This is a genomic window from Patescibacteria group bacterium (assembly GCA_034520665.1).
GTDB lineage: Bacteria > Patescibacteriota > Patescibacteriia > JAXHNJ01 > JAXHNJ01 > JAXHNJ01.
On record JAXHNJ010000002.1, the window covers coordinates 519044 to 634386 of the forward strand.

Consider the following 115343-nt stretch of genomic DNA (forward strand, 5'->3'; position numbering starts at 1 on the left):
GAGATGTTCTAGCCAACTGAACTACTCTCGCATATTTATTAATACTGTAATATTTATTATAAACGGCGGCGGGCCGGTTGGCAAGGAATATATTTTTAACAACTGTCAGCCAGAGGCCGATCCGCTTTGTCTGCCACAGGCAGGCTTTGGTGGAGACTACTGCCGTAAAAATCTAAGTCTACGGGTGGGACCTCCCGCTCCTTGATTTATTATTTCGCAAGGAATGGCGGGATCTCGCCATTAAGACAGGAGAACCGGCGAATAGAGGTTTTGTCCCGATTTCTCCAAAATTTTGAAGTTAAGTGGAGGCCACGGCCGGAATTGAACCGGCGAATAGAGGTTTTGCAGACCCCTGCCTTACCACTTGGCTACGTGGCCATGGCTTCAAAATTTTGTTGAGAAATCGAGGATCCTCGCAAAAGTACTAGTATATAAAATATTTATTTCATCATTGCGGGACAGACCCCCGCCTAGACTTTACTCCGTCAAATGACGGAGATTTGCTTGCCCCACGAAGCTTAAAAGCGAAGTGGGGGCTTATGTGGCCGTGAAAATTATAACTGGCGGAGCCGACTCTGTTGCCTAACGGAATGGCCGCGAAAAAATTGGTGGAGACTATTTTATATAGAAGACATAAATAACTTTTTAAATATTAACAAATTTTGATTATTTTTTCAAGAGTTTATTTATCGATTTGCCAAAGCCAGGTATTATTGTATTTTTTAATAATTTTGTAATTATTTTCTATATATTGGTCAATAATATTTTTTTGGTAATTAAATCTCTCCCCAATTTTATAATTAGTAATAATATAACTTGGTTTTTCATTTATTAATATATTATAATTTTTATCTAAAAAAAACTGATTACCCTGAATTGTTTCTATAACATTTGTATAATAGGGATTATATTTTTTTAATTCAAAATATAAACCTGGCAAAAAAGGATGAGCAAATATTGATTCCTTTTTAACTGTATTTTTTATATCCTTAATCATATTTTTGGTATAATTACTTGTCTCAAGACGTTCAGTAAATTTAAGAAAAAGAGAGGCATAGATTATAAAAATAATTAATATAACAAAAACACTCAGTAGTTTTTTTGAAAAATATTTACGAAAAACATTATACTTTTCTCTTATTAGAAGTGCCGACAAAATTATCAGAGGGAAAGAATTAAGGAGTAGATGATAAATATCTGGAAGATTTAAAATTGATATAAATAGAGCAAGCTGGAGCCCGAAAAGCCAGCAATATTTGTCTTTTAGTCTATCATTTTTTTTATATAGTATAAGAAGCCCCAACCAAATAATTATAAACAGAAGAATAAAAGTATAGCTTATTTTATTCACATCATGATAAATACGAACTATCCGTAGAAGTGCTGTAAAAACAAAAATTCCCCACGTCATCAAACCAATAGCAAAAATTAGCAGTATTCCGCTTAATGAATAAATAATATGTTTTAAAGAAATTTTATTTTTTTTATATAAATATACTAAAAATATTCCAAGCCAGATAATAAGAGCTATACCTTTATTTTGAAGAAAGTAAAATGTTAAAGCGCTCAAAATACCAGAGAGAAAAATATATAATACCTTTTTTTCCGAAAGGTATTTAAAAAGAAAGTAGGTGAGAATAATAGTAAGAAAAAGACTGTAAGTATTATGATTAATTAGAGGATAGGAAAGGCTAGTTATAATAAAAAAAACAAAAGTAGCAATCAAGCCGGCTGTTTTATAAGGACTTAAAATAAGAAAAATTTTGTATATTAACCAGGTACTAAGAACAAGACATAAAAATGAAAATATTTTGACTATTAAATAAGAAGCTCCGAATAAACTAAAAATTCCATAAATTAGATAAAAAGATCCCGGGCTTATATATTCAAAAAAATCATGATAAAGCATCCGGCCATTATAAATATTCCAAGCTCCATTTAAGGCAATTCCCTCGTCGGAACTTAAACCATACCAAAAATGTAACAAAAAAGCAGATATTAAAAATAAAGATAAGACTAAACTTACCCGGCTTATTTTTTTATTATTTATAATTTTATTTATCAAGATAATTAAGTAAAATTTCTTTATTTTTTTTAATATCTTTTTTAACTTGTTGATAAAGTTTTCTTTTAGAATAAAATTTTATTAAAGGCCTTATTTTTTTAATAATTTTCACTTTTATTTTTTGTCCATAGATATCAGGGCAATTTTTTAGAAAAAAAACTTCTAGTTTTGAACAATTATTTTTGTCTAGAGCACCAAAAATTAGTATGGCCGGGTATTTTTCTTTTTTCAAAAAAGCAAAGCAAGCATAAACTCCCGGCTCAATATTTTTAGCTAAATTAGGGTTAAGATTAGCCGTGGGAAAGCCTTGTTTTTTACCTTGTCCGTCGCCTTTAATAACCGGCCCCTGAATAATCATTTTATGAATTTCATAAATTTCTGGTGAATAACTCCGTTAGAACAAATCATATCTTTTGATTTTAAGTTCCAGTCTTTGCCATTAAAATCTGTAGCTTGGCCGCCGGCTTCTCTGACTAGCAAAATTCCGGGCGCAATATCCCAAGCCTTACCTCCAGGAATGACAAAGCCTTCGGCTCGGCCAGAAGCCACCCAAGCGGTTTCAATACCCCCGGCTCCTAGTTGCCTGATATCTAAAGCTTTCATTTTTAGTTTAGAATAAATTTTTAAGGCTTTTTTAACCTGTTTTTTCTGATAACCATGACAAAAATAAAAGATTGATTTGTTAACGGCTCTTTTCTGACTGACCTGAATTTTTTTATTGTTTAAATAAGCACCTTGACCTTTTTCAGCCCAGTATAATTCTTTCATATAGGGAGCATAAATAACTCCTAAAATAACTTCATTTTTATAAGTTAAAGCAATAGCCGTGCAAAATAAGGGATTACCCATTAAATAATTATGAGTGCCATCCAAGGGATCAATAACCCAGGTGTAATCGGATTTTTTATGAGTTTGGCCTGATTCCTCGCCTAAAATATTATGATCCGGAAATTTTTCAGTAATAATTTTCTTAATAATTTTTTCCGCTTTTTCATCCACTTTAGTAGCCAGGCCACTAAAACCGCCTTTGTTTTTTATATCCTTACTTTTTACCTGGTGAAAATTTTTTAAAATGTATTGACCGGCCTTTTTAGCGGCCTTTAGGGCTGTTTTTTTCATAAAGTAATATCTTTAAATTTATTAGTCATATTTTCCAGGTCAAAAATAGCGAAAGAGGGATATTGGAACATACCGCCGGCGGTGCCAGGGTTCAAAAGATAAGTATCACCATTTTTTTCAAAAGATTTAGCGTGATTATGACCAAAGCAAACTAAATCATATTTGTGACTACTAGCTAATTCCTTAGCTTTGTCCGAGAAATGGATCATAGCTATTTTTTTACCATTTAGTTCAAATTCAGCCAAATCCCCGTAATGATTAACTTTATCAGATTTATCAGCCAATTCTTTTTCAGTTTCTTGGTCAGCTACGTTGCCATAAACCATATAAATTTTTCCTTCAAATTCCTCTATCATTTTTTTTAACATAGAAGGGGCGGCTAGGTCACCACAGAAAAAAATAGTTTTAATCTCTCCTTCTTTTAAATTTTTATTAATAATTTGCCAGCTTTTATAATTATCATGTAAATCTGACAAAATAGCGATTTTCATAATATTAAATTTCCTTTTTATACCAGATTTTATCTAGTTTCTGGTATTTTAATCGGTTATATAATTTAATCGCTTTAGGGCGGTAGTCTTCAGTGTATAAAACTAATGTTTTTACTTTTTTCTTTTTGGCAATTTTTTTAATTTCCTTCATCATTTTGTCAGCCAGGCCCTGTCCTCGGTAGTCTTTGTCAATAACTACATCATCAATCAGGCCCATTTTGTCTTTAAGCCAAAATTCGGGGATAATACGCAGAGTTACATGGCCGATAAGTTTATTATTTTTTTCTAGAACTAATTCATAGTCATAATTAGCCTTAATAATTTTATGCCAGGCTTTTTTTAGTTTTTTCATATTTTTTGGCACTATTTTTCCGGGACTCCAAAGCTGCTCATACAAACGCATGATTTCAGAGAAGTCCGATTTTTTGGCCGGTCGGAATTTCATAGGTTTATTATAGAATATTTAATTATATTGGGCTAATTTGTTTTAAATATTTATCTTATCAATCTGAAATTAATCTATCATTATCCTAGTAATAATTTCGGTAACTGGAATATTTATAATTTTCTGGGTTTTTAACTAAATTAGCTCGGACAGGATTATGATGAATCTAATCTAATTTTTGTTTTAAAAAATTTATAGAAAAAATATTTTTTATCCAGCCTTGACTCGGCCAGAGTTTATGAGTTTATTTTTTGGTATTAACCGTAAACGTTTTTAATAACTTTTGAGAAATTCGAAACTATCTTTTTTTGGTTTTGAGGAAGTTGGATTTCTTAATTATATTTTTAAATTTTATTTCGAGAAGATCCAACCGGATAGAGCCACGCGGATCAGGAGATCCGCGCTTTTCGGGTAATTTTAAGGGTTTCCTTGGCAGTTTGTTTTATACTAGGTAGATGAGGGCCATGACCCTCATCTAGGCCTGGTTTACTAATTAATAATTCTATGTAAATAATCAGGCATAATTTAGATAGCAGAGATAAATCTTTTGCTTTCGCGAAAACAAATATTCCTATCCGCGTAGCTGGAGATTTATCTCCAGGAGTTAGAATAATTCGGGTAGAGGCGAGCCCTTGCTCGCCTCTAAAATAAGGCCAAAGCGAGGGCTTTGGCCGACCCTTTTTATTATAAATACTAAAATAATTTTCAAAAAGCTAAATTCTCTAAAATTATTAATCTATCTTCATTACAGAATTATTTAAATAATAATTACGATAACCTGAATATTTATAATCTTTGAGGTTTTCAAAAACATTTTATATCTCAATCTGCATCAAATCTTTGGCTAAAACAATTGGGCCTTTATAGGTTTTCTGGGCTTGTTTTTTAAGATCGTATTTTTCACATTCCGGATAAAAATGTGTTAAAACTAATTTTTTTACTTTTGCTTTGGAAGCAATTTTGCCAGCTTGGGAAGGAGTTAAATGGCTTTTAACTTTATTTTGATTGGGCATGCTACTTTCAATTAATAGTAAGTCCGTATTTTTTGAAATTTCCAATAGGCTTTTCGGATAGTCAAAACATATATCTCCGGCGTAAACCATTGATTTTCCTTTATATTCAATACGATAAGCGACGGCGTAAGGAGAAAAAGTATGGCCTTGTTTCCAGGTATAGACTGATTTTACTTGGAAATTCTTCGCTTTGTAGGTTAAATTATGCATTTCTTTAATCTTTAACTTAAAACAAAAGTACTCCGTATATTTAGGAAAAAATGCCTCCCCATTTTTTTGATAAATCCTTTTATTTTTTTAGGACCGAGTAAAACAATTTCACGATTGGTTTGTCTGACCCACCAATTCCAAAAAAGAGCCGGTAGATCGGCCACATGATCGACATGTGTGTGGGTAATTAAAATATAATTTATTTTTGTGTCATCATAGCCGGCATCTATAATATGCTCTTTGGTCCCGGAGCCAGCGTCCATTAAGATTAAATCTCGGCCAATCTCCAGGAGATAACCGGGTTCATTTCTTTTGGTTGAAGGATCAGTTGTGCCCGATCCTAGAATGGTTAGTTTCATTTAATAATATTCTTTAAATAATTTGATAAATTCTTGGTTATATTTTTTTAGTTTTTTTCTTATTTTTTGGCCGGTTTTTGTAAAAAATTTAGGCTTAAAATTTTTCAAATAATCAAGAAGTTTGTTGATAGCTTTTTCATGAGGGTATCCCTTTATTAATAAATCGCCATATTCTCGTATTATACCCACCGGACCATAACACTGCAGTTTACCAGCATCAAAAATAATTTTACCCTCTAAAGTTTTAATTTTATGGCTGTTTCTAGTATCGTGATATCTAATGGCTTCTCCGATTTTATAAATTACCTCTTTGTCTAGTCCAATTTTATTTAATAATTTATTGGCTATTTTCCGGCTATTTTCTCCGTGAGGCTGACTTCTTTTTTTTGGCGCTAAGTCATGAACCAGCCCAGCCACATAGCAGATATTCTTATCAGCTCCTTCTTTTTGAGCTATTTTTTTGGCTAATTCAGCGGTTTTCAAGGCATGATTATAATGATGAAAGGGGTCATTATTTTTGTTATATATTTTAATAACTTCTTTTCTTATTTTTTCGATTTCTTTTTGTGAAAGCCTAGCCATAGATTTATTAGATTTTTAATTTTTAACATATTTTATCACTATTTTTGTGATACCTAAAGCGCTAAAATATCCGAAAACAGCACCGATTAAAATTACTAACCATTCATATAAGCCTAAAGCAGTGACATGAAAAAAACTATTCAAAGGTGAATAAATGATTATTATTTGCAGTAAAAATGAGAATACCAGAGCTAGTAAGAGCCATTTATTAGATAACCAATTTAATTTTTCCCTATATCTAATGCTGGCAATTCTAATAAATTCGTAAATAATAAAGCCAGTGAATAGAGCCGTTCTGGCTACCTCAAGTCCTCGGGGTAGAAGTATAAAAAAGGTAGCGAATAATATTATCATTTTTTTTAGGCCGATAGAGCCGATTAACCAAGCTAGAGTTTTATTAATAATTGATTCGTGGGCTTTTCGGGGCTTCTCTTTCATAATATCTGGTCGGGCCGGATCGACAGCCAAAGCCAAAGCGGGCAAACCGTCTGTTAAAAGATTAATCCAAAGAATTTGCACTGGCAAAAGAACCGGCTCCTTGGTAGTAATAAATAAAGTAGCTAGAAGAATAACCCCAACTTCAGCTAAATTACAAACAAGAAGATAATTAATAGCTTTTCTAATATTATCAAATATTTTCCGACCTTCTTTTATAGCCGTGACAATAGTTTTAAAATTATCATCGAGCAAAATCATGTCACTGGTTTCTTTAGCAATTTCCGTGCCATTAATGCCCATAGCAATGCCAACATGAGCTTGCTTTAGAGCCAGAGAGTCATTAACTCCGTCTCCTGTCATGGCCACCCGATTATCTTTTTCCAGTATTTTTAAAATACGCATTTTGTGAAAAGGGTTTATCCGGGCAAAAATATTAATTCCTTGATCTAATTTTTTTTGCAAAATATTCTTATCCATTTTTTCCAGTTCATGACCCTCAATTAAGCCTTGGCTAGTCAAACCAATCTTATCGGCAATAGCTACGGCTGTATTTGGATTATCACCAGTTACCATGATTACTCTAATGCCGGCTGTTTTACATTTTTTCAAAACGGATTTTATTTCCGGATGGGGCGGATCTTCCATAGCCTGAAGACCCAGCCAAATTAATTCTGATTCCAGCTTATTTTTTGGGTCTTTGGTTTTTTTATAAGCAAAGCCTAAAACCCTCAAGGCCTGATTAGCAAATTCTTTATTACGGGCTAAAATTTCTTGCTTAATCTCTTTTTTTAGAGGAATTATTTTGCCATTTTTATAATATTTTTTACATTTTTTAATTAAAATTTCTGGCGCTCCTTTAGTATAGACTGTATAGTCTGGATTATTTAAATTTTTAACCACCACACTCATCATTTTTCTATCAGCAGTAAAGGGAATTTCGTTTATTCTTTTATTTTTTTCTAGTATCTTGGCCGTATCAACTATTTTATCAGCGGCTCGATAAAGAGCTACTTCAGTTTCATCGCCAATATATTTTTTTTCTTTTGACTTATTTTTTTGTTTTTTTGTATCATTGCATAAAACCCCGCAGACCAACATTGGTTTTAATGGTTTAATATCGTTTACATTTAATTTATCGGCTTTGTAAATTTTACTAGCCATAAAAAGATCAGTAACCGTCATTTCATTTTTAGTAATAGTACCGGTTTTGTCAGTACAGATAATATTAACTGAACCAATTGATTCGGCTACCCCCAGTTTTCTTATTAAAGCCTTCTTTTTAACCATTAGTTTAGCGCCAAAAGCCAGAGTCAAAACAACAATAGCTGGCAAACCTTCAGGGATAGAAGCTACGGCTAAAGAAATGGCGGTTAAAACTGAGATATATAAGGAGTATTTAAAAAGGCTGATTAAAAAAATTATAACCGTAATAACGCCAACTAGCCAGAATATTTTTTTACTGAATTTTGAAATTTCTTTTTCAAAAAGAGTTTTGTTCTTTTTTATATCTTGCAGTTTATCGGCAATTTTACCAATTTTTGTGCTCATACCAGTATTTATAATACGAGCCTTAGCTCGACCGATATAAACAAAAGTATTCATATATATTTTTTCTTCCCCTTTTTTACTTACGGCCCTGGATTCCCCGGTTAAACTGGACTCGTCAACTTTTAAATTATGAGATTCAATAATTTTGGCATCAGCCGGAATAATATCTCCCGATTCTAGAAAAATAATATCATTTTGTGCTAACTTGGTACTTGGTATTTCCTTTATTTTACCGTCTCTTAATACTTTAGCCTTGGGAGTAGCCATTTTTTGCAAGGCTTCAATTGATTTTTCAGCCTTATACTCCTGAAAAAAACCAGAGATACCGGAAATAAGTACAATAATTAAAATAAGAACGGCATCAATAATATTGGGGTCAGTATTAGGTAAAAAACCGATAACTAGAGAAATAACAGCGGCGATAATTAAAATTATTATCAAAGGTGAAGTAAATTGAGATAATAAAATTTTGAACGGGCTCTCTTGCTTTTTCTTTTTAATTTGATTAAGCCCGTCTTTTTTAAGAATTTTTGCTGCTTGTTTGGTTGATAAACCTTTATACGGCATTTTTTTTAACTTTCCATTTTACTAATAAATTAGAAAATAAAATTGGTACAAGAAATTTAAAAACTATACTTGAGGCAATAATTATGGAAAATAAATCACTTTTTATTAACCCATTATCAAATAAGATTTTTATTATAATAATACTGGTACTAAATCTTACAGAAAGACCAATACCAAGTAGAATAGATTTTTTTGTACCTAATGTATTTTTAGCAATAAGATAACTAGCTAAAAGTTTTCCTGTTTTTGCCACACTGACGACCAAAAGAATTAATAAAGGATATTTTATAAGATATCCCATATCCATCTCTACTCCTACTGACAAGAAAAATATTGGAGCAAAAAAACCATAACATAATGATTTAATTTCGCTTTCTATTTTAAGTAATTTTTCTTTTGGAAGGAAATTTTTAAGAATAACTCCTGCTAATAAAGCAGTAATTATTTCAATTTGAATATATTTTCCAATTCCAATAAAAAGAAAAAAAATAGATAAAGTTAGGAGAAAAAGATTTTCTATAGATAGGTGAGTAAATTTTTGTATTTTTATTTTTAATCTTTTTATAATGAAAATTATAATAAATAAAAAGGAAAAGGAAATAGTAATTGAAAATATATTTATTTGATGATTGCCAGTTGAGCCAGTTAAAAAAATTACAATAATAAGAAGAATAAATTCTATTATATCGTCTAGTGTGCCAATGCCAATAATACTTTGTCCTAATTTAGTATTTATTATTTTAAATTCATCTAAAATAGGAATTAATATTGCTTCGCCAACTGTAGCAAAAGATAAAGCCACTAAAAATGCTATAAACCAACTATAACCAAAAACAAAATGAATAAGTAAAGAACCCATAACCCCTTCTAAAAAAATAATAAAAAAAGTAGCTCTAAAGATAAAACTACCTATTTTTTTCAATTTTTTTAAATTTATTTCAAAACCGATAATAAAAAGTAAAAAATACATTCCGAGTTGAGACATAAATTCAAATGTCTCAGAAGAAGTAATAGATTTAAAAGGATTATATATAGCTAGTAATGTTCCAAGTAATAAAGAAGCAAAAATCCAAGGAACTCTAATTTTTTCAATTTGCTTGCCAATTACAAAAGTGAGAAGAAATAAGGCACCTAAAAATATAAAAATATTAATCATAAATATAATAGTTTATTTAAGTTTACAAAAAAATAAAAGAAATATTATAAATACATCTTTATTATAGCAAAAATAGTACAATTATTAAATTATTTTTTGTATTTTTTTTTGAATTAATTTCTCTAATTGATTTATTTGAGGCTTAAGAGGCCTAGCTGTGTTAATGGTGTATAAAAATATTATTTTTTTGAGATTTTTTAAGTATAAATGTTTTCCTTGATGATAGATATATTTATTAGAAATATATTCTTTGTTTATAGTTTTAAAATCAGTATTTTTATTTTTAAATCTTTTTAATATTATTTTTTCCGGACAAAAAATATTCAGCCAAATTAAATGAGCTCTAAATTTACGAGCTATTTGTTTATGTTTCTTAATATCAGATAAAGTCTGATTGCCGGCATCTATAAGAAGGCTATATTTTTCTTTAAGTAATCTTTCTGAAGATTTGTATAGAATTTTTTTTATGGCTTTATTAAAATTCTTTTTTTATAAAGATTGATAAAAATTTGACGAATAGCGTCTGAACGAAGAATAACCAAAGGAAGTTTTTCAGCTATTCTTTTAGCGGTTGTGCTTTTACCAGCACCTACTTTGCCAAATAAACAAATATAAATTGGACTTTTTAATTTTTTTTTCGGAATTTTTAAAGAATCAAAAAACTGCTGATAAATTTTTTTCTCATCAGCAGTAAAATCCGTATTAAAGATTTTTTTTGTCATAATTTATTTAACTAAACTTTTCAAAAACTTCATAGTTTTTTTGGAAGTGAGGAAATTCTTGAGGTACATTTTGTATTGAGGACTATCAAGCTGTTTAATAATTTCCTGATTGTCTTGGTATTGTTTTTTAGCTTTTTTAACTTCTTCTTCCACTTCTTTATCACTAGCTTCAATATTTTCTTTTTGCGCAATGTGTTGCATAACCAGAGCAGTTTTTATTCTCTGCTTGGCTTGTGGTCTTAATTCTTTTTTCAAGTCTTCTTGACTTTTTTTAATACTTTTTAAGTAATCATCAAATTTAAGTCCTTGCCGGGCGATATTTTGTTCCATTTCTTTAAGCATTTTATCCAGCTCTGAGTTGATTAATAATTCAGGTATCTCGGCAAATTTTGAATTTTTAATAATATCTTTGAAAATTTTAGACTCAAACTTTCTTTCTTCTCGTAATTTTTTTTCTTTTTTTAGATTTTCTTCAATATTTTTTTGCAGTTGGGCAAAATTTTTAAATTTGCCTAAGGTCTTAGCAAATTCGTCATTTAATTCCGGTAATTCAATTTTATAAACTGCCAGCATTTTAACTTTAAACTCGGCTTCTTTGCCGGCTAGATCTTTTTTATGATAATCTTTGGGGAATTTTAGTTTAAACTCTTTGACTTTATTTTTAGTTAAGCCAATTAAGTTCTCTTCAAAACCAGGAATAAAACTGCCTTGGCCGATAACTAAAGGATGTTTTTTGGAAGAGCCGCCTTCAATCGGTACTTTATCGACAAAAACATCAAAGTTAACTTCGACTTTATCTCCTTTCTTAGCTGACCGGTCTACGGAGATTTCTTGGCCTCGCATTTGTTGGAGTTTTTTTAGAGCTTCATCAATTTCCTTTTTTTCTAGTTTTACTTCTTCTTTTTTTGCTTTTACGTTTTTGTAATCACCTAGAGTTATATCGGGCAAAAGAGCTACTTTAGCTTTATAAACCAAAGGGTTGCCCGGAGCTAGTTTTTCAATTTCAATTTTTGGCTGACCTAAAGTTTTTAAATTATGATCAAGCACGGCTTTAGGAAAAGTTTTTTTAACAATATCTTCCACGGCTTCCTGATATATTTGGGCTTCACCGACTTGTTTTTTAACCAGGTCATAAGGAGCCTTGCCTGGCCTGAAACCGGATATTTTCATACCCTTAGACATACGGGCGGCCGCATTAGTTAAAAATGGTTTAAGTTCGTAATTTGAGACTTCAATGGTTAATTCAGCCTCTGATTGAGGTAATTTTTTAACATCAACTTTCATAAAAATAATTTACTTTAATTTTTAATAACGTTTTCTTATTTTAACTTATTTTTTGTTATTTGACAAGAATTAATGATATGTTAAGGTTTTAAAAGGCGCTCATTAATTAAAAGTTTTATTTATAAGCTAAAATAAAACAAAAGGAGGTTCATCATGTCCTTAGTGACGCTGAATATTCGTGTTCCCAGCGAACAGGCTGATAATGTTAAAGAGCTGATTGAAGAACTAGAAAAAATCTGGTATCGTTCAGGTACTTTTGATGGACAAAAGGTAGCGGTTTTAATAAGAAGAATCAGAGAAGATAGCCAAAAAGACAAAATTTACATTATGTCTGATGAGTAAATGTCTGAGTAATTTTTTACAAAACAAAGGGAGCTTGCCCGGTCAAACTCCCTTTTTTATTTTTAAAATTGGATCAGGAGATTATCTTTTTTATATCTTAAGAAAGAGTATTATTTAATCAATCTAATTTTTCAAAAATAAAGTAAGCGCAGACCCTTAGATCTGCGCTTCTCGCGGTTGAAATAAACTAAATTATCTAATCCTTAGTTTTTACAAATTTTAATCTTTTGGCCGATTATCAATAATTCTTTTTTCTTTGAGTTCTGATTCCATGCCAGTACGGTGAAGGATTTTTTTCATATCTTCTTTGATAATTTTCGGCGTTACCCCGACTTCATAACTGAATTTCTTTTTAAGTTGTTTTTCAAAAACTTCCCAATTATCTATTTTTTTCTTAGGACAAATATAAATAATCATTTCGTCAACTTCAAAAGGGTCATTATCTTTTTTCTTGATTTCCACCTGCCATTCGTCAATCCCTTGATAACCGGATAAAAGCGGATAAATATTATTAAGGTTAATTAATTCTCCTTTAACTTTGGTTAGCTTAAACTCTTTCATCTGACTGGAACGCTGAATATCCGGAAAAATTTGCGGTACAGTCAAACCACAGTGTGGGCAAGGGTCATAGCTAATTCCCTTAACCATATCTCCAGTGCGATAGCGGGCTACTATTGAACCGCGCCAGCCCAGTAAGGTTAAAACCAGTTCACCAGGTTGGCCTTCTTTGACTCTTTGACCGTCTTTGTCCACTACTTCAAAAAATTCCAAATCCGGATAGGTATGATAGCCAGTGGTTTCAGAGCACTGAATCCAGGCTGTTTTGCCCTCAGTCATAGCGTAAGTAGCGTATATCTGCGGCATTTTAGCCCCCATTTTTTCTAAGAGTTCGCGAGTTTTGTCCCTTAAACCTTGACCAATTCTTTCACCGCCGGTAATGACATATTTAACCGAAGAAAAATCCCGATTTTGCTTAGTCGCTTCACGTAATATATGATAGCCATAACCCGGAATGTAAAGAATTAAGGAAGCTTTCATTTTTTCAATGGCATCAATAATTTTTTGAGTGCCTAGTATTTTACCGCCACCAGTATGCAAGGACGTCATACCGAGTTTAGCTAAAGCGTAATGAGCGATCCAAAAAGCCAGATGTGGAGAAAAGGGGAAGGCGTTAATAGCAATTTGATCTCGCGGCACTTTAATGACATTTAACATTCTTTCACCTGATTCTTTCATAATCTCCAAATCATAAGCTGAGTAAAGAAAAGGAGTGGCTAAAGCACTGCGACCAGTAGTAAAATGTATGTGAATCGGTTTATATTGCCACTCTAATTCTCTTTTTACGTCTTCACGTCTTATTTTTTTATAAATCATTTTCAGTATTTCAGACTTAGGAGCGTATTTTTTGATTAATTTTTCATCTGGTTGTAAAATAAAGTTTTTATAGCGGGCTGGATCGTTTTTTGACGGAGCCAAATCTTCCTTTGAAGAAAGAGGAATCTTTTGCAGATCTTCTGTATTTTTAATATCTGAAAATTTCAGATTATTTTTTTTAAAAAGATTACGGTAATAGGGGGAATAAGGCAGCTGGTGGCGCATAAAATATTCTACTTTTTTATCCTGCATTTTTTTTATTTCTTTTTTTGGCATGTGGGAAATTTTTTCCCAGTTTTCATAGATTTTCATAGATTTTAAATTAATAGATTATTAAAAAGAATAAGTTTTCTGACAGAGAGGAGAAATTTTTTGCATTACCTCATCAGTTAATTTATGAAAAGTTTTTTTATTAAGGTCTTGGCCGTAGTATTTTTTAAAGGTTATGGCTTCTCCGATATTTATAGTCACCTGATTATTGCTGGTCAGCATTTTTTTTACTGAACGCATAAATGTTTTTTCCATGGGTCCCTTAATACCAATGGGTATAATAGGAATTTGGGCTTTTATAGCCATTCGCACACTACCGGTTTTTCCCCGAAGCAGATATTTTTTATAATTTCTTTTGCCTTCAATAAAATTACAGATAGTTTTACCTCTTTTTAAATATTTAACGGCAGTCTCAATACTTTGTAATTTATTTTTTGGGTCAATTGGTAGAGTAGCTTTAGTCCACCAGTAATTCTTAGTTTTAGAAAGAAAGTAAATTAAATGTTTATTTATCATATAAAAACCAAAACAAACATAAAAACCATCTAAAAAATCAATATGATTGGAAGCAATTATATAAGGTCCCTTTTGAGGAATATTTTCTATACCATTAATAGAGTTAAATTTATTCCTAAAAATTGGTAAAAGCATTTTTCTAATTATCACATAAATCATACATTAATAAGGATAGCTTTTTCGGCAAAGTTTGCCAATAGCAAGCATTATTTTTTTAGTTAAATTATTAAGAGTATTTTTATCAATTTTTTTATCATAATACTTTGAAAAGTAGATTGCTTGGCCGATATGTATCTCTAGTTTTCTGCCGGGAAAAAGAAAATTTTTAATTAATTGAAAAACTTTTTTACCTTTGGGCATAATCAGACCAATAGGAATAACGGGTACCTTAGTTTTTAAAGCTAGTCTAACAGCCCCAGTTTTACCTTTTAAAAGTTTGTTAGGATTATAATTGCGTTTGGCTTCGGGAAAAATAACTAAAATTTTATTGTTACGCAAACACTTGATACAAGTATTAATTATCTTTTTTTTATTATTTTTATCTATATAAAGCATCCCCAGATATTTATGACCAAACTGGCCGTAAGTTTTTTTCAATTCTTGTTTACTGATAGAATAGATAAATCTTTTTGTATAGGAAACAATAACAGCATGCATAAAAATAGCGTCAAGAAAACTTTGATGATTGGAGACAATAATAAAAGCACCGCCTGAAGGTAAATTTTTTAAACCAGTAACTGTTTTTATTTTACCTTTTATTAAGTAAACAGCTATTTTAATAAACCAGGGAATTTTTTGAGACATATTTTTATTATATAGCAGCCAGAGCCTTAAGGCTCTGGCTGCATAAATATCTAATTTATTTATTATCTAATTCTAGCATTTTTTACATGAACAAGGGGGCTAAGACTAAGGAAACCACAGCCATCAGCTTAATAAGAATATTCATAGAAGGACCAGAAGTATCTTTGAAGGGGTCACCAACTGTATCACCGACTACAGCTGCTTTGTGAGCCCTTGAACCTTTACCGCCAAGGTGCCCTTCTTCAATGTATTTTTTAGCGTTATCCCAGGCACCGCCGCCATTAGACATCATCAGAGCCAGAAAAACACCGACCAGAGTAGCTCCGGCCAAAAGACCGCCTAAAGCCTCTTTACCCAGTAATAATCCAATGACAATCGGACTGCTAATGGCAATTAAGCCAGGTACAATCATTTCTTTTATAGAGCCTTTAACGGCAATAGCTACACATTTATCTGAATCAGCTTTAGCTTTGCCTTCCATCAAGCCGACAATTTCTTTAAACTGTCTTCGAACTTCCTTAACCATTTTAAAAGCCGTACGTCCAACAGCCGTCATAGTTAAAGAAGCAATTAGAAAGGGCAATATGCCACCAATAAATAAACCAGCCACTACTTCGGCTTTGGTTAAATCAATAGAATCTAGATTAACAGCTGTAGTATAAGCTGAGAATAAAGCCAGAGCCGTTAAAGCAGCTGAGCCAATAGCAAAACCTTTACCCATAGCAGCCGTGGTGTTACCGAGGGAATCAAGTTCATCAGTAATTTTTCTTGTCTCTTTGCCTAAGCCAGCCATTTCACTAATACCACCGGCGTTATCAGCAATTGGGCCGTAAGCATCAACCGACATAGTCACGCCAATAGTAGCCAGCATACTCACAGCTGACATAGCAATGCCATAGAGACCAGAGAGTTTAAAAGCGGCAAAAATAGCAATAGCGATGATTAAAACGGGCAGAGCCGTACTTTCCATAGCCACAGCTAAACCAGTAATAATATTAGTAGCCGCGCCAGTTTCTGATGATTTAGCAATTTTTCTAATTGGACTTGATGAAGTATAAAACTCGGTTAAAAGGCCGATAATAATACCGACACCAGTGCCCAAAACAACCGTCCAAAATACGCCCATAGGTAAGCCTAATTTACTAACTATAAAATAAGTAGAACCGAGTAGTAATATAGCGGCTACATAAAAAACATATCTAAGTACGGCCTGAGGATTAAGCTTACTAAAAAATTTAACTGAAAAGACACCGAGAATGGAGGCAATTAATCCGGCAAAAACAATCCATAAAGGCAGAGCCATATAGGCCGCTCGACTAACTGCGTAAGCGGCTCCGGTAGCACCGATGGCCACAGCGGCAATAACTGAGCCAACATAAGATTCAAATAAATCAGCTCCCATTCCAGCGACATCACCGACATTATCACCGACATTATCGGCAATGACGGCTGGATTACGGGGATCATCTTCAGGAATACCGGCTTCTAATTTACCGACTAAATCAGCGCCGACATCAGCTGACTTGGTATAAATACCACCGCCGACACGGGCAAACAAAGCAATTGAAGAAGCACCCATAGCAAAGCCAGACAAAACCGTATGGTCAACATCATGAAAAAAGTAATAAAAAACACCCAGACCAATTAAGCCCAAAGAAGCAATCGAAAGCCCCATAACTGAACCGCCGATAAATGCTATATTCAAAGCTTGAGCTCGGCCCTGTTTATTGGCCGCATTAGCGGTTCTGACATTAGCGTGGGTAGCGGCTGACATACCAAAATAGCCGGCTAACATAGAAGAAAGCCCGCCAACCAGGTAAGCCATAGCTGAATTAAAACTAATTTGCCAGGCTAACAAGGCAAAAACAACTACGATAAAGATAATAATTACCTTGTATTCTTTTTTTAGAAAGACCATAGCGCCGTTGTGGATTCTTTTTTCCAGATCTTGCATCTGATCAGAGCCTGGATCTTTTTTCTTGACGCTAAAGTAAAGACCAATAGCCGTGATAAAACCGACTAAGCCTAAGATGAGAGAATAAATACCTACATTCATAGTTTTTAGTTAATTATTTATTAATTGATTAATTTTATTTTTCTTCTTTTTTCTTACTTTCTTCAGATTTATTTTCTTCCTTATCTTTATCTTCTTTATCATTTTCTTTTTTTTCTGAATCCTTTTTTTCATCAGTATTATTTTCTTGAGATTCTACTTTTTTATCTTCAGACTCTTTTTCTTCCTTGTCTTGGTCTTTCTTTTTAGCCTCTCCAGTTTTATCTGATTTTTTCTCTGTATTTTCTTTATTTTCTTCCTTATCTTTATCTTCTTTATCATTTTCTTTTTTTTCTGAATCCTTTTTTTCATCAGTATTATTTTCTTGAGATTCTTCTTTTCCGCCTTTGGCAAATTTTTCTTCCTTATCCTTATCTTCAACTTTTTCTTTGCTTTCGGAAACAATATCTATTTTCCATCCCGTCAGACGAGCAGCTAGACGAACATTCTGGCCGGCTTTGCCAATAGCTAAAGAAAGCTGATCTTCTTTAACTTCCGCCACGGTTGTTTTTTCTTCTTTATTTAAAGTTATTTTTAATATTTTAGCCGGCGAAAGAGCGTTGGCAATGTATTCTATTGGGTCATCTGAATATTCCACAATATCAATCTTTTCACCACCAAGCTCAGAAATAATAGTTTGCACCCGGGAACCTCTTTGTCCGACACAAGAACCAACTGGATCAATATTTTCCTGATTAGATTTAACAGAAATTTTACTTCTAGAGCCAGCTTCACGGCTGACTGACATTATTTCTACAGTACCACTGCTGATTTCCGGTACTTCCATAGTAAATAAACGTTTGACCATACCGGGGTGGGCCCGTGAAATGACTATTTCTGGTCCCTTGGTAGTTTGATTAACAGAAACTACAAAGACTTTGATACGCATACCCGGGCGGTAATTTTCTCCGGGAATTTGCTCACTTGGGGGAATGATACCGGTAGTTTGGCCTAAGTCAACCAAGATAAGTCTTCTTTCTTGTCGTTGGACAATCCCGCTAATTATTTCGCCTTCCTTACCCTTAAATTCTTTGTAAAGGTTTTCTCTTTCAGCCTCTCTTAGGCGTTGAATAATAACTTGTTTAGCCGTTTGAGCGGCCATGCGGCCGTAAGAAGCTGGCGGAAACAATTCAGTTTTTATTTCGTCACCTTCCTTGATCTCTTTTTTATCTTTTTTAGCTTCTGATAAAGTGATATGTTTTTTAGGATCAAATTTTTCGAAGTCGTCTTTTTCAGCTTCTTTATCCGACGGTGTTTTTTTACCCGCGGTAGATTTATCGGAAGCGGATTCTCCCTCCTCTTTTTTATTAGAAGTGGACTTTTCTTTATTCTTTTTATCAGTTTTTTCTTGATCAGTTTCGTTATTTTCAGCTTCTTTTTCTTTTTTCTCTTTCCAGGCCATAGTTTTTTCATACATTTCATCAGAGACTACTGTTTTAACGTCAAAAACCCGGGCTGAAGTTGTTTTTGGGTCAAAATCTACTTTTATATTTTGGTTTTTTTCACCAAAATCTTTGCGGTAAGCCACTGCTAAAGCAGCCTCGATGGTTTCTAAGACTGACTCATAAGATATATTTTTTTCCTCGCAAATTTGTTTTATTGCTTGTTCTATCGGGTTTTTTGCCATTTTTATAAAAATTTAATTTTTTAAAAAAAATAGACTAGTTATAACACTAGTCTTATGTCAAGAGTATAATAAAAATAAAAATAATGCAAGTTAAATTTCTTTAAGATGATTTATTTTAGCTTTATTTTTTTTATTATTAAGCGTAATAGCCAGGACTTCCACTCGCCATTTTTTATCGTTTAAGTTATTTTCTATGATGTATTTTTCAATAGTATTTTTAAAATTTTCCAACTTTTTATCATTAATTGATTCTTCAGGCCGACCAAAAGAATAATTAGTTCTGGTTTTTACTTCGACAAAGACATACCATTCATCTTTTTGGCAGATAATATCAATTTCTCCATGGCGGCTGTGATAATTTGTTTCTATTATTTGATAATTATTTTTTTCCAAATAATTTTTTGCCAACTTCTCTCCTTTTTCTCCAATTTCTTTTTGATAATTTTTTTTCATAAAAAAAGACTTAAATTATAAAAAAATTAAGCCACCATTTTTTTTAAGCTGTTTTAGTCATAATCAAACCCCAGTGATAAGGCCCAGCCTTAAAATCTTCCATCGGCGCTAAATTAACTTCTGAAGCCAGCTGAATAACTTGGGGTTTTTCAATTATTTCTTTTTTCTGAGGTCCAAACATAAGCTTGCTTGAGGAAGACCACTCAACAATTAAAATGCGCCCTTCTTTTTTTATCATACGGGTGCATTCTTTTAGTATTTCTTTTTGTTTTTCTGACTGATGAAGCACATTAACTAAAATACCTCGATCCAATGATTCGTCTTTAATTTTTTTGGTAGCTCCGTAGATTTCTAGATCAGACCAAATACAGCGGACAAAACTGCTATAGCCACGCATTTTTACGTTTCTCCAGACAGCTGATAAATTAGGCTTAAAAATATCAACAGCAAAGACCTGTCCTTGATCCCCAACCATTTCAGCGGTCTGAATAGTAAAATAACCCGAACCACCGCACCCAAAATCCCCCACTTTCATACCAGGTTTAACTTCTAGTTTCTCAAGCAGGGAAACGGGGTCTAAATAGCTTTTTCCTGAAGGCATTTTATCCATATTTGTATTATATCACTTATAGAAAATATTGAAAGGTTTAAATGATTTTCTGTGGATACTTGAAGGGCCATACTTTTTTAAAGCTTGTAGATGTTTTTTTGTGCCATAACCCATATTGTTTATAAAATCGTAATTATTATATTTTTGGTGATACCCGGTCATAATTCTGTCTCTTTCTACTTTTGCTAAAATTGAAGCAGCCGCAATAGAAAAAATCTTTTCGTCCCCTTTAATTATTGATTTATTTGGTATTTTAATATTTATTTTAAAATAATCAATTAAAAGAAAATCTGGTTTCTTTTTTAAAGATCTAACGGCTTTTATAATAACTTTTTCATTAGCTTTTTGAAGACCTAATTTATCTATTTGCCTAGCTGAAATTTTTTCTATGGAAAAAGCATAAGCTTTTTCGGTTATTTTTTTATAGAGCAATTCTCTTTGTTTTGCCGATAATTTTTTTGAATCGTTAATACCTTTAATTCTTACGCCTTTTTTAAAAATAACCGCGGCTGCCACTATTGGTCCGGCTAAGGGGCCTCGGCCGGCTTCATCTACTCCGGCGATATATTTAAAACCTTTTTTAAAAAGTCTATTTTCTTGTTTTTGGTTTGGTTTGTTCATTAATTTTATTATAACTTATATTTTAGGTAAATAAAAAACGGGGCTCACTCTGACGGATCAGAGGTATTGCCCCACGAAAGGTACTCCCTAGTTTTACTAGGGCGGATGAGCGAATCGGAAGATCATGGGTCCTCCATTTGGCTCGGGCGAGCGTCGCCAGAAAGTGCTTATCCGGCGACAAAGTACCCTAAAATATTAGCAAGGGGGTTATTATTTGTCAAGAGATTTTTTAATCTTTTTTAGAGCTAAAATATAACTGGCTGTTTTCAAATCAGTCTGATATTTTTTTGATAAAGTCAAAACTTCTTGAGCCGCTTTAGTTATTTTATCTTTTAATTTTTTATTGATTTTTTCTTTTGGCCAGTATTTATCAGAGAGGTTTTGTTGCCATTCAAAATAAGAAACGATTACGCCGCCGGCGTTAGCTAGGATATCCGGAATAACTATGATATTTTTTTTCTTTAATATTTCTAAAGCTTCAGTGGTAATGGCACCGTTAGCCATTTCCAGAATTATTTTTGCTTTTATTTTGTGAGCGTTATCTTTGGTAATGGCTTTTTCCAAAGCGGCCGGGATGAGAATATTACAGGGTTGTTCTAAAATTTTATTATTTTCAAAGTGTTCGTGTTTTTCTTCGTCATGGTCACAGACACTGCCTTTTTGATAAATACCATCAACCAAGCCTTCTTTCTTTTTAAACTCCCAGATATGTTGAGGGGTAAAACCTTCTTGAGAAAAAATCTCAGCCTTAGAATCAGAAAGACCAGTAATTTTAAAACCCTGGTTATAAAGTATTTCGGAAATAATATGACCAACATTGCCAAAGCCCTGAACAATAGTTTTTAAGCCTTTTTTGTTTATATTTAAATTATTTAATATTTCCTCCAGTACAAAAACTCCGCCCAAGGCCGTCGCTTCCTCGCGCCCTTGGCTGCCGCCCATAGCCAAGGGTTTGCCGGTAGTAACGGCTAAAGCTTTTTTATCATCTTTAATAATTTTAGCGTATTCACTAACAATCCAAGACATGACCGTAGCGTTAGTGTAAACATCAGGAGCCAGAATATCTTTTTGTGGGCCGATATATTTGGCTATAGCCTGGGTGTATTTTCGGGTTAGTTTTTCTAATTCTTCAAGGCTTAATTTCCGTGGATCAACTTTTATACCTCCCTTACCGCCGCCATAAGGTAAGTCAGTAACAGCGCATTTTAAGCTCATCCAAAAAGATAAACTAACTACTTCGTCTTGGGTAACACCTGGATGATATCTTAAGCCGCCTTTGTAAGGGCCTCGTATATTATTATATTGAGAGCGAAAAGCTAAAAAAGTCTTTTCTCCTTTTGATGTTTTTAATTTTAAGTCAGCTTCAATAACTCGATCAGGTTTTTTTAAAATTTTATATACTTTTTCTAAACTAGCCATCTTAGCCGCTTTTTTGAGCTCTTCTAAGCTATCAGAGAGAATAGTATTATTTTTCATTTTTATATTTTTTTAAAGCAATTTTCAATATTTGCATCGCTTCTTTTAAAATTTTGGCTTGGTAGACAAAAGCCAAACGCACCTCATTTTTTCCTTGATCAGGCGAAGCATAAAACCCGCAGGCCGGAGCCAGAAGCAGAGTTTTATTTTTATATTCAAAGTTTGTTAAAAGCCACTGGCAGAATTTTTCTGAATTATCAACTGGTAAACCAATGATAATATAAAAAGATCCTTCAGGAAAACGATAAGTTAAATTAGGTATTTTTTTAAGTTCTTCTTTAACTGTTTCTCTTCTTTTTTTATATTCAAGTATTAAATTATTAATGTATTCTTTTGAGTTTTTTAAGAGAGGAATAAAAATCTCCTGTTCTATAGTCGGTGAGGAAAGTCGGGCTTGGGCGAACTTAGTTACGTTTTCAATTATTTTTTTATTATAGCTAGCTAAACAGCCAAGTCGGGCCCCGCAGGCGTTAAATCTCTTGGAAACACTATCAGCTAAAATAATATTTTTTTTAATATTTTTAAAATTAAAAAGACTGTAAAATTTAGAATCACCAAAAACAAATTCTCGATAAACTTCGTCATTAATAATAAAAAGATCATACTTTTCTGCCAGTAAAGCTAAAATATTTAATTCTTCTTTAGTGTAAACAGTACCGGTGGGATTATTAGGATTAGTAATGATGATACCTTTAGTTTTTTTATTTATTCTTTTTTCTATTTCTTCTCTTGGAGGCAGATGAAAACCCTTCTCAATTTTTAAAGTTATAGGATTTAATTTAACATCAATCAAAGAAGCAAAACCGTTGTAATTAGTATAAAAAGGTTCAAAAACAATTATCTCCTCGCCAGCATCGGCAATAGCAGCCATGGCAAAAATAATAGCTTCGGAACCGCCGGTAGTAACAACAATCTCATCATTTTTAAAATCAAGTCCTGAATCTATTAAATATTTCTGCCAGGCCTTAATCACCTGAGGTAGGCCTTGAGAAGGAGCATAACAAATTACCTCTCTTTTATAATTTTTTATTTCTTGGCGCACTATTTTTGGTAATTCAATATCAGGCTGGCCAATATTTAGTTTTATTACCTCTCGCCCTTTTTTTTCGGTCTGGTTAGCCAGAGGATAGAGTTTACGAATAGGCGAGGCTTGAATATTTAAACCTCTTTTTGAAAGTTTCATGAATTCCCCTTTCTTTTTCCCCAGTCAATAAAACCGCCTTTAGCTAAACCTTTTTGTTGGAGATATTTATGAGCTGACAGAGCGGCTTTAGCTCCCTGGCCGGCTGAAATAACTATTTGTTTATAAGAGGTATTAGTGACATCACCAGCCGCAAAAATTCCTTCTTCACTGGTGCGACAGTCTTGGTCAATAACAATTTGATTTTTTTTATCTAGTTTGACTATATCTTTAATAAAATCAGCCTTAACCTCAAAACCAATTTCTATAAAAACCCCTTCTACTTCTATTTCTTTTTCCTTATTTTCTTGATTAATAATTAGTTTATTAACGCTGTCATTGCCTTTAATTTCTTTAGCTTGGGCCTTATAAATTACTTCAATTTTTTTATTATCCAAAACTTGTTTGGCTAGTACGTTTTCACCCCGAAATTTATCACGCCGGTGTATTAAGTATACTTTTGGAGAATTTTTAGCTAAAAGTAAGGCAGCTTCTAAAGCTGAATTACCGCCGCCAATAACTGACACAATTTTTTCTTTATAAAGCGGAGCGTCACAGGTAGCACAGTAAACTACGCCTTTACCCATATATTTATCTTCACCGGGTACATTTAAATGGCGATGTGAAAGCCCAAAAGCTAAAATAACAGCATGTCCCTGATAGGATTCATGGCTGCTGGTTTTAAGATTAAATTTTTCTTTATCCTTTTTAATTTTTTTTACTTCAGCTATTTTTATCTCGGCTCCAAACTTTTTAGCTTGATTCATAAAGTTAAGCATCAGATTCGGTCCTTCAATTTTATTGATACCAGGATAATTTTCGACAATATGAGTAGTGGCTGTTTGGCCGCCAATATCTTGGGAAAGAACCAGTGGGTTAAGACTGCGCCGGGAAGCATAAAGAGCGGCGGTTAAACCAGCTGAACCAGCGCCAACAATAATTACGTCATAGATCATAATCTTTATATGAGTTTAGATATATTTATTTAGCTGTTCAATTAAATTTTCTTTTTGCTGAAGACCAACTCCTTGCCAGACTGCTTCACCTTCTTTGAAAATAATTAAAGTAGGAATACTTTTAATTTGGAATTTTTCTGCTATTTTTGGATTTTTATCAATTTCTATTTTGGTAATTTTGGCTTTGTCTTTTATTTCTTCAGCCATTTCTTCTAAAATCGGACCCTGCATTTTACAGGGACCACACCACTGGGCCCAAAAATCAACTAGGACTGGCTTATCTTTTTCTTTTAAAACCTCCTCTTCAAAATTTTGATCGTTTAATTCGATTTCTGACATAATAAAATCTCCTTTATTATTATTTTATCTTAAATAAATGACTAGTGATTTTTTCAAGATTATTCAGCTTTTTATGGCAATTGCTTTTTTTACCAGTAAAACAACTAGAAGTTTCATCCTGCAAAATAGTTAAACAAATTTTTTCAATAGAAGAACGGGCGGCTAAAAGCTGTTGAAGTATTTCCTGGCAGTCTCTTTTATTTTTAACCATTTTTTCTATGCCTTGAATTTGCCCTGAAGTCCGGTGCAATCTTGAAATAATTGGTTGCTGTTTCATAATTTTAACTTATTTTTATTAATAAATAAAGAATTAATTATTAATATACTAGGGGGGAGTATATTAAAATAATAATAAAATTTAAATAATTAGTCAAGTAATAGAAATAATTGTGAATAAAGGTTGTAAGTAGGACTGGTTTTGAAAAAATATAATTAGCATTTTTATAATTTTAGTTTAATAAAAAAGACTCCACTATTTTGGTGAAGTCTTTTTTGGTGGACCCAACAGGAATCGAACCTGCGACCTCCTCCATGCCATGGAGGCGCTCTAGCCAACTGAGCTATGGGCCCAAATATTAATTATTTACCGTGAGCCTATTCTAGCCTCAGCCAAAGGCTCATCCGTTCTTTAGTGGAGATCCGCCTCGGGCGGAAACTGAGCTATTGACTCAAAGATAGAAACGGGCCGTCTAGCTCTCGTTTTGCCAAGAAAGAAACGGATTCTCAAAGTTTAAGTTGAACTTTATTTCGCCCCTCCTCTGAGAGGCGTAACAGAACTATTATTTATGGGCCCGTCTTTATAAAATTATAGATTATTAAATAAAATAAATCAATATCAAACATACTTGGTCTGATATTGATTTATATAAATATTATCTTTTAAACCTCTCCAGTATATCTCTGGCAAATTCCTTTCCTCCAAGACCAAAAGCCAGACCACCAGCTAGAGCGATCATTACTATAAAACCCTGGAAAAGGATAGTGATTAGATTTTGAGCCACATTAAGCTGATTTAGAGCGGCTAAAATAGCAAAAATTAAAATCGCCCATTTAGCTATTCGGCCTAAAAATTCAGAAGAAGCCACTTTTACGGCTCGGGTAGTCTTTCGAATCAGATTTTCGACAAAGTTACTAATTAATATTCCGATGACTAAGATGGCAACAGCGACAATCACATTTGGCAAGTAGAAAACTATATTTCTTAAAAAATCAGAAATTTGAGTTAAGCCAAGCATCTCCACAGAAACCGTAATAAAGACAATTATAATAACCCAGTAGATTACAGAGGCTAACAAAGAAACAATACTAAAACTATGCCCCGCCTTTTCAAACATTGAAGTAATTCTAAATTTATCAAACAATTCCTTAAGTTTGAAAAACTTTAAAATCTTTTCGGTAATTTTATGAAATAATGCGGCTACTAAAAAACCAAGAGCTAGAATAAGCAAAGCACCGATAAGATTTGGCAGAAAAGCAATTAACCCTTCCCACATTTCGTTAAAAGTGTTGTTTAAAGCTTCCCCGGTTGTATTTATAAAATCCATTTATATCACCTCCTTTCTCTAATCTATTCTTATTATACAGTATTTTTTAATAAATATCTAATTTATAATCAAAGAAAATGTGTGATGAAAAGTAAATACTATAATGGCTGTGTATTACTGAAGAGATTAGAACTTCTGGGCTGCATTTATCTTTGGAAGATATCGGAGTTGTCATCCGATCACTCACTATGTGGCCCCTTTGGGCCGGTTGAATACCTAAAAGGTAAAACCTGAGAATTTATAAGAAAATAATAAGATATGGTGGAGATGCGGGGAATTGAACCCCGAACTGGTCAATGCGAATGACCTATTATACCGTTTAACTACATCCCCAACAAGCCGAGGCGGGCCGGTCTACCAATTGAGTTAATGGGCCTACTCCGGCAGGCGGCTGCGAATAACCTATTACACCGTTTAACTACATCTCCAGCAAGGTAAGGCGATCAGTATTACCTACCAGTCTGTTGTAGTTAGCTAAAGCAAAAAAATTCTGCTGCTATTTGTAAATATAGGTCCAACCAGGCTGCCATTGCCAAGGAGCAGTAATAGCTTTATTTAAGGGAATTTTATTGATTATATGCTCAAGAGCGTATTGCGTAGCCCGGTGTCCGATTATCATGATTGTTTGGTTATGATAATTCTTTTCAATTTCTGTTAAGAATTTTACCATATTTTTAGAAGTTTCTTGGTATGATTGTCCCTTAGGAAAAGGGTTATCAATGTATTTTGGCTTCTCTTTAATTATTTCAGATGTCTGCCTATGAGTTAATTCTCCATAGTCTATTTCTCTTAATCTTTTATCTTTAATAATATCTATCTTATTCGCAAAGGCAATTTTAGCCGTATAATAAGCTCTTTTTAGATCAGAAGTAAAAACAGCCTTAGGGCAATTATTCTTATATCTTACTCCTAATTCCTTAGCTTGTTTTAGACCTAATTTAGATAATTCTACATCATTCCAGCCTGAAGCCAATTCTTTTTCATTATCCTTTGTTGTTGAATGGGCTTCAAAAATTATTTTCATCATAATGCTTTATGTTCTTATTATTAATATTGGCCCTTGAGAGGAATCTCCGCCAGAGATTTAGGCGCCAGCCAGAGGCTGGTCTCCACCAGAGGACGGATGAGCCTCTGGCTCAAGCCTTTGGCTGAGATGCGCCTTAGGCGCAGAACCTACATCTAGGGCTTAGAAGTTTCCTGCCATCGCCTATGCCCTCGAGAGGAATTGAACCTCTATCTAAGGCTTAGGAGTCCTTTGTTCTATCCGTTGAACTACGAGGGCTTGGGCGATGGCGGAATAATCTATTGCTTATTCACCGGAATTTTAAGAGAAGGCGTGTTGGAAAACTACTTTATTATTTGAATCCCGATTTTGCCAAGGGCAAACATCGGGACTACGAGGGCTTGGGCGATAGCAAGCCGGTATCAATTTTATAATTAGTAAAATTAGAGTTAATTTCTACTATTTTATTTCATATTTATAGCTAAAATTAGCCTTAAAATAGAGAAATGTTCCACGTGGAACATTTTTTGTTCAAAATATATGATTTTTCTATATTTAAATAATTTTAGGCTAATTTTATTATAAAAATAGTGTCGTAAAATATTTTAAGTTAACTGGAAACAAATAAGTTATATATATTTGATGATAATTCAGTAATATGATTTGTCTTCAAATTATAAAAGTACAAGCCAAGATAGATAGCAATAAATATTAAAGCTAAGATGATTACTTTGGTAATTTCTTTTTTGTTATTCATAATCTTAGATTACGCTATATTTAGATTTTTCGCAAATATAAAACTTGACAAAAAGCCATTTTTAGTATATAATTAGTATATAACTAAGATATAAAGGGATGGAAACTTTGTTTTTAAAAACGTCTAAAAGATCACAAAGAAAAAAAGAGGGCCTTAATAGTAAAGGTCTATTAAGGTTTTTAAATTGTATACCAGTATATTTTATGGAATTTTTTTGTGGGTTAAGATATTTACCGCATTTTATAAAATCTAAACCCTATTCTGGTTATCAAAAATTAACCGAACAGGATGAAAATGGCACTTATAAAATTCCTTATACCACTTATTTAAAATACAAAAAATACTCTCTATTCACAACCACTGTATTATTGGTTTTACTGGGTTTATTTTCTGGTTTATTTATTTTTACGATTACGCCAAATAAAATAGAAGCTGCTGGTGGTGATCCTCTACCTGGAGAATGTGAAGCACCATATTCTACTCAGTTATCCGAACCTAGTTCAAATTTAAATATTTGTGTTGGTGATACTTTTTTTATGAATGGAAAATGGTATGATAGTGAACCCACAAATGATCCTTGCAGCGCTAAACAATTTAGTGCTTATGTTGATAGTGATATAATTGATACAAACACTTCATTAAGCACTACCTCAACATTTAGTGAATTGGTAGAAGAAAATGATGCTTTTGGTAAAACTGTAACTGCTGAAACAAAAGGCTCATATTCCATTAAATTTGCCATGGCTGAAGATGATTCTCCTAGTAAAACAATTACTGTTAGCGACTCTCCCTCTTATTCCCAATCTCTCTCTCACTCGGACAATTCTACTTCTTCTATCACCTGGTCCTGGTCAGATGATGAAGATGAAGATAATTACCGCGTTATGGACACTGGAGACGCTAACCAGTCCGGAGACCTGGCCGCCGATACTACCTCTTGGCAAGAAACCTCTTTGTCAGCCAACACTCAATACACCCGCTACCTGCAATTAGTTAATGGCTGTGGCACTACTAATACGGCCAATTTAAGTACCTACACTTCTATTGAATCACCATCCGGTATTTCTTTTGATACAGTAGAAAAAAACACCATCACGGTTTCTGGTGCCGGTACGCTTTCAAATTTAGCTTCTGACTCTTCCGGCATAAAATTTTCTGAAATAGTAACCAGTAGTGATTCCGGTTGGAAGCAAACCAATTCCTGGGAAAAAACTGGTCTCAGTGCTAACACCGAATACACCTTTGAGGCCCAGACCAGAAATGGCGATGGTGATGAAAACTCAAGTATTGCCGGAGAAAGTAAATATACTTTAGCGGCCGAGGCTAATATCTCTAGTGATCTGACCGAAGAGGCCTGGACTAATTCAACTAGCTTTACTTTTACTAACGAGGCTGGCTTTGGCTCGGGTGGTTTAGAATACTACCGTTATGTTTTTGACCAAAACGATTCCCATTCTTTTAATGACACCGAAACCCAGTGGTCCTCTGGCACCAAAGAAGAAACTGATCCTTCGGAAGGTAATTGGTACATGCATGTTAAAGCCTATAACGCTGAAGACACAGCGGCTGCTTCTGGAGCTACTCAAACTCTCGGTCCCTTTAAGGTAGATATTACTGACCCAGCCATTACTAATAATGTTACTGGCGACACAGCCTGGCTTAATGCAGCGGGCACGGCTTATGATGTGGACTTTATGTCTAATGGCGGCTCTAACTTAGATTATGCTCAATACGCTGTCGGTACTACTCAAGGCGGCAGTGATGTTTTAGGCTGGACTAATATTTTTACCGAAGACACGGCTTCTTACACCAACTCTTGGCCGGTGGACTTTGACAGTTTAGCTGAAGGCACTAATTACGTTTCTTTTAGGACCTATGATCAGGCGGGAAATGTGAAAGAAGAACTATCAAATGGTTTTCAAGTCAGAAAAGACACTATTGTGCCAGTGCCTGATGTGGAGACACCAGTTACTACTTCATCAGCAGCCATTATTAGCTGGACTACTTCCGAGCCGACCACTACTCAACTAAATTGGGGCGCGGATGAAAATACTACAAATTCTACCACTGAAAGTGAGGAAAAATCCACTGAACACACTGTTACCTTAGATAGCTTAAGTGATAATACTGAATATTTCTTTAAAGTAGCCGGACAGGATAAGGCTTCTAACCAAACACTTCATACGGCTGAGAGTTTTACTACCGCTGAACTAGAAGCCACTGTCATCACCAATGTTCAAGTCTCTGAAATTTCTCAGACCTCAGTTAAAGTCACTTGGACTACCAATCATGAAGCTGACTCCAAAGTGCGTTATGGTACTACCACTGCTTATGGTGATGAGGTTTATGATTCTGAAGAAGTAACCAGCCATGAAATGATCGTCACTGGTTTAACCGCTGGCACCACTTATCATTATGAGGTTTTAAGTGTCGGCAATACTTCAACCAATGACGCTGACGCTACTTTTATGACTGAAGAAGCGGAAGAACCAGCCGAAGAAGATGAAACTGAACAAGAGGAAGTTACTGAAGAAGCGGAAGAACCAGCCGAAGAAGAAACTACTCAAACTTATGTGGCTTCTCCGACAGTAGTCAAAAACGAAACTAACCCCATAGAAGAAGGAGTCACCATTAACGAAGTCAAACCAACTATTACTGGCCTGGCTCGTTCTAACAACACTATTTTCATTTTTATTGACGGCGAACTGGAGAATACGGTTCTTTCGACGGACGATCTTTCAGGAACCGGATCCTTTGCTTATAAATTAAGAAGAGTTTTACCTGAAGGTGAACACACTTTATATACTATTTCTCGCGATCAGAGTGGTAATTATTCTGATGCTTCACCAGTTATTACCTTTAATGTTGACCATCCCTTTGTGGCGCCCACTCTTTACACCCCAGTTTTTACAGATGGCTCTAACCCCACGGTTATTGTTAACGGCGTAGCCAGAAATGATTCCTTGATTAAACTCTACATAGACGATGAATACCAGGATCAATTTAACGTGACCAATAATCCGGACCATGAAAATACTTATTTCAGCTACCAATATCCCATTAGTAGTTTAGCCAGTGGCTCTCATACCATTAAAGTCAAAGCCTTTAGTTCTTCTGGTGAAGCTTCTAAATATTCCAACGCCTACACTTTCCAAAAAAGCCAAGGCCAGGTAGTCAATGAAGACCAGTTTATCTTTGACACCAGTCTTTCCTACAAAGTAATAGATGGTGATTCTTTATGGAAAATAGCCACAAGATTTTATGGGGACGGTTCCCAGTACTCAAAAATAGTAGAAGCTAACAAAGAAACTTATCCCAGCTTGATTAATAATCCTGGTGGTATTCAGCCGGGTTGGGTTTTGAGTATTCCTTAATCATTTTTTTTATATCCATCTCTTAGGATAGGGTTTGTCTACGTAAAAATAAAAAAAGACCCAGCCCGTATAATAATGGGCTGGGTTTGAATTTGAAAATAAATGTACTAAATGTACTAGTGGTAAATGGACTTTACCGCTCCCCAGGAGGATTCTTGGACATTAATTTCTGCTTGAGCTGTTATCTCAAGCTTAAATATGTCTATGGAATCAGGTCCGCTGAGTACTCTTAGATAATACTCGGATTCCGGACTAAGCCCGGCAGCTGTAAGATCAATATAATAAGGCTGCTCTGAGTTCCAACTGTAAGAACAATAAGAACAAATTTCAATAGTGAAAATTTTTGTCCAAGGACCTGAAACACTGCTTGAAACAAAAATTTCTACGCTATCTCCGCCACAGCAGGCTTGAGCATATTGCAAAGAAATTTTACCGGATGAGGGAACTTTTAATTTCCAGGCATAGTCAAAATCTGAATATCCATTGCCGTTATCGTCGCCGTCATCACAACCACAACGAGAAATTCCATGTACCCAGTAAAATTCAGTCTCCTCACATTCGGGCTGTCTGATCCATTTTGGCTTTCCGGATTTTAAGAGATCTTTTTCAGAATCAAGGTGAATCTTTATATCTGAAAAATTTGAAGAAGGGGGGGCGGCGTCTTGAATATAGTGTTCAGTTCTTATAAGAACACTTTCCGGAGCTTGGGCTTTAACAGCTGAAAACCAGGAAAAACCAAGCAGCAAAATAACAAAAGCTAATAACAGCTTTCTCATGATTAAAACCTCCTTTTAGGTTTTTAAGGGTTTTTAATGAACAAATAATTTATTCGGCGAGAGTCCTTTATTATTATATTTAATAATAAATTTGTCAAATAGACGTTGACAATTAAAGCTATTTTTTTTACAATTAGTAGAGCCTAATAATTATTATAAAAAAATATGAGTATGTTTAATAAAGAAGAACAAGAGTTTTCACCTAAGGGTGAAGAAACAGTTATCGGACCTTCGGTTAAAGTAGAGGGTAATTTTGACAGTCAGGGTGATATTATTGTAGAAGGCCATGTCTCCGGCACTATTAAAACAGCCGGTAATTTGAGAGTCGGTCAAAATGCCAAGATCAAGGCTGATGTAGAAGCTTCTAATGTTAATAACGCCGGCGAGATTAGAGGTAATGTTAAATCTAGTGAAAAATTAAGTTTGTCCTCAAGCGCTAGAGTTATTGGTAATGTGGAAACAGGAGTTTTGTCAGTAGAAGAAGGAGCGGTTTTAAACGGTAAATGCAAAATGATTAAAAAGGAGGAAAGAGAAACTTTAAAAGAAGATGATGAAAACAAGAAAGAAGAGAAAAAGAGAAGTAAAAAATAAGCTTTAATTTGAACTGACAGATGTATTTTTATATATACGATTCTTTTTTGTCTGATAAAAAATATGAAAGCACACTAGCCAAAGTGGAAGCTCGTCTTTTAGAGTTAGATATAAATGGCAAAATTGAAAAATTGACTATTTTAAAGAATTTAAAAGAAATGGTAGAAGAGGCCCTGAAAAAAGGTGCTAAGACTTTGGTGGTAGTTGGCGATGACACAACCTTAAGCAAAGTTATTAGCTATGTAGCTCCTTATAAAAAGGCCACTTTAGGCTATATTCCCATTGGCCCGGAAAAAAAGATAGCTGATCTTTTAGGTATTCCTTCAGGTATAGAAGCTTGTGACATTCTTTCTAAAAGAATTATGCATCGCTTTGATTTAGGTAAAGTCAATAAAAAGTATTTTCTTTTTAATTTAGATATTGCTAAAAAGAAAAATGTTAAAATAGAATGCGATGGAGATTATACCATAGAAGCGATTGCTCCAGATTCTAGTTTAAAAATATGTAATCTTGGTTTACTGGATGAAGAAACCTATTTTAATCCCGGGGATGGCCTTTTGGAAGCAGTGGTTTTAAATAAAAAATCCGGCTGGAATATTTTTAAAAGTGGTTTTGAGCAAGACAGTGTTTTTCCCATTAAAAAGGCAAAGATAAAGTGTAATACGGAATGTGTTTCTTTAGTAGCTGACGGCGAAACTATTATTAAAACTCCGGCCACAGTCAGCGTAGTCCCTAAAAGATTGAGTATTATTGTCGGCCGCGAGAGAAAATTTTAAATATATTAAATTATAAAAAATATTATGTTGGAAAATATCACCTGGCTGGGTCAGTCAGGCTTTAAAATAATTACCAAGTCTGGCAAAACAATTTATATAGATCCCTGGAAGATTTCCGGTGACAGTTCTGAAGCTGACTATATTTTAATTACTCATGAACATTTTGATCATTGTTCTCCAGAAGATATTGCTAAAATTCGAAAAGAAAAAACAAAAATATTTTGTCCTCATGAATGTATTCAAAAAATAGGCGGACAGGCCAAAAGTGTTAAACCAGGAAAAGAAATTAAAGAAGAAGAAATTACTATTAAAACTGTGCCGGCTTATAATATTGATAAAGAATACCACCCCAAAGAAAATAATTGGGTCGGTTATGTAATTGAAGCTGACGGTCAGAAAATGTATCATGCCGGAGACACTGATTTAATTCCGGAAATGGATGAATTAGAAAATATTGATATAGCTATGCTGCCAGTTTCCGGCACTTATGTGATGGATAGTCAAGAAGCAGCTCAGGCTATTGCAAGAATAAAGCCCAAAAAAATAATTCCCATGCATTACGGAGAGGTAGTGGGCAGTTCTGAAGACGCCAGAAAATTAAAAGAAAAATATCCCAAGCGGGTAGAGATTATGGAGAAGGAGTAAGAAGGGCTTTAAGGGTAACAAAGGTAAAAAGGATTTCAGGAATAATAAAAGCGCAGACTTTCCGCCTGCTTTACTTTGCACAAAGCAAGGCGGGGGGGCTAGTCTGCGCTAGCTTGACATTTTTGAGTATAGATTATATATTAAGATGAAGTTATTTTAAAAATTAAGTAGTTTGTAAACTTTTGTGAGGCGTAAAAATATTGTTTAATCTTTTGGTCGCTATGTGGATTAAACAAGAAGAGCTTTATATTTTTGAAGCCACGCCAGAGAGCGAAACCGGCACAAAGAGAGGTGATTATAGATGAAAATTCCTTTTTTATGAGTCTCACAAATGAGGCTTTTTTTATCCGCCATAATTTATAAGTTAAGGTGGGTTTAGTTCTTTTCAAATAAATTAAGAGATCAAAAAAAGGAAGTATCCAATGGCAAAAATACAAATTGTTGAAAATAATTTTGAAAGACAGAAAGTTTTGAAAGTAGCTTTTCAAGAGGAGGGTAATAAGGTTAGTCTACCTTCTAATCTGTCTAGTGCTTGGACTGAGATTATGAATATAAATCTTCGGCCAGAATTGATAATTATCAGTTTAGAAAATAATAAACATAAGTTTATCCTTCGTTTGTTAGCTAAAAGTTTTCCCAATTTACCAGCTATTATTTTATACCGGATCAGAAATCAGTACCAAGATTTAGATCTTCAGGAAAACTGGCATCTATTTAAAATGCCTTTCAATCCCATGTCTTTAGCTAAATGGGCTGGGAAAATTTTAACACGTGTACATTGATTTATTTTTTAAAGCCTTCTTAAAATATAAGAAGGCTTTTTTACTTGACGAAAGAGATTATTTTTATTAGAATAAACTATCTAACGTTATATTTTTTTATGTCCAAAAAAGAAGAAAAATCTGAAAAAAAGTCTGACTCTGATTCCAAAGAGGAAGTAACCAAAGAAGAGAAAAAGACTATTGAATTGCCGGAAAAAATTACGGTTAAGAATTTAGCGGAAAAAATAAAAATGCCGGTAACTGAAGTTATTGCTGAGTTGATGAAAAATGGAGTGCTAGCTTCTCAGAATGAAAGTATTGATTTTGAGACGGCTTCTATTATTGCTGATGAGATGGGTTTTGAGGCCAATCAAGTGAAAAAGGCTGATAAAGTGGAAGAAAAAAAAGATGCTAAATTAGAAGAAGCTTTAGAGCAAAGCCAAGAAGAAAATTTGGTACTCCGCCCGCCAGTGGTGGTAGTTTTGGGTCATGTTGATCATGGCAAGACTCTGTTATTGGACGCTATTCGCGAAACTAAAGTCATTGATACGGAGCATGGTGGTATTACTCAACATATTGGGGCTTACCAAGTCAAAGAAAAAAGTCAGCTAATAACTTTTATTGATACACCTGGCCATGCTGCTTTTACAGCTATGCGTTCAAGAGGAGCTAAAATAGCTGATATCGCTATTTTGGTTATTGCGGCTGATGACAGTATCAAGCCCCAAACCAAAGAAGCTCTGCAAATTATTAAAGCGGCTAAGATCCCTTATATAATAGCTATTAATAAAATTGATAAGGCTGAAGCTGATGTCAATCGGGTGATGAAAGACCTGGCTGATCATGATTTACTGCCAGAAGAATGGGGTGGAGATACTATTACTGTAGAAGTTTCTGCTTTAGAAAAGAAAGGTTTGGATGACCTTTTATCCATGGTGCTTTTGGTTTATGATATGGAAAAAGATTATATCAAAGCTGATCCCTCTGGTCAGGCTATAGGCTCAATTATTGAAAGTCATATTGACAAAGGTGAAGGACCAGTGGCCACGGTTTTAATTCATTCAGGTACTTTAGAGGTAGGTAATGATGTGACAGTGGGTGATGTTTGGGGTCGTATTAAAGCCATGAAGGATTTTAAGGGTGGCGAAATCGAAAAAGCTAAACCTTCAACGCCAGTTAAAATACTCGGTCTTAAAGGTTTGCCAGTAGTCGGGGATATAATTTCAGTAACCGAAGATTTAAAAGAGTTTAAAAAGAAAGCCAAACAATATCGCCATGACAAACATTTGATTAAACCAAGCGAGACAAGAATTGAAACCAAAAAGCAAAAAGACGAAGAGGAAGAAAAGACTGAAGAAAAAGAAGAAAAAAGAGAAGACAGTTTAAAATTAATACTGAAAGCCGATAACCTGGGCTCTCTGGAAGCAATTATGGAAAGCCTGAAAAAATATCAGCATGAAGAAGTAAGACTGGTTGTGGTTTACAGTGGTCTGGGCAATATCACCGAAGCTGATATGTTAAAAGCTGAAGCTACCGGCGCTATAGTCCGTGGTTTTAATGTTTCCGCCAATAAATCAGCAGAAAACCTGGCTCATGAAAAGGGAATGGAGTATAAAATTTATAAAGTTATTTACGAGCTTTTTGAAGAAATAAAATTAAAAATGGAAGAACTTTTAAAGCCCACAATAGAAGAAAAATTAATAGGACGTATGAAAGTTTTAGCTGTATTCCGGACAGAGAAAAAATTAATGATTGTTGGCGGGCGGGTAACTTACGGAAAATTTGAAACTGGCATGAAAGCTAAAGTTTTAAGAAACAAGGAGGAAATTGGACGAGGCAAAATTACAAAATTACAAATAGAAGACAAGGCAGTTAAAGAAGTAGAAAAAGGCCGAGAATGTGGTGTCACCTTTAAGGGTAAAGTAAAAATTGAGGAAAACGATACCATTGAGGTTTTTGAGGAGGAAAAAATATATAAAAAGATTAATATTAATAATGCCTAGTCGTCGTATAAAAAAAGTTAATGAACTTATACGTCAGGAATTATCTGATATAATCAGACAGGAAATTGAATGGCCTGAGGGTTGTTTAGTGACTGTAAAAAAGGCAGATACTGCGGCTGATTTAGAGGAGACAAAAATAGGGGTTTCTGTGCTACCGACTGAAAAAAGAGATAAAATTTTAAACTTACTCAAAAAGAATATTTATCAAATTCAGCAGAGTTTAAACCATAAATTAGTCATGAGGGTAGTGCCTAAGCTTGATTTTTATATTGATAAAAGTGAAGAAAAAGCCCAGCGCATAAACCATTTGCTTGACAAAGTAAGTAAAAAAAGATAATATTGCTTGTTAAGTAATATTTTAAAATGACTGAAATAAAACAAAATTTTAACAAGCTTAATCAGTTAATATTATCTTCAGAGAAAATATTAGTTTCTACTCATGAAAAACCCGACGGAGACGCTATTGGCTCTATGCTTTCTTTGGCTTATTATTTTGAAGATATTAAACAAGAATATCTTTGTTTTACCGAAAATGAAATTATTGATAATTTTTATTTCCTGCCGGGAGTAGAAAGAATAAAAAATGAAATTAAAGAAATTAATGATTTTGATCTGATTATTTTTGTTGATGTCGGTGATGTAAAAAGGGCTGATATTTTTTCTTACCTAAAAAAGGCTGATTTAAGACAAATAAAAATGGTTAATATAGACCATCATTATACGATTCTGGGTGATTATGCCTCTGATTTTGATTTAAATATTATTAATTTAGAAGTTTCCTCTGTTTCTGAAATTATATATTATTTTTTTGATTATATCGGAGCCGAAAATAATAAAGAAAAGGCCACTAATTTATTGACCGGCATACTAACAGATACGGGCTGTTTTTCTAATTTGGGTACTACGGTAAACTCTTTTTCAGTAGCGGCTAATCTTCTTAATAAAGGAGCTAATTTAAAAAAGATTTGTGATAAAACTATGAAAAAAAATAATATTATTACTTTCCGACTTTGGGGAAGAGCTTTATCAAGACTGAAAAAAAATAAAAAGACCGGCGTAGTCACTTCTATTATTACCCAAAAAGATCTAAAAGAATGCGGTGCTAGCTCGGACTCAACCGAAGGTATTAGTAATTTTTTAAATTCATTAGCTGAAGCCAAGTTCACTCTTTTGTTAAAAGAGGAAGAGGAGGGTCTGATTAAGGGCTCTCTGCGCACGACCAGAAATGATGTGGATGTTTCTAAGGTAGCGGCTCATTTTGGCGGCGGCGGCCACAAAAAAGCAGCCGGTTTTTCGGTTAAAGGTAAATTAGTCGAAACTAAGGATGGTTGGAAAATAAAATAAGTCTTTTTAATTTGATATTTAGACCCTAATAAGTTATAATAATTAAACCATTAATCCTTATTATTTATGAGTGATATAAAAGACCAAACCTTAATTCCGATGGTTGTGGAAAAATCAGCCCGCGGAGAAAGAGCTTATGATATTTATTCACGTCTTTTAAAAGAAAGAATAATATTTTTGGGTTCAGCCATTTCTGATCCCTTGGCTAATAATATTATCGCTCAGCTTTTGTTTTTAGAAAGCGAAGATAAAGATAAAGATATTAAACTCTATATAAATACCCCGGGCGGTTCAGTCACGGCTGGCATGGCTATTTATGACACTATGCAGTATGTTAAGCCTGACGTCACTACTATTTGTGTCGGCTTAGCGGCTTCTATGGGGGCAGTGCTTTTATCAGCTGGTAAAAAAGGTAAAAGATTGGCTCTACCTAATTCAGAAGTTCTACTGCATCAGGTTATGGGAGAAGCCGGCGGACAAGCTACTGATATTAAAATTAGAGCCGAGCATATTTTAAATATTAAAGAACGGCTTAACAAAATACTTTCTTCTCATACCGGCCAATCATTAAAAAAGATAGAAAAAGATACCGACCGCGATTTTTTTATGTCAGTTAGTGAGGCCAAAAAATATGGCTTGATTGATAAGATAATCAGGCGAAAATAATAAATAAAACAGCCTAATAATAAAGGGTTAAGGGGCTGTTTTTTGTTTGAAATAATAAGATATTGACTAATTTTTGCTCAAATCTTGCCAACTTATGAAATTTATGTTATTATTGTTTAAGCTAATTAATCAATAATTTCATGATAATTCATAAAATAATAAGAATCGCCAAAAAGGTGTTTTCAAAAGGGCAAGTTTTTGCTTTTTTTGTACTTGAATTTTATGGATTGAGGAACCAAACATATGACAACTTCAATTTGGATCATACTTTTAGCTGTCGGTATTCCAGGAGGTATTTTAGCCGGCTACTTTGCCCGCAAATTTTGGGCTATACGCGAATCCAGCACAGCCGAATCAAAGGCTAAAAAGTTAATTGATCAAGCAAAATCAAAACAAAAAGAAATCCTTATCAAAGCCAAGGATAAATCTCTTAAGGTAATTGATGAGGCTAAAAAAGAAGTCCAGGAAAGAAGGAGCGAAATTAAGCATCAACAAAACCGTCTTGAAAAAAGAGAGGCGCTTTTTGATCAGAAAATTCTTGATTTGGAAGATAAGCAGCAAAGATTGATTGATAAAGCCGGTAAGCTGGAAAAAATTAAAGGAAAAATACAGGAAATAAAAGATGAACAAATAGAAAAATTACAGAAGATTGCGGAACTTTCAAAAGACGAAGCTAAAAAAGTTTTGTTGGAAAATACTGAGAATAGGATGAAAGACGAAATTTTAGCTCGTATCAGAAAGTTACAAAGTCAAGGTCAGGAAAAATTAGAAAAAGAAGCTCATAATATTCTCTCGGCGGTTATCCAGAGGATTGCTTCTTCTCATGTTTCGGAAACCACCACTACGGTAGTTAATCTTCCCTCGGATGATATGAAGGGAAGGATAATCGGACGGGAAGGCCGCAATATCAAAACTATTGAAAGATTAACTGGTGTAGAAATTATTGTTGACGACACTCCGGAAGCTATTGTTATTTCTGGCTTTAATCCAATTAGGCGTCATCTGGCCAAGCGCGCTTTGGATAAACTAATTGCTGACGGACGGATTCATCCGGGCCGCATTGAAAAAACTATTGAAAAAGCTAAAAAAGAATTAGCGGCTGATATTAGAAAAGCTGGTGAAGAAGCCGCTTATAAAGTGGGTGTAGCCGGACTTGATCCTAAATTAGTTAAAATTTTAGGTCGTTTAAAATACCGCACTTCCTACGGACAAAATGTACTGCAGCACTCTATTGAAGTCTCTGAAGTAGCGGCTCTTTTAGCCAAAGAGTTGGAAGCAGACGCCAGTATTTGTAAAAAAGCGGGGTTATTGCATGATATCGGTAAAGCGGTTGATCATGAAATACAAGGGGGTCATCCGGAAATAGGCTATGATATTATTAAAAAATTTGGTTTATCAGAAGAGATTGCCTACGCGGCTAAAGCTCATCATGATGATAACCCGAAAACCTTGGAAGCCATTATTGTTAAAGTGGCTGATGCTATTTCCGGCGGACGGCCAGGAGCTCGCAAAGACACCTATGAAAATTATTTACAGAGATTAGAAGAACTGGAAAACGTAGCCAAGTCTTTTGAAGGAGTAGAAAAATCATACGCTGTTCAAGCCGGTCGGGAAATCAGAGTTTTTGTGATGCCTAATGAAGTGGACGATTATAAAGCTACAAAAATGGCGGCTGAAATTGCTAAAAAGGTAGAAGATGAGCTGCGTTATCCCGGTGAGATTAAGGTTAATGTTATTCGGGAAAAGCGAGTGATTGAGTACGCGCGGTAAGTTAGTTAGTGAGTAGTTGAATAGTTAGTCATTTAGTTGGTTATTAGTCAATTAAGTTAATAAAATTATGAAATTAAAAATAGTTTTCTTTGGTGATATTATCGGCAAACCCGGACGGCTAGCCTTAAAAAAATTATTGCCGGAATTAAAAAAAGAGCTGAAACCGCATTTAATAGTGGCTAATGCGGAAAATTTAGCTCATGGAGTGGGTATTACAGCTAAGACTTTGGAAGAAATGAAAGAAGCCGGCGTTGATTTTTTTACCAGCGGTAACCATATTTTTGATAAAAAGGAAGCCGAAGAATTATTAGATTTAAAAGAGATTAATGTTATTCGGCCGGCTAATTATCCGCCTGAGACACCGGGTCCGGAAGCCAAAATCCTAGATATTGAAGGAAATAAGGTACTTATGGTAAACTTAATGGGCCGGGTCTTCATGAAGGAAGACTTTGACTGCCCTTTTCGTAAATTTGATCAGGTTTATAAAAAGTATAAAAAAGAAGAAGCAATTATTATAGTAGATTTTCACGCCGAGGCTACTTCGGAAAAAATAGCCTTTGGTCATTTTACAGATGGACGGGCTACGGCTGTGGTCGGGACTCACACTCATGTGCCAACAGCTGATAATCAAATTTTAAAAGAAGGCACTGGTTATATTTCCGACATTGGTATGGTTGGGGTTAAAAGTAGTGTTATCGGAGTGGATAAGGAAAACGTCATCAAAATGTTTAAAAGCCAAAGGCCTCTGCGCCATGAAATACCGGAAGATAAGGAAATTCAGGTTAATGCAGTTTATCTGGAAATTGACACCAAAAGCAAAAAAGTCAAGAAAATCGAGCGAGTAGATAAATTTATTAAAATTTAAATATAATTAACAAAGGAGATATAAAAAATATGAATAAAGCAAAGCTTTGCGAAAAATTAGCCGAAAGAGTTGGTATAACCAAAAAACAGTGTGAAGATGTAATGGATACTTTTGAGGAAATTACTATTGAAGAGCTGAAAAAAGGTGAAACAGTCACTTTAACCGGTTTTGGCACTTTTCGCGCTCGCAAAAGAGAATCCCGCATGGGAGTTAACCCGCAAAATCCTTCCGAGAAAATTCGTATTCCGACCGTGATTGTACCCAAGTTCAAGGCTGGTAAAAAACTGAAAGATTCTCTTAAAGAAGAAAGTCCTGAAGAAAATTCTGAAGAAACTCCGTCATCTCCAGAGCAGGAATAAATATAGATTTAAAAAAGCATAATAAAAAATCCTCTTTATAAAATAAAGGGGGTTTTTTTATAAGCGTTGAAAACGTCTAATCGCTTCGCTTGTTGAAGGTGTTCAAGACGCCTTAATATTATTAGAGAATTTTTATCAATTCGTCACGGCTCGGAGCAAACGGAGCGGAAAAATTTCACTAAAACATTCACAAAGATCTTTCCTCTATAATAGTGGCGTAAAGAAAATAGACCGGACTAAAGTCCGTATGAAAATAATATTTTCTTTTTTCCTAGCCACTTTCCTGCCCGACAACGGCTTCGCCGTTAGGCGAAGACAGGCGGGAGTGGCGTACTCATGAAATAGAAAATAAGGTTATACCGACGCCCCCCTTTTACCACTTCGTCCGATCATTAAAGAGTAGATGTCAGTCGCGACTGACATCTACGGATAGCAGGCCGCATGGAGAAATCCTGTTAAATTAACCATAAGGTTCTCTCCACTTGGGTCGAGAGGGGATAGTAATGGTTAAACCTTGTCGGCAAACTTTTTTTAGTAAAAGCTCCAAAGGAAAACTTCGCCCTAAATTATGAAAGGAAAATAGCTGGTTTGCCGTAGGCGCGGATAAAGGCTTGACCCCTTCTTTTCACAAAAGGCGATGGCTTGACCCAGGCTAACTTTAGCGCTAGAGTAAAAGAGAAATAATATTCTAAAAATATTATGAATAGAGAAAGAGAAAAAGGAATTGATTTTGAAAAGCAACAAAGGCTTTTTGAAATAGAAAAAGAAGTGGCAGAGATGGAAGATAATCTGGGCAAAGAAATAGATCCGGGTATCCGCGAAACTTTGGTTTCTGTTAAAGCCCACGATTTACCGACTTCTCAGTCCTGCGAAGGCCATAATCATCGGGGCGAAGCTTTGCCCTGGATCCAGATAGAAAATCCAGCCCCGGCTGGTTGGGAGGAAGATGATAATAAAAAAGAGCTTTGGTGCCGGTGGAATAAAAGGGATGCCGATAAATTACAGATTTTATTAGATGAATGGTATGAGGAAAGAAATAAACAGGGGCAAGAAGTTCGAGATAAACTAAAATTAGATTTAATGCCAATAAGCCAGTATCAAGCGGTCAGGCTAGAGCCAAAAGCCCAAGCTGAAATTTCCGGTAAAGGCAAAGTTACCAAAAAAATGAAAAAAGAAAGGGAAAAACAAGACCTTGAGCCTTATAAAAAAGAGATGAAGGATTTTGGGCAGTGGTTAAGAAATAAGTTTTTAGAAGAATAATATTACACGGCTTTTTAAGGCGGTTTTTGTTTGCTTGCAAGCCGTAGCCTTGGCGAAGGCTTGACCCATGCTAACTTTAGCGCTAAACTAAAGGGGGTTTATTTTTAGCTTTAAACTAAAAAATACTAATTATTAATTCTAATTAAATGGCAATTTTCGACAAATTAAAATCAATAGGAAGTGTTTTAAAAGAGGCAAATAAAATTGAAGAGTATAAACAAATTATTGAAATTCAACAAGAGTTATTAAATCTTACACAAAAAAATGCGAGTCTAATTGATAAAAATAAAAACTTAAAAGAAAAACTAAAGCTTAAAGAAAAAATAGTATTTGAATACGACTCTTATTGGACAGTGGAAGAAGGAAGTAAAAAGGGCCCTTACTGTACTGCCTGCTGGGATAATAAAAATAAATTAATCAGGTTACAAAGTTCTAAAACTGGATATCGTCGTTGCCCTATTTGTGACAATGTTTTTAATGTTGGTTTTCCAAATCGATAAAATTAAATTAAAAATTACAATCATCTAGTAAAGCGAGAAAATAAATATGTCTTTAGAAAAAATATATAGTAATTTTATTTTTTATAATATACAGTAGCTTAATAACTATTTTAAAAGTAATAAATGGTTAATTGAGTTATTAGCTTTAATTTATGTTGTGCAAACATTTTTTTATTCAGCAGATATTGAGAATTTTGATAATAATATACTTTCAGCCTTAAAAATTATTTTTTGGATAATTATATTATTAATTTCTTTTTTATTATATATAAAATCCGAAATCTCTATTAGTAGAAAAGAGGATAGTTTTAAGACCCCGTTATTGCGAGGGCCGATATTTGTTAAATATGTGTTAAGGGGAATATTTTTTATTATATTTTATACAACCTTAAAATTAGTATGGGCACAATTAAAAATTAATTATAATAATCATTTTTTAGTATTTTTATGGGTAACTCCAGGCTTTTTATTAATAATTGAGTTTGTAAAATATATTATAAGAGTAATTAAAAAATATATAAAAAAATAAAACCTTATCCAGAATTTTTAAAAACATATGAACCAAGAAGAATTTAGAAAAATTACTCAGGAATATGTAGAATTTGAAAAAAAATATAGTGATTGGGTGAGAAATAATGTACCAACATCATGGAGTAATAGGGGTGTCAAAAAGGTAGTTCCAATAACAAAAGAAGTATTAGATGAATGGACGAAAATGAAAAGCGTGTTAGAAGAAAAAGAAAAAAAGTTCCATGATGCTGCCTCTGAATTTATTTAAACTAGATAAATAGTTTATTATTTATATATAAACATGAATTTTTTTATGAGTTTATTTTTGTATTTATGTGAAAAAATATAACTAATTACTAATTATACTAAATATACTAAACTTATTAAGTACTAATTTTATATGAATATTGATTATAATGCTTTAAACGTGTATACAGATGGATCTTCTAAGGGTTCTCCACGGGTTGGAGGCATAGGCATTAGATTGGTCTTTCCTGAATCGTTAAGTAAATCAGATAATGTAAAAAATATTAATGTCCCCGGATATAAAAATGCAACTAATAATCAAATGGAGCTTCAAGCTTGTATTATTGCCTTAGAAAAAATAATGAAACTTGATGATCTAAAAAAAATTCAAAGAATTGTCATAAATACTGATTCAATGTATGTTGTGGGTAATTATAAAAAAGCTATTTGGAATTGGAGTAGAAATAAATGGAAAAAAAGTTCTGGGGGGCCAGTTCTTAATGCGGAGTTGTGGAAACAATTAATTAGAAACATGAAAAAAATTGGTGTAAGAGTTGATATATATTATGTTAAGGGACACTCAAAAAGTAAACATAATAAAGAAGCAGACAAATTGGCAAAAAAATCAGCTAATAAATGTAGAAACAAACAATTAAGTGTCGTTAATCTTAGAAGAAAATTATCTAATAAAAGTGTATTGTTGGGTAGTGTCAAAATGAGTGGACAGAAAATAAAAATAAGGATTATTAGCAGTTCCTACTTAAAAACTCAAAGAATAAAAAAATATAAATATGAAGTAATATCAAAAAAAAGTAAATTTTATAAATGCGTTGATCAGATATATGGAGATAAAAATATTAAAACTCTTCGAGTTGGTCATAGCTACTTGGTAAGTTTAAATAAAAATAATATGTACCCACAAGTATCAAAAGTATTTTGTGATATTACTGAAAAAAACTAAAAAACTTTCTTTCCTAACTCCCCCATTTGACTAATAAAAAAATATATTATACATTTTATAACCAGCTCTTTTTGATATAGCTTTATTAATCCATCCTTAACCCCACCCTTAACCTTGGAGGTGTTAATTTGGGCAGGCATAAATCAGTTATAGAAAAAGGTAAGCAAACTCCCGGCCAAGCCGCTTCGGCCGCCAGAAAGCGACGCAATCAGGCCAGAAATAAAGCGGCTCTTGAAGAAGAAGCCGAAAGACGTGGGCTGACCGTCAGCGAACTTGTTCAGGAAAAAACCCTGGTCACAAAGAAAATGATTGAGGAAGCAAGGAACAGGGAATTGCAGGAGAGACTAAAAAGGGAAAAGCGCCGAGAATATTATTCTGGCTTGTATTAATTTCATCCAAGAAAATCTATAGCGGTTGTCCATCTGGACAATCGCTTTTTTATTTTTCTAATTTTTTTTAAATTTTATGGTTTATCTTTTACTGGGAAGTGATTACTATTTTTTGAAATGGAATGGCTCGAAAGTTTTAGAATTTCATTAAAATTATCATTTTCGGCCGCTTTGTTTCGTTTCTCAAAGCCGCAGAGACTACAGCGATGGACAATAACGTATTCTCCGCTTTTAACCTTCACCCCGACTGGTTCCATCAATCCCTGACAACTTGCCTGGCGGTCACCAGGATTAATATCTACGTGTTTGCTCCAGAGACATTTTGGACAGTGATTGGTGTAACCGCTTCCCTGCACCAAAAATCCGCACCTTTCACAGGTAAAGTTTTCTTTAGTCCGTTGAAATTTCCGTGTTTTCATAATAGAATTTACCTCTTTTTTTACTTATCAAATATTTACTTCTGTCTTCTCTTTATCATAATCAGAAAATAAGAGCAAGGGGAAGGTAAAATAAATAATTAATTTATAAATTTTAAACCAATTTTAACTATTGTGATTTTTTTTTAATAAAAAAAGCCTGACTGAGGTGGTTGGGCTGGAAGTGAGGGAAGAAAAATACTTCGACTGATTAATTTTTTTATTTTCCCTTCAAGTCTCCTGATTAGAAGTTTTCCATAGTATTTGCTTGCATTTTTTATTAAAATATGATAAAATTAGACTGGAATAAGCTTTAAAGGTATAATACAGTACAAAAATGACCAAAAAACCAAGAAAAGGGGAATATTTAGAGATTTTATTAAGGTCTCCTAAAACAGTTTTTTCTGTAAAAGAGGCCGCTTTATTATGGCAAGAAGAATGTGAACAAAGAGTTTCGTTGAGATTGAATAAATACACTAAAGCTGACAAATTAATCAGATTACGTCGTGGTTTCTATGCTAAAGACGAAAACTATGATCGTTTTGAATTAGCCACAAAAATATACACTCCTTCTTATATCAGCTTTGAGACTGTATTAACCCGAACAGGTATAAATTTTCAGAAATATGAAAGTATTTTTGTGGCCTCGTATGTTACTAGAAATATTGAAGTTGACGGGCAAAAAATATCTTATATCCGCATAAAGGATTATGTTTTATCGAATATAAAAGGCATAAAAAACCAAAATGGTGTATCTATAGCCACAAAAGAAAGAGCTTTTTTGGACCGAATTTATATCAGCCAGGAATATCATTTTGATAATTTAAATGTTTTGAACTGGGATAAAGTTTTTCATATTTTGCCAATTTACGGTAACAAAAAAATGGAAGAAAGGGTGAATAAATATTTCAAAAATTATACAAAATCAAACATATGAGCGTTGATTATGCTAAACATAAAAATATCTTATTGCAGATTCTAAAAGATATCTATACTGATGTTACTATTGCTTCACACCTGGGATTTAAAGGCGGAACTGCTGCTTACTTGTTTTATGGACTTGACCGGGATTCCTTTGATTTAGATTTTGATTTACTGGATGAAAATAAAATAGAAATAATTTTTGAAAAAATTCATAAGATTATAAAAAACTACGGTAAAATCACTTATTCAAAAATAAAAAGATTTAATTTATTAAAAGTTATTTCATACGATGAAAAATTACAAAACATTAAAATTGAAATCAACCGCAGAAATTTTGGCTCCAGGTATGAATTAAAAACTCTATTGGGAATTTCCATGCTGGTTATGAAGAAGGAGGATATGTTTGCTCATAAATTAATGGCTATGCAAGAGCGAGTACATAAAACCAGTCGTGATATTTATGATGTCTGGTTTTTTCTAAAGAATAACTGGCCAATCAACCAAAAAATTGTGGAAAAGAGAGCAGAAACCTCCTATAAAGAGAGTTTGCAGAATTGTGTTAAACAAATAGAAAAAATAAAAAGCCGCGATTTATTGGTTGGCCTGGGCGAATCATTGTCTAAGTCTCAAAAAGACTGGGCTCGTGCTAAATTAAAATCAGAAATTATTTTTTTACTAAAAGCCCGACTAAAAAGTGAAAAATAAATTAGGATGAGTACAAAATTAATAAACCCTTGAAAAGAGTATTATTTTAAGAAATAATATTTTTGTTCCCAAGCCGGTATATTTTAAGAAACAAATGTTGAGCCAGCTAGAAAATAAACAATAAAAAAGGAACTAATAACAAATTTTAAAATATTGTGATTAATAAGCCCTGACCTTATCCCTGGGTTTTTTATTTTTACCAAAATAAAAAAGCCCTTTGATATTATCGCCGGGCTCGGGTTTTTAAATCAAGAGCTATTAGGGGAGGAGAAGCCGGTACCATTCATCGCGAATGTTAGCTTCGATTTCTCCTTTCATTAGCTTGAAAAGAAAGGGAAGATCAGCTTTGAAAAAAACCTCACTCTCCCTGACTTCTATCCAGCCGCTGATATTTTTGCCTTTGGCCTGAAAGCTAAAAGAACAGGTATAGCCTTGCCAGTTTTCTGAAAGGTTTTTGATCAGATCCTGGTGTGCTTTGGCCATGGCAGAGAGCAGCAGCTTGGCTTTAGCCAAGACCTCGTCTTTAGTCAGAGAATATGGTAGATGAACTTCCATCATTACCTCCTTTTTCTGATTCTGTAGGCGTCCAAAACAAAGAAAATTGAAGCTAATTGTTGAGCAAAAAGAATCGGATTCGTGCGGGCTAACATCAGTGCGGCACAGCAGCCGTTCATTAAGATAAACCAAAGGTAACCCTTGAAATTATCCTTAACTCCGAGCAGAAAAGTGCCGATGAGAAATCCCAAAGCCAGTCCGAGCTCCAAAATTTGCGTGTAGGAGCTTAAGCCTCTGAGTTTGTAGAAACTTAAGCCGATACCGATACTGGTAATAACTAGAGCGATCCAGTAGAACCATTTGGGCGGTCTGCCTTTTCTTTTTATAGCTAGGATGAGACCGGTAGCCATAGAAAAAGCGCCAGCCATTTCAACAAAGGCAGCAATAATATCATTGCCCGTGTAGAGAATATAAACCCAAGCTGGCAGGCCAATTAGGTAAACCGTCCAGGAAAGGATTTTATTAATCCTTTTTTTCTCTTGGTTTTGGCTTCTTTCGGCTCGTGAAAAAAAGATCTTGTTAGCTAGATAAAAAGCTCCAGCCCAAAGTTTAATCGGAGAAGCAATCATTATCTATCCTACTTTCGTTTTAAAAAAAGAGCTAACCAATTTTTAACTGAATAGCTTAACATGTTATTTTGGGTTTGTCAACTCCGCCTTTCGCGAAAGGCGGATAAAGCCTTTATTAAACTAATTGTCAGGTTGATGAGTCATGAGGCTTGCTAAGTGGCGTCTATAAATTCTATGATATTCTATCACTCTTCAAAGCTCAGGCTTAAGCCTTTGCCCCTCAGGGTGACAAGGCTTTGAAATTTGAAAATATATAAAAAACACCTCATTAAAAAAACGGAGTGTTTTTGTTTACAGGCCGTAATTTTGATGAAGGTGTGGTGAGCGCAGAAGAACTTGTCACCCTACGGGTGATCCGCCTCTGGCGGAAACCCCACTTACTTATTCTTTTTCTATAATCAAATAAATTATTGGTGGGCCGTGAGGGATTCGAACCCCCGACACCCTGCTTAAGAGGCAGGTGCTCTAACCAGCTGAGCTAACGGCCCATACAGATAATTAAGTCAATATATCGTTTAAAGTAAAAGGAGGAAAGGCGAAGCGGGCCGGTCTACCATTGTCCCTCTTCGGGGGGATCCGCCCTGTCTGCCACAGGCAGGCTCTGGCGGAAGCTATGTGCCCGCGTTTAAATTTATATTGAATTCCGGCTTTAGACCGAGATCTTCGATCCGTAGGATCGAGACTAACGGTCTATATTTTATTAATAGCCTTTACACGCCGGAACCCTGAGCAGCGTCGAAGGGTGGAGGCGTGGTGCCCTCGCTAGGATTCGAACCTAGAATTCCAGTTCCGAAGACTGGCGTGTTATCCATTACACTACAAGGGCTATTAGTATTTTTTAAAAAACACGTGATAAAATTTTATCACGGCTTTTTATAAAAATCAAGTTTAAGCCTTTTAAAACGGCTTAATATATTCTCGTTTGTGTTGGCCGTTTTCCAGTCGTTCGGCTGTGCTGATGGCTGACGCAATTTGGCGAGAGATAATATTAAGCAGGATCTGATTATTGTAGCTGAAATTTTCCTCTTTTTTATCCACTATAACAATAGCGCCGAGAATATCTTTACCGGCTTTAACTTTAACTCCTAAAGCAGAATTTTTTAAATAAGGTAGATGCCATTTTTTATCTTTTTTAAAATCTTCCCGGTCAATAAAAATATCTTCGCCGGATTTAAATATTTCATAGAGAAAAGGATCTTTGTCCAGACTAATATTAAGATTCTTAATTTCCTGATTTTTTTTATAGCCAGTAGCTTCCTGGATAACCGCTTTATTTTGCAATGGTTTAAAAAGAACGAAAAAGGCCTGATTAGCTTTGATTATTGTTAGAATAGATTCCAGGATTAAACTAAGAATATTATAAATATTAGCATAAGTTGAAGCAATACGCCCGGTTGAATAAACAGTTAATAATTTATTATTAGCGTGGTGCAGTCTTTCAGTTAAGTTTTTTAAAATATTGCCGTAAATTTTATTAGTTAAATCAGGGTTAGTATTTCTAAGTTTTATAAAATCTTTACCCTTGATAATTAAAATTTTACCGGCCTCAATTATTTCTCCAAAATGGCTGTGTTTTAATTTGGGGTCAACCAGAGAGCTTTCGACGGCAAAGTTATTAGTAGACATAAAAGCTAGAGTTTGCTTTTCGTCCCTGATTTCCCGGGATATTCTGAGAAAACCAGATAAAACAATAAAAAATTCTTGGCGTTTATCGCCAGCCTTAAAAAGTTCCTGGTCTTTTTTTGTTTCTTTAATTTTAGAAATTTTAGCAATCTCGGCCAGTTCATCTGGCTTTAAATTTTTAAAAAGTGTAATTTTTTTTAGTTCTTTTATATTAATCATATTTTTTATGTTATTCTAAGGCTTCCGGATTGACCATATGAGAGATGGCAATAGTTTTAGAAATCTGATCATCTTCGTAGAGTTTTTTTAATGATTGATCCATAGTAATCATACCTTCTTCAGCCGAGGTCTGAATGGCAGTTTTTATTTGAGCGATTTTATTTTCACGAATAAGATTGGAAATAGCCGGTGAGTTAATCAGTATTTCCCGACTAGCAATTCGACCGCCATCTTTTTGAGGCATAAGTTGCTGAGAAATAATACCTTTTAAGAAAAGAGAAATTTGCAGCCTGACCTGGGCTTGCTGATAAGGGGGAAAGACATCAATAATACGATCAATAGTCTGAGCTGCGTTTAAAGTATGTAAAGTAGCTAAAACCAGATGACCAGTTTCAGCCAGAGTAATAGTCGAAGCAATAGTTTCCAAATCTCGCATTTCACCGACCATAATTACGTTTGGATCTTGACGCAAGACGTGTTTTAAGCCTTCAGCAAAAGAAAGCATATCAGAGCCGAGCTGGCGCTGACGGATAATACTTTTTTTAGGATTAAAAATAAATTCAATCGGATCTTCCAAGGTGACAATATGAGCCGTTCTTTCATTGTTAATGAGATTGATCATAGCCGCCAAACTAGTTGATTTACCGCAGCCAGTGGGGCCGGTAATTAATATTAAACCCTGTTTTAAACGCAAAAGATCGTAAACTACTTTAGGCATTTTTAAAGAATCCATAGTTGGTATTTCAGTAGAGATAACTCGAGCCACTAAACCTAAATTATTTTTTTCCCAGTGAATATTAACCCTAAAACGCGAAACATTTTTTATTTCATGTGATATATCTAATTCACGTTTTTCTTTGATAATTCTCTTTTGTTTATCATTAAGAATACTTAAACAGAGCTCTTCTGTGTCTTTGGGAGTGAGAACTGGGTAATCCTTTAATTTTGTTAATTCACCGTCTATTCTAAGAATGGGTGGTTGACCAGCTATAATATGAAGATCTGAGGCATTTTTTTTAACGGCTTCTTTAAACAATTTATCAATTTTGATCATATATTTTTTATTAAAAACCTCGGCCTAAAAACAGAGATTTATTTTTAATATTTATTTTTCTAATCATTATTTCCCTCATTACAGAGTTAATTTTATCAATAATCAACAGGTTGTGTCAAACACAAAATTATTAATATTTTATAAAAAAACAGTTCCTCTAAAAAATGAGGAACTGTTTTTACTTTTATTGAAGGATAAATTTATTCGTTATCTTCTTCTTCGCCTTCTTCAGTTTCTTCTTCTTCTCCGTTTTCTTCAGTTTCTTCTTCTTCATTTTCTTCATTTCCTTCGTCAGTGTTCATATCTTCCATGATGACACCTCCTTTCTTTTTTACTCGCATTTAATTTTTAAAAAGATTTAGTTTAATAAAATCACTGAATTTAAATCAGTGAATTTTATTATTTTGTGCCTTTATACTAGCAGCCAAATTAGGTCTTGTCAAGGGGGGATGTGGAAAAACTATGTATAAATTTTTTGCTGGGCTAAGATAATTTTAAGGCAAAAATTATCAAAAATAATTTTTATTTAATAAATTTCTTCTTTTTTTTCACGAATAAAATTCATCCATTGGTCTAAAACTTCTACCAAAGTTTTAAAAGGGGCTTCAATAATAAAGTCAAGTACAAAAGCAAAAATATTTATCTTTGGTGCTTTTAAAGAAAGCCAACGACCCATTCTAATAATGGGTATAGAAAAGAAATCAATTAAAGCGCCAATAACTGTTTTTTTCTTTTCCACTATAATAAGCTCGCGTGTGGTTTCTCGGCTTTTAATACCAAAGAAACTAACCAGAGAAAGAAAAAGTAGAAAGAGAAAAATACTAACCGCGTTAAAATTAAATAATCTTAAAATGTAAACAATTAAACCAAAAGAAATGCTAAAAACTATAAAATATAAAATGTTAAAAATTACATTCCATTTAGCGCGATACTTGATTGGTTTTTTAAAATGCTCAAATTTAAATTCTTTTTCTCTTTCATAAACGAGACTGTTAATAGCTTTAATAACTTGGGCTGTATTTTTTTTGGTCGGTATTTTTATACTGGCAGCTATAAATATTAAAAGTATAGGGTGAAAAAATACATTGGTAATCAGGGCTGGATAATGAATTGTGTTATAAGCCAGCACATCAAAAGGCAGCTCTAAAACAAAGGCTAGTACAGTTTTAGTTAAGATTATATAAATAACAGCCCTTAAAGTACTTCTTTTGAGTTTTTCTTTAGCCTTTTTATAGCGAAAACGACAGGCTCTTTTTATATGTTGGTTTAATAGATCAGGTTTAGTTAATATTGAGCGGGCTTTTTCCTTATTGTGTTTTATAATATCTTTGAGAATAGTGAGAATAATAATATATTTTTTAACCTGACGAAAAATAGGCCCGGCTATGGGATTATCTATTTGTTTTTCAATAGCTTTTTTTAAACTTTTTAAATTATTGGCTACCTCATTTATTATATTATCATCATTTATAGTCCACTCTGGATAATAAAGTTGCAGTAGGCTATGGCGAATAATAGCGTCATCAGATTTCATTAAGGCTCGGTGTATAGCGATATAAAGTTGAGTATTTTTTACTTGTTCACTAACTTCTTCTTGGATATAAACCTTATCCTTCAAAACAGAATAAGCAAATTCAATTAAAGCCTGTTGCTTATGGGGTGGAAAAAAGGCCTGCTCAATTTCAACTGAAGCCATACTTAATATCCATTCATTAAACTCGAATCTTTTCTGGCCTTTTTCCAAAAAAGAGCTCTGTCGCATTAATTTTATATATTTAGCAAATATTTTTTCTACCCTTTCCACTAAACTTTCCGGGACAGTGTCATTTTTTAAATAACCAGCTCGAATTAATTCAACAATTAAACTTCTGATATTAAAAGTTTCAATCTTTCCTTGGTTAAGCCAGCGAGTTAAAATTCTCTCAATAGCGTTTTTTCTTAAAAGGTGCTCATCTTTATAATCAATAGCTATTCTAATTTTTTCATAGAGAAATGCCATCTTTGAAATAGTGGTGGAAACATGGATCTTAGGAGATTTAGGATCTTGCCATTCTTTATTTTTTTGAATTTCAAAAGCGCTAATCAATTTTTCTACAGCTGGTTTTAATTCCTTGCTTTGATTTATTTGATTATTTTGATTATCATTTTTTTGTTGAAAACTTTGCTTGAAGTTATCAAATTTATTTTTTTCTGGTAAATACATAAATTATGAAAAATATACTTCTAGTTGGTCATTTAAACATAATATTTTAATTTTGGCAATACTTTTAAAAAAATTATATAATAAAAGCATGAATAAAAAACAAACTTGGTTAGTAATATTTGTAATTATTATTACCTTGCTCAGTCTTTTTTTGAGATTTTATAATTTAGGCTTTCCCGAAAAAATTACATCGGATGAACATTATTTTGTAAATTTTGGTCGCGCCTATGTTAGTCAGGAATTTTATCATGATGTGCATCCACCTTTGGGCAAGTTTTTTATTGCTCTGGGCATAAAAATATTTGGCGATAATGCCTTAGGCTGGCGTTTTTTTACGGCCTTATTTGGCAGTCTTTTGGTACCCTTAGGTTATTTATTGGCCTGGAAAATGTTTAATAATAAATTTATAGCCGTTTCTTTTTCTCTGTTTATACTTTTTGACGGTCTGTTTTTTGTCCAGTCACGCTTAGCCCGGCTAGACACTATTTATTTATTTTTCTTATTTCTAGCTTTCTATTTTTTCTTTTCTTTTTTGAAAAGCCATAAAGACAAAGAAATTTATTTAATTTTGTCGGGTTTATTTTTGGGCTTTAGCATAAGTACCAAATGGGTGGCTTTGGCCGGCGGTTTGTCTTTTTTAATAATCTGGCTTATTAAAAAGAAAGAAATAAAAAAATCAATAATTTGGTTTTTATTTTACCTGGTTTTTATTCCTTTGGCTATTTATTTTTTAATTTGGCAGATTCATTACGGATTAATAAGTACCCAGCCTATTACTTTTTATGAAAATTTTAAGATATTAACTTATCACCAGGGAATTAAAGAAGTACATTCTTTAGGTTCGCCTTTTTGGTCCTGGCCTTTAATGATTTATCCTTTCTCATATTTTATAGAAAAAAGCGAGCAAGTAATAAAATATATTACGGATTTACCTAATCCATTAATCTGGTGGCCGGCTCTAGTCGGGTTTTTATATGGCTTTTTTAAATTTAGACTTAAAGACAAAAAATTTAATATTATTTTAATAATTTTTGCCAGTCATTTTCTACCCTATCTTTTTATCTCTCGCTCGCTTTTTCTTTATCATTTTATTCTGGCGGCTCCTTTTTTATGGCTGGGATTTTTATATTTTTTAAGTAAGTTTTGGTACCAATCAAAAAAAAGCAAAATTATTATTTTAGGTTATTTTGCTTTAGTTATTATTTCTTTTGTTTTTTTCTATCCGGTTTTAATCGGCCAGCCATTATCCACGAGCAGTTTTAATTTAAGATGGTGGCTAATTAGCTGGTTTCCTTTGGCGGTCTAATTTTTTTTACATTAAGGAAATAAGCGGCTAAATAAGTAGCGATCGGTATGGCTAAAATCAGGCCAATACTGCCGGTTAGGGTTCTGACAATTTCGGTGGCAATAACTTCATGGTTAATAACATCACCAAAACTTAAAAAAGGCGGTTCATTGACTGTAAATAATAAAAGCAGCGGCAAGGAGGCACCGGCGTAAGCTAAAAATAGAGTATTAACCATAGAGCCCATATGCGATTTTCCCACTCGAAAGGCTCGTTTAAATATTTCGCGCCTGCTTAAATTAGAATTAGCCTTCTTAATTTCCTGACAGGTAGCTATTTGGCTGATAACTACATCATCGAGAACACCCAAGGCGCCAATAATAATAGCGGCCAAAAGAAGTCCTTTTAGATTAATAAAACTGCGGCCGCTGGCAATTAAAAAGAGTGTTTCTTCCTGGGCTAGACCGGTTAGTTTAGCTAGATCAGTAAATATTGAGGAAATAAAAGCGGTTATAATTAAAGCAATAATTATACTTAAAACAGCCAGATGAGATTTTTTATTAAAGCCTTCAGTTATATAGATAATACAAAACAAAATCATTATAGCGCCGATTATTGAAATAAGAATTGGGCTGACTCCATTCAAAATCTGAGGAATAATAAATTTCATAATTACTAAAAAACTGATAACCAGAGCAATTAAAGCCCTTAAACCTTTTAATCGGCCGATAACAATAATTACCAAAGCAAAGAGCGCAGCTAGCCAATAAAGGCTGCCCTGACGGACATAATCAGTAATATAAAATTTGTCATCACCTTCACTATCAGTGGTTTTAGTCACCAAAACTTTGTCGCCAATCTGATACTCTTTTTTGCTCAAAACCTGAATATCAGAAATACCGTAAAAAATTATTTCTTTATCCTGCCACTCATCCTCTAATCCTTTCAGTTTAATATTTTGCTGACGGTATTGATGGCCGTGTTCGTCTTCCTTGACTTGCTCCTCAATAATTTCAATTACCCGGGCTTTAAAAACTTCATCAGTTTCTGGCTTTTGATTGTTTTCTAAATTTTCTTGGGCTAGGGCCTGAAAAGGAAATAAACAAAGTAAGACGGCTATAATTAATATTATTTTTTTCATATCTTATCAATTTTGATTAATTTATCGTCATTTAAATAGTAATTCCGATAGCTGGAGTATTTGTATTCTTCAGGGTTTTTGGTCAGTTTAGTATAAATTGGATTATTATGAATATATTTTAGTTTTTACTCTAATTTCTTCTCGGAATAGATATTAAAGTCGTAAAAATCATTCATCCAGACTGAATATTTTCTCTTCTTTCTAAAACTAGTCGGGTAGGCCGAATCCTCAGATTCGGCCGAGAGACTAGCCCGATCTGAGGATCGGGCCGTAATACCCAGTGTAGGAGAGTGGCGCGGATCTCCTGATCCGCGCTTCTCGGGTAATTTTAAGGGCTTCCTTGGCAGTTTGTTTTATACTAGGTAGTTTCCAATGGCTTTTTTATTCCAAACCCACCACCAAAACCTTACTAGCTGCTATAACCATAACCAATTAGCAAAAAAGAGGGTTTTGGGCCGAGCCGCTAGTTTGGTTATTAGGCTGAGTCAATGGTTTTTTATTCCAAACCCACCACCAAAACCTTACTAGCTGCTATAACCATAACCAATTAGCAAAACATAAATCGCCGGATAAATCCGGCGCCTTCACCTCTTCATCCGCGTAGCTGGAGATTTATCTCCAGATGTCAGAATTAAATGAGCGTGGTTGGGCCTGATTATAATTTGAAAAAAATTATCGTAAACAAATAAATTTAATTATAAACCTTACTGGTTACAAAGTAAGTCTGGTTTTCTTTATTGATAGTTTTAAGGGGCATTAGTTAAGCAAACATCAACCACTCCGGCTTGATTAGAAGCAATATACCGAGAATGAAAATAATAATTCCACCGATTAATTCAGAAAAACGGGAATATTTGCCGGTCAATCCGGTTACTTTGACTGTTAACATAGCCACAGTAAAGATAATCATATCATCAAGCATGAAAATTATAGTGTAGCCGGCTATGTAAAGATAATACTGCCATTTAGGTAAATTACTTAAGGCCAATATTTGAGTATAAATGGCTGGCAGGCCAACTGAACAGGCTAACTCAATCAAATTAACTACAAAAGCCAAAACTACTATACCACCTAGGGCGTAAATAAAATTTCTTGATTCAACAATATTATTTATTTTATCCATCACTTTTTGGCGCCGTTCGCCTTTAACTACTTTGCATTCCTCGGATCTTTTTTGAATAAATTCTTTTAAGTAATAAAAACCAACCCCTAAAGCCAGAACGCCGATAATTATCTGGACAATACGGACATAGCCAATAAAAAGAAACAGATTAAGCCAGGCCGTCATAAAGAGAAAATAAACCAAAGCGCTGGCCGCGATAAAGGTCAGGCCGATAGCCCACATGTTTTTCCGGTTTTTCATACCTAAAAGGGCGCTGATTAAAAAAACTAAAACCCACATAGCACAGGGGTTAAAACCGTCCACCGCTCCGATGATTAAAGTTAAAACCGGCAGGGAATACTTGGTTAAATCAACTTGACCAAAAAAAGGCAGGTTGTATTTTTTTTCAATATGCAGAGCCTGATTAGTATTTTCGTTTTGGTTATTATTAACAGCAGTATTTGTCTGGTTGTTAATATTAGTATTTTCCAGTTCCTCTAGCTTATAATCAATAAAATTAATAATCGGAGTGTCACCAACAGCATATTGGCTGCCCCAGATCAGCATGGGTACTCCCCGTTCATTATTGGGGATATCGGCCTGTTCGCAGAATTGGTTAAAGCGGGCCGCATTTTGGCTATTTAAATAAACCTCTCTTTTTTCTATATTAACCTTATCTTCAAGATTGACTTTTTCCATATATTCTTCGGCTTTATCACAATGAGGACAGGTGTAACCGTAATAAAAAATAACCTTTTCTTTATCCTGTGCCTGAGCCACAAAGGGTAAAGTTAATAAGATTACTAATAAACTAAAAAGTAATATTTTTTTATTCATGGATAGAAATAGCCTTTCCTTTAATTATGGCTTCAGAGATTTTTTTATAAGCCGAAGATAAAATTCTCTGAAAAGTACTTTGAGAAGTATTCATTTTTTTAGCCGCTTTTTTCTGATCAAACTCTTTAACATTTTTTAGTCTTAGAGCCTCGGCTTCTTCATGAGTTAATTCTACTACTTTCAAAAAACGCATAGGCACGCCTTGCGGTTTAAAATAAGTAACTTTTGGGTTAAATCTAATTTTTCTATAAAGTTTTGGACGGGGCATAATGGTTTTTTATTTATAACAAAAAAAGAAAGTTCTGTCTAGAATATAGATAAAGGGCCTTTCAGAAGAAAATGAAAGACCCTTTTTTGTTATTTATTTTTTTTAGACTGGAGAACCTTTAGTTCTTCTTCTACGGCTTTGAGTTCTTCCCGAAGAGCTTCTTTTTCTTCATTTAAGGCTCTTTTTTCGTCTGATTTGGTCCAGTTTTGGCTTGGAACGTAACCTTGGTTTCTAAAACCAAAGCCTTGACCCATACCACGACCACGGCCAAATCCTTGGCCAAAGCCTCGGCGGCTACAACCAGCGCCGCAAGGGCCTGTGCCCCAGCCAGCGCCCGGACCACCGCCCCAAACTGGACCTCTTCCGTCATATCCTGACATAAATTTATCCTTTCTAATTAATTTATTATTTAGGTTAATTACTTAGGTATAAATTGCTGTGGATAAATATTATGAATATTTACCCAATATTAGCTAAATGAATTTCTTGACTTATAATGAATATATACCCATAATTAATAATAACTTATTTAAATTATTTGTCAAGAGCTTTTATTTAGCAATTATTTTCTATTTAGAGTATTATACATATATGACTGATAATAAAATAAAAAAAGCTATCCAGTCATTAGTCAATATGACTAAAATGGTTACGCCTATTATTATAGGGGTGGTTTTATTAGTAGGTTTAGTTAATAAGGGTATTCCTAAATCTTTTTTTGCCAGTATTTTTACTGGTCTGGCTCCCTTGGATGCTTTTATTGGTGCAATTATTGGCAGTGTGGCCGCTGGTAATCCGATTACCAGTTATATTATTGGCCATGAATTATTAAACAATAGTGTAGCCCTAGTGGCTGTTGTCGCCTTTATTATAGCCTGGGTCACGGTCGGCCTAGTTCAGTTTCCGGCTGAAAGTCTAATGCTCGGTAAAAAATTTGCTTTTTGGCGCAACTTAACTAGCTTTATTACCGCAATTATTATTTCATTATTAAGTGTCGGTACTCTATGGCTAATCCTATAAAAAAAATTACTAATCGTATTGGCGCTAACTGGTTTTTTCTGATTATTGTTTTAATTATTTATTTAATAGTAACTATTTTCAGTCCTTCTTTGGGTTACCGATCTTTTTTAGGAGCTTTCAATATTTTTGTAGAAATAATACCGGTAATTATTTTAGTTTTCTTTTTAGTTTTTGTGTTTAATCTTTTTATTTCGCCGGAAAAAGTGGTACAGTATTTAGGAAATTCCGCTGGTTTTAAAGGCTGGTTTTTATCGATTGTTTTTGGTATTCTTTCCTCGGGACCGATTTATATGTGGTATCCACTTTTAAAAGATTTAAAAAACAAGGGCATGCGACCAGCTTTTATCACGGCTTTTCTTTACAACCGCGCTATTAAAATACCGCTTCTTTCAATGATGGTTTTTTATTTGGGTTGGGCTTTGGTTATAATTTTAAATTTTTACATGATAATATTTTCCGTGATCAACGGATATATAGTCGAAAAAATAATTTCCTCCAGTGGCGCCATGCCAAAGGACGGGCAAGGATTCACCTCTGGGGAAAAAAGAAAGGAAAAAATATGAAAATTGCTATTGCTACCTTAGAAAAAAATCCTGACTCGGAAATTTCCACCTCGGCCGGGCGCGCTCCTTTTTATCTTATTTTTAATGAAAAAGGAGAAGTTTTGGAGACTTGGCAAAATGTCTTTGCCAAGGGCGGTGGCGGGGCCGGATTTGCGGTGACCGATGCTATGAAGGAAAAAGGAGTGGCTGTAATTATCGCCGGCCAGTTTGGTCAGAATATGATCGGGGCCATGGACTCGGCTGGTATCAGGTATATGGAAAAAAAGGGTCAGGCTAAGGAATCAGCTCAGAAAATTGAATAAATTTGTCATTATTTTTTAAGTATAAGATGATAATTTAAAAATCGACGATTTTTAAATGGAGTTATGTTTTCTTTAGTTACTTTAAAAGAAACCGGTAGATATTTTTTGAGCTCACCTTTTTGAAAATAAAGAAACCATCTTTTAGTGCCTGGCTTTTCATTATATAATTCCCAGCCATTTTTATGGCCTTCTCTTAAAGCGACAAAGAGCGGCGATTTTGGCTTTAGAATTACTGCCATTTTTTTTAGTACTTTTTTTATTTTTTCTTTTTTATCAAAATGAATTAAAGAAGTATGGCACCAAAGGCCGTCAAAGGTATTGTTTCTAAATTCTAAATTTTCCAGATCCATAACTTTAGCTTCTAGTCCTTTTTTCCGGCAGAGCTTGACCATGCCTGGACTAATATCAATGGCCGAAGGATGATAACCTTTTTCTTTAAAATAAAGCGTATGAGTGCCAGCACCACAACCAGCGTCTAAAATTTTGCCGGCTGGTTTTATTTGCGAGAGAAATTTATCAGCTTCTGGTTTAACAATTTTATTAAAATATTGATCATATCCCTGGCCTAATTCTTTAGCTATTTGGGAATAGGTCTGGCTGGTACAAGTCTTTTTGTTATTTTTTTTAGACATAAAATAGAATTGAATTATTTTTATTATAGCAAAAAAAATTTATTAAAGAAATTTTCTTAATTAATAATCGCAGGATAAATCCGGCGCCGGTAGAATCTTAAAATAATATCACTCTCTGGCGCAACATTCATGTGGCGAGCAGTTTGACTAAGGCTTATTATTCAGTAATAATTAAAATAATGTTTATCCATAATTTAAATCCTAATTTATTAAAAATCGGCTCTGTACAAATCCGCTGGTATGGTCTGCTTTTTGTTTTGGGGCTTTTATTTTATATTTTCTTTACCCGTTGGGTTTTTAAAAAAGCAAATCAGTCAGTCAAAAAACTGGAAGATCTTTTTATTTATTTATTTTTTGGCTTTTTAATTGGGGCTCGTTTAGGACATGTTTTTTTCTTTCAATGGCCGTATTACTCAAAAAATCCGGGTGATATTATTAAAATATGGCAAGGTGGCCTAAACAGTCATGGAGCCATGATTGGATTATTAGTAGCTTATATTATTTTTTATTTTATAGAAAAAAGAAAAAATCCAGATTTTAATTTTTACCAGTATTCAGATTTATTAGTCATTGGTATCCCCATAGTAGCCATGATGGTGAGAATAGGTAATTTTATTAATGCCGAAGTTTTAGGCCGGCTAACAAATTCTTCCTGGGGAGTAGTTTACCAATCTTTAGGGGAAAATATAGCTCGCCATCCGGTTCAAATCTATGAAGCAATAGCCGCTTTAATTATATTTTTTATTTTACTGGGGGTTTTTCTAAACAAAAAAACCAAGCCTTACTTTATGACCTTTTTATTTTTGCTTTTGTATTTTGGCTCTCGGTTTATCTTGGAATTTTTTAAAAAATACCAGATTTTAGAAAAATCTGGCACCTGGACTTTGGGTTTAACCATGGGGCAAGCTCTTTCAGTGATACCGATTTTAGTGACTTTGATTTATTTTATTTATTATTATCCAAGGATAAAATTTAAAGAATAAAATAATATTATGGACTACACTGAAGATATTGACAATAAATTTTTTTTATGATAGAATCTAGTGTTGATCATTTATAATTGGAAGAATCAATAAATTTAAAAAGGAGGGAAGAGATGTCTTCTGATACAATAATTTGTATAGACCGTTCACTCGAAATTCCTTATCCGGAATGGGTAAGCAAGATAATACATCCGGAATTGGAAAAAACTGGGCTTGATGCCTATGATTTAAGTACAGCGGTTTCATTATGGTTTTACAAAAAACAGAAAAAAAGTAGAATTTCTGGAATGACAGTCTATAATTATCTCAAAGAAAGAAACATGCTTAAATCATGTTTAGGCCTACAAGACGCCCTAGCTGTCCGAACAAAAGGTGGAGCTGTATTCCAGGAAGTATTTGACAATAAGGAAGTTTATTTTTTTAAATCAGTGGTGGAAAGCTGTGATGATGAAGGTCTTCACGTTCCCTGTCTTGTTATGGTCTGTGGCCGTGTAGCACTACGCTGGAGCTGGCTCGACTTTAACTGGTCTATAAAAAAATCCCATAGCTATTTTCAAGTAGCGAATGGTGTATAATCAAAGACCCGCATTTTTTACAGTGCAGATCATTTTTTTTATTTTAAATTTGAAAATTACAAAACTGATCCAGCCGCTTTAATAATCGGATAAGCAATCGGCGAAGCGGTTAAAAGTGGATGAGTACCTACTTGTAAATATTTCAAATCCTGGGCGGTCATCTTTTTTTGGATGGCCAGGGCTATAATATTAATGATTTCTCCGCATGTTTTGGGTCCCATCACTTCCCCGCCAATTAATACATTTTTTTGATTAAAAATTAATTTACAGTTTATTTTTTGACTATTTGGTAAACTACCCGGATGATGGTCAAAAGTTTCAAACGGCCCGGTTTTAAATTTAATATTTTGTTTTTGACAAATATTTTCATTAAAGCCAGCTGAAGCCAGGGTCAAATCAGCAATTTTAGTCGAGCTGACTGAAATAATACCTTGGTTTTCTTTATTTTTTTTGTAAAGATTAATCGCGGCTATCCGGGCTTCCAGACAGGCAATAGAAGCTAGCATAGCCGGGCTTTCTTTTTGGGTGATAAAGTCAATTTTTTGAGCACAATCACCAACCGCGAAAATGTCTTTATCCGAAGTCTGGCCGTACTTATTAATTTTAATAGAATTATTTGAAGAAATTTCTAAACCAGCTTTTTTAGCTAAAGTAATTTCTGGACTGGCTCCAACTGATAAAATAAGAAGATCATTTTTTATTTCCTGGCCATTATTGTATATAACTTTGCCTTTTTCTATTTTTTCAACCTTGGCACCAGTAATAATATTAACTTTTTTTTCTTTTAAGGCCTCTTGAGCTTTTTTAGCCATTTCCTGATCAAAAGCCAGGCCCAGACAAACATCCATGGCTTCGATAACTGTAATATTTTTACCTTCTTTTTTAGTCAGGTCATCAGCAATTTCCAGACCAATAAAACCGCCGCCAATAATCACTACTTCTTTAGCTTTTAACATAGCCTGACGCAGTTTTTCTAAGTAGGGGCAATCTTTTTTAATTAACCAGTGTTTATTTTCATCAAGACCCTTAATAGGTAGTGATTTAGGATTCGAGCCAGTGGCTAAAATTAATTTTTCATATTCCATTTCAAAATTAGGGGTGCTTATTTTTTTATTTTCTTTGTTAATTTGAATAACTTCATCAATAATTAATTCGATATTGTTATCAGTCAATTTTTCGTCCGGAATAATGTTTTTATCAATCGAGTCCAGGCTGTTAAAGGTATAAGGAATACCGCAGGGAATCGGACTCTTTTCTGTTTTACGGATGAGAGTAATTTTTTGTTTTGGATAATTTTTTCGCGTTTCCAAAGCGGCGGTAATACCGCCCGGGCCGCCGCCGATAATTATTATCTCTGATTTTTTCATGATTTTTAATTAAAAAATTAATTATTTAATCTTTAACTTTTTTTTGCCGAGAAAAATATCATAAGCCTCTTTTACAGAATAATTATAGAGCGAAATAGAGGAAATAGCATTGGCCATCCTTATCGCTTGTTTAAGAGGTCTTTGGTAGATATTTCTGCCAATAGCGTTACCTTTTGTACCAGCGATATGAATTTGATTATATATATTTTGCAAAAATTGGCGGGGATTTTTCTTTGAACCACCGACACAAATAACCTTGCTTCGGCCAGCGGCCGTTGTTACTTCTTTAAAAGCCCAAGCAATTTCTTTATTGTTCTTATTATAGGGATAGTTTATTTTTACAAAGTCAGTGCCTAAACATAAAGCAACACCAGCAGCGCCAGCCAGTAGATGAATATTTTCTTCATTTTTTACGGCCTTGCCTCGAGGATACATCCAAATAACTGTGATCAAACCTTCTTGATGGGCTCTGTAAATAAGGTGAGCAGCTTGGTTTAACATATCTGATTCATACCAGCTACCAAGATAAATTGTATAACCTACACCAACAATATTTAAACGAGACTGTTTTTTAAATTTTATAATTTCATTAAGATGTATCCATATGTTACTAAAAGGATCTTTGTATTCCTTTTTTTGTAAATTAGTTTTTGAATTGACTTTAACTAAATAGGGAACATTAGTGTAATCTCGCCCGTATTTTGCCATTAAACCTAATTGCGTAGCAAAAACACCAATATTTGCTTTACTGGCAATTTTGAAATAATGTTCTGGATCAGCGGTTTCTTTAGAAATATTTTTACCCACAAAATCGTCGTTTAGATGTTCCACTTTTTGATCGCCGGCAAACATCATCATTCGACCAGTATTACGCGTGGCCGCTTTGTAATTTTTAATATATTCTTTTTCTTTACTTTTGGGAATGGTTAAAGGTATGTTTATTTTTTTCATATTTTTTGTAAATTAATATATTTTTATTATAACAAATTTTTTTGAATAATAAAAAACTTATTCAGGAAAAAACATAGTTAGTCCCAGATAGGTAAATATGCTTAAAATTATGCCAATAATAAAGAGATATATTTTTTTGTATTTTAAAGCCATAGGTAGTAATTCGTGGATAGAAATAAATATCATTGCTCCGGCAGCAAAAGCCATAAAAAGAGGATTTAGAGCTGGGGCTATTGAAACAGCCAAAAGTCCGAAAACAGCCCCGGCTGGTTCAGCTAAGGCAGAAAGAATAGCCAGATTAATTAATGCTTTTCTTTTTTTGGCTATGACCAGTGGTACAGCCATAGCAAATTCTTCTGGTATATTATGAATAGCAATTGAGATGGCAATCAAAATTCCTAAACGCGGAGCGTAAATATAAGAATTAGCCATAGCAAAGCCTTCAGGAAAATCGTGAAGAATTAGTCCTAGAGCTACTAAATAAGCAGTTTTAATCTGCCAGTGTAATTGTCCTTTTTCTTTGATATAATGAATGTGAGGAATAATGAAATTTAAAGAATAAACAAAAAGAATCCCTAATATTAAAGCTATTAGGGCAGAAAAAGTATTAGATGCTCCAATTGACTCTGGTATAAGCTCAAAAAAAGAAATAATCATCATTATACCTGCGGAAAAGCCAATACCTGTGGCGATCAAATTAGATTTTTTTTTAAAATAAAAAGCAAGAAGCAAACCAATTGCGGTAGTTAAAGCCGAAAGAAGAGATAGTAAAATTACACTGATAATAACTAAAGTTGACATATTAGAAATTTGGATACAAAGATTGATTTAATCTTAAATTTTTTTAAATTTTTCTTTTTCTCTTTCTTTATTTATTAAAAAAGAATAACTTTGTAGAAAAATTTCGCCTTAATATATTTTTTTAATAATAAAAAAAACATAAAGTCAAATTCTAAATACAAGAAGTAATAAATTAATTTTTGATTTAAAACTTTTAGATTAAGTAAATCCCAATAACTTTCCTCCCTGATAAATAAAAAATGATACTATCCAGGCTAAAGCCATACTGTAAGCGACCACAAAGAGAGCCCATTTGAAGGAATGAGTTTCTTTTTTTATAACCGCGATAGTAGCTAGGCAGGGCGTATAAATGAGGGAAAAAACCATAAAAGACAAAGCGCTTAAAGCAGTAAAATTAGATTTTAAAACAACTGTCAGAGATTCTTCAGCTACTCCATAAAGAGTGCCTAAGGTACTAACCACTACTTCTTTAGCAGCTGTGCCGAAAAATAAAGCCACTGTTTCTTGCCATCCGCCAAAGCCAAGCGGTTTAAATAGAGGAGAAACAACCGACCCAATTTTTCCGATAATAGAATTCTGGGCCGCGTATTCAACGCCCCAGGGCATACTGGCCAAAAGCCAAATAACAACTGAGAAGATTAAGATAATACTACCGGCTCTTTTAATAAATTCCCAGCATTTTTCCCAGACATGAATCAAAAGACCTTTCAAAACCGGCCAGTGATATGAAGGCAGTTCAATCACAAAAGGTTCAGACAAACCGCCAAAAAATAATTTATTAAAAATTTTACCGATTACAATAGCTAAAATTACTCCCAAAATATAAAGACCAAAAATAACCCATCCCTGATAAGCGGAAAAAAAAGCGGCTGTAAAAAGGATATAAATAGGCAGCCGGCCGCTGCAGGACATGAGCGGATTAATTAAAATAGTCAAAAGTCGGTCTTTTTTTGAACGCAAGGTCCGAGTAGCCATAATAGCCGGCACATTACAGCCAAAGCCTAAAATTAAAGGAATAAATGATTTGCCGTGTAAACCAATACGGTGCATAAAACGATCCATAACAAAGGCCACCCGGGCTAGATAACCGGTATCTTCCATGAGGCCAATAAAAAGAAAGAGTATAAAAATATTGGGTAAAAAAGAAAGCACAGTGCCAGTGCCGCCGATAAGACCATTATTAATCAGCGAATTAATCCAAGTCGCCGCTTCAATTAAAGCCAATTTTTGACTGATAATCTCACCCAAATGGTCAAATAAGTTATTGATAATTTCTACCAAAGGAGCAGCCAGAGTAAAAGTGAGTTGAAACATCAAAAGCATAATTAAGAAAAATATGATAAGACCCCAGAATTTATCAGTCAAAACGCGGTCAATTTTATCAGAAGATGATTTGGCCTCTTTGTTTTTTTGATCAATTACTTCTTGGCCAACTCCGCGGATAAAACTATAACGTACTTCTGACAAAAGCGAACTGATGGATTGGTCAAATATTTTTTTTAGACGCCGGCGACTCTTTTTAATTACTAGTGATAATTTACTAAAGTATTTTTTGTTTTTTAGCTTTTTTATAAAATGTTCATCTTTTTCCAAAAGCCTTAAAGCCACCCAGTTAATATTGCAAGCTGGGAAGGAAATCTCATTATTGATTAAAATATTTTTTATTTTATTTGTTTCTTGGTTAACTTCATCTCCATAGGTTAACTTAATCTTACATTCTTTTTTAATTTTATGGGCTTGACTAAAAATTAAATCAAGAAGATTACCCACCTTTTCTTTTTTAGGGGCTTCAATTTTAACTATTGATACTCCTAATAATTCGGCCAGTTTTTTTTCATTTACAAAAAAATCGTGCTTTTCCGCCAAGGTAGACCTATTTAAAGCAATAATCAGAGGAGCTCCTAATTCGATTAATTGGACTGATAAATACAGATTTCTTTCTAAATTTTCGGTGTCAATTATTTGAACAATAATATCAGGCTGATCATGCATTATAAAATCCCGGCTGACTATTTCTTCTTCAGTATAGGCTGATAAACCATAAACTCCTGGTAAATCGACTACTTTGATTTTATGGTTTTTATAAATAAAAAAACCTTCTTTTTTTTCGACGGTTTTGCCGGGCCAGTTACCGACGTGCTGATGGGAACCGGTTAAGGTATTAAAAAGAGTGGATTTACCGACATTGGGATTGCCGATTAGGCCAATAGTAATATGTTCTTCAATTTTTTTAAACTTTTTTAACATAGGTTCTTTTGGCTTGATGCTGGCCAAGGGCAATTTTTGAATTAAACACTTTTAAAATTACCGGACCAAAACGGTCATTTTTTATAATTTTGGCTTTAGCTCCTTCATAAAGACCAAGTTCGCCCAGCCTTTGTCTAAACCCGGGGCCGCCAGGCATGCCGGTTATTTCTATATCAGTGCCAGCCGGATAATCAGCCAGTGATTTTCCTTGGAGGGGTATATTTTTTCTTTTTCTAAATCTTTTTCGTCTAAACATTTTTTATTTATTTTGGTATTTTTTTGCCGTGCGGGCATTTTTTTGGATTTTTTAAAATTTTTTCTAATTTTTTAATCGATAAATCAGAAAAAGCATGCTCCAAATGATGTGCTTCTTGGTGAATATTTTCATTTTTCAGACCCAAAGATTTTTTTAAGAAAACTTCGATTAAACGATGACGACGAGTGATTTCTTTAGCTTTGACTAAACCTTTTTTAGTTAAATTTACGGTGCCGTAAGGCTTTTTATTAATATATTTTTTTTGCTGTAGCTTATTTAACATAGCTGAAACTGAAGGCTTGGATATATTTAAATAATCAGCTATTTTTTTAGAATGAATATTTTTATCTTTTTCCCAGAGAATATAAAGGGTGCGTAAATAATCTTCCTGGCTTTGTTTTTGTCTTTTCATAAAAAATGTTAGTTATAACTAACTTTAATAATAGACTATTAAATTAATTATGTAAATTACTTTTTTGGGGATAAATAACCTCTTTATTATAATATTAATAAATGTTATTATATTTATTGGCTAATAATTAATTTTTAAAAAAATATGGCTCAAAGAAAAAAAGCATCAAAAAAAACTCATCACTCTAATTTATCTTCAGAATTTAAAAAATTGGGGCAGAACCTGGAAATAAACATTAAATCGGCCTGGCATTCGCAGCAGAGAAAAAAACTGGAGGCACAAGTCGGAGAGGGTTTGAATAAATTAGTTCAAGGTATTGACCGGATTTATAAAAAATCCCAGGAAAAAGACTTTGATAAAAAAGTAAAACAAGGCCTTTTCCAAGCCGTCCAAAAAGCCAATAAAAAGCTAGATCAAGTACATAAGAAATGGGAAAAAGACGAAAAAAATAAAAATAATTAATTAAAGCGTATAAATATAATTGATTAATCCCGGCTCAACGGCTGGGATTTTTGTTAATCAAAAAAGAGGGCACTCAAATTTGAGTGGCCAGAGGTATATAGCCTTCTATTTTCCAGCTTTAATGATATTGCTGGATTAAAACTAGCCGTACGTTAGTCTAATAGAAACTTACCTCATTCCAAAATACCCTCATAATATCAACACTCCTTAAACCGTGTTTGACATTATCTTAGTGACAATCCGGACAAGGCCGGGTACGAATTTAGCGGCCTTAGAGGCTTTTCCAACGGTGAAGTAGGAAGGAATCCAAGGCACCGGATTTATTCTAATATAAATTTATTATTTTTGCAATGTTTGATTAATTAATAAAATATAGTTATAATATTGGTATCATAAATTTTGTTCTTTTTTCACCTTCTGGAATAGCCTGAAAGGAGTTTATTAAAGGCTTTTAATTATTCCAGATTAGGGAATTAGATTTGACAACGAAGCGTCAAGCAGCTTTAACCCCCTGTTTATTAAAAAAGGAGGTAAGGAATGAAAAAATTCCTTGTCATGATTTTTGCCATCGTAATGGCTTTCCCGCTAGTCGTAATGGCCAGCGTCGGAGAAGCAGAGAGGCTCGGTACTTATTCCGACTCCGAGATGGAAAAGGTTGAGTACAGGATAACCGAGACTGCGGTAAAATGGTCTGAAGTTATCAAGAGTACGATTATTGAGGAAGTAGCGAACACGGCATATAAGAAGACATGGCCGGCAGTAGCTGAAAAATGTATGATTAATGTGAAAATGAATACTAGAGTAACCCGGGAGACCAGAAAAGAGACTAGTGCCAAGATTTTCGTCAACGTCTCGAATATAATGGTTGAAGATGTTTCTTCTGTGATTAAAAAGCCGAACTTTCAGCTCGACACCATTTCTATTCACACGATTGCAAACGATTTCGGCGAGGCCATGCATTTCGCCTGACTCCCCTTTTCAGGCAGATGTAATGCTAAGACATCTTAGTTTTTAACACTTACCCTCGAGCCATGCACTCGGGGGATTTTTTTTGGTTTTGTCATTGATTTATTCAGATAATAAAATACCCTGACTTTGAAATCAGGGTATTTTACTTAATGCTTAGATATTTTTAAGAGTCTGTATTAACCTGGTCATGACATTCCTGTTTCATCATACCACGGCCTCTTTTCATACCTTGACCAAAACCACCATTTTCTATTCTATTCTGATGTCTTTCTTTCATGTTTTGCTTTATCTCCTGAGCATATTCTTCTGATATTTTACCTTCGGTTACTAAGTTATCAATTTCTGCGTTTTTATGCGCTTCCATTTTTTCGTGCATTTCTTCCGAAGAAAGGCCGCTTTCCTCTACTATTTCATGGAAATTTAAACCTTGATCAAATTTAGCTTGAAGTTCTTCAGATGATAAACCCATCACTTCGGCTTTATTCTCAATCATTTTATCCCGGTCACCCCCAAATAATCCCATAAATCCATTACTCTCTTCAGCGGCAGCATTCATGATAAAACCGCTGATTAAAACCGTGCTAATAACGGCCAGAATACTAATAAATAATGTTTTTTTCATATATCTTTTATTATAGTTTAATTATTAATGTTCTTATTTTTCGACCTTGTACTATTAATACAAAGTTAAAAGAATTTTATTTCATTAGCCGAAAAGGTCCTTGACGGCGGGGTCGAAGCCTATTTTCATTAGAGTGGTGCCAGTACTGGCCGGAAAATATTTTAATACCCTGAGCTTTAAGTAATCCGTTTTCAAGTTGACCGAGCACGGCAATTTTTTGGCCAATTTCTAATTCTATATCCTGAGGCATGAGGGTTTCTTGGTCATAAATCACTTCAATTTCTTCTTCTAGAGGAGTGGTTATAGTTATTAAATTATTTTCTAAGTTAATAATTTCACCGATTTGAGCCGGACCCTTTTTTAGGTTATAGCCTATTTTCTGTTTAAAGAAAGAAGAAGCAAAAGGAATATTTTTTTCCTGAGCCAGGTTATGAATTTTTCTCGGAATATTAAAAGCAGCCGTAGTTAAACCAAAAAGAATAACTCCGAAAACAATCAAAACAATAATTAAAGAAAAATTATTTTTGTAGGAAAAATCAAAACTTTTAAGAATATAACCGGTAATAATAATCAAAACGATAGCTATAATTAAAAGTTCATAGGGAAATTTTAAAAATACTATACCGAAACCAGACCAGCCAAAATCAGTAAATTCTAAAGCCCCAGACTCAATTAAAACATAACCGATCAGGCCAATAATCAAAATACTAATTAAAATGAGTAAAACAGCGGCGCTTTCCAGGCCCAGTTTTTCGGCCATGACTGAAAATCGAGAGCGCATTTTTATCTTCTTCTCTTTAATAGTTTTATTTATTTTTTGGGCTAAATTAGAGTTTTTCATATTTTGATAAATTTTCCTTAAGATTATTTTTGGCCCGGGAAATCAAAGTGCCGACAGTATTTATTGGTTTCCGCAAGATGTCGGAAATTTCTTCATAGCTTTTCTGCTGAAAATAGCGCAAAATCAAAACTTCCCGGTATTTTACGTCCAGATTATATATTTCTTTTTTTACTTTTTCAAATTGCTGCTTTATATTTAATTCTTGGAAAAGATCAGTATTATCCGGCAAAACTTCATCAAAATTATTTTTTTCCAAAGAAACTTCTTTTTTTCTTTTTTTAATATAATTTATAACTTCGTTATGAGTAATACGGTAAATCCAGGAGGAAAACTTTTTTTCTAAATCAAAGGCACGCAGGTTTTTATAAACCTTAATAAAAGTTTCCTGAAGAATATCCTCACATTCATCTTTGGAAAAATGTCCCAGACGATAAATATATCTAAAAAGAGGTTTTTGATATCTTTCTACTATCTCGGCAAAAAGATCCTTATTTTCTTCAGTGATTTGCCGGATTATTTCTTGGTCGGACTTTTTATCCATAATTGAAGGGGTGTCTATATTAATACAAATATAACCTTGGAAATATTTCAAATTTATACTATAATAATAAAACAAACCCATGAATATTGAAACCGCTAAGACTATAATTATCTGGACTTTGACCGTATTCCTAGCCGGGTTAATCGGTTACTTTGGCCGTTATCTGGCTATGATGGTTATTGATCGGACTCGCCAAAATAAAAATTTAACTGTTGATAAAAAGAAAAAAGAGAAAATATAGACCCAAAAAATAGCCATAGCCAAAAAAAAGCTAAACTAGCCCAGAAAAAAGCTAAAAATGAATATAAATTAAATAAGAAATTAAACAAGGATAAATAACATGTCTAAAGAAGAAGAAAAAAAGCCAAAAAATAAAAAAGGCAAAGCCAAGAAGTTTTTTCTCTTTGCTTTAATCACGGCTATTGGCACAACCGTAGCCGCTCTTTTTGTCAAAAAGAAAAATAAGGATTTATTATCCGATAAAAAATTGGAAAAGAAAAGCAAAAAGAAAAAGTAAATCTAGTTAGATTTTGATGAAAAAAAATAAACCCCTGAAAATTTCAGGGGTTTTATGATTAGGGCCGCCAGGGATAGTTTGTCGGCACTATGACCCGACCGCCTTCTAAACGGATGGAGCCGTGAACTACTAAATTAGTAATATATGATTGCCAGCCATGCTCGATCTTATTGACTCTTTCACCGAGTGAGTCAGCGGTGTCATCTTGGCGGATGAGAACCGGATAGTGGAAAAAAATCGGTCCGTGGTCATATTGATTATCGACAAAATGCATGGTCACAGCAGTTTCATTGATTTCACCTTTCTTAAAAGCTTTAATAACCGCTTCGTGAACATGATGTCCATACATTCCCCGGCCACCAAATAGGGGCAATAATCCAGGGTGAATGTTGATAGTTTTAGCTGGATTAAGACCACGGATAAATTTTAACCAGCCAGAAAGGCAAATCCATTCCGCACCAAGATTTTGGGCGGCTAAGCGGTAATTTTGTTCGCCAAATTCAGTCATATGATGAAAAGAAATGCCGAGCCTTATAGCTCTTTTCTTAACACCACCATCTTTGTGGTTGGAAATTACGCCGATTATTTCCGCATCCAAAACGCCGGTGCGGGAGTTTTCCACCAGTTCTTGGAAACCAGAACCGCCGCCTACTTTATCACCCGAGGCAAATACAAGAATTTTGGGTTTTGACATTTTTAACCCTCCTTTTTTAAAGAACTTTTTTATTTTATTTTCTATTCCTGGTAATAGCAATAATAGCTGTTAAAATAACACCGGCTCCCAGCCATTGGCCGGGTTTAAGTAGATTATCATGAAAAAAGTATTCTAATAAGATGGAAGATAAAGGATAAAATAATTCATAAATAGTGGCCCGCGAGGCCATCACTTTTTTCAGGCCCCAGTAATAAATAAAAATAGCCCCGGCCCCGACAGTGACAGCAATTAGAAAGAAAACTCCGATCATTGACCAGGTGATGACATTAAAGCCAGCAAAACCAGCGTAGCCAGTATTAACCCCGCCTGAATTTAACAAAGAGATAATAATTATTATTAAAAACATGATGCCGGTAGTGATAAAAAAGCGTAAAGCCGTGCCCAAGCCGTGCGAGATTTTTTTTATGGCTCTTTTGGAAAAAACTGTGGACGAGCCAAAAGAAAAAGCGGCTAAAGCCGCCAGTAAAGCCGGAATAAGCATACCCGTGGCTGAAAAATTAGCTTTAGTAAAGCCAAAAGTAAGCAGGTAGCTGCCAACCAAAGCCACTAAGGCCCAGGCGTAAAATGATTTCCGGGGACGTTCACGCAGCCAAGCATAAGCTAAAAGTATGGCAAAGATTGGCTGAAGTTTTTGCAAAATTAATACCACTGATATATTCAAATGATTAGCATGAACTTGGGAAATAGCTCCGATAATAGCCATAGTACCCAAAGCGCCGCCAAAAATTCCCACTAGTATAAAAGAGAGCCAATCTTTTTTATTTAAATTTTTTAATTCCTTTTTTCTAGTAATTAAAAAATAGGATAAAATAATGGCACCAGTTAAGTGCAGCATAAAAACAAAAATTGGCACATCGTATAATCCTAAATTCAAAATCCAGGGAGTAAAGTAAACCCCATCTAAAGCCCATAAAAAAGCGGCCGAGATAATGGCCAAAGCAGCTAATATTTTAATTGATTTTTTCATATTTTTTTATTATAGCAATATATTCAAAAAATAAAAAACCCTCTACCAAATGGCAGAGGGTAAGGTTTAAAGAATAACTAATGCTCTTTTTAAATTACTTCTGGCCCGGTTTTTGTATCTTTTCCGAAAAAAATCAGTCAGATAAATATCTTGGCGCCGAAGCATCAAGCGGAAAAATTTTTTCCGCCCTTCCCTTAACTCTTTGTCAGAAACTTTTTTAGCCAATTCATTCCAAACATTCTGACTGTATTTTTGGAAATCTTCCCAGCTGCTGCCTAAACAGAGTAGATCAATATCCATGATGGTTCGAGCGTCGATGTCACTTTCTTCCGGAATTTGGTTATGCTTGGTAAAGCGGATGAGGCGCATAACTTCGCGAACAAATGTCATATCCACATCGCCGCCTTCTAAAAAACGCCAAGCATAAATGATACTCTGGTCTTCGTTTTCAGGATTTAGCGGCTGCCAAATAACATCATGGAACCAGATGGCCGCCATTACTGCCAAAGGATTTTTCAAGTCACGCCAAACTGGATGTAAAGCCAAAAGACTGTAATAGAGATGTTCAACTCCGTGATGCCGGCGGTGCGGCTCAGAGTAACGGGTGATAATATCTTCAAAAGCGCTTTTGACAGGACAAGCACACCTAGTTTCTTGGCATAAAAAAAGAAAGTTTTTCCATAAGTATTCTTTCATTTCATTCATTTATTAACCTCACTTTTTTAAAGTACGATTTTTTATGATAAGCATTAGATAGTAACATGGGTCGGAAAAATAATCAAGTTGGCTTGACACAGATTTTTTTAATTAATAATTTATAAAAAAGCACATTAATATAAATAGAGACAAAGAGTTAATTATTTTAGTTGGTAAAATAAGGAGGTTAAAATGTCCGGCCGTTCTTCAGACAAAAAAAACTGATGAAAGTATTAATATAAAAAAATGTCCGGCGGAAATTCTTCAAGAATAGACCAAGCAAGGCCAGAGATTAAATGGACTAATAGTGAGATTAAGACCTGAAATTTCAGATCTTTTAAAATATTTATTTAAAGAAAATAAAACCGATAAACTTTCTTCAGAGCTGGTTAAACTTAATGAGATTTTAGATAAGATAAAAAGAATTATGAATTTGGCTAAAGAAACTGATTGAAAAAAAATAACTCTTTTAAATCAAAGGCGAGATAAATAATCTTGCCTTTTTTATTTCTAGTAATTATTGACTAAAGTTTAAGTATTTGTTAACTTATTAGGAAAGCACATTTAAAAAAGGAGAGAGTTATGATTAGAAAAGTAGGAGAAGTTTTTAGGGTCAAAGTAAAAGAAAAAATAACTTTGGTTAAGCGGGAAGGTGATGAATTAGGACCTTATATATTAGAACCTGGAGAATATGAATTTAAAAAAATTAAATTACCTAATGGTATTGTTAGAATAGTTTTAGTCCATAAACAGGAAATTTTTCTTTCCGAGGATCTCTTTAGATTTTATTATCATCCCAACCATGGACGACTCGGCACCCAAATTGATATTCTTTTCTAATTATTATTTCACCCGCCTTTAAAACTATTAAAGGCGGGTTTTGTTTTAGTCATATACTTTTGACGGTTTTAATCATTAAATTTAACTAGGTATTGACTGCGCATTTATTATTTAGAGAGCAGCGTTATAAATGGTTGTAATACCACCTTTTTCTTTATCTAAAAATCGCTATATATACGGGCCTATTATCAAGACTGATTAAGCTTAAGTAAAAAGAATGATATAATATAAATGATAAACAATTTAATAGAACTAAATTTATGAGCCAAAAAATTGATAAATCAAGAGCTAAAAAATATCTTTCAGGTATATTTACTCATAAGGGCGGGAGTGTTGCTAAAGCTAATGAGACTTTATCAAAAATCAAAAGCCGCAAATTAAAATTTATAATAATTTAAAAAAAGAAAATACCATAATTTTATCTTTTAATTTTGTCTTAAAAAAATAAAAAGGTTAATTGACGAGATTATTTAAATGGCTACAAAATTAATTAAATCTGTTTAAAAATATGAAGTCTAGAAAAAAAATAAACTTTTTTATTGTCGGAGTAGCCAAATCCGGTACTTCATCTATGCACAATTATCTGCAGCAGCATCCTAAAATATTTATGAGTCCGGTCAAAGAAACCTACTTTTTTAGTAAAGATTTAAGAATAGAAAATTTCAAGGGAAAAATTAAAAAAAATAAAAAAGTAAATAAGAAAAAATATTTTTCAAATTCTCTGCTTCCTCAAGTTCAACAGATTTTCATAAAAAATATAGAAGATTACTATCAAATATTCAGAGAAGCTAAAAACGAAAAAATATTAGGAGAATCATGCCCCGGCTATTTATACAGTCAGTTAGCGGCCAAAGAGATATATCAATACAACCCTAAAGCCAAAATAATGATAATGTTAAGAGACCCAGTAGAAAGAGCTTACTCAAATTTTATGATGCAATTGGAAAATGGACTTTTAAAAACAGACTATTTTTTAGAAGAAGTAAAAAAAGATTATAACCAGAATGATAAAGGCTGGGGTAGAAGTCATTTGTTTATTGAATCCGGTTTATATTATAAACCAGTAAAAAGATACTTAGATCTATTTCCTCAAAACAATGTAAAAATAATTTTATTTAATGATTTTATAAAAAAAACTAATTTAGTTCTAAGTCAAGTTTGTGATTTTCTAGATATTGAAAAATTTAATTTTATGACAAAGAAGGCTCATATGAAGTCTCAAAAACCAAAATTTCTCTTTCTTTATAATCAAGTGATAAATCTGGCGCAATCGGCTAATTTACTAAAAATAGTACCTGAAAGTTTAAGAGAAAGAATTAAAAAAATGTTTATGAAAGAAAAGCCTAAGTTAACTGAGGAAGAAAGAAAAACACTTCGGCCCTATTTTAAAGAAGATATTTTAAAACTACAAAACTTAATAGGAAAAGATTTGTCAGACTGGCTCAAATAAGGTGAATAAATTTAAATAACATAAAAATGTTTTAAGTAAGCACTTTTGATGGTTTTAATTATTAAATTTAACCAAGGATTAATTAGATATTTTATTATTTAGAGAGTAGGGTAATAAATCATTATAATACCATTCCTCTTTTTATCTAGTTATCTAGAAAACCGCCATATGTCTGGGCACATTACCTATTTTATTTGACTTTTTAGCTAATTTATGCTATTATTAGACTAGCAAAACAAAAACAAAAAGACAATTAAATAAAAAAAATATTTTTAAGTCAATATTAATGATTAATAATAATATCTTCTATTAACTTAAATAGCCGCTTTTTTAAACTGCGGTTTTTTTATTAACTAAACTAAAAATAAATTTATGCCAAAATTTAATACGGAAACAGAAGTAAAAACATCAACTCCTGTTTCCCACAAAATCGCTGTTGGTATCATGATGATTGGAGCTTTATCCGCCGCTATGGGTATTGTTATGGGTTTGCCAGTTTTTAAAGAAAAGAAAGTGATTGGCGCCCAGGCCTTTAAACCACTTCAATTGACTGACGGAGTACCCAGCACCAATGAAATTAAGGATTCACGCTACGCCCAGTATCAGTTTTTGCGTGATAGTGTGGTTATGGCAACTTATAATTATTCTAATGACTCGGCTTTTCAAGAAAACAAAAATTTTAAAATTGGTGACAAAGATTCTCTTAATTCTTTTTTTATCAAAGAAGCATCAGCACAAACTACTTTTTCCATAGAAGATATTACTAATGGTTCATTTGAACCAGGAGATACTATTGACTCAAATAGCAAATCACCTTTGCAAGTTAAGATTACCCAGAGCGAAATTGACTCGGCTGAAATTCCCGCTATTACTTTTAGTTTAGTCACTGATATTGGTAATAAAACCCTTTGTTTACCCAGTAATACTATTAATCAAGGATCCGTAGTCAGTTATTATTTTGATGTGGACGGTACTCCTTATCTAGACAGTAATCTGAAAAATAAAGCCATGAATAGCACTTGCCAGGTAAATTCTATAGCTTATGATCCAACCACAATTAGTGAAATAAATTTTAATGAACCCTACCCAGAAAGCATTGCTGATAGTTTTGCTATTTATTTTATCCGCTACGATCAAAGTATGTTTGCCATGGCTGATAATACTTTTGTTAAAATGACACCTGATGATGAAATAGATTTTGTGGATGGTGGTAAAGCCCCTTTTACCTTAGGTCCTGGTTACTATGGAGCGCCAGAAGAAATTACCGTACCAGCCCGAATTTATACAGTTGATTCTAATTTAGGAACACAGACACTTTGTCTTCCAGAACAGACTATTACCGGCGAATGGAATGAGAATGATCAGAAATATTTAGGCAAAGGTACTCCTTACTACTACGACCAAAACGGCACGCCTTACACAGACGTACTTTTAACTAACATGGCTACTACCAAGCCTTGTCATGAATTATTAAAAGATAGTTTAACCCCTTACTATATTAGTGAGGCTTCTCTTAGTGATACTATAGATGAATATAGTAATATTAAATTTAAAAGAGATAACACTGAATTAGGAGTACTTTACATTAACAATAATCAATATTCTCGTAATTTTGATGATTCTCTAAATCCAGAAAGTAAATCACCTCTCTTACTGGCGATGGAAACCGCTAACTTGAGTGAAGACGTTACTTTTCCAGCCAGAACTATTACTTTAAAGAACGCTAATTACGATGAGACTGAATACACTAACACTCTTTGCTTTCCGGAAACCACTACCTCTAACGGAGAGACCATTAAGTACTACTACGACCAAAACGGCACGCCTTACACAGACGTACTTTTAACTAACATGGCTACCACTAAGCCTTGTCATGAATTATTAAAAGATAGTTTAACCCCTTACTATATTAGTGAGGCTTCTCTTAGTGATACTATAGATGAATATAGTAATATTAAATTTAAAAGAGATAACACTGAATTAGGAGTACTTTACATTAACAATAATCAATATTCTCGTAATTTTGATGATTCTCTAAATCCAGAAAGTAAATCACCTCTCTTACTGGCGATGGAAACCGCTAACTTGAGTGAAGACGTTACTTTTCCAGCCAGAACTATTACTTTAAAGAACGCTAATTACGATGAGACTGAATACACTAACACTCTTTGCTTTCCGGAAACCACTACCTCTAACGGAGAGACCATTAAGTACTACTACGACCAAAACGGCACGCCTTACACAGACGTACTTTTAACTAACATGGCTACTACCAAGCCTTGTCATGAATTACTGGCTAATGTTTTTAAACCTGAAGGAATTAATGAGGCCAGATTGGATGAAATTGTTTCTACGCCGACTAAAATTAAGTTTATCAGAGAAAATACGGTATTAAATTATTTATGGTCACACCAAGATCCCAGTTTCCAAGATCCCGATTTTGAAGATTTAGAAACAGTATCCGGAGGTAGTTCTCCGCTTATGTTAAAACTTTCTTCTTTATTAGCTCAAACTTTTCCTGAGAGATTAGTTCAAATTAAAGCCCTTGAAAATAATAAAGAATATACAAAAACGCTATGCATACCAGAAACAGAAATCACGGAAAATGGTACAAAAGAATATTTCTATGATAATAATGGAAGCCTCTATGCTTATACTGACGCCCTACTAACCAATCGGATCATTTGTGATACCTGTATACATAATCCACCGGAAGTAAGCATTTCCCCTTTAACGAAATCGGGTTACGCTGGAGATAGTTTCAGTTACAGTATTAGTGTAACCAATCCAAATAATCCAGAAATTTGCCCCCGTTCAGAAATATATACTTTTTATTTGCAAGAGCCGGCTGGTTGGGAAGCTAATTATGATTTAGACACTTTATATGATCCACCGGCTTTGAGAGTTGAACCGGGAGAAACAAAAGAAATATCAATGACTTTAATTAGTCCTGACAATATTTCATCTGGAGATTATGAAGTTCGTGTAAACTTAACCAACTGGGTTGCTATTAGTGGATCTGGTTATGCTGAGGTTACTATTTCGCCGACTCCAAAGAATTCTGATGACAAGGAAATTATGGTAGAATGATAAAATTAATTTCACCCTTGACAAAAATAAATTAATAAGCTAGACTGGGGCTATTAATTAGTAAGTATCCCAATAATTGATTTGAAAAAAATTTAACTTTAGCGGGGTACATAAGAAAGTTCATCAAATTATGAACGATCAACAAGGCTTTGGGCAAAGACAAATGCACCAGGGCAAATGGACCTGCTCAGAATGCGGAACCGAGATTACCGAGCTTCCTTTTGAGCCGGATGGTCAACGCCCGATTTATTGTCGGCAATGCCATCAGAAACGTCGCCAAAATAGAGGCGGCGGACGCGGACAGTTTTAAGAAAGTGATTTTTTAAACGTCAAATATAAGTCCAAAAGTAAAAAACTCCTTTAGTAATTTAAGGGAGTTTTTTTGTATTAAAATTATTAAGGTTTTTGAAGAGGAGGCATTTTTTTATGGAGATACTGATCTCGAGGGGCTTTAAGCTGCCAAACAACTATCAGGCTTAAGAAAAGAATTATAGAAAGAATAATAAAAATGTATTCAATTATTAGAAGATTTAATACAATAATACCAATAAGAGAACCAAAAAGAAATCCCAAAGGCTTCAGATTGCGGAAAAAATTTATATAATCAATGTCTTCGACATCTACACATTTGAAAAAGTAAGACTCTCTCATTGACTGGACCAAAGCCGCTCCGCTGCGGCTTAGAAAAAGTATTAAAGCCCATATTATAGGATTAGCCTGACCGGTAAAAAAGAAAAGTAAAGTTGAAACAGAAAGAATTAAAAATCCGAAAAAAATCATTTTTCTTTCTCCTTGCCGGCGATCGGCAAAAATACCGGCTGGTATCTGAAATATAACAAAGGGTAAAAGCATAAAAGTAAAGATGGCGCCAATAACAGTCCAGCTATAGCCCAGATTTTGTGAAAGATATAGGGGCATATAAATAGTGACCACAGAAAAGAAAATTTCTAATACAAAAGAAATAAAAAATATGTCTTTAAGCCGGCTGTTTTTTAAAATTGTCTTTAGAGTTTTTAATGAATGATGGTGATCGTAATGTACCTTTCTGGTGAAGAGAACTTTTTTTTGAGAAAAAATGATAATAAACATAGCCATCAGAAAGAAAATAGTGATTTTATAAATTAAACGGTAATTATCAGAGCCCATAATATAACCGACAATTATTGGCGAAATAACCCAGGCTGAATCAAGTATAGTAAAATAAATACTGCGTACCCGACCTGTATTTCTATTAGAAGTAAAACGTTCAAGAAATATGTCTAAGCTGGTGGTTAAAAGACAGACACAGGCATAAATAACAGTAAAGGAAATAAAAGCTACGATTTTAGATTGAGTGTTGATAAGTATAAATATTGAACCAATTTCTATTATTAGAATAACTAGAGAAAAAACAAAATTAGTGAAACGTTTTATTATTAACGGCACTAAATTCATCAAAAGCAAAGTTAGACCGGCGCCGGCCATAAAGAAAAAGCCGACATTTTCGGCTTTAGCAAATTCTTCCAAAAAAGAGGATCTAATATAAGCGGGAAAAGCAGCTGAAAGGGCTAGGAAGAAAACTAAAAAATATATAATTTTTTTATTTTTGTTTTTCATTTATCAAAAATGTTTTATGGGGTGATGGTATAAGTATTAACGGTTACACTTTGCATTTTATCATCAAAATTATTGGGATCTTTTTCATAGACATACCAAGTGTAAGGAGAAGTATTTTCATTTATCTGGTTGGCTTGGGCCCCAGTTATTTTCATAGTGTAATAATATTTTTTTGTATTTAAACCTTTTTCTAAAGCTTTTTGGTATATTTCAGTAGAAGAATTTTTTTCCTTTAAGGCGTTTAAATTTATAATCTGACTTTCAAGTTTTGTCGAAAGAGAATCTCCTTCTCCATAAGATTCTCCCAGCGATATTTTTCCAGAAGTCCAGTCAGACATAACTACTTGATTTTTTGAAGGTGAATAAAGACGAGCTATCCAACTTATAAATTTACCCTCTTTATAACCATTAAAAATTCTCTGATTATTGACATAGATAGAATTAACATCACTAGTAAGCTGATGAATTTCGGCGTCTTTAGACCATTCTTCTTTAGCTTTTTCCAGAATTTCTTTAACAGCTTTTTGACTGCTGGCCAACTCATTATCTTCAGATGTTTTTGTAGAAGTAGTATTAGTGCAACCAGGGAGTATTAAAAGGCAGAAAATAAGCAAAAAAGCGCTGATTATTAGGCTGGAATATTTTTTCTTGCTAGTCATATATTTAATATTATTTATTATTCTTTACCTTTTATATAATAACATATTTTAAAATATTAAAAAAGATGTAGCCTAGTTAATACCTGTCGCTAACATTTGGTATAATCAAGGGTAATAGGTGTTAACTATTAAATAGAAAGTAGAAAGGTCTCCTATGTTAGTTAAATATTTCAAAGAATTAAGATTTAAGGAGTATTTATGGGCAGAAAAGCATGATTTAAAGATATTTGTCAGTTGTTTGGTATTTCAAAAAAAAGTCTATTATTATTGGTGTTTCCCTAAATCATGAAAAAACTATCTTAATAGCGTTTTTCTAAACCATATTCTAATATTAAATTAACTCCTAAAGTTAAAATTTATTGAGCCGGAAAAACTAAAAACTAATTATGGTTTTTTAAAAATAAAAATAAATAGTAAATAAAAGACGGGGATATATCATCATTAGATATTGACTATATAATTCCTTGCTATTTATATTTTTTTTGACAACTGATCGCATAAAAAAGAATACCAATTATAACAAAAGGAAATCCAGAAATTAAAACCGCAAAAAGATGATTATGTCCGGCCATAAAATAAGCAAAAATAGAATGAATTATACCACCACTAATAAGAATAATACTACCAAGCTTTTCTTTTCGCCAAGCAACCATAAAACCAATAGTGGTGATAATTACTAATAAGTTAATAATTAATGATTCGCCGGTGAAACTTTCAAAATCAGAGAAAGCATAGCCTAGAGATATTATCAACCAGAAAAGAACTATAATTAAGCCAAGAGTACGGGCTAGCCAACGAATTATTTTAATACTTTTATTATTCATATATTTAGTATAGCAGAAATAAATTTAAAATGGTAAATAATAGTATAAATCTTATTCAGTACCGAGATTATTTTTGATAAAAAATAATAATATAATAAAAAATAACTTAATTATTAATTAGGTTGCTTTTTTATTTATTAAATATTTATTCGTATCTCAAAGCGTCAATCGGATCGAGCCGGGAAGCGCGAATAGCCGGAGCCACGCCAAAGAAAATACCGACCAAAGCAGTAAAAGCATAGGCCAAAAGGACTGATTGTAAATTAATCTCTGGGGATAGACCGAATTGGACCTCCATAATGCCAGCGCCCAAGAAAGCCAGACCGACTCCAATAGTACCGCCCAAAAAAGTTAGAAACATGGCTTCGACCAAGAATTGGACTAGAATATCACTGCCGGAAGCACCAATCGCTTTACGTAGTCCTATTTCCCGGGTTCTTTCGGTCACTGAAACCAACATAATATTCATGACGCCAATACCGCCAACCAAAAGCGAAATAGCGGCAATACCCCCCAGCATGGCAGTAATCACTCCCAAGACCTGGTCAAACATATCCAAAATTTCTTCCTGAGTGGTAATCGAAAAATCTTCCACTCCTTCATGAGCTTGCAGTAAGGACTGGCGGATATCTTCTTTGATCGTGTCAACATTGTCCACGTTTTTTACGATCACTACTATCTGGGTAATATTAATGGAAGCGCTAATTTTTTCCACGGCGGTCATCGGTATAAAAATCATATTAGTCATGTTAGAGTTTCCAAAAAGATCTTCTGATTCAACTGACTCTTGAGCGCCGATTATTTCAAAGCTCTCTTTGCCAATGTAAATAGTTTGGCCAATAATATCTTGGACTGATTTGTCTGGGAAAAGATTTTCGGTGGCTCCTGATTGGAGAGTAGCCACTGATGAGGAGTCATCATATTCTTGCTGGTTAAACATTCGGCCAGCGTGTTCGCCGGTGGCCATCTCTGAATTTTCAAAGGCCTTTTCCAAATCAGCGGTAGTACCAACAGCAATAACCCGATCTCTGGATTGTTCAATTAAGTTTTGTTCAGAACCGGTGTTAGCTGAGTATTGATTGGCCGGCACTGTTGGTGGAGTACTGGAAATTGGCAAAGGCACCACTACCATCGGTACCGTGTATTGAATACCTTCAACCTTTTTTATAACTTCTAAGTCTTCTTCAGAAAAAGTGCCGGAGCTTGACAAGGGCCCGCCGCCAATAGAGCCAGGCATTACCATAAGAAGATTTGAACCTAGGTCTTCTATTTGTCCGGTGACTTCGCTTTTGACTCCCTGACCGATGCCGATTAGCAAAACAATGGAAAAAACACCAATAATGACCCCGAGCATAGTCAAAAATGAACGGGTCTTTTTGGCCCAAATAGCCTTGATAGCCAATTTAATATTTTCTAAAAATTTATACATATATTTATTAGACTATCTGTCCGTCTTTTATTTTAATTATTTTTTGAGCTTGACTAGCAATTTCTTTATCATGAGTAACAATTAAAATGGTAGTGCCCTGCTGGTTTAGTTCTTCTAGAATATTCATTATTTGCTGGCCGCTTTTTGAGTCCAAATTACCGGTGGGCTCATCAGCTAAAATAATAGCCGGATCATTAACTAGAGCGCGGGCAATAGCCACTCGCTGCAGTTCCCCGCCGGATAGCATGTTTGGCTTATGCCTAACCTTGTCGCCCAAACCGACTTTTTCCATCATTTTTTTAGCCTTAGCTCTTCTTTCCTGGGGTCTGATGCCACGATAAACCAAAGGCAGTTCTACGTTGCTAACAGCTGGCATGCGGGGAAGGATATTAAAGTTTTGAAAAATAAAACCGATTTTATTACGCCGTATTTTTACTAATTGAGCCTTGCCCAAATTTTCTATTTCCTTTTCTTCAAATTTATAAACTCCCGAAGTAGGCTTGTCCAGACAGCCGATAATATTCATCAAAGTGGATTTACCAGAACCGGAAACACCCATCACCGCCAGCATTTCGCCTTTGGCCACTTTTAAAGAAACCCCGTTTAAAGCGGCAAATTGATTGGATTTTCTTTCAAAATATAATTTTTTGATGTTTTCTAGTTCTATTAAAGACATTTTTTTTATCTATTATTTGAATATTATAACACAAGATTACCGATAATAACAAATTAATAGTTCTATCTAGATTAGCTAAAAAACATCTCTTTCTTTTGAGATGTTTTTAATAATAATTTATAGATTAATTTAAATTTTTCTAAATCCTTATTTGATTTTATAATTATTATTTTTTTATTATTGTATTTTTCGAATAATTTTAATACATTTGTTTTTCTTGTTTTCGGATAATCCCAAAGAATCCATTTAATCATTTGAAAATCTATTTTTTTCTTTTTTTAGCCTTAGCCTCCAGCATCTTTCTTTTAATCTCCAGCTTTTTTTGTTTTGTGGGATTTAGATTTTTGGCGTCGGCCAACAGGGTGGGCTCAGTTCTTATTTAATTGTTTATTATATAATTAATCGCTAATATATTTTAATAATTACCAGTTTTTACATTGTCTTTTTAACTCTTTTGTAGCATAAGAATCATCAGGGATTAAATCACATATAGAACGGTCATTATTGTAAATGGCAACTCTACTATAACATCTTAATACTTCAAAAGTTCTATCAATTTTGTCACAAACACTTATGTCATGTCTTTTCCCGGCTATACCTGTGTAGCATTCATTTTGAGATGTTTTATTACTTATTGATTGAGATTCTTTAGTTATAAGATTACAAATAGATAAGTCATCTTTTCTTATTGCAATTCTAATTAAACATTGATTTTTATCCCAATCTACCGTATACGTTGAACAGGAATCAACGTTTTCAGAAGATTCAATAAAAAAACTTCCTAATATAATTGCAGCGATTATTATTGTAAATGTCCCCACACTTATTTTTACTTTTCTTTTTTTCCCTTCATTATTTAATCTAGCAATGTATCCAATAAAAAAAACCAGCGCAATATTAATTAAATAGGGTATTATTACCAATAATAAATTTGATATGGGAGAATGTGTTGTGCCAGTAAAAAAAGGAAAAGCATTTGGAATTAAATAAATAAATAAAATTCCAGGCATAAGTAATAATATGATGATGCCTGCAAAATAAAAAATTAACCAATTATTTGATATTTCTAATAAGACATATGATAATATGGCTAAAGCAGTGAAAATTGTTATAAAAATTAACTCAATTTTTCTACCTTTATTCATATTTCTATTTTATAATAAAATTACCCATTTTGTGAAGATGGTGTCTGCGAGTGACTAATGCATTCTGTTCTCGTACCGAGGCCTCTACTCCCGCCTGCCTTGCCGATTTGGCGGGCGGCACTTTCCAGATCGATGGCGTCTTAAAAGTATCCCAATCACTCATATCAGTATATACGCAGCTGTTTGTATTAATACTCAAATTACTGTTTATGTTTATATTTGAATTTACGTTTTTATTATTTAAAATATTAACGGTATTTTTATTATTACTTACATTTTTTACGCCCCATCGATTAAAATGCTAATAGTGTAGTAATAAAAATTATGATTGCAGATATAATTACAATAGAAATAGATGCCACTATTTTTTTCTTGGTTTTAATAAAAGGGTTTATCTCAAAATCAGAAATTACTGGCTGGTGATAATAATTCTTAATTTTATAAAAATAATAGGGAAAAACTTTGATTTTTTTAATTCAAAATATAAACCTGGTAAAAAAGGATGAGCAAATATTGGTTCCTTTTTAACTGTATTTTTTATACCAAATATTTTCTGAAGATATTATTTTTTTCTTTTTTTAGCCTTAGCCTCCAGCATCTTTCTTTTAATCTCCAGCCTTTTTTTTGTTTTGTGAGATTTAGATTTTTGGCGTCGGCCAACAGGGTGGGCTCTTTTTCCAGGCATATATTTTATTAATATTAATAGTAATTATAAGTTATTTTATCTGTTTTTCAGAATAAATTCAAGGGCTAAAAATAAAATAACAGCGGCTATTTATAATTGGTTGTCTGTCTTCTTTTTTTTATTGAATGTTTGAAATAAAGAAGCAAAATAGAATATATCAGGTGTTTTGATTGAATAAAGAAAATCTTCCAGAAAAATTTTAATATTTAATTTTTAATCTTTGGATTCTCAAATTTATATATGCCTAAAGTGAGTTTATCTCGGTAGCTGAAGATATTCAAAAAAAATATAATTTTACACTTGACATAAATAACAAATAATGATAGTATTCCTATCAAACAGAAGAGTAAATTTTTTTCAAAATTATAAAACTCTTTTGTTTAAAAATATAGTAAGTATATAAATAAAGTCGAATTTTAAAGTTACTATATCAATCTAATTAACTCAACATTATTCTACACAATGCAAGGTACTATCAAGAAATTAACAGATAAGAATTTTGGTTTTATTACCGCGGAAGATCAGGACAAAGATCTTTTCTTCCACGCTAACGAGCTTGAAGGAGTAGAATTTGATCAACTTCAAGAAGGTGACAATGTCACTTTTGAAGTATCAGATACTCCTAAAGGTCCGGCCGCTGTTAAGGTTAATAAAGCCTAAATAATCCAAAATCTGTAAAAATTAAGTACCCGCCCAAACAGGCGGGTATTTATATTCAATAATTTTTAAATTAATATAAGTCTATTCTTCTTAAGTTTTGTCTAAAATTTACTTAATTTTTAATATCCAGTTCTTTTATTTCCAAAATTTTCAAAGAATATCTAGCCATATCGCGTATGTCTTTTCCTCGGTCAATAATCACTCCTTTAATAAACAAAGGACTAAGAGAGGAATCTCTTTTTATGTATTCTCTAGGGCGAGTTTCAGGACAATCATAAGAAACAATTTTTTCAATATCGCTATTAGGATAATGAACATCTAAGCCTTGAGTGTAGGGATGGACATTTTCTTCTATCATTTTTTTATTTAATAATACATAATAAATTTTAAAACCAGGAGCTTCAACTATATTGCCGGTGGTTTGTATTTCTTTACCGACATAATTTTCTTCTTCTCCTATAATATCTTCTAAAGCCACATAATTAGAAGTTTTTTCTATACACTGACCTTCAGCACAAATACAATTTCTTTTGGGTAAGAAAAAACATTTTACATCATCACATTCTTTTGAATCTTTATGTAAGCAACCGCAACAAGTATTAATACAATCTGAATCATTAGAACATTTAAGATCTTGAAAATCTGCATTATTTAAAAAAACATATCCTAAAATAAAAATTACTAAAATAACGGAAATAACGACTGCAATTGTTCTCTTTTTCATAAAAACAATAATAAAAAGAGATTTAAATAACTTTCCCACATAAATTTTTAAAAACTAAAATCTATTTCAATCAACATAAAAATAGAACAAACACAAAAGAGGATGTGTAGAAAAGGTTTGATGACTTTTTACTTTCAATAAACAGTATTCGGAATATACTGGCACTTATTATTTATACATTCTACATATTCAATACTAATTCCAACAAAACAATCAGGAGCACATATTGGACAAATTTCATGATATTCTTGTATTTTTTTCTCAATTTCTGTTGGCTCTAAATCATCTAAAAGAAGTTCAGAATTTTTATTAACAAGCCAATAACAACCAAAAGGACAATCAATTTTAGAAATTATTCTACAATCCTCTTTTACCTCACAATAGTTTTCTTTATCTATTAAATCTAAAATTTCTTGTTCTTGTTCTTGACAATTATATTCTTTTTCTTTTATTTCTTCACAAGAACCATTAATACAAATACAATTCCTAGTAACTAAAGCATCACATTCTTTATCACATTCTTTTGAATCTTTATGTAAGCAACCACAACAAGTATTAATACAATCTGAATCATTAGAACATTTAAGCTCACTTTCTTGATTATAAAAAAACCACGTTTTCACTAGAGTGTTAAAATCTTGCTGATAATCATTAAATTTCTCTGGCCGGGCGTTTAACCATAACCGGTATAATTTTTTATTATAAATGAAATGAATTAGAATATCATTATTATTACTGCTGTCTTTTATTATTTGTTTTAAGGCTCTTTGTCCGTCAATTTTAATATATTCTTCAAAATGTGGTTTTTTTTGGTAAAATCTATCAGTATAATTTTTGGCGCACTCTTCAATTGAATGGCAAATGGGCTGATTTTCCTCATAGGATTGATCAATAGTTATATTAATATAAGAAAAATAATTATTTTCATCAATTATTTCTTCTTTGTCTTTTGGCAGTAGTCTTAGTTGTACTAATAAATTATCATCAATTTCCCAGTCTTTTTCGGGATATTTAAAGCTAAAATTACCAAAATCGGATTTATAAGTTAATAAATTTTGCTCTTCTGTAATATTTGTATTATTGTTTTCTTCTTTAATTGGTCGGTAATAAATATATCCAATGATAACAATGCCAATTAAAAGAATTGCTACTATGAGCAGTAATACTATTTGTTTGTTACTTTTTTCCTTCATAGGTTTATTATAACAAAAGACCGTCTTTGTAGCGATTTTTAATTTATATTTTATATTTTACTAAATATTGTAATAGTACAGAGTAATTAAGATAATAATTAATAAAATAATGGAAAGCCAAATTCTCCGAATTTTTAATAAATTTTTAAAATCTTTTTTGCTTTTCTTTTTTGCTTTATAAATGCTATAAATAAACCCTATAACTGAACCTATTAATAAACTATTCCAATAAAGAGACATTCGCCCCCATTTTGTACATTGATAATAGCCTAAGGTTATAATAAAAAGAATAGGCACCATTTGAGCCAGTAAATTTGATTTTTTGTATTCTGTATTGTTCATTTTTATTTATAAATAAAGAAAGTAGTTTTTATAATTTTATTTATTTAATTCTTTAATAATTTTTTAGAGGTCTATTATCACATATATTATGTTCACAAAATGCTTCTTGTGACAAAGATGGTTTGCATAACGTTTTATCTGTTTTTTCTTTTATTTTTTTCATCTCATTATTATACCAATCTGCATATTTAACATTAATAGAATGTGCATCATAGATAGTACCCTGGGTGATATCACCATAGACTACAGTGCAGTCTGAATCTTTTTGGCAACTATACAAATTATAAGGCAGGTTAGCTCTGTCAATTAACATTTTCCCCCAGTCTCTTGTATATGTTATTTTACCATTACTAATATAAAGAAAAGTTATTTTTTTTTATTTCTTTTTTTAATTATAATCAATATCATTAAAATTAGACCTAAGATAACGGCAGCCATAATAACTCGTGACCAGAAATAATAAAAAGTATAATTAGAACCACTGTACCCGGGCCATAAACAGAACATACGCCAAACTGGCTTGCCTTTTAATTTAAGATTTATTTTATTATATCCGGCTGGACATTTTACCTCACCCAATTCGCCTATTATTTGCCAGTCTTCAGGTACTTCATAAATTACACATTCATCGCCAGCAAAAAATTCGGCACACTGTTTTGTATCACTATTAATTATGTATTGTTGTGGTATTGGCCCGGCTAAAGACATCTTTGGTAGTAACAGTAAGGTAAATAGAAATAATAATATTTTTTTCATATTTATATTAAAAATAGTTTAATTACAACTTCCTTCTGAATCAATTCTTTGGCACTGGTTATCAATACAGTCACATGCTTCTTTACCTGTTGTTAGACATTCCCATACATAATCTTGTGACTGAGGGTTATTGTTCCATTCTTCATTCCAGTCTTTATTAACGCAAGTAGCAAAACCTTCAGGATCACGGCTTGATAATACACAATCTGATTTTGTAGTGCAATGATGTTGTTTATAATCTGAGAAATACACTCCAAACCATTGATCGCTAGAAGTTATGATTTGAGAATTAGTATCTTTTACATCAGCTTTAATAATAAATCTTCCTATCTCTAACGAATTATCTAAATTCAATGACAATTCTTTTTTATTACCTCCCTCAATATTAAATTTTTTACTTTTATAAATATCTATTTTATTATCTAGTTCATCTATATATTTTACATCTAGATAAATATTATTAATAGAATTTAAACCCAAATTTTTGAGTCCTACATCAACTACAATAGGCTCACCAATATTATATGTATCTTTGCTAGTGCTGAAATTATTAATAATTAAATTAGAATTTTGTTTACTGGTAACTTTAATTTGAGCTTTATTAACAATATAACTTTGTTTGATACTTGGATTATATCTCATCAAAGGTAAAAATACTTGATATAAAGTATTTTTTTTATCAATATTATTTTCATTATCCTTAATAGATATATTTTTGGGATAATATTCATCTGTTGTTGGATAATCATTACATTCCCCACATCCATAAGATGTACAATTAATACACGGTATAATATTATAATTATCGGTTGTTAAATTTTCTTGATAATCTATTAACTCACTTGATATTTTAGCCTCATTCGGTAATTTCATTGCCATAATTAGTACAGGTAACATAGGTTTACAATCAGGGCAAGATTTAGTTATTTCTACATTTGTTATAACTGAATTGGCATTATAATTAAAAGAAGAAGGAGTTAAAACTTGAAGATATCCATTATATCTTTTTAGATTTTCTACTTCAGCGACATTATAATTATTAAAAGAAATATTAAAAAGATATGTAATTTGATTATTTTCTTCTTTTTTTGTTACATCAATACAATTATTTTTTTTACAAAATTCAATTCTACTATTTTTATTATTTATTTCCTGGTTATTTTTTAAATTAGATGAATTATTTTTTATTTGATTTCGCGAACTGTCTTTTTGCCAAATAAAAAATCCAGCAGCAATAATTATAATTCCTATTATAGCACTAAGAGCAATTATTAAGGTTAATTTTTTGACTCCTTTTTGATTCTTAATAAATTTCATATTTTTTTACCCTTAATTCCGAAAATATTTACTATTTTTTATTATTTTTATCATAAATAAAGTTAACCAGGTTAATAAATAGGGTATTATTAATATAAAAATAAACTGTAAAATTGTTTTTAAAAAAATATTTTTTACACCTAATATATAAACGCTTCCTTCAGTATGCATACAGGGTATTAATGACGGCTGGCATAATTTCCATTGACACCAATGGGTTGGTTCAAGAGTATTAGCATTAACTCCATACCAGCAGTCTTTTACCGGGGCATAAGGTATAAGATTTAACAGGATAAAATAAATAGGATACAGAATTTTTTTATTTATCTTCATAATTTTAGTCTACCAAAAAACCGCTCTTAAGGCGATTTTGTTATTAAGTTAAAATAAGTTAAGACTGAGGTCCCAAGAGTGCGGTTGTTTCCCTGCTAAAAATAATATTTCTAACAGGGTTTTAATCCCGTGACGAAGTAAACTAATTTGACGTGTCGCGCTTAGCGCGATAAGGGTTCTTTGGGTTCAGTATGAATAATCTTATCTTTTTTTGACTTTTTTTTAAGAATTATGATCAATAATATTATTCCGGCTATTAATACTACTGCGATTGCTATTGTTAAGTATAAATTGCTAATAAGATAATAAGAATAATAATTATATAATAACTTATTTCCTTTCTTTATCTCGCCCAGTTGATTGCTCTCAAAAACGTTTGAGGTATATATGTCACCAACTGATAGCACGTTTTCATCTTCAGGTTCCCATATTTCATTATGAAATTCATAATTTTTACCAATTTCTAAATTATTACATAACTCTCTTGATAGTTCGTTATTATAATTTTTTTTATCAATGAGCTTTGTGTCAAATTGCATTAAATATTCGGCACCACCCAGAGGAACATAACCGTTATCTCCGCAAAAACCCTCGGGGTCCCAATCAAATGTTTTCTCGCACCAGTTGTATTTTTCCACTTTTATTACTTCGCCCACTATCAAACAAGAATCCTCGTGTCTATAAGCAACACTTGATTCGGCAATGTTATATGAAAAAAGAAATATACAAACTGATAATATAATAATTTTTGTGTATCTCATATAATTATAATATCATAAAACTGCTCTTTTGTAAGGAAAGAGTTGTGGCCCCGTTATTCAACCGGGGTAAAGGGGTGGCTAGATCCGCCTTCGTCTTTCTGCTAGGCGACTTTGGCGAACAAGGTATTTTATTATTTTTTTATATTTAAGGTCAATAAAACTCGCCATTAAATGTATTAAAAAAGACGCAAAGGGGTGGCTAGAGGCCCCGCGGAGCGGGGCAAGGAATTTCAGCCAAAGGCAGATGCGCCTTTGGCGCAGAACCCTCGTCACCCCGCACCATGATTCATTTCATTCATCAGCTTAAGAGATAAAGCTCCCTTGTCATAGTTCGGGGCAAGCTGGTGCCACTTTGGTTTGTTAAAGAAAAAGATTTTTAATTTTGAGAGATTCAGAGGGGTGACCTACGGGAATCGAACCCGTATCACTGGTGCCACAGACCAGTGCACTAACCGTTGTGCTAAGGTCACCCCTCTGAATCACTTTATTATTATATATTTATAAAAAATATTATGATTATTTTTCAATCTTCTTTGGCAAGTAAGCCAATAACCACTGCTTGCCCTGAGCGGAGTCGAAGGGTGCTATAGCCATTCCTTTGCGTCCTATATTTATATATTTTTTAAAGAATTTATTAAAATGATGCACCCCGCCCGACTCGCTTCGCTGTTTTGAAGCGGGCCATTCCTTTGCGTCCTGTTTTTTTAAATATTTGTTTTTCTTTCTTTATTTTTATAAATTTGCGAAATTTTTTTAGGAATTTCTTCTGGCAGATTATTATGATCGGGATTATCTTTTTCATAAAGATTAGCTTCATATAAATCTTCGGCCAGGTTTCTCAAACCATACAAAACCGAAACCATGGCTTCGTTAAGAATTTCCATACCTTCTTTATTTTCAACTTTAATATTAGCAGCGTCTTTTTCAATAGCTTCTGACTCTTCGGCTAGATTAATCAAAAAATTTTCAGTATTTTTTGCTTCCTCTTCTGGCAGAGTAGTTAAGTACGATCTTAATTTTTCAAATATCTGAGCAGTAATGTCTTTAAAAGTTTTACTTCTTTCAACTAATAATTTTTTATCTATAACTTCTTCAGTATTAAATTCTCTCTGGGCTATTCGGGAAATATCAGTATAGATTTTTATTAGTTCCTTAGCCTTGGGCTCCAATTTTTCACTTTTTTCTTTAACAAAATTATAAAGCTCTTCATCTTTTTCATCAATTTTTTCCAGAGTATTTTCAACAGCTGATAATTGGTTTAAAAAATTTTCGGATGATTTTTCTTTCATATAATTATTATTATTTTCTGGTGCCCCAGGCACGATTCGAACGTGCGACCTACTGCTTACCCGCCCGCCTGACTCGTCTGGTGTCCCCAGTAGGAATCGAACCTACATCTAGGGCTTAGAAGGCCCTCGTTCTATCCATTGAACTATAGGGACGTCAGGCGAGTCGGGCGGGGAAGGCCGCTGTCCCGCCTGCCTTCGCCTTTGGCGACCAGCCCGACTTCGTATCGACGAAGTCGATGCGGGCGGGAGCCAATGGCGGGCAGGTCTATCCGTTGAACTACAGGGGCGTAGGTAATGGCGGAATATCGATTGCTTGTCCGCCGTAGCTTTAGGCGAAGACGGAAACTACAGGGACAAAAGTATAAATAAATCTAACATAAAAATTTGCTCTTTGTCAATGCTGACGAAATGATTCCGGGGTAATATTTTTGTTTATATTAGCCTTTTTTGTGTAGCGCTCGACCATTCTTTGAATGGAGCGGGCAGTTAAAGGGGGCAAGTCTTTTTTGGCGGCATGGTCATGACGAACAAATAAATATTTAGAATCATCTTTTCTTTTATCCAGATAATTTTTTAGAGCAAAAAGAGCTTGATTAGATAAATGAATTTTTTTATAAGCAAAATCATTTCTGGTCAAATTAGAAATTTCTGAAACTTTTAAATTAGTTGAGAGTAAAACTTCTAAAAGAGCCAGGTCGCGATATTTTATAATTAAGTGAGAGGACGTTTTTTTAACGGCTGAAAAGATTTGGTTGATTTCATTTTTTTCTAACAGCGGCTGATAGCTGGTTTGGTGTTTGAACAATTTTATTTCTTTATAATTAAGACTTTTAATATTATTTTTTTCTAAAAATTTTAAGAAATTACGCAGAGTGATTAAATAGTAATTTTGCGTGTTTGTTAAATAGTTATTTTTTTCATGAGCTAAAAAGCCTTGGAACTTTCTTATAATAAGACGGTTTATTTCTTTGGGTCTTTTTACTTTGGTAATTTCTAGGAATTTTTCCAAACGTTGTTTATATTGATTAATAGTAGCGGAATAAATTCCTTTTTCTTTTAAATAATTTATGTATTGGTTAATATATTTATCCATATTATATATTTTACGACACTTTTTTGTTTTAAGCAAAGCTAAATTAGTGAAGTAATTTTTATTGACAAAAAAAGCTTAATATGTTAGTTTTAATTTACTAATTTTTATTAATAATTAAGTGCGTGTTCTTGGCTAAGGCCTGAAAATTAAATGGCCAAAGACCTTTGACTCGGAACGCGTGGAGAAAATGACTTATGCCATTAAGCAAAACTAAAAAAGACCGGATTATTAAAAAATTTGCTACTCATAAAGATGACACCGGTTCATCGGAAGTGCAAATTGCTATTTTAACTGAAGAAATTAAAGAATTAACCCAGCATTTGCGTACTCATAAAAAAGATTTTTCCTCTCGCCGGGGGTTGCTCCGTAAAGTCGGACTGCGTCGCCGGCTTTTAAAGTATCTCAAAAAAGAGGATTCTAAAAGTTATGAGAGTTTAATTAAGAAACTTGGTTTGAAGAAGTAAGTTTTTAAGATTTTATAAACTAATTGCTTTTGAAAAATCGTTGATTGGCAGAGGCTCTTGATTAATTAAGTATTTTATAATAACGTTTCAATGATTTTTACGAGCGAAAGCGATAGAACAAAAATATATGGAAAATATTGATCAGCGTGTTGGTTTGTTTGTTGATGTTTCTAACATGTACCATTCAGCCAAACACTTATATAAAAGTAAAGTTAATTTCGGGCGCATATTAAAAGAGGCCGTTGGCCGGCGCAAATTAATCCGGGCTATTGCTTATGTTATTAAAGCTAAAAGTTTAGATGAAGAAAATTTTTTTGAGGCTTTGGCTAAACAGGGCTTTGAAATAAAAGCTAAGGACTTGCAGATTTTTTTTGGCGGTCAGAAAAAAGGCGACTGGGATATTGGTCTGACTATTGATACTATTATTTTGGCTGATAAATTAGACACAGTAGTTTTAGTCACTGGTGACGGTGATTTTGCTGATCTAGTTAAATATTTAAAAATTAACAAGGGTTGTTTTGTTGAAATTATGGCTTTTGGCGAATCCTGCTCTTCTAAACTCAAAGAAGAAGCCGATCGTTTTATTGATTTGTCAAAAGATAAAAGAAAATTTCTTTTATCAAACCGCTCAAGATCAAAAATAAAAAAAAGAAGGAGAAAATAATATGGCCGAAAAAATGCCCGAGCTGGGCAAAGAAGTGCCTTTACCAGAGGAAAAAAACAATTTAAATCAAATTGAAATGCGTACTGAAAATGGAGTCGAACGTTTTTCTTTCGCGGCTGGTTTAAAAAGTCAGATGGAAGAAGCGGAAAATTTACCACCTTTAGAATTTCAGGAAAATGAAGTGGCTCAAGCCAAAGATAAAGAAATATTGAATTTTGTTATTAATGAAACCCTGAAAAAAATTAAAAACAACAGTGAAATTAGAAAATTAAGAAAAAAGGTAATAGAAGAAGAAAATATAAATGTTTTAACTAAAACTGAAAGAAAAAAGATGGTTGAAGCTTTTGATAAAGCTCGTAATCAGGCCTTTGAAGCGGCTCAGAAAAAATTTGACCAAAAACTTTCATCCGAACATTTAAGAAAAATAAAAAAAGCCACGGTTAGTCAGCTTAATTATTCTCTGCGCCAGAAAATTATTGATGGGGGTGAGCCCAAATCTTGGATGCTACTGGAGCCAAAATTAAGAAAAGTTCACCTGATGGACAGAAAAACTCTAACCCGTTATTTACGTAACTCACTTAATAAGTCGGCTGACGTTAAATTTATTAAGCAGCAAGAAGAAGCTAATCAGGCTACTGATGAAATGACCGAAGCGCTGGAAGAAGTAGCCCCGGACGAAGAACTAAAAAAGGCGGCTAAAAAATAATAATAGATAAATACTAATTAAAAACTAAAAAAATAATTAACAGCTGAAAAGCAGACAAGTAGACTACCAGGAAATACCTTTATATCTTTATTTTCCGTAGTCTAAAGCCTGCTGTTCAGTTGTCAAAACGAAAGGATTTTAAATTTATGTCTGTAAAAAGTTTTTCTACAGAAATTGCCGGTAAAAAATTAATTATCGAAACCGGAAAATTGGCTGATCAGGCCAATGGCTCCTGTACTGTACGCTACGGTGATACGGTGGTTTTAGCTACTGCTGTCATGAGCCAAACTATCCGCGAGGGTATTGATTACTTTCCTCTGATGGTTGATTACGAAGAGAAGTTATACGCGGCTGGTAAAATTAAAGGCTCGCGCTTTATCAAACGCGAGGGCCGGCCTTCAGATGAGGCTATCTTAACCGCTCGTCTGGTAGACCGAGCTTTAAGGCCGTTTTTTGACGAAAAAATGAGAAATGATGTGCAAGTGGTTATTACAGTTTTATCCATTGATGATGAAAATGATCCGGACATTATTTCTTTGATTGCTGCTTCCTGTGCCGTTTATATGTCTAATATTCCTTGGCAGGGCCCGGTCGGGTGTTTAAGAGTCGGTCGTGTTAATGGTGAATGGGTGCTTAATCCTTCTAACGAAGCCCGTGAAAAATCAGAGTTTGACTTAGTCATGGCTGGTACTGGGGAGAAAGTAGCTATGATGGAGGCCGAAGCAGAAGAAACAGCCGAAGGAGTAATTTTAGAAGCCATTGAATTTGGCCAGAAACACATGAAAAAAATTACTAAACTAATTGAAGAAGTAAGAAGTGAAGTGGGAGCTGAGAAAATTAAGGGTGATACTGAAGAAATAGATAAAGAAGAAAAAGAAGAAATAGAAAATTTAGAAAAAAAAGTTAAAGATTTTACCAAAGATAAATTAAAAGAATCATTAAATATAAAAGATAAACTTGAACGTGAAGAAGCGATTACCAAGATTAAAGACGAATTAAATATAAGTTTGAAAGAGGATAATGAAATCAGTAAGGAGAGGCGAGAAAGAGCGGCTATGATTCTACAGGAAATGCTGGATAAAGAAGCCAAGCGTTTGATGTTAGAAGAAGAAGAAAGAGTAGACGGCCGAAAACTGGATGAAGTGCGGCCGGTCAGCTGCCAAGTGGGGCTTTTGCCGCGTACACACGGCTCGGGTCTTTTTAACCGCGGTGAAACTCAAGTGCTTTCTATAGTTACTTTGGGTTCTCCGGGAGATGAACAATTAATTGACACTATGGAAGAGTCGGGTAAAAAACATTACATGCATCATTATAATTTTCCTGGCTTTTCTGTGGGAGAGGTTATTCCTATGCGCGGGCCAAAAAGAAGAGAAATTGGACACGGTGCTTTAGCTGAAAAAGCTGTCATGCCGCTTTTACCGGACAAAGAAGATTTTCCCTACACTATTCGTGTGGTTTCAGAAGTTTTATCCTCTAATGGCTCTTCTTCTCAGGCCTCGGTTTGCGGCTCTTCTCTGGCTCTGATGGATGCTGGCGTGCCTTTGAAAAAAGCTGTGGCTGGTATTGCTATGGGTATAATTATGGATGATCAGGAAAAAGAATATAAAATATTAACCGATATACAAGGTATTGAAGACCACTCGGGTGGTATGGACTTTAAAGTAGCCGGGACCAGAGACGGCATTACCGCTATTCAACTAGACGTAAAAATCAGCGGCTTAACTCTAGAAATTTGCCGGGAAACTCTGGAAAAAGCTAAACAGGCTCGTTTGAAAATTTTAGAAACCATGAATAAGATAATACCCGAACCCAGAAAAGAACTTTCTGAGTATTCTCCGCGTATTGAAACCTTAAAAATCGATCCGGAAAAAATAAGAGATGTAATAGGTCGGGGTGGTGAAACCATTAATGAAATCATTGAAGAGTGCGGCGGAAGAGATATTACCAAAATTGATATTGAGGATGATGGTTTAGTTTTGATAACCTCCAGTGACGCCAAAATGTCCGAAAAAGCCCTTGAATGGGTTAAACAAATAACTCGTGAAATAGAAGTGGGAGAAATTTATGAAGGTGATGTTATTCAGATTATTAAAGACCGTAACAATCCCAATAAAGAAATTGGAGCCATTGTAGAAATTTTACCCGAAAAAGACGGTATGGTGCATATTTCAGAATTTTCTCACAAACACATTAACAAAGTCTCAGATTTAGTGGATGTGGGAGACCATATTAAAGTTAAAGTAATGGAAGTTGATAAAGAAAGAGGGCGTATTGGCTTATCAGTTAAAGCTTTAACTGAATCAAAAGATAAAAATTATCACCAGAAAAAACGTGATAAAAAAGATTTTAGAAAAAAGTAGATGATAATTTCTATTTCTGGCAAACCCGGTTCAGGCAAGTCAACAGTGGCTAAAAAAATAGCCGAAAAATTAAATTATGAGCGTTACTATATGGGCGGTCTGCGACGGCAGGCCGCCAGAGAAAAAGGCATGACTCTGGCTGAGTATAATCGCTTGGGAGAAAAAGATTTTTCTACTGATAAAGAAGTTGATGAGTATTTAAAAAAATTGGGCCAAAAGGAAGATAACTTTATAATTGAAGGCCGAACCGCTTTTCATTTTATTCCCCATTCTTATAAAATTTTTCTTGATGTTGAAGCCGAGGAGGGGGCTAGAAGAATATTTAAAGATATAAAAAAGGGTGGAGCTCAAAGAAATGAAGCTAAAAATCTGGAATCTTTAGAAGATGTTTTAAAAGCTAACCAAGAAAGGATGCGTAGTGATGATTTTCGCTATAAAAAATATTATGATTTAGATATTTTTAACCCCAAACACTATGACTTATATTTAGATACCACTAATTTAAGTCAAAAAAATGAATTTAAAAAAGTATTTGAAGCGGTTAAAAGAACTATAAACAAGCAATAATTAAATTGTGGAAAACTAATTAATAAATTTGGCTAAATTAAGCCAAATTTTTAAATATTTGTAAACTTGACAAAAACAAAATGCTCTGCTATACTAGGAGTATCAGTACCTTTATAAATATCAGTTGAGAGAAGTTTTTACCTAATATTAGTTAAATTTGGATAAAGAGCTTTCTCAACTGTTTCTCAAGGGTGACTAGGCACCCGCTTGAAAAATTTCAAATAAAAACAAAAAGGGATTTCTTTCCTTATTAAGTAAGAGAGAAATTACCATAAGATGGTTGAGAATTTTGTTTTCTGTAGTTCCTAGTCTGAGAAAACCAAAAGTCTTTTTAAGACATCATGATTTTCTTTGCCTATCCATTAGGCGAATAAAATCTGGTCATAAAGACTTATCAAAGGGCGTGCTTGCCCTCTAAAGTAATTATTATCAGGGAGAAAAAGTACGCCCTCTTTAGTTTGTTTAAAATTATTTTAAATATGGCTAATATTAAATACTAGTTCTTGACAAAAGTGAAAAATTAGTATATAATAAGTATAGGAGCTGTATATAGATTAAAAAAAATCTTAATTATTAGAAAAGTTTGATTACTTTTCTTCGATGTTATATATAAAAACAAAAATTAGCAGCTGTATCTTTTTGGAGGGTAAATAGATCCGCGTTTTTTGCGGTCTTTTTTTATTTAAAATAACACCTTAATATATAAGAAAAACTTATGGTCGATAAGTTTAAATAAAAAAATTATAATTAAAAAAGGAAAAATTATGAAAAAAATATTTAGATCGATTATTTGCTCGCTCGCTATTTTTGGTCTTTTGTTTTCGTATTCTTCACTGGGTTTTGTTCTAGAGGCAAAAGCGACTACGGCCTCAATTAGTGTGAGTCCAGCTGATACTAGTTTAGATGTTTCTACTAGCTATAACTATTCATTTAATATTAGTTCTGAATTATCATCACCTAATCCAAGTACGCCTATAGTGATGAGAATTCAACATTGGTATGGTGGACCGCCAAGTGATGGTGCAGAAATTGATTTTACTAATACCTCGGTTAGTTGGTTTAAAGATGATGGTACAGCCATTTCTGGAGTCTCCGGTCAAATAGACCCAACCAGTGGTGAATTTCGAGTTGATATTCCTGGAGATAATACTTTAGCAGCCGGTAGTACTTTATCTATAAAACTAAATGATGTTGGTAACGCCTCAGTAGCTGGTAATTATTCAGTACGGGTTAATACAGCTAGTGGCGGTATGCAAACTGAAAATGCTTTTAGTTTAGGTATTGATAAATATATCGAAGGTTATGTTACTTATGATTCTGGCGGTAGAGTTTCCACTTGTTCGGTTAACGCTAATCTTGAAAGCGGACAAGCCTGGGCCAATGCTAATTGTGATAGCAATGGTTATTATAAATTAGCTTTGACTCAAACTGGCAACTGGCGGTTGCATTTAGACGCGAAGCATGAAGACGGACAAAGAGTAACCACAGACTGGATTTATAATAGTATGGACCCAACAGTTAGTGTTAGCGGAGCTGGTACGATTACAAAAAACTTTACCGTAGAAAAAGCCACCTCTACTGTTACTGGTAAAATAGTTAATCTTGACGGCAGCACTTTATCTGATCCTATGCAGTTTCATCTTGATTTAAGAAATGAACAAGGCCGGGGCTCTGGTACCGGACTTTCTGAAAATGGATCTTTTTCTATTCCTATTAAAGCCGGTACTTATAAATTATCTCTTCATTCGCAAGATCCAAAGTATTATGTAGAGGCCAAGAAAGTTCAGGTTGATGAAAATGAAACTAAAAAATTAGGTAATATAAATTTAAAAGAAAAAACAGCTCAAATTAAAGGCCGCGTAGTTAATAGTAGTGGTAGCCCTATTTCAAATTTACGGATGAATATGTGGGGCCAGCAAGGCTGGGGTGAAGCCATTACAGATGCTGACGGATATTATACTATGTGGGGTTATCCAGGAGAATGGGAGGTTAGACCGGATGACTGGGATGCTTCTAATAAAGGACTTTTATTAAGTGGTCCTCCATCCAGGGTTACTATTAGTTCAACCAATCAAACAATTACTGGTATTAATTTTACACTTTTAGCTTCTGATGCCAGTGTTACTTTAAATTTAGTCGATTCAAGCGGTTCAGCTGTTGAAAATGTCTTTGGTTGGGCTTTTTGCCGCAAAGCTGGACAAATGCCCGGACCAGGCAATGAATTTGGTACTGGTATTCAGGGATCCAGCGCTCAGATTCCTTTAATTGGCGGTAATTCCTATATTTGTGGCGTTCATATGCCTCCGGAAGTAAATATGTCAGTTGATGATGAAGTAGAAGTGACTCTGTCCAGTGGTCAAAATAAAACAGCTAATATTACGCTTCTTAATAATGACGCGGTTATAACTGGTTTTTTAAGAGATGCTTCAACTGGTGAGGTAATTACCGGAGTTGAGGGTGAAGTCTTTGCTCACGGTGAAAGTATGGGTATGGGTTATCATTCAAGAATAAATTCTGACGGTAGTTACCGTCTTTCAGTCAGACACGGCACTTACTTTATCGGCTATAAATTACATTCATCCGGCTTTATGCAGGGTGATTCAGACCATTCTCCAGTAACTGTTTCAGCTAATGGTCAGACCGTTAAAACAATTAGAGTTCATCGGGCTAATGCACAGATTAAAGCCAAGGTCTATGATCCCAAAGGTAATCCTGTGCCTTGGGCCTGGGTCTGGTGTGATAATATGAAACAAAAAGAGCAGGAAGTAGAAGGGCCTTTTGAAGGCGGCGACGTTCTTCACACCGGAGGCGAAACTAATGGCAGTGGGGTGGCTAATTTAGGGGTAGTAGCCGGCTCATATTCTTGTTCAGCTGGTTTGCCCCCTGAAATGTCCAGTTATATGCCACCGGATATGGTAGACGTGACAGCTACTGCTAATACTGATACTAATATAACTTTGCGCTTTAAAGAGTCAGAAGGTAATGTTACTGGTTCAGTTACTATGACTGATGGATCTAGTGTTAATATGGGCTTTTGCCATGCTTGGAATCCAGACGGCGGTTTTTCCGGCAGTCCGGTTATGGGTGGCCAGTTTAATATTCCTTTAACTAAAGGTACCTGGTATGTTGGTTGTGATTCAAAAGACGGCAAAAAGTTTTACCGCTCAGAAGAAACTTCAATAACTTTAAGTACGGTTGGAGATACCTTAAATAAAAACTTTGTTTTAAGAAAAGCCAGCTTTGAACTGCCGGATGCTATCAGTAAAACTTTTGATGCGGCTCAGATGACAGTAATAGATTTACCCGATCAATCAACTATTAGTATTCCGGCCAATGCTATAGCCAACAGCGGTAATTATACTTTAACCGCTACCCCCAATACCGACCTTTATCACACTCCAGAAGCTAAACCGGCTTTGGGTTTTGCCTGGAGTTTGGAATTAACTGATTCTTCTGGACAAAGTGTTACCTCCAGTTTTAACAGTGATATTACTTTGACTGTTAAATATGATGATGAATATTTGGTCTCTGAAGGTATTGATGAAACCAAAATAATTGGCCGCTATTGGGACGAGAGTTCATCCACCTGGAAATTACCGGAAAATGTAATTCAGGATTCAGTCAATAATACCATTAGTATTTATGTCAATCACTTTACCGACTTTGCCGTGACTACTGGTTCAAGCCAAACTGGCTCCCGGGCAGCTAAAAATATAGTTACCGGAGCCAAAACTGGTGCTGGCCCGCATGTTACTATGTGGGATGCCCAAGGTAATAATCAAGCTAATTTTATGGCTTATGCCACTAATTTTCGCGGCGGGGTTAGAGCCGTTTCTGATGATTTAGACGGTGATGGTATTAAAGAAATAGTCACCGTGCCTTACTCAGCTGGCGGACCGCATGTCAGAGTCTTTAATAGTGACGGTGAAAACTTAGCTAATGTTTTTCCTTATACCACCGCTTTCCGCGGCGGCCTTTCTCTGGCTACTGGTGATGTTGACGGTGATGGCGGAGCTGAAATAATCGTGGCTCCGAGTAGTAACGGTGGTCCTCACGTCAGAGTTTATAAGTATGCTGAAGGAGAATTAAGCCATTATGCTTCCTGGTTTGCTTATCCAGAGGATTTAAGAACAGGTATGGAAGTTTATGCTGGTGATGTTGACGGAGACGGCCAGGACGAAGTAGTAACGGCTACCAAGTCCGGCGCTACGCCTCATGTCAGAGTGTTTGAAGGAGACTCAACTTTTATTAACCATTTCTTTGCCTTTCCAACAGCCTTTCGCGGCGGAGTTAATGTGACTTTAGGTGATTATGATGGTGACGGTAGTAAAGATATTGTTACTTCTCCAGCTTCTAGTGGTGGCCCTCAATATAGAGTCTTTAATAGTGAAGGCGGACTTTTAACTTCCGGCTTTGCTTATAATGAAAACTGGCGTTTGGGTATGAAGACCGAAGTCGGTGATGTTGACGGAGATGGTGAAATTGAAATTATCACAGCTCCTTCCAATGGCGGACCTCATGTTAAAGTATTTAATTCTGATGGACTAGAGTCTCAATTTATGGCTTACAACTCAACTTTCCGCGGTGGTTTGGAATTAGCAGTATCAGATATTGATGCTGACGGCACGGCTGATATTGTGACTGTGCCCATGGGTCAAGGCGGACCTCATGTTAAGGTTCAAAATTCAACCGGCGGATTAGTTGATCACTTTATGAGTCATCACCAAGCTTTCCGTGGCGGGGTTAATCTGACTATTAGCCAGTAAAAAAATAACAACTGAATATAGTCAAAAACAAAAAAATCAAAAAGCTCCTTAAAAAGGGGCTTTTTGAATATACTAATATTTAATCAAAACAATTGAAAAATCTTTATTTCTTTGTAAGCCGGATTCCAATATTCTTCAGCCTAGTCAAAGTCATTTGCGGTTTCCAATATCAATACGGCTAATGTTTTTGCTGATAATTTTAAAAAATTAATTAAGTATTTGATCTCTCTCTGCGGTAAGTTCTAATACTTGTCTGCTCGCCAAACTTTTAAGATAGGTGAGAATAGGGGAATTTTTGTCCAATCCACGATGATATTCAGCAGGCGGACCGAATGTCAGAATTTACAAATGGAATACTTTAACTGAAAATATGGCAATTGATTATTGGTTTATGGGCTATCTTTCTTCTTATCGCCTAGGACTAGAAGTAAAGAAATTTATTAAAATTTTGCTAATCTAAAATAAGAAAATCAGCTCCAAAAATAATCCACAGGGGCTGGTTTTCATATATTGACTATAGTGATATAATGTAAACCCTAATTATTAATATTATTTTTATGGATCAAGAATTTATTCAAAAAATGAAAAGAAATTTAGAATTAGAAAAGTATGAAATCAGAAAGAGATTGGGTCATTTTGGCCAGGAAGACGCTCATGTTAAGGATGATTTTCACACAGATTTTCCAGAATTTGGAAATAAGGATGAAGATAATGCCACCGAAGTAGCGGAATATATGAATAATCTTTCTCTAGAAGGAAATTTAGAAAGCCGCATAAAAGAAATTGATGAAGCTTTAGAGAGTATTGAAAAAGGTACTTATGGTTATTGTAAAAATTGCCAAAAAGAAATTAACCCCGAAAGACTAAAAATAAATCCGGCGGCCAAAACCTGTGTTCAATGTTAAATTCAAGACCTGTTTTTAAAAATAAATATTTTATTTTTATAATAATTTTTTTTACTTTTCTTCTGGATCGTTTAATAAAATTGATGATTATTAAGAAAGAAAGTTTTTTTATTATCCAGGATTTTTTAAAAATAAATTATTATGCCAACTGGGGTATTGCCTTGAGTCTGCCGGTTAGTCAGTACATAATCTATCCTTTAGTAGTACTGATTATGCTGATTATTTTTTATTATTTTTACCTTTCTCTGAAAAAAAATAATTATCTTATGATTTGGTCTTTTGGTTTAATTTTTGTCGGCGCTTTTTCTAATCTTCTTGACCGTTTCCGTTTTGGCCATGTAATTGATTATGTAAATTTTGTCGGACGTTTTCCGGTCTTTAACTTAGCTGATGTGATGATAGTTTGTGGGATATTTTTATTTTTAGTAAATGAAATTAATAAAAACCGAAGAAAAAAAATTTATAAAAAAACTTGACTAATAAGATCTTGTTTGATAGTTTTAAGTAAGGTGGCTTAAAAGAAAGCGACCTTTTTTTATGTCTACAAAAATTTATTCAGCCAGTATAATCGGCCTTGACTCGGTTTTAGTCGAGGTTGAGGCTGATATTAATAATGGTCTACCGCGTACTCATATAGTTGGTTTACCGGATAAGGCTTGTCAAGAAGCAGCTGAGAGAGTGCGTTCAGCGGTTAAAAACAGCGGTTTTTATTTTCCGGTGAGAAAATTAACAGTTAACCTGGCCCCGGCTGATGTCCGCAAAGAAGGGCCTTCCTTTGATTTATCTATGGCTATAGCCGTGCTTTGTATTTCCGGTCAGCTGGAAAAAGATTTAAGTCAATCAATTTTTATTGGTGAATTATCTTTGGGCGGTGAATTAAGACCAGTTAACGGTATTTTGCCAGTAGTACAACTAGCAAGAAAAAAGAATATTAAAAATATTTTTTTACCGGAAAAAAACGCTAATGAAGCTTGTTTAGTGCCGGGGCCTAATATCTATCCTTGCCAAAGCCTGTATCAATTAATGCGTCACTTAAAGAAAAAAGAATTAATAAAAGCGCACAAATATGTTCATAAGAAAAAAAATAAAATTGATAAATCTCGAGATATGGCTTTTATTAAGGGTCAGGAACACGCCAAGCGAGCTTTGGAAGTAGCGGCTGCTGGCCATCATAATATTCTAATGACTGGACCGCCGGGTTCTGGTAAAACTCTTTTGTCAAAATCCCTAACCACTATTTTACCGCAAATGAAGCTGGATAACTCCCTGGAAGTAACCAAAATTTATTCAGTGGCTGGTATGGTTAAGTCAAATAACCCCTTAATTACTAAAAGGCCTTTTCGCTCGCCTCATCATACGGCTTCAGCCGCCTCCATCATCGGCGGTGGCCGTGTGCCCCGGCCGGGCGAGGTCTCTTTGGCCCACCGAGGAGTTTTATTTTTAGATGAGTTGCCGGAGTTTCAAAGGCAGGTTTTAGAAAGCCTGCGCCAGCCTTTAGAAGACGGGGAAGTAACAGTGGCCAGAGTTTCTGGCAGCATGACTTTTCCGGCGAATTTTATGCTAGTGGCGGCTTTGAACCCTTGTCCTTGCGGCTATTACTCTGATCCTTCTCATGAATGCACTTGTTCACCCTCTCAAATTATTCGCTATCGTAAAAAGATTTCCGGGCCATTGCTTGATCGGATTGATATTCATATTGAAGTGCCGCGACTCAAAACAGAAAAGATATTAAAAAAAGCTAAAGGTGAGTCTTCAGCGGCCATTAAAAAAAGAGTAAAAAAAGCGCAAAGTACTCAGCGTCAAAGATTTAAAAAGATAAAGATAAAAAATAATTCAGAAATTCCAGCCCGCAATATTGACCAATTTTGCTCTTTGAATGAAAAAGGTCGCCAACTAATAAAAAATTCCACTATTCAGCTTAATTTATCCGTGCGTTCTTACCATAAGGTTCTAAAAATTGCTCGTACTATTGCTGATTTAGATGTTTCAGAAAAGGTTGAAGTAAAGCATTTGGCCGAAGCCTTGCAGTACCGGCCTAAAATGGATAATTAAATCAGGGCTAGATTAAAAAGAATTTATGGTAAGCATTTATGCTATTTTGTGACTGTAAAAACTTATAGAAATAAAAAGTTTTTTTGTAATGACAAAAAGACTAAGTTACTTGTAAGATGTATGGATTTTCTTGTAGAAAAAAATATTTTAACCTTTTTGCTTGGGTCGTATTATATATAATGGATCAAAAAACAAAATTATTCGATCTCCATAACTTTTTCAATCTGTAAAACTTTTGCCATCCTTTAAAATTACTCCAATCTATAGAACGGGCTTTTGGGCCTGTTCTAGTACATACTCTTGATCAGAAATGATTAGATAGAAAAGCTGTGATATAATATAAAATATGACTTTGAATAAACTTATAAATTCAGTAAAAAAACGAGAATGGAAAATGGTGTTATTATTGGGTTTTCTGGTAGTTTTGATAACGGTTTTGCCTTATCTCTATGGTTATTTTTCTAGGCCCGCCAATACTGTCTATACCGGAATTCATAATTTGACACCAGGAGACACCAACGCGGTTTTATCTCTAATGGAGCAGGTTAAACAGGGTAATTTTATTTTTAAAAATTTATATACAGCTGAACCGCAAGATCGTATTTATACTAACCCTTTTTGGCTAAGTGCTGGTTTAATAGCTAAAGTTTTTAAGCTGCCAAATTTGTTTACCCTTCACTTTATACGTTCAGTGCTAATTATTGTTTTTGTTGTGGTGCTCTATTTATTTTTGCGGTATTTTATTGAAAAAAAGCGTTTAAGAATTTGGTCATTTGTGGTTATACTTTTTTCTTCGGGGCTGGGTCTGTTTTTTAATCCTTTTTTTATTAATTCTGAAGATATTTTAAATCACCCAACAGATATTTGGGTGCCGGAAAGTATTACCTTTTTAACACTTTACAATCTTCCTCATCAGATTGCTTCTTTAATATTAATTATTTTGGTCTTTTTGTTTATGTTTTTAGCTTTTGAAAATAATAGGTATAAATATAGCTTAATGGCCGGAATATTTTCTTTCTTATTACTTTGGTTTCATCCTTTTAATGGACCGACAATTTACGGAGTTTTAGGAGTATATTTATTAGCAATATTTTTCTATAAAAAAAAGATAATTTGGTCGTATATTAAACATTATATTATATTATGTTTAATACCTTTACCGGTGCTTCTCTATTTTTTTCTTATAAACCAAGCTGATTGGGTTATTAAAAACTGGGCCAAACAGAATATCTTGCTTTCACCTAGTTTATGGATGTATTTAATTGGTTATGGCTTTTTAGTGCCTTTAGCTGTGTATGGCTTGTATAAACTTTCACAAAAAAAAGACAAAAAAAATATTTTTATTATTTCTTGGTTTATCACTTCTTCTCTGCTTCTTTATAGTCCCTTGTCTTTTCAAAGACGCTTATCAGAAGGCTTGCATATACCTTTGACAATATTAGCTATGGCCGGAGTTTTTTATTTAACAAAAAAATGGCATTCAAAAGAAAAAGGATATAATTTAAAAGCTTATGCTATTTTTATTTTTTTATTAATATTTTTACCATTAACTAATATACAAATTGTCAGTCAGGATATTTATATATATAAAACTGATCCAGAATTTCCTTATTATTTAGGTCAAGAAGAGGTTTTAGCTATGCAGTGGATTAAAAAAAATTCTAGTGATCAATCAATAATTTTTTCAAGTTATCTCATTGGTAATTTTATTCCGGCCTACAGCGGTCGCCGGGTATGGATAGGCCATGGCCCTCAGACCATAAACTTAGAGAAAAAAAAGGAGATAAATAAATGGTTTTGGCAAGAAGATAATTTAGCAAAAGAAAAGTATAAACTCTTAAAAAAAGATAATATTGACTATCTTTGGTATGGTCAAAGAGAAAAAGAAATGGGTACTTTTAATCCCAAGACAAAGGATTATCTGAAAAAGATTTATAATAATGGAAAAGTAGATATATATCAGGTAATAAATTAAAAGTTACATTTTTTTATTGACTTTTTTTAAAAAGTATGCTAATATTAGTATATAAGAGGTGAAAAACACCTCTTTTTATCTATTTAAGATAAAAACAAAAATAAAAAAAATGCTGGTGACTAAAAAAACATTAATAAAAATGGTCCTTTTTTTACGACGTAAGCTCGGCTTAAATGAGGATAAATACTGGAGAATTTTTGTTAGTCAGTCTGAAGTTGAAGATATAATGGAAATTTATCAGGGTTTATTTGAGCTTTGGCTTTTAAGAAAAAAGGTAGGACGGCTGGAATTTGCTTATAGTCTGGTTTAAAATTTTTGATATTGAAGCTTTTAAAAAGACCCTTAGTTTTTAGGCGCCTTTTTTTATTATTATAATTATTATAAAATTAATTTATGAATAAAGAAAAAAAATAAGATTGATAAATCTCGAGATACGGCTTTTATTAAAGGCCAAGAACACGCCAAGCGAGCTTTGGAGGTAGCGGCGGCTGGGCATCACAATATTCTTAAGTTATGAACACAATACACCATTTATAGAGTTTGAGTTAGCTAAAAAGATGCCAAAGGTTTATAATAAAAATATATGAAGGGGGGTATGCATGTAGGGGGTTACTAGTCAATCCAATAACTATACTTAACTGGGGTAATAGATTGGTCATGGTGATGGACTGTACTTGCTATAGCAATTGATTCTGAGGGCATACGTCAAATACAGGAACATAGAGCAGGCAACGATGAGGACGAGAATAGATTGGGTATATAAACACCCCGCTTTCTCCTGGAAATTTTAATAGATTAATTAGTTAATCTGAATATATGAATGAAGCTAAATTAAAAGGAATAATTTATTTATTAATCATTGCCTATATCGGTAGTGGCGTGGGTGTTGGTTTTTTTTGGTGTGCTTCACAATTTAATTCTGAAGTAAATAATTATAAAATAGTACACAATAAACCATCTGTACCGGATGAAGAAATTATAAAGAATTTTGTAAAAGAAGATGTCACACAGCCTGCGCCGACACCTACTCCTGAATCAGTGTCAGAACCAGAACCGACTCCTGAACCAGAACCAACTCCTGAACCAGAACCGACTCCTGAACCAGAACCGACTCCTGAACCAGAACCGACTCCTGAACCAGAACCGACTCCTGAACCAGAACCGACTCCTGAACCAGAGTCAACTTCTGAATCAGAACCAACTCCTGAACCAGAGTCAACTCCTGAACCAGAAGCAACTCCTGAAAACAACTATACCTTTGATGATTATTTCCCAATTATTTTGTCTCTTTGTGATTCTGATGGAAATTGTTATACACGATCGGAAAAAAATGAAAGTAAAGAGCCATGGTCTGGTAATTGTTTTGAATATACACTTAAGGCTGGGGATGAAATTAACTTAAAGGTTGAAGCAAGTGACCCTAAAAATAGGCCATTATTATATGATTGGTGGTGTGGTACTTGTGGTTCAACGCATCCTGAGCTCAAACCCAATACAGAAGTAATATGGACAACAAATAAAGAACTTAGGTATACAATAACTGATGAAGATATACAAAATAGTGGTGAAAGTATTAGAATTGGCGTTTATATTAAATCAGAAAAAGAATATTACAGAACAGGTATACATGGTTATGATGATGGAATTTATAATGATTTTAAAACATCATTCTAATTAATAGAGATAAAGTTGGAATGTATACCAATTTTGCTACAGAAATTCTAAATTATTAATAAAAAATATATGGCAGGTTTTTCAAAATTTATAAACAATCTTAAAAGTTACGGGATTTCAAAAAAAGACTTTGAGAAAGAGAGAGTAAGTTTATCAAAGAAGTTTAATAAGCCAGCAGAAGATAATGATGTTTTGTGGTCAATTTATAATAAGATTGTTAGTCAAAGCAACAATTTACGAAAACTACATGGTGTTTATTATGAAATGGCATTGTTTTTAAATAAAGAGGGAAAAGATTGTACAAAAATCTCTCAACAATCTCAAAAAATGTATCTACTTTCATTAAAAGAATCAGGAGTTGTGAAAGGTGTTGAAATATTGGCTGATATTGGTTGTAAAGAGTGTAAAAAATTGCATGGTAATAAATATACTCTTGATGAAGCGTTGGAAAAAATGCCAATTCCTAATCCTAATTGTACCCACACCTTTACTAAAAAGGGCAAGCCATTTTGCAGGTGTACATATTTATCAGTAACTAAATCTATTTAGCACCCCCATACACCCCCTTTTTTAGAATTTGATTTATTTATATTACTCGTCTCTAAATTTTGGGTAAAATTTTATGATTAAAGAAAAGAAATTTTTATTAATATTTAATCCAGCTGCCAATATGGGCCGAGCGGCTAAAATGATACCTTTGGTAGAGGAATTTTTTAATAAATGGAAAATTAATTACCATTTAGCAGTAACAAAAAGACCTTATGAGGCTGAAAATATTGCCCGGGAAAAAGCCAATAAGTATGATATTATAGTAGTTCTTGGTGGAGACGGTACAATTAATGAAGTGGTAAATGGATTAATCGGTAAAAATGTAGTTTTAGCTATTGTCCCTTTAGGTTCAGGCAATGATTTTGCTAAGGCTTTGGGGTTGAAAAAAAAGTTAAAAGATAATTTGGAAATTATTTTAATGGGTCAGGAAAAGAAGGTTGATATCGGTCAGGTTAATCAGCGCTATTTTGTTAATGTTTTAGGTATTGGTTTTGACGCTTTAGTGGCCCAGGAAATGTTTGCCCGTCCAAGATTTTTAAAGGGATTGCCAGTTTATTTTTACAGTTTATTAAAAGCTTTAAAGAAATATAATTTTATAAATGTGAAAATTATTTCTGAAAAAAATATCAAGAAGGAAAAAGAATTATTAATGCTGGCTATAGCCAACGGTAATTTTTTTGGCGGTGGTTTTAAAATTACTCCCAGAGCTTCTATAGTGGATGGATTTTTTGATATTTGTTTAGTGGAAAAAATGACCAGAGGTTATCTTTTGAAAAATATTAGCAAATTAATAAAAGGCATTCACCATGAATTACCGGAGGTTAATTTTTTCCAAAGTAAAAACTTAGTTATTGAATCAAAAAAAGAGTTACCAGTTGAATATGACGGCGAGATATTAAAGGGACAAAAAAAGCTTGAGATCAAAATATTACCTCAAGCACTTAAAGTAATTACTTTAAAAGAATAATTTTATAAATAACTCAAAGGATTGACTTTACTGCCATTGACCAAGACTTCAAAATGAACGTGAGTGCCGGTGCACCAGCCAGTACAACCCATCATACCAATAGTTTGACCCTTAGATACCTGCTGACCGTTTCTCACGTAAAATTTACTCAAGTGAGCGTAGAGCGTTTGTTTACCGCCGCCATGACTGATAGTAACAACATTACCATAACCCCTTCCCCAGCCTACGCGAGTAATAGTGCCGGCTTCAGAAGCATAAATCGGAGAGGAATAATTGCCAGTAATATCAATAGCCCGATGACCCCATTTATAATACTGGCTGATTTTTCGGCCAGTCGTGGGCCAAAGGAGTCGTGAAGTAGCCGGTACTCGGGCTGAAGGCGGAGCTGAAGAAGAAAATACCGAAGCGAAAGTAGAGGTGGTTGTTGGTTTTGGTTTGGGGGGCTCAATATAGCCGCCGGGAATCATAATTTGTTGACCCTCTTCAATAGCGGAAGCATCAGCTAATTGATTGTATTCCAAAATCTTGCTTTCGTTAGCTTCATATTTTTTAGCCAAAGAAGCCACAGTATCACCGCTTTTTACTTTATATAAAACGCCGGAAGTAGGCGGGATAGTTAGGGTTTGGCCCGGCTTAATATAATCACTGGAAGAGAGGTCATTGGCCCAGAGAATCGTATTGGTGGATATACCAAATTTAGCAGCAATAGTAGAAACTGTATCTCCGCCTTTGACTTGATAATGATCCACTTTTTTCCGAGGTGTGCCAGTAGCGGTAGTGTCAGGGAGAGTAGATTTAACTAAAGCCGTCCCTCCTTCAGCGGTGGATATTTTTGCTTCAGTTTCTACATTATCTTTATCAGCAAAAATAGGTCCGGCTTTAAGAACGCCAATTTCCTGGCGGTATTCTTTATAACGTGAAATTGTTTCGACCCCTTCTACGGTATCACGGTTTATATCTGGTGAAACTAATTTTGAAAAAAGTGTTTTTTCTCCAAATTCCTGCAATTTGACTTCACTGGCACTGAGGTTATTAGTAGTTATAATAATAGTCAGTAAAATAACTATAAAATGGATAATGTATTTTGAACTAAAAGGATAAAGCAGTTTTCTTTTTAGAGGTAAGTCTAACTGATTAAATTCTTTTTTTACTATACGGTAAAGTTTATAAAGACCAACTAAAAAAGGTCTAATAATTTTTTTGGTAATAAAAATAAGAGGTTTAAATAGACCAATCTTAAAAAATATAAGCAGGCTTTTAAAAGACCAACCGAAGATTTTTAATATTTTGGCAAAGGTAATTATTAAGTATTTTTTAAGTTTGAATTTGATAGGCTAATTTCCTTAATTTATTAAATCAAAGATTTCTTCTACTTTATATAAGATAGCCAAAAATATAACAAATAGCAAATTTTCTGTCAATATAGTTATTTGTGAAAAAGCCAAAATAATGATAAAATGGCTTATATGAGCCAAAAATATGATTTTAGAAAAATAGAAAAAAAGTGGCCACAAAAATGGGCCAAAGAAAAGCTTTTTTCGGCTGATGATAAGGCTGATAATAAATATTATTGCCTAATTGAGTTTCCCTATCCTTCAGCTGATGGACTTCATGTCGGCCATCTTCGCAGTTATACGGCTTTAGATATTATTGCTCGTAAAAAAAGAATGGAAGGCAAAAATGTTTTGTTTCCGATTGGCTTTGATTCTTTTGGTTTACCCACAGAAAACTACGCCATCAAAGTCAAAAAGCAGCCGCAAGAGATTACCAGG

General features: G+C 33.6%; 122 protein-coding genes, 9 tRNA genes and 2 pseudogenes (2 of these 133 running past the window's edge). 54 read left to right on the forward strand and 79 right to left on the reverse strand.

The genetic code is table 11. The features are described from left to right. The 14 genes from U5L76_04915 to tig form a co-directional block, all read right to left on the reverse strand. A tRNA-Gly gene (locus tag U5L76_04915) sits at window positions 1-31 on the reverse strand; it reaches 46 nt to the left of the window's first position. A 272-nt stretch (window positions 32-303) separates the two neighbouring features. After that, a tRNA-Cys gene (locus U5L76_04920) sits at window positions 304-378 on the reverse strand. A gap of 304 nt (window positions 379-682) precedes the next feature. Beyond that, the gene (locus U5L76_04925; GenBank protein MDZ7798914.1) at window positions 683-2065 is read right to left on the reverse strand and encodes a glycosyltransferase family 39 protein; all 1383 of its coding nucleotides are present in this window, start codon (window positions 2063-2065) and stop codon (window positions 683-685) included. Next, window positions 2055-2423: a riboflavin kinase gene (locus U5L76_04930; protein ID MDZ7798915.1), complete on the reverse strand. Its 369-nt coding sequence runs from the start codon at window positions 2421-2423 to the stop codon at window positions 2055-2057. The genes U5L76_04925 and U5L76_04930 overlap by 11 nt, the downstream gene beginning before the upstream one ends. After that, complete coding sequence (locus tag U5L76_04935) at window positions 2420-3184, reverse strand: inositol monophosphatase family protein (protein ID MDZ7798916.1); 765 nt, start codon at window positions 3182-3184, stop codon at window positions 2420-2422. The genes U5L76_04930 and U5L76_04935 overlap by 4 nt, the downstream gene beginning before the upstream one ends. Next, a complete protein-coding gene (locus U5L76_04940; protein MDZ7798917.1) occupies window positions 3181-3675 on the reverse strand; it encodes a YfcE family phosphodiesterase in 495 nt (164 codons plus the stop codon). The genes U5L76_04935 and U5L76_04940 overlap by 4 nt, the downstream gene beginning before the upstream one ends. Before the next feature lie 4 nt (window positions 3676-3679). Further along, the gene (locus U5L76_04945) at window positions 3680-4120 is read right to left on the reverse strand and encodes a GNAT family N-acetyltransferase (GenBank protein MDZ7798918.1); all 441 of its coding nucleotides are present in this window, start codon (window positions 4118-4120) and stop codon (window positions 3680-3682) included. A gap of 815 nt (window positions 4121-4935) precedes the next feature. After that, window positions 4936-5343 carry an MBL fold metallo-hydrolase gene (locus U5L76_04950; protein MDZ7798919.1) on the reverse strand — a complete coding sequence of 136 codons (408 nt, stop codon included), beginning with the start codon at window positions 5341-5343 and terminating at the stop codon, window positions 4936-4938. Window positions 5344-5354: 11 nt separating this feature from the next. Then, window positions 5355-5702 carry an MBL fold metallo-hydrolase gene (locus U5L76_04955; protein MDZ7798920.1) on the reverse strand — a complete coding sequence of 116 codons (348 nt, stop codon included), beginning with the start codon at window positions 5700-5702 and terminating at the stop codon, window positions 5355-5357. Then, complete coding sequence (locus tag U5L76_04960) at window positions 5703-6284, reverse strand: HD domain-containing protein (protein ID MDZ7798921.1); 582 nt, start codon at window positions 6282-6284, stop codon at window positions 5703-5705. It lies immediately after the preceding gene. A 15-nt stretch (window positions 6285-6299) separates the two neighbouring features. Next, window positions 6300-8837: a cation-translocating P-type ATPase gene (locus U5L76_04965; protein ID MDZ7798922.1), complete on the reverse strand. Its 2538-nt coding sequence runs from the start codon at window positions 8835-8837 to the stop codon at window positions 6300-6302. Next, window positions 8827-9993: a cation:proton antiporter gene (locus tag U5L76_04970; protein ID MDZ7798923.1), complete on the reverse strand. Its 1167-nt coding sequence runs from the start codon at window positions 9991-9993 to the stop codon at window positions 8827-8829. Before U5L76_04970 ends, U5L76_04965 begins: the two co-directional genes overlap by 11 nt. A gap of 464 nt (window positions 9994-10457) precedes the next feature. After that, entirely contained in the window at window positions 10458-10715 is a 258-nt protein-coding gene (locus U5L76_04975) for a hypothetical protein (protein MDZ7798924.1), read from the reverse strand. Window positions 10716-10718: 3 nt separating this feature from the next. After that, complete coding sequence (gene tig, locus U5L76_04980; protein MDZ7798925.1) at window positions 10719-11999, reverse strand: trigger factor; 1281 nt, start codon at window positions 11997-11999, stop codon at window positions 10719-10721. A gap of 153 nt (window positions 12000-12152) precedes the next feature. On the opposite strand from tig, the gene U5L76_04985 reads away from it, so the two are divergent. After that, window positions 12153-12341, forward strand: a complete 189-nt coding sequence (locus tag U5L76_04985; GenBank protein MDZ7798926.1) for a hypothetical protein — start codon at window positions 12153-12155, stop codon at window positions 12339-12341. A 219-nt stretch (window positions 12342-12560) separates the two neighbouring features. On the opposite strand, the gene U5L76_04990 is transcribed toward U5L76_04985, so the two are convergent. From U5L76_04990 to U5L76_05075, 18 genes are all read right to left on the reverse strand, one after another. Continuing rightward, window positions 12561-14027, reverse strand: a complete 1467-nt coding sequence (locus U5L76_04990) for an AMP-binding protein (protein ID MDZ7798927.1) — start codon at window positions 14025-14027, stop codon at window positions 12561-12563. Between the two features lie 21 nt (window positions 14028-14048). Next, complete coding sequence (locus U5L76_04995) at window positions 14049-14636, reverse strand: lysophospholipid acyltransferase family protein (GenBank protein MDZ7798928.1); 588 nt, start codon at window positions 14634-14636, stop codon at window positions 14049-14051. A 27-nt stretch (window positions 14637-14663) separates the two neighbouring features. Next, window positions 14664-15305, reverse strand: coding sequence for a lysophospholipid acyltransferase family protein (locus U5L76_05000; protein MDZ7798929.1), 642 nt, complete (start codon window positions 15303-15305; stop codon window positions 14664-14666). Window positions 15306-15387: 82 nt separating this feature from the next. Then, window positions 15388-17361 carry a sodium-translocating pyrophosphatase gene (locus tag U5L76_05005; protein MDZ7798930.1) on the reverse strand — a complete coding sequence of 658 codons (1974 nt, stop codon included), beginning with the start codon at window positions 17359-17361 and terminating at the stop codon, window positions 15388-15390. Between the two features lie 34 nt (window positions 17362-17395). Continuing rightward, on the reverse strand, window positions 17396-18985 hold the full coding sequence (nusA, locus tag U5L76_05010; GenBank protein ID MDZ7798931.1) for a transcription termination factor NusA: 1590 nt from the start codon (window positions 18983-18985) through the stop codon (window positions 17396-17398). A 90-nt stretch (window positions 18986-19075) separates the two neighbouring features. After that, window positions 19076-19438, reverse strand: a complete 363-nt coding sequence (locus tag U5L76_05015) for a YraN family protein (protein ID MDZ7798932.1) — start codon at window positions 19436-19438, stop codon at window positions 19076-19078. A 43-nt stretch (window positions 19439-19481) separates the two neighbouring features. Continuing rightward, a complete protein-coding gene (locus U5L76_05020) occupies window positions 19482-20048 on the reverse strand; it encodes a methyltransferase domain-containing protein (protein ID MDZ7798933.1) in 567 nt (188 codons plus the stop codon). A 12-nt stretch (window positions 20049-20060) separates the two neighbouring features. Further along, window positions 20061-20669, reverse strand: coding sequence for a ribonuclease HII (locus tag U5L76_05025; GenBank protein ID MDZ7798934.1), 609 nt, complete (start codon window positions 20667-20669; stop codon window positions 20061-20063). A 210-nt stretch (window positions 20670-20879) separates the two neighbouring features. Beyond that, on the reverse strand, window positions 20880-22145 hold the full coding sequence (locus U5L76_05030) for a Glu/Leu/Phe/Val dehydrogenase (protein ID MDZ7798935.1): 1266 nt from the start codon (window positions 22143-22145) through the stop codon (window positions 20880-20882). Then, complete coding sequence (locus tag U5L76_05035) at window positions 22135-23328, reverse strand: pyridoxal phosphate-dependent aminotransferase (GenBank protein MDZ7798936.1); 1194 nt, start codon at window positions 23326-23328, stop codon at window positions 22135-22137. The genes U5L76_05030 and U5L76_05035 overlap by 11 nt, the downstream gene beginning before the upstream one ends. Beyond that, entirely contained in the window at window positions 23325-24281 is a 957-nt protein-coding gene (trxB, locus tag U5L76_05040; protein MDZ7798937.1) for a thioredoxin-disulfide reductase, read from the reverse strand. Before trxB ends, U5L76_05035 begins: the two co-directional genes overlap by 4 nt. 15 nt (window positions 24282-24296) lie before the next feature. Continuing rightward, complete coding sequence (trxA, locus tag U5L76_05045; GenBank protein MDZ7798938.1) at window positions 24297-24620, reverse strand: thioredoxin; 324 nt, start codon at window positions 24618-24620, stop codon at window positions 24297-24299. Between the two features lie 19 nt (window positions 24621-24639). Then, entirely contained in the window at window positions 24640-24897 is a 258-nt protein-coding gene (locus U5L76_05050) for a metal-sensitive transcriptional regulator (GenBank protein MDZ7798939.1), read from the reverse strand. Window positions 24898-25113: 216 nt separating this feature from the next. Further along, window positions 25114-25190 (reverse strand) — tRNA-Ala (locus U5L76_05055). A gap of 302 nt (window positions 25191-25492) precedes the next feature. Beyond that, a complete protein-coding gene (locus U5L76_05060) occupies window positions 25493-26164 on the reverse strand; it encodes a hypothetical protein (protein MDZ7798940.1) in 672 nt (223 codons plus the stop codon). 259 nt (window positions 26165-26423) lie between these two features. After that, window positions 26424-26497 (reverse strand) — tRNA-Ala (locus tag U5L76_05065). A 163-nt stretch (window positions 26498-26660) separates the two neighbouring features. Then, window positions 26661-27191: a histidine phosphatase family protein gene (locus U5L76_05070; protein ID MDZ7798941.1), complete on the reverse strand. Its 531-nt coding sequence runs from the start codon at window positions 27189-27191 to the stop codon at window positions 26661-26663. 183 nt (window positions 27192-27374) lie between these two features. Then, window positions 27375-27446 (reverse strand) — tRNA-Arg (locus tag U5L76_05075). A gap of 2946 nt (window positions 27447-30392) precedes the next feature. On the opposite strand from U5L76_05075, the pseudogene U5L76_05080 reads away from it, so the two are divergent. Together U5L76_05080 and U5L76_05085 are read left to right on the forward strand one after the other, a co-directional pair. Next, window positions 30393-30782: pseudogene (locus tag U5L76_05080) on the forward strand (Ig-like domain-containing protein). A 351-nt stretch (window positions 30783-31133) separates the two neighbouring features. Continuing rightward, window positions 31134-31298 (forward strand): annotated as a pseudogene (locus U5L76_05085) (LysM peptidoglycan-binding domain-containing protein). 116 nt (window positions 31299-31414) lie between these two features. On the opposite strand, the gene U5L76_05090 reads toward U5L76_05085, so the two are convergent. Continuing rightward, complete coding sequence (locus tag U5L76_05090) at window positions 31415-32074, reverse strand: hypothetical protein (protein ID MDZ7798942.1); 660 nt, start codon at window positions 32072-32074, stop codon at window positions 31415-31417. 171 nt (window positions 32075-32245) lie between these two features. Here U5L76_05090 and U5L76_05095 point away from each other — a divergent pair, with 171 nt between their 5' ends. The 16 genes from U5L76_05095 to U5L76_05170 all read left to right on the forward strand — a co-directional run bounded on the left by U5L76_05095 (window position 32246) and on the right by U5L76_05170 (window position 45720). Then, on the forward strand, window positions 32246-32665 hold the full coding sequence (locus U5L76_05095) for a polymer-forming cytoskeletal protein (GenBank protein ID MDZ7798943.1): 420 nt from the start codon (window positions 32246-32248) through the stop codon (window positions 32663-32665). Window positions 32666-32685: 20 nt separating this feature from the next. Then, window positions 32686-33441 carry a diacylglycerol kinase family protein gene (locus U5L76_05100; protein ID MDZ7798944.1) on the forward strand — a complete coding sequence of 252 codons (756 nt, stop codon included), beginning with the start codon at window positions 32686-32688 and terminating at the stop codon, window positions 33439-33441. A 24-nt stretch (window positions 33442-33465) separates the two neighbouring features. Next, window positions 33466-34086: an MBL fold metallo-hydrolase gene (locus U5L76_05105; protein ID MDZ7798945.1), complete on the forward strand. Its 621-nt coding sequence runs from the start codon at window positions 33466-33468 to the stop codon at window positions 34084-34086. 422 nt (window positions 34087-34508) lie between these two features. Next, entirely contained in the window at window positions 34509-34868 is a 360-nt protein-coding gene (locus U5L76_05110) for a hypothetical protein (GenBank protein MDZ7798946.1), read from the forward strand. A gap of 98 nt (window positions 34869-34966) precedes the next feature. Then, a complete protein-coding gene (gene infB, locus U5L76_05115; GenBank protein ID MDZ7798947.1) occupies window positions 34967-36850 on the forward strand; it encodes a translation initiation factor IF-2 in 1884 nt (627 codons plus the stop codon). Beyond that, the gene (gene rbfA, locus U5L76_05120; protein MDZ7798948.1) at window positions 36843-37187 is read left to right on the forward strand and encodes a 30S ribosome-binding factor RbfA; all 345 of its coding nucleotides are present in this window, start codon (window positions 36843-36845) and stop codon (window positions 37185-37187) included. The genes infB and rbfA overlap by 8 nt, the downstream gene beginning before the upstream one ends. A 26-nt stretch (window positions 37188-37213) precedes the next feature. Continuing rightward, on the forward strand, window positions 37214-38194 hold the full coding sequence (locus U5L76_05125) for a DHH family phosphoesterase (protein ID MDZ7798949.1): 981 nt from the start codon (window positions 37214-37216) through the stop codon (window positions 38192-38194). A 66-nt stretch (window positions 38195-38260) separates the two neighbouring features. Then, window positions 38261-38860 carry an ATP-dependent Clp endopeptidase proteolytic subunit ClpP gene (gene clpP / locus U5L76_05130; protein MDZ7798950.1) on the forward strand — a complete coding sequence of 200 codons (600 nt, stop codon included), beginning with the start codon at window positions 38261-38263 and terminating at the stop codon, window positions 38858-38860. Window positions 38861-39103: 243 nt separating this feature from the next. Then, on the forward strand, window positions 39104-40630 hold the full coding sequence (gene rny / locus U5L76_05135; GenBank protein MDZ7798951.1) for a ribonuclease Y: 1527 nt from the start codon (window positions 39104-39106) through the stop codon (window positions 40628-40630). Window positions 40631-40697: 67 nt separating this feature from the next. Then, on the forward strand, window positions 40698-41495 hold the full coding sequence (locus U5L76_05140; protein ID MDZ7798952.1) for a TIGR00282 family metallophosphoesterase: 798 nt from the start codon (window positions 40698-40700) through the stop codon (window positions 41493-41495). A gap of 29 nt (window positions 41496-41524) precedes the next feature. After that, a complete protein-coding gene (locus U5L76_05145) occupies window positions 41525-41854 on the forward strand; it encodes an HU family DNA-binding protein (GenBank protein MDZ7798953.1) in 330 nt (109 codons plus the stop codon). A gap of 699 nt (window positions 41855-42553) precedes the next feature. Further along, window positions 42554-43114 carry a hypothetical protein gene (locus U5L76_05150; protein MDZ7798954.1) on the forward strand — a complete coding sequence of 187 codons (561 nt, stop codon included), beginning with the start codon at window positions 42554-42556 and terminating at the stop codon, window positions 43112-43114. Between the two features lie 146 nt (window positions 43115-43260). Further along, window positions 43261-43614, forward strand: a complete 354-nt coding sequence (locus U5L76_05155; GenBank protein ID MDZ7798955.1) for a hypothetical protein — start codon at window positions 43261-43263, stop codon at window positions 43612-43614. A 556-nt stretch (window positions 43615-44170) separates the two neighbouring features. Continuing rightward, the gene (locus U5L76_05160) at window positions 44171-44392 is read left to right on the forward strand and encodes a hypothetical protein (protein ID MDZ7798956.1); all 222 of its coding nucleotides are present in this window, start codon (window positions 44171-44173) and stop codon (window positions 44390-44392) included. Window positions 44393-44524: 132 nt separating this feature from the next. Next, the gene (locus U5L76_05165) at window positions 44525-45331 is read left to right on the forward strand and encodes a ribonuclease H (GenBank protein MDZ7798957.1); all 807 of its coding nucleotides are present in this window, start codon (window positions 44525-44527) and stop codon (window positions 45329-45331) included. Between the two features lie 128 nt (window positions 45332-45459). Then, window positions 45460-45720: a hypothetical protein gene (locus tag U5L76_05170; protein MDZ7798958.1), complete on the forward strand. Its 261-nt coding sequence runs from the start codon at window positions 45460-45462 to the stop codon at window positions 45718-45720. 74 nt (window positions 45721-45794) lie between these two features. On the opposite strand, the gene U5L76_05175 is transcribed toward U5L76_05170, so the two are convergent. Continuing rightward, window positions 45795-46139, reverse strand: a complete 345-nt coding sequence (locus tag U5L76_05175) for an RNHCP domain-containing protein (GenBank protein MDZ7798959.1) — start codon at window positions 46137-46139, stop codon at window positions 45795-45797. 334 nt (window positions 46140-46473) lie between these two features. On the opposite strand from U5L76_05175, the gene U5L76_05180 reads away from it, so the two are divergent. After that, on the forward strand, window positions 46474-47073 hold the full coding sequence (locus U5L76_05180) for a hypothetical protein (protein MDZ7798960.1): 600 nt from the start codon (window positions 46474-46476) through the stop codon (window positions 47071-47073). After that, on the forward strand, window positions 47070-47765 hold the full coding sequence (locus tag U5L76_05185; GenBank protein MDZ7798961.1) for a nucleotidyl transferase AbiEii/AbiGii toxin family protein: 696 nt from the start codon (window positions 47070-47072) through the stop codon (window positions 47763-47765). The genes U5L76_05180 and U5L76_05185 overlap by 4 nt, the downstream gene beginning before the upstream one ends. Window positions 47766-48023: 258 nt before the next feature. Here U5L76_05185 and U5L76_05190 read toward each other — a convergent pair whose 3' ends face one another. From U5L76_05190 to U5L76_05220, 7 genes are all read right to left on the reverse strand, one after another. Beyond that, entirely contained in the window at window positions 48024-48323 is a 300-nt protein-coding gene (locus tag U5L76_05190) for a polyhydroxyalkanoic acid system family protein (GenBank protein MDZ7798962.1), read from the reverse strand. Next, entirely contained in the window at window positions 48323-48889 is a 567-nt protein-coding gene (locus U5L76_05195) for a 7TM diverse intracellular signaling domain-containing protein (protein ID MDZ7798963.1), read from the reverse strand. Before U5L76_05195 ends, U5L76_05190 begins: the two co-directional genes overlap by 1 nt. A gap of 411 nt (window positions 48890-49300) precedes the next feature. Next, a tRNA-Lys gene (locus U5L76_05200) sits at window positions 49301-49377 on the reverse strand. Window positions 49378-49640: 263 nt separating this feature from the next. Further along, window positions 49641-49715: transfer RNA gene (locus tag U5L76_05205), tRNA-Arg, on the reverse strand. A gap of 71 nt (window positions 49716-49786) precedes the next feature. Beyond that, complete coding sequence (locus U5L76_05210) at window positions 49787-50731, reverse strand: cyclic nucleotide-binding domain-containing protein (protein MDZ7798964.1); 945 nt, start codon at window positions 50729-50731, stop codon at window positions 49787-49789. Window positions 50732-50741: 10 nt separating this feature from the next. After that, complete coding sequence (locus U5L76_05215; GenBank protein ID MDZ7798965.1) at window positions 50742-51785, reverse strand: type IV pilus twitching motility protein PilT; 1044 nt, start codon at window positions 51783-51785, stop codon at window positions 50742-50744. 526 nt (window positions 51786-52311) lie between these two features. Continuing rightward, the gene (locus U5L76_05220; protein MDZ7798966.1) at window positions 52312-53988 is read right to left on the reverse strand and encodes a hypothetical protein; all 1677 of its coding nucleotides are present in this window, start codon (window positions 53986-53988) and stop codon (window positions 52312-52314) included. Window positions 53989-54076: 88 nt separating this feature from the next. Between U5L76_05220 and U5L76_05225 the strand changes: the two genes are divergently transcribed. After that, on the forward strand, window positions 54077-55294 hold the full coding sequence (locus tag U5L76_05225; GenBank protein MDZ7798967.1) for a phospholipid carrier-dependent glycosyltransferase: 1218 nt from the start codon (window positions 54077-54079) through the stop codon (window positions 55292-55294). Here U5L76_05225 and U5L76_05230 read toward each other — a convergent pair. From U5L76_05230 to U5L76_05245, 4 genes are all read right to left on the reverse strand, one after another. Continuing rightward, window positions 55269-56414, reverse strand: coding sequence for a YibE/F family protein (locus tag U5L76_05230; protein ID MDZ7798968.1), 1146 nt, complete (start codon window positions 56412-56414; stop codon window positions 55269-55271). The two genes, U5L76_05225 and U5L76_05230, sit on opposite strands and share 26 nt — an antisense overlap. A gap of 760 nt (window positions 56415-57174) precedes the next feature. Continuing rightward, on the reverse strand, window positions 57175-58353 hold the full coding sequence (locus tag U5L76_05235) for a hypothetical protein (GenBank protein MDZ7798969.1): 1179 nt from the start codon (window positions 58351-58353) through the stop codon (window positions 57175-57177). Next, window positions 58346-58621: a DUF134 domain-containing protein gene (locus U5L76_05240; protein MDZ7798970.1), complete on the reverse strand. Its 276-nt coding sequence runs from the start codon at window positions 58619-58621 to the stop codon at window positions 58346-58348. The genes U5L76_05235 and U5L76_05240 overlap by 8 nt, the downstream gene beginning before the upstream one ends. Window positions 58622-58710: 89 nt before the next feature. Beyond that, complete coding sequence (locus U5L76_05245) at window positions 58711-59001, reverse strand: DUF5320 domain-containing protein (GenBank protein ID MDZ7798971.1); 291 nt, start codon at window positions 58999-59001, stop codon at window positions 58711-58713. Window positions 59002-59212: 211 nt separating this feature from the next. Here U5L76_05245 and U5L76_05250 point away from each other — a divergent pair, with 211 nt between their 5' ends. From U5L76_05250 to U5L76_05260, 3 genes are read left to right on the forward strand one after another with little or no spacing between them, the layout of a single operon-like run. Next, window positions 59213-59641 carry a hypothetical protein gene (locus U5L76_05250; GenBank protein MDZ7798972.1) on the forward strand — a complete coding sequence of 143 codons (429 nt, stop codon included), beginning with the start codon at window positions 59213-59215 and terminating at the stop codon, window positions 59639-59641. Beyond that, window positions 59626-60204 (forward strand): permease, encoded by a 579-nt coding sequence (locus tag U5L76_05255; GenBank protein ID MDZ7798973.1) that lies wholly within the window; start codon window positions 59626-59628, stop codon window positions 60202-60204. The genes U5L76_05250 and U5L76_05255 overlap by 16 nt, the downstream gene beginning before the upstream one ends. Further along, window positions 60201-60506, forward strand: a complete 306-nt coding sequence (locus tag U5L76_05260) for a NifB/NifX family molybdenum-iron cluster-binding protein (protein ID MDZ7798974.1) — start codon at window positions 60201-60203, stop codon at window positions 60504-60506. The genes U5L76_05255 and U5L76_05260 overlap by 4 nt, the downstream gene beginning before the upstream one ends. Window positions 60507-60514: 8 nt before the next feature. Here U5L76_05260 and U5L76_05265 read toward each other — a convergent pair whose 3' ends face one another. Next, window positions 60515-61138: a class I SAM-dependent methyltransferase gene (locus U5L76_05265; protein ID MDZ7798975.1), complete on the reverse strand. Its 624-nt coding sequence runs from the start codon at window positions 61136-61138 to the stop codon at window positions 60515-60517. Between the two features lie 179 nt (window positions 61139-61317). Here U5L76_05265 and lgt point away from each other — a divergent pair, with 179 nt between their 5' ends. After that, window positions 61318-62121: a prolipoprotein diacylglyceryl transferase gene (gene lgt / locus U5L76_05270; protein MDZ7798976.1), complete on the forward strand. Its 804-nt coding sequence runs from the start codon at window positions 61318-61320 to the stop codon at window positions 62119-62121. 113 nt (window positions 62122-62234) lie between these two features. Next, on the forward strand, window positions 62235-62696 hold the full coding sequence (locus U5L76_05275; protein MDZ7798977.1) for a hypothetical protein: 462 nt from the start codon (window positions 62235-62237) through the stop codon (window positions 62694-62696). 56 nt (window positions 62697-62752) lie between these two features. Here the strand turns inward: U5L76_05275 and U5L76_05280 are convergent, their stop codons facing one another. The 6 genes from U5L76_05280 to U5L76_05305 all read right to left on the reverse strand — a co-directional run bounded on the left by U5L76_05280 (window position 62753) and on the right by U5L76_05305 (window position 68730). Then, window positions 62753-64063, reverse strand: coding sequence for an FAD-dependent oxidoreductase (locus U5L76_05280; protein ID MDZ7798978.1), 1311 nt, complete (start codon window positions 64061-64063; stop codon window positions 62753-62755). A 21-nt stretch (window positions 64064-64084) separates the two neighbouring features. After that, window positions 64085-65014 carry an aldolase gene (locus U5L76_05285; protein MDZ7798979.1) on the reverse strand — a complete coding sequence of 310 codons (930 nt, stop codon included), beginning with the start codon at window positions 65012-65014 and terminating at the stop codon, window positions 64085-64087. 57 nt (window positions 65015-65071) lie between these two features. Next, a complete protein-coding gene (locus U5L76_05290; GenBank protein MDZ7798980.1) occupies window positions 65072-65815 on the reverse strand; it encodes a ZIP family metal transporter in 744 nt (247 codons plus the stop codon). Between the two features lie 198 nt (window positions 65816-66013). Next, window positions 66014-68062, reverse strand: a complete 2049-nt coding sequence (gene feoB, locus U5L76_05295) for a ferrous iron transport protein B (GenBank protein MDZ7798981.1) — start codon at window positions 68060-68062, stop codon at window positions 66014-66016. Beyond that, window positions 68046-68318, reverse strand: coding sequence for a ferrous iron transport protein A (locus U5L76_05300; protein ID MDZ7798982.1), 273 nt, complete (start codon window positions 68316-68318; stop codon window positions 68046-68048). The genes feoB and U5L76_05300 overlap by 17 nt, the downstream gene beginning before the upstream one ends. Before the next feature lie 7 nt (window positions 68319-68325). Beyond that, the gene (locus U5L76_05305; GenBank protein ID MDZ7798983.1) at window positions 68326-68730 is read right to left on the reverse strand and encodes a metal-dependent transcriptional regulator; all 405 of its coding nucleotides are present in this window, start codon (window positions 68728-68730) and stop codon (window positions 68326-68328) included. 144 nt (window positions 68731-68874) lie between these two features. Here U5L76_05305 and U5L76_05310 point away from each other — a divergent pair, with 144 nt between their 5' ends. Continuing rightward, window positions 68875-69192, forward strand: a complete 318-nt coding sequence (locus U5L76_05310) for a hypothetical protein (GenBank protein ID MDZ7798984.1) — start codon at window positions 68875-68877, stop codon at window positions 69190-69192. Window positions 69193-69729: 537 nt separating this feature from the next. After that, on the forward strand, window positions 69730-70161 hold the full coding sequence (locus U5L76_05315) for a hypothetical protein (GenBank protein MDZ7798985.1): 432 nt from the start codon (window positions 69730-69732) through the stop codon (window positions 70159-70161). A gap of 163 nt (window positions 70162-70324) precedes the next feature. Here U5L76_05315 and U5L76_05320 read toward each other — a convergent pair whose 3' ends face one another. The 3 genes from U5L76_05320 to U5L76_05330 all read right to left on the reverse strand — a co-directional run bounded on the left by U5L76_05320 (window position 70325) and on the right by U5L76_05330 (window position 72216). Next, window positions 70325-70783, reverse strand: coding sequence for a DUF2680 domain-containing protein (locus tag U5L76_05320; GenBank protein MDZ7798986.1), 459 nt, complete (start codon window positions 70781-70783; stop codon window positions 70325-70327). Between the two features lie 76 nt (window positions 70784-70859). Continuing rightward, window positions 70860-71624 carry a hypothetical protein gene (locus U5L76_05325; protein MDZ7798987.1) on the reverse strand — a complete coding sequence of 255 codons (765 nt, stop codon included), beginning with the start codon at window positions 71622-71624 and terminating at the stop codon, window positions 70860-70862. Further along, window positions 71611-72216 carry an RNA polymerase sigma factor gene (locus U5L76_05330; GenBank protein ID MDZ7798988.1) on the reverse strand — a complete coding sequence of 202 codons (606 nt, stop codon included), beginning with the start codon at window positions 72214-72216 and terminating at the stop codon, window positions 71611-71613. The genes U5L76_05325 and U5L76_05330 overlap by 14 nt, the downstream gene beginning before the upstream one ends. Before the next feature lie 28 nt (window positions 72217-72244). Between U5L76_05330 and U5L76_05335 the strand changes: the two genes are divergently transcribed. After that, on the forward strand, window positions 72245-72406 hold the full coding sequence (locus U5L76_05335; GenBank protein ID MDZ7798989.1) for a hypothetical protein: 162 nt from the start codon (window positions 72245-72247) through the stop codon (window positions 72404-72406). Window positions 72407-72505: 99 nt separating this feature from the next. Next, on the forward strand, window positions 72506-72682 hold the full coding sequence (locus U5L76_05340; GenBank protein MDZ7798990.1) for a hypothetical protein: 177 nt from the start codon (window positions 72506-72508) through the stop codon (window positions 72680-72682). Between the two features lie 58 nt (window positions 72683-72740). Here U5L76_05340 and U5L76_05345 read toward each other — a convergent pair whose 3' ends face one another. The 3 genes from U5L76_05345 to U5L76_05355 all read right to left on the reverse strand — a co-directional run bounded on the left by U5L76_05345 (window position 72741) and on the right by U5L76_05355 (window position 75060). Beyond that, complete coding sequence (locus U5L76_05345; protein ID MDZ7798991.1) at window positions 72741-73376, reverse strand: formyltransferase family protein; 636 nt, start codon at window positions 73374-73376, stop codon at window positions 72741-72743. A 34-nt stretch (window positions 73377-73410) separates the two neighbouring features. Continuing rightward, window positions 73411-74364 (reverse strand): EamA family transporter, encoded by a 954-nt coding sequence (locus U5L76_05350; protein MDZ7798992.1) that lies wholly within the window; start codon window positions 74362-74364, stop codon window positions 73411-73413. 66 nt (window positions 74365-74430) lie between these two features. Next, a complete protein-coding gene (locus U5L76_05355) occupies window positions 74431-75060 on the reverse strand; it encodes a hypothetical protein (GenBank protein ID MDZ7798993.1) in 630 nt (209 codons plus the stop codon). 307 nt (window positions 75061-75367) lie between these two features. On the opposite strand from U5L76_05355, the gene U5L76_05360 reads away from it, so the two are divergent. From U5L76_05360 to U5L76_05385, 6 genes are all read left to right on the forward strand, one after another. After that, complete coding sequence (locus U5L76_05360) at window positions 75368-75514, forward strand: hypothetical protein (protein MDZ7798994.1); 147 nt, start codon at window positions 75368-75370, stop codon at window positions 75512-75514. Between the two features lie 128 nt (window positions 75515-75642). Beyond that, window positions 75643-75900 (forward strand): hypothetical protein, encoded by a 258-nt coding sequence (locus tag U5L76_05365; protein MDZ7798995.1) that lies wholly within the window; start codon window positions 75643-75645, stop codon window positions 75898-75900. A 260-nt stretch (window positions 75901-76160) separates the two neighbouring features. After that, window positions 76161-76298 carry a hypothetical protein gene (locus tag U5L76_05370; protein ID MDZ7798996.1) on the forward strand — a complete coding sequence of 46 codons (138 nt, stop codon included), beginning with the start codon at window positions 76161-76163 and terminating at the stop codon, window positions 76296-76298. Between the two features lie 110 nt (window positions 76299-76408). Continuing rightward, window positions 76409-77350, forward strand: coding sequence for a sulfotransferase (locus tag U5L76_05375; protein MDZ7798997.1), 942 nt, complete (start codon window positions 76409-76411; stop codon window positions 77348-77350). 372 nt (window positions 77351-77722) lie between these two features. Next, the gene (locus U5L76_05380; GenBank protein MDZ7798998.1) at window positions 77723-80440 is read left to right on the forward strand and encodes a hypothetical protein; all 2718 of its coding nucleotides are present in this window, start codon (window positions 77723-77725) and stop codon (window positions 80438-80440) included. Between the two features lie 163 nt (window positions 80441-80603). Then, window positions 80604-80750 (forward strand): CxxC-x17-CxxC domain-containing protein, encoded by a 147-nt coding sequence (locus U5L76_05385; protein MDZ7798999.1) that lies wholly within the window; start codon window positions 80604-80606, stop codon window positions 80748-80750. An 86-nt stretch (window positions 80751-80836) separates the two neighbouring features. Here U5L76_05385 and U5L76_05390 read toward each other — a convergent pair whose 3' ends face one another. The 8 genes from U5L76_05390 to U5L76_05425 all read right to left on the reverse strand — a co-directional run bounded on the left by U5L76_05390 (window position 80837) and on the right by U5L76_05425 (window position 87454). Continuing rightward, a complete protein-coding gene (locus U5L76_05390; GenBank protein ID MDZ7799000.1) occupies window positions 80837-82036 on the reverse strand; it encodes an MFS transporter in 1200 nt (399 codons plus the stop codon). A gap of 14 nt (window positions 82037-82050) precedes the next feature. Continuing rightward, complete coding sequence (locus U5L76_05395) at window positions 82051-82695, reverse strand: hypothetical protein (protein ID MDZ7799001.1); 645 nt, start codon at window positions 82693-82695, stop codon at window positions 82051-82053. A 467-nt stretch (window positions 82696-83162) separates the two neighbouring features. Beyond that, on the reverse strand, window positions 83163-83519 hold the full coding sequence (locus U5L76_05400; GenBank protein ID MDZ7799002.1) for a hypothetical protein: 357 nt from the start codon (window positions 83517-83519) through the stop codon (window positions 83163-83165). 145 nt (window positions 83520-83664) lie between these two features. Further along, a complete protein-coding gene (locus U5L76_05405) occupies window positions 83665-84948 on the reverse strand; it encodes an ABC transporter permease (protein MDZ7799003.1) in 1284 nt (427 codons plus the stop codon). A gap of 7 nt (window positions 84949-84955) precedes the next feature. After that, complete coding sequence (locus U5L76_05410; GenBank protein ID MDZ7799004.1) at window positions 84956-85624, reverse strand: ABC transporter ATP-binding protein; 669 nt, start codon at window positions 85622-85624, stop codon at window positions 84956-84958. Between the two features lie 71 nt (window positions 85625-85695). Further along, window positions 85696-85878 (reverse strand): hypothetical protein, encoded by a 183-nt coding sequence (locus U5L76_05415; protein MDZ7799005.1) that lies wholly within the window; start codon window positions 85876-85878, stop codon window positions 85696-85698. Window positions 85879-86046: 168 nt separating this feature from the next. After that, window positions 86047-86769: a hypothetical protein gene (locus U5L76_05420; GenBank protein ID MDZ7799006.1), complete on the reverse strand. Its 723-nt coding sequence runs from the start codon at window positions 86767-86769 to the stop codon at window positions 86047-86049. A gap of 562 nt (window positions 86770-87331) precedes the next feature. Further along, window positions 87332-87454 carry a hypothetical protein gene (locus U5L76_05425; GenBank protein ID MDZ7799007.1) on the reverse strand — a complete coding sequence of 41 codons (123 nt, stop codon included), beginning with the start codon at window positions 87452-87454 and terminating at the stop codon, window positions 87332-87334. A gap of 462 nt (window positions 87455-87916) precedes the next feature. Here U5L76_05425 and U5L76_05430 point away from each other — a divergent pair, with 462 nt between their 5' ends. Beyond that, the gene (locus U5L76_05430; GenBank protein ID MDZ7799008.1) at window positions 87917-88114 is read left to right on the forward strand and encodes a cold shock domain-containing protein; all 198 of its coding nucleotides are present in this window, start codon (window positions 87917-87919) and stop codon (window positions 88112-88114) included. A gap of 112 nt (window positions 88115-88226) precedes the next feature. On the opposite strand, the gene U5L76_05435 is transcribed toward U5L76_05430, so the two are convergent. The 12 genes from U5L76_05435 to U5L76_05490 form a co-directional block, all read right to left on the reverse strand. Continuing rightward, the gene (locus U5L76_05435; protein MDZ7799009.1) at window positions 88227-88838 is read right to left on the reverse strand and encodes a hypothetical protein; all 612 of its coding nucleotides are present in this window, start codon (window positions 88836-88838) and stop codon (window positions 88227-88229) included. Window positions 88839-88972: 134 nt separating this feature from the next. Then, a complete protein-coding gene (locus U5L76_05440) occupies window positions 88973-90031 on the reverse strand; it encodes a PsbP-related protein (protein ID MDZ7799010.1) in 1059 nt (352 codons plus the stop codon). 60 nt (window positions 90032-90091) lie between these two features. After that, a complete protein-coding gene (locus U5L76_05445) occupies window positions 90092-90373 on the reverse strand; it encodes a hypothetical protein (protein ID MDZ7799011.1) in 282 nt (93 codons plus the stop codon). A 52-nt stretch (window positions 90374-90425) separates the two neighbouring features. Continuing rightward, window positions 90426-90686 carry a hypothetical protein gene (locus U5L76_05450; protein ID MDZ7799012.1) on the reverse strand — a complete coding sequence of 87 codons (261 nt, stop codon included), beginning with the start codon at window positions 90684-90686 and terminating at the stop codon, window positions 90426-90428. Window positions 90687-90739: 53 nt separating this feature from the next. Beyond that, entirely contained in the window at window positions 90740-91129 is a 390-nt protein-coding gene (locus U5L76_05455; GenBank protein ID MDZ7799013.1) for a hypothetical protein, read from the reverse strand. An 18-nt stretch (window positions 91130-91147) separates the two neighbouring features. Beyond that, a complete protein-coding gene (locus U5L76_05460) occupies window positions 91148-92446 on the reverse strand; it encodes a hypothetical protein (protein ID MDZ7799014.1) in 1299 nt (432 codons plus the stop codon). A 12-nt stretch (window positions 92447-92458) separates the two neighbouring features. Continuing rightward, window positions 92459-92779, reverse strand: coding sequence for a hypothetical protein (locus U5L76_05465; GenBank protein ID MDZ7799015.1), 321 nt, complete (start codon window positions 92777-92779; stop codon window positions 92459-92461). Between the two features lie 161 nt (window positions 92780-92940). Further along, window positions 92941-93540 carry a hypothetical protein gene (locus tag U5L76_05470; protein MDZ7799016.1) on the reverse strand — a complete coding sequence of 200 codons (600 nt, stop codon included), beginning with the start codon at window positions 93538-93540 and terminating at the stop codon, window positions 92941-92943. Window positions 93541-93938: 398 nt separating this feature from the next. Continuing rightward, window positions 93939-94010: transfer RNA gene (locus tag U5L76_05475), tRNA-His, on the reverse strand. 234 nt (window positions 94011-94244) lie between these two features. Beyond that, complete coding sequence (locus tag U5L76_05480) at window positions 94245-94829, reverse strand: hypothetical protein (GenBank protein MDZ7799017.1); 585 nt, start codon at window positions 94827-94829, stop codon at window positions 94245-94247. Window positions 94830-94907: 78 nt separating this feature from the next. Further along, a tRNA-Arg gene (locus tag U5L76_05485) sits at window positions 94908-94982 on the reverse strand. 241 nt (window positions 94983-95223) lie between these two features. Then, entirely contained in the window at window positions 95224-95922 is a 699-nt protein-coding gene (locus tag U5L76_05490; GenBank protein ID MDZ7799018.1) for a tyrosine-type recombinase/integrase, read from the reverse strand. Between the two features lie 194 nt (window positions 95923-96116). Here U5L76_05490 and rpsO point away from each other — a divergent pair, with 194 nt between their 5' ends. The 15 genes from rpsO to U5L76_05565 all read left to right on the forward strand — a co-directional run bounded on the left by rpsO (window position 96117) and on the right by U5L76_05565 (window position 113571). Continuing rightward, on the forward strand, window positions 96117-96386 hold the full coding sequence (gene rpsO, locus U5L76_05495; GenBank protein ID MDZ7799019.1) for a 30S ribosomal protein S15: 270 nt from the start codon (window positions 96117-96119) through the stop codon (window positions 96384-96386). Window positions 96387-96513: 127 nt separating this feature from the next. Next, the gene (locus U5L76_05500) at window positions 96514-97050 is read left to right on the forward strand and encodes an NYN domain-containing protein (GenBank protein ID MDZ7799020.1); all 537 of its coding nucleotides are present in this window, start codon (window positions 96514-96516) and stop codon (window positions 97048-97050) included. 1 nt (window position 97051) lies between these two features. After that, window positions 97052-97756, forward strand: a complete 705-nt coding sequence (locus U5L76_05505) for a hypothetical protein (GenBank protein ID MDZ7799021.1) — start codon at window positions 97052-97054, stop codon at window positions 97754-97756. A 146-nt stretch (window positions 97757-97902) separates the two neighbouring features. Then, entirely contained in the window at window positions 97903-100116 is a 2214-nt protein-coding gene (gene pnp, locus U5L76_05510; protein MDZ7799022.1) for a polyribonucleotide nucleotidyltransferase, read from the forward strand. Continuing rightward, window positions 100117-100683: a cytidylate kinase family protein gene (locus U5L76_05515; GenBank protein MDZ7799023.1), complete on the forward strand. Its 567-nt coding sequence runs from the start codon at window positions 100117-100119 to the stop codon at window positions 100681-100683. A gap of 764 nt (window positions 100684-101447) precedes the next feature. Next, window positions 101448-105449 (forward strand): VCBS repeat-containing protein, encoded by a 4002-nt coding sequence (locus U5L76_05520; protein MDZ7799024.1) that lies wholly within the window; start codon window positions 101448-101450, stop codon window positions 105447-105449. A gap of 557 nt (window positions 105450-106006) precedes the next feature. Beyond that, a complete protein-coding gene (locus U5L76_05525; protein ID MDZ7799025.1) occupies window positions 106007-106354 on the forward strand; it encodes a TraR/DksA C4-type zinc finger protein in 348 nt (115 codons plus the stop codon). Then, window positions 106348-106830, forward strand: a complete 483-nt coding sequence (gene lspA, locus U5L76_05530) for a signal peptidase II (GenBank protein MDZ7799026.1) — start codon at window positions 106348-106350, stop codon at window positions 106828-106830. Before U5L76_05525 ends, lspA begins: the two co-directional genes overlap by 7 nt. A 61-nt stretch (window positions 106831-106891) precedes the next feature. Next, window positions 106892-108406, forward strand: coding sequence for a YifB family Mg chelatase-like AAA ATPase (locus U5L76_05535; protein MDZ7799027.1), 1515 nt, complete (start codon window positions 106892-106894; stop codon window positions 108404-108406). Window positions 108407-108800: 394 nt separating this feature from the next. Next, window positions 108801-110381 carry a hypothetical protein gene (locus U5L76_05540; GenBank protein MDZ7799028.1) on the forward strand — a complete coding sequence of 527 codons (1581 nt, stop codon included), beginning with the start codon at window positions 108801-108803 and terminating at the stop codon, window positions 110379-110381. 58 nt (window positions 110382-110439) lie between these two features. Next, on the forward strand, window positions 110440-110691 hold the full coding sequence (locus U5L76_05545) for a hypothetical protein (GenBank protein MDZ7799029.1): 252 nt from the start codon (window positions 110440-110442) through the stop codon (window positions 110689-110691). Between the two features lie 132 nt (window positions 110692-110823). Continuing rightward, window positions 110824-110898, forward strand: a complete 75-nt coding sequence (locus U5L76_05550) for an ATP-binding protein (protein MDZ7799030.1) — start codon at window positions 110824-110826, stop codon at window positions 110896-110898. A 299-nt stretch (window positions 110899-111197) separates the two neighbouring features. Continuing rightward, window positions 111198-112055 (forward strand): hypothetical protein, encoded by an 858-nt coding sequence (locus U5L76_05555; protein MDZ7799031.1) that lies wholly within the window; start codon window positions 111198-111200, stop codon window positions 112053-112055. 69 nt (window positions 112056-112124) lie between these two features. Next, window positions 112125-112604 carry a hypothetical protein gene (locus U5L76_05560; GenBank protein MDZ7799032.1) on the forward strand — a complete coding sequence of 160 codons (480 nt, stop codon included), beginning with the start codon at window positions 112125-112127 and terminating at the stop codon, window positions 112602-112604. A 73-nt stretch (window positions 112605-112677) separates the two neighbouring features. Further along, window positions 112678-113571: a diacylglycerol kinase family protein gene (locus tag U5L76_05565; GenBank protein MDZ7799033.1), complete on the forward strand. Its 894-nt coding sequence runs from the start codon at window positions 112678-112680 to the stop codon at window positions 113569-113571. Between the two features lie 2 nt (window positions 113572-113573). On the opposite strand, the gene U5L76_05570 is transcribed toward U5L76_05565, so the two are convergent. After that, window positions 113574-114578: a peptidoglycan DD-metalloendopeptidase family protein gene (locus U5L76_05570; protein ID MDZ7799034.1), complete on the reverse strand. Its 1005-nt coding sequence runs from the start codon at window positions 114576-114578 to the stop codon at window positions 113574-113576. 459 nt (window positions 114579-115037) lie between these two features. On the opposite strand from U5L76_05570, the gene U5L76_05575 reads away from it, so the two are divergent. Then, window positions 115038-115343 carry the beginning of a class I tRNA ligase family protein gene (locus U5L76_05575; GenBank protein ID MDZ7799035.1) on the forward strand. Its footprint extends 2688 nt past the window's final position, so 306 of the gene's 2994 nt are visible here — the first part of the coding sequence; its start codon is at window positions 115038-115040; the stop codon falls past the right edge of the window.

Coding starts and splice junctions, on each gene's coding strand:
- U5L76_04930 (MDZ7798915.1), bottom strand. CDS start 2,423: ATGATTATTCAGGGGCCGGTTATTAAAGGCGACGGACAAGGTAAAAAA.
- U5L76_04935 (MDZ7798916.1), bottom strand. CDS start 3,184: ATGAAAAAAACAGCCCTAAAGGCCGCTAAAAAGGCCGGTCAATACATT.
- U5L76_04940 (MDZ7798917.1), bottom strand. CDS start 3,675: ATGAAAATCGCTATTTTGTCAGATTTACATGATAATTATAAAAGCTGG.
- U5L76_04945 (MDZ7798918.1), bottom strand. CDS start 4,120: ATGAAATTCCGACCGGCCAAAAAATCGGACTTCTCTGAAATCATGCGT.
- U5L76_04950 (MDZ7798919.1), bottom strand. CDS start 5,343: ATGCATAATTTAACCTACAAAGCGAAGAATTTCCAAGTAAAATCAGTC.
- U5L76_04955 (MDZ7798920.1), bottom strand. CDS start 5,702: ATGAAACTAACCATTCTAGGATCGGGCACAACTGATCCTTCAACCAAA.
- U5L76_04960 (MDZ7798921.1), bottom strand. CDS start 6,284: ATGGCTAGGCTTTCACAAAAAGAAATCGAAAAAATAAGAAAAGAAGTT.
- U5L76_04965 (MDZ7798922.1), bottom strand. CDS start 8,837: ATGCCGTATAAAGGTTTATCAACCAAACAAGCAGCAAAAATTCTTAAA.
- U5L76_04970 (MDZ7798923.1), bottom strand. CDS start 9,993: ATGATTAATATTTTTATATTTTTAGGTGCCTTATTTCTTCTCACTTTT.
- U5L76_04975 (MDZ7798924.1), bottom strand. CDS start 10,715: ATGACAAAAAAAATCTTTAATACGGATTTTACTGCTGATGAGAAAAAA.
- tig (MDZ7798925.1), bottom strand. CDS start 11,999: ATGAAAGTTGATGTTAAAAAATTACCTCAATCAGAGGCTGAATTAACC.
- U5L76_04985 (MDZ7798926.1), top strand. CDS start 12,153: ATGTCCTTAGTGACGCTGAATATTCGTGTTCCCAGCGAACAGGCTGAT.
- U5L76_04990 (MDZ7798927.1), bottom strand. CDS start 14,027: ATGAAAATCTATGAAAACTGGGAAAAAATTTCCCACATGCCAAAAAAA.
- U5L76_04995 (MDZ7798928.1), bottom strand. CDS start 14,636: ATGCTTTTACCAATTTTTAGGAATAAATTTAACTCTATTAATGGTATA.
- U5L76_05000 (MDZ7798929.1), bottom strand. CDS start 15,305: ATGTCTCAAAAAATTCCCTGGTTTATTAAAATAGCTGTTTACTTAATA.
- U5L76_05005 (MDZ7798930.1), bottom strand. CDS start 17,361: ATGAATGTAGGTATTTATTCTCTCATCTTAGGCTTAGTCGGTTTTATC.
- nusA (MDZ7798931.1), bottom strand. CDS start 18,985: ATGGCAAAAAACCCGATAGAACAAGCAATAAAACAAATTTGCGAGGAA.
- U5L76_05015 (MDZ7798932.1), bottom strand. CDS start 19,438: ATGAAAAAAAATTATCAAAAAGAAATTGGAGAAAAAGGAGAGAAGTTG.
- U5L76_05020 (MDZ7798933.1), bottom strand. CDS start 20,048: ATGGATAAAATGCCTTCAGGAAAAAGCTATTTAGACCCCGTTTCCCTG.
- U5L76_05025 (MDZ7798934.1), bottom strand. CDS start 20,669: ATGAACAAACCAAACCAAAAACAAGAAAATAGACTTTTTAAAAAAGGT.
- U5L76_05030 (MDZ7798935.1), bottom strand. CDS start 22,145: ATGAAAAATAATACTATTCTCTCTGATAGCTTAGAAGAGCTCAAAAAA.
- U5L76_05035 (MDZ7798936.1), bottom strand. CDS start 23,328: ATGAAACTTTCAAAAAGAGGTTTAAATATTCAAGCCTCGCCTATTCGT.
- trxB (MDZ7798937.1), bottom strand. CDS start 24,281: ATGATCTATGACGTAATTATTGTTGGCGCTGGTTCAGCTGGTTTAACC.
- trxA (MDZ7798938.1), bottom strand. CDS start 24,620: ATGTCAGAAATCGAATTAAACGATCAAAATTTTGAAGAGGAGGTTTTA.
- U5L76_05050 (MDZ7798939.1), bottom strand. CDS start 24,897: ATGAAACAGCAACCAATTATTTCAAGATTGCACCGGACTTCAGGGCAA.
- U5L76_05060 (MDZ7798940.1), bottom strand. CDS start 26,164: ATGGATTTTATAAATACAACCGGGGAAGCTTTAAACAACACTTTTAAC.
- U5L76_05070 (MDZ7798941.1), bottom strand. CDS start 27,191: ATGATGAAAATAATTTTTGAAGCCCATTCAACAACAAAGGATAATGAA.
- U5L76_05090 (MDZ7798942.1), bottom strand. CDS start 32,074: ATGAGAAAGCTGTTATTAGCTTTTGTTATTTTGCTGCTTGGTTTTTCC.
- U5L76_05095 (MDZ7798943.1), top strand. CDS start 32,246: ATGTTTAATAAAGAAGAACAAGAGTTTTCACCTAAGGGTGAAGAAACA.
- U5L76_05100 (MDZ7798944.1), top strand. CDS start 32,686: ATGTATTTTTATATATACGATTCTTTTTTGTCTGATAAAAAATATGAA.
- U5L76_05105 (MDZ7798945.1), top strand. CDS start 33,466: ATGTTGGAAAATATCACCTGGCTGGGTCAGTCAGGCTTTAAAATAATT.
- U5L76_05110 (MDZ7798946.1), top strand. CDS start 34,509: ATGGCAAAAATACAAATTGTTGAAAATAATTTTGAAAGACAGAAAGTT.
- infB (MDZ7798947.1), top strand. CDS start 34,967: ATGTCCAAAAAAGAAGAAAAATCTGAAAAAAAGTCTGACTCTGATTCC.
- rbfA (MDZ7798948.1), top strand. CDS start 36,843: ATGCCTAGTCGTCGTATAAAAAAAGTTAATGAACTTATACGTCAGGAA.
- U5L76_05125 (MDZ7798949.1), top strand. CDS start 37,214: ATGACTGAAATAAAACAAAATTTTAACAAGCTTAATCAGTTAATATTA.
- clpP (MDZ7798950.1), top strand. CDS start 38,261: ATGAGTGATATAAAAGACCAAACCTTAATTCCGATGGTTGTGGAAAAA.
- rny (MDZ7798951.1), top strand. CDS start 39,104: ATGACAACTTCAATTTGGATCATACTTTTAGCTGTCGGTATTCCAGGA.
- U5L76_05140 (MDZ7798952.1), top strand. CDS start 40,698: ATGAAATTAAAAATAGTTTTCTTTGGTGATATTATCGGCAAACCCGGA.
- U5L76_05145 (MDZ7798953.1), top strand. CDS start 41,525: ATGAATAAAGCAAAGCTTTGCGAAAAATTAGCCGAAAGAGTTGGTATA.
- U5L76_05150 (MDZ7798954.1), top strand. CDS start 42,554: ATGAATAGAGAAAGAGAAAAAGGAATTGATTTTGAAAAGCAACAAAGG.
- U5L76_05155 (MDZ7798955.1), top strand. CDS start 43,261: ATGGCAATTTTCGACAAATTAAAATCAATAGGAAGTGTTTTAAAAGAG.
- U5L76_05160 (MDZ7798956.1), top strand. CDS start 44,171: ATGAACCAAGAAGAATTTAGAAAAATTACTCAGGAATATGTAGAATTT.
- U5L76_05165 (MDZ7798957.1), top strand. CDS start 44,525: ATGAATATTGATTATAATGCTTTAAACGTGTATACAGATGGATCTTCT.
- U5L76_05175 (MDZ7798959.1), bottom strand. CDS start 46,139: ATGAAAACACGGAAATTTCAACGGACTAAAGAAAACTTTACCTGTGAA.
- U5L76_05180 (MDZ7798960.1), top strand. CDS start 46,474: ATGACCAAAAAACCAAGAAAAGGGGAATATTTAGAGATTTTATTAAGG.
- U5L76_05185 (MDZ7798961.1), top strand. CDS start 47,070: ATGAGCGTTGATTATGCTAAACATAAAAATATCTTATTGCAGATTCTA.
- U5L76_05190 (MDZ7798962.1), bottom strand. CDS start 48,323: ATGATGGAAGTTCATCTACCATATTCTCTGACTAAAGACGAGGTCTTG.
- U5L76_05195 (MDZ7798963.1), bottom strand. CDS start 48,889: ATGATTGCTTCTCCGATTAAACTTTGGGCTGGAGCTTTTTATCTAGCT.
- U5L76_05210 (MDZ7798964.1), bottom strand. CDS start 50,731: ATGATTAATATAAAAGAACTAAAAAAAATTACACTTTTTAAAAATTTA.
- U5L76_05215 (MDZ7798965.1), bottom strand. CDS start 51,785: ATGATCAAAATTGATAAATTGTTTAAAGAAGCCGTTAAAAAAAATGCC.
- U5L76_05220 (MDZ7798966.1), bottom strand. CDS start 53,988: ATGTATTTACCAGAAAAAAATAAATTTGATAACTTCAAGCAAAGTTTT.
- U5L76_05225 (MDZ7798967.1), top strand. CDS start 54,077: ATGAATAAAAAACAAACTTGGTTAGTAATATTTGTAATTATTATTACC.
- U5L76_05230 (MDZ7798968.1), bottom strand. CDS start 56,414: ATGAAAAAAATAATATTAATTATAGCCGTCTTACTTTGTTTATTTCCT.
- U5L76_05235 (MDZ7798969.1), bottom strand. CDS start 58,353: ATGAATAAAAAAATATTACTTTTTAGTTTATTAGTAATCTTATTAACT.
- U5L76_05240 (MDZ7798970.1), bottom strand. CDS start 58,621: ATGCCCCGTCCAAAACTTTATAGAAAAATTAGATTTAACCCAAAAGTT.
- U5L76_05245 (MDZ7798971.1), bottom strand. CDS start 59,001: ATGTCAGGATATGACGGAAGAGGTCCAGTTTGGGGCGGTGGTCCGGGC.
- U5L76_05250 (MDZ7798972.1), top strand. CDS start 59,213: ATGACTGATAATAAAATAAAAAAAGCTATCCAGTCATTAGTCAATATG.
- U5L76_05255 (MDZ7798973.1), top strand. CDS start 59,626: ATGGCTAATCCTATAAAAAAAATTACTAATCGTATTGGCGCTAACTGG.
- U5L76_05260 (MDZ7798974.1), top strand. CDS start 60,201: ATGAAAATTGCTATTGCTACCTTAGAAAAAAATCCTGACTCGGAAATT.
- U5L76_05265 (MDZ7798975.1), bottom strand. CDS start 61,138: ATGTCTAAAAAAAATAACAAAAAGACTTGTACCAGCCAGACCTATTCC.
- lgt (MDZ7798976.1), top strand. CDS start 61,318: ATGTTTATCCATAATTTAAATCCTAATTTATTAAAAATCGGCTCTGTA.
- U5L76_05275 (MDZ7798977.1), top strand. CDS start 62,235: ATGTCTTCTGATACAATAATTTGTATAGACCGTTCACTCGAAATTCCT.
- U5L76_05280 (MDZ7798978.1), bottom strand. CDS start 64,063: ATGAAAAAATCAGAGATAATAATTATCGGCGGCGGCCCGGGCGGTATT.
- U5L76_05285 (MDZ7798979.1), bottom strand. CDS start 65,014: ATGAAAAAAATAAACATACCTTTAACCATTCCCAAAAGTAAAGAAAAA.
- U5L76_05290 (MDZ7798980.1), bottom strand. CDS start 65,815: ATGTCAACTTTAGTTATTATCAGTGTAATTTTACTATCTCTTCTTTCG.
- feoB (MDZ7798981.1), bottom strand. CDS start 68,062: ATGTTAAAAAAGTTTAAAAAAATTGAAGAACATATTACTATTGGCCTA.
- U5L76_05300 (MDZ7798982.1), bottom strand. CDS start 68,318: ATGTTTAGACGAAAAAGATTTAGAAAAAGAAAAAATATACCCCTCCAA.
- U5L76_05305 (MDZ7798983.1), bottom strand. CDS start 68,730: ATGAAAAGACAAAAACAAAGCCAGGAAGATTATTTACGCACCCTTTAT.
- U5L76_05310 (MDZ7798984.1), top strand. CDS start 68,875: ATGGCTCAAAGAAAAAAAGCATCAAAAAAAACTCATCACTCTAATTTA.
- U5L76_05315 (MDZ7798985.1), top strand. CDS start 69,730: ATGAAAAAATTCCTTGTCATGATTTTTGCCATCGTAATGGCTTTCCCG.
- U5L76_05320 (MDZ7798986.1), bottom strand. CDS start 70,783: ATGAAAAAAACATTATTTATTAGTATTCTGGCCGTTATTAGCACGGTT.
- U5L76_05325 (MDZ7798987.1), bottom strand. CDS start 71,624: ATGAAAAACTCTAATTTAGCCCAAAAAATAAATAAAACTATTAAAGAG.
- U5L76_05335 (MDZ7798989.1), top strand. CDS start 72,245: ATGAATATTGAAACCGCTAAGACTATAATTATCTGGACTTTGACCGTA.
- U5L76_05340 (MDZ7798990.1), top strand. CDS start 72,506: ATGTCTAAAGAAGAAGAAAAAAAGCCAAAAAATAAAAAAGGCAAAGCC.
- U5L76_05345 (MDZ7798991.1), bottom strand. CDS start 73,376: ATGTCAAAACCCAAAATTCTTGTATTTGCCTCGGGTGATAAAGTAGGC.
- U5L76_05350 (MDZ7798992.1), bottom strand. CDS start 74,364: ATGAAAAAATCAATTAAAATATTAGCTGCTTTGGCCATTATCTCGGCC.
- U5L76_05355 (MDZ7798993.1), bottom strand. CDS start 75,060: ATGAAAGAATACTTATGGAAAAACTTTCTTTTTTTATGCCAAGAAACT.
- U5L76_05365 (MDZ7798995.1), top strand. CDS start 75,643: ATGATTAGAAAAGTAGGAGAAGTTTTTAGGGTCAAAGTAAAAGAAAAA.
- U5L76_05370 (MDZ7798996.1), top strand. CDS start 76,161: ATGAGCCAAAAAATTGATAAATCAAGAGCTAAAAAATATCTTTCAGGT.
- U5L76_05375 (MDZ7798997.1), top strand. CDS start 76,409: ATGAAGTCTAGAAAAAAAATAAACTTTTTTATTGTCGGAGTAGCCAAA.
- U5L76_05380 (MDZ7798998.1), top strand. CDS start 77,723: ATGCCAAAATTTAATACGGAAACAGAAGTAAAAACATCAACTCCTGTT.
- U5L76_05385 (MDZ7798999.1), top strand. CDS start 80,604: ATGCACCAGGGCAAATGGACCTGCTCAGAATGCGGAACCGAGATTACC.
- U5L76_05390 (MDZ7799000.1), bottom strand. CDS start 82,036: ATGAAAAACAAAAATAAAAAAATTATATATTTTTTAGTTTTCTTCCTA.
- U5L76_05395 (MDZ7799001.1), bottom strand. CDS start 82,695: ATGACTAGCAAGAAAAAATATTCCAGCCTAATAATCAGCGCTTTTTTG.
- U5L76_05400 (MDZ7799002.1), bottom strand. CDS start 83,519: ATGAATAATAAAAGTATTAAAATAATTCGTTGGCTAGCCCGTACTCTT.
- U5L76_05405 (MDZ7799003.1), bottom strand. CDS start 84,948: ATGTATAAATTTTTAGAAAATATTAAATTGGCTATCAAGGCTATTTGG.
- U5L76_05410 (MDZ7799004.1), bottom strand. CDS start 85,624: ATGTCTTTAATAGAACTAGAAAACATCAAAAAATTATATTTTGAAAGA.
- U5L76_05415 (MDZ7799005.1), bottom strand. CDS start 85,878: ATGATTAAATGGATTCTTTGGGATTATCCGAAAACAAGAAAAACAAAT.
- U5L76_05420 (MDZ7799006.1), bottom strand. CDS start 86,769: ATGAATAAAGGTAGAAAAATTGAGTTAATTTTTATAACAATTTTCACT.
- U5L76_05425 (MDZ7799007.1), bottom strand. CDS start 87,454: ATGCCTGGAAAAAGAGCCCACCCTGTTGGCCGACGCCAAAAATCTAAA.
- U5L76_05430 (MDZ7799008.1), top strand. CDS start 87,917: ATGCAAGGTACTATCAAGAAATTAACAGATAAGAATTTTGGTTTTATT.
- U5L76_05435 (MDZ7799009.1), bottom strand. CDS start 88,838: ATGAAAAAGAGAACAATTGCAGTCGTTATTTCCGTTATTTTAGTAATT.
- U5L76_05440 (MDZ7799010.1), bottom strand. CDS start 90,031: ATGAAGGAAAAAAGTAACAAACAAATAGTATTACTGCTCATAGTAGCA.
- U5L76_05445 (MDZ7799011.1), bottom strand. CDS start 90,373: ATGAACAATACAGAATACAAAAAATCAAATTTACTGGCTCAAATGGTG.
- U5L76_05450 (MDZ7799012.1), bottom strand. CDS start 90,686: ATGTTAATTGACAGAGCTAACCTGCCTTATAATTTGTATAGTTGCCAA.
- U5L76_05455 (MDZ7799013.1), bottom strand. CDS start 91,129: ATGAAAAAAATATTATTATTTCTATTTACCTTACTGTTACTACCAAAG.
- U5L76_05460 (MDZ7799014.1), bottom strand. CDS start 92,446: ATGAAATTTATTAAGAATCAAAAAGGAGTCAAAAAATTAACCTTAATA.
- U5L76_05465 (MDZ7799015.1), bottom strand. CDS start 92,779: ATGAAGATAAATAAAAAAATTCTGTATCCTATTTATTTTATCCTGTTA.
- U5L76_05470 (MDZ7799016.1), bottom strand. CDS start 93,540: ATGAGATACACAAAAATTATTATATTATCAGTTTGTATATTTCTTTTT.
- U5L76_05480 (MDZ7799017.1), bottom strand. CDS start 94,829: ATGAAAGAAAAATCATCCGAAAATTTTTTAAACCAATTATCAGCTGTT.
- U5L76_05490 (MDZ7799018.1), bottom strand. CDS start 95,922: ATGGATAAATATATTAACCAATACATAAATTATTTAAAAGAAAAAGGA.
- rpsO (MDZ7799019.1), top strand. CDS start 96,117: ATGCCATTAAGCAAAACTAAAAAAGACCGGATTATTAAAAAATTTGCT.
- U5L76_05500 (MDZ7799020.1), top strand. CDS start 96,514: ATGGAAAATATTGATCAGCGTGTTGGTTTGTTTGTTGATGTTTCTAAC.
- U5L76_05505 (MDZ7799021.1), top strand. CDS start 97,052: ATGGCCGAAAAAATGCCCGAGCTGGGCAAAGAAGTGCCTTTACCAGAG.
- pnp (MDZ7799022.1), top strand. CDS start 97,903: ATGTCTGTAAAAAGTTTTTCTACAGAAATTGCCGGTAAAAAATTAATT.
- U5L76_05515 (MDZ7799023.1), top strand. CDS start 100,117: ATGATAATTTCTATTTCTGGCAAACCCGGTTCAGGCAAGTCAACAGTG.
- U5L76_05520 (MDZ7799024.1), top strand. CDS start 101,448: ATGAAAAAAATATTTAGATCGATTATTTGCTCGCTCGCTATTTTTGGT.
- U5L76_05525 (MDZ7799025.1), top strand. CDS start 106,007: ATGGATCAAGAATTTATTCAAAAAATGAAAAGAAATTTAGAATTAGAA.
- lspA (MDZ7799026.1), top strand. CDS start 106,348: ATGTTAAATTCAAGACCTGTTTTTAAAAATAAATATTTTATTTTTATA.
- U5L76_05535 (MDZ7799027.1), top strand. CDS start 106,892: ATGTCTACAAAAATTTATTCAGCCAGTATAATCGGCCTTGACTCGGTT.
- U5L76_05540 (MDZ7799028.1), top strand. CDS start 108,801: ATGGTGTTATTATTGGGTTTTCTGGTAGTTTTGATAACGGTTTTGCCT.
- U5L76_05555 (MDZ7799031.1), top strand. CDS start 111,198: ATGAATGAAGCTAAATTAAAAGGAATAATTTATTTATTAATCATTGCC.
- U5L76_05560 (MDZ7799032.1), top strand. CDS start 112,125: ATGGCAGGTTTTTCAAAATTTATAAACAATCTTAAAAGTTACGGGATT.
- U5L76_05565 (MDZ7799033.1), top strand. CDS start 112,678: ATGATTAAAGAAAAGAAATTTTTATTAATATTTAATCCAGCTGCCAAT.